Annotated in this window: 107 protein-coding genes (2 of these 107 running past the window's edge); 60 read left to right on the plus strand and 47 right to left on the minus strand. The window is 56.5% G+C overall.

Features of this window, described 5'->3' with window-relative positions:
* A protein-coding gene (locus MARHY_RS13065; RefSeq protein ID WP_041654888.1) for an alkane 1-monooxygenase crosses the window boundary here: on the plus strand, positions 1-643 show its 3' end. 647 nt of this gene lie to the left of the window's left edge; 643 of the gene's 1,290 nt are visible here — the last part of the coding sequence; the start codon falls outside the window, past its left edge; the stop codon is at positions 641-643.
* Between the two features lie 239 nt (positions 644-882).
* Here the strand turns inward: MARHY_RS13065 and MARHY_RS13070 are convergent, their stop codons facing one another.
* Positions 883-1,662, minus strand: a complete 780-nt coding sequence (locus tag MARHY_RS13070) for a crotonase/enoyl-CoA hydratase family protein (protein WP_014422210.1) — start codon at positions 1,660-1,662, stop codon at positions 883-885.
* 174 nt (positions 1,663-1,836) lie between these two features.
* Positions 1,837-3,639, minus strand: a complete 1,803-nt coding sequence (locus MARHY_RS13075; RefSeq protein ID WP_014422211.1) for an acyl-CoA dehydrogenase — start codon at positions 3,637-3,639, stop codon at positions 1,837-1,839.
* A 277-nt stretch (positions 3,640-3,916) separates the two neighbouring features.
* On the opposite strand from MARHY_RS13075, the gene MARHY_RS13080 reads away from it, so the two are divergent.
* Both MARHY_RS13080 and MARHY_RS18855 read left to right on the plus strand, forming a co-directional pair.
* Positions 3,917-4,909 carry a GlxA family transcriptional regulator gene (locus MARHY_RS13080; RefSeq protein ID WP_014422212.1) on the plus strand — a complete coding sequence of 331 codons (993 nt, stop codon included), beginning with the start codon at positions 3,917-3,919 and terminating at the stop codon, positions 4,907-4,909.
* 140 nt (positions 4,910-5,049) lie between these two features.
* Complete coding sequence (locus MARHY_RS18855) at positions 5,050-5,214, plus strand: hypothetical protein (RefSeq protein WP_011786291.1); 165 nt, start codon at positions 5,050-5,052, stop codon at positions 5,212-5,214.
* A gap of 66 nt (positions 5,215-5,280) precedes the next feature.
* Here the strand turns inward: MARHY_RS18855 and MARHY_RS13085 are convergent, their stop codons facing one another.
* A complete protein-coding gene (locus tag MARHY_RS13085) occupies positions 5,281-7,335 on the minus strand; it encodes an NADPH-dependent 2,4-dienoyl-CoA reductase (protein ID WP_014422213.1) in 2,055 nt (684 codons plus the stop codon).
* Between the two features lie 352 nt (positions 7,336-7,687).
* On the opposite strand from MARHY_RS13085, the gene MARHY_RS13090 reads away from it, so the two are divergent.
* The 15 genes from MARHY_RS13090 (at position 7,688) to MARHY_RS13160 (ending at position 21,440) form a co-directional block, all read left to right on the plus strand.
* Positions 7,688-10,489, plus strand: coding sequence for a monovalent cation/H+ antiporter subunit A (locus MARHY_RS13090; protein WP_014422214.1), 2,802 nt, complete (start codon positions 7,688-7,690; stop codon positions 10,487-10,489).
* Positions 10,489-10,860, plus strand: coding sequence for a Na+/H+ antiporter subunit C (locus MARHY_RS13095; protein ID WP_011786294.1), 372 nt, complete (start codon positions 10,489-10,491; stop codon positions 10,858-10,860). The genes MARHY_RS13090 and MARHY_RS13095 overlap by 1 nt, the downstream gene beginning before the upstream one ends.
* The gene (locus MARHY_RS13100) at positions 10,857-12,374 is read left to right on the plus strand and encodes a monovalent cation/H+ antiporter subunit D (RefSeq protein ID WP_011786295.1); all 1,518 of its coding nucleotides are present in this window, start codon (positions 10,857-10,859) and stop codon (positions 12,372-12,374) included. Before MARHY_RS13095 ends, MARHY_RS13100 begins: the two co-directional genes overlap by 4 nt.
* Complete coding sequence (locus MARHY_RS13105) at positions 12,374-12,862, plus strand: Na+/H+ antiporter subunit E (protein WP_011786296.1); 489 nt, start codon at positions 12,374-12,376, stop codon at positions 12,860-12,862. Before MARHY_RS13100 ends, MARHY_RS13105 begins: the two co-directional genes overlap by 1 nt.
* Positions 12,859-13,128, plus strand: coding sequence for a K+/H+ antiporter subunit F (locus MARHY_RS13110; protein ID WP_011786297.1), 270 nt, complete (start codon positions 12,859-12,861; stop codon positions 13,126-13,128). Before MARHY_RS13105 ends, MARHY_RS13110 begins: the two co-directional genes overlap by 4 nt.
* Before the next feature lie 15 nt (positions 13,129-13,143).
* Entirely contained in the window at positions 13,144-13,476 is a 333-nt protein-coding gene (locus tag MARHY_RS13115) for a Na+/H+ antiporter subunit G (protein WP_011786298.1), read from the plus strand.
* Between the two features lie 121 nt (positions 13,477-13,597).
* Positions 13,598-15,907, plus strand: coding sequence for a putative monovalent cation/H+ antiporter subunit A (locus tag MARHY_RS13120; RefSeq protein ID WP_014422216.1), 2,310 nt, complete (start codon positions 13,598-13,600; stop codon positions 15,905-15,907).
* Positions 15,904-16,329: a Na+/H+ antiporter subunit B gene (locus tag MARHY_RS13125; RefSeq protein WP_011786300.1), complete on the plus strand. Its 426-nt coding sequence runs from the start codon at positions 15,904-15,906 to the stop codon at positions 16,327-16,329. The genes MARHY_RS13120 and MARHY_RS13125 overlap by 4 nt, the downstream gene beginning before the upstream one ends.
* Positions 16,330-16,363: 34 nt before the next feature.
* A complete protein-coding gene (locus MARHY_RS13130; protein WP_014422217.1) occupies positions 16,364-16,711 on the plus strand; it encodes a Na+/H+ antiporter subunit C in 348 nt (115 codons plus the stop codon).
* The gene (locus tag MARHY_RS13135; RefSeq protein ID WP_014422218.1) at positions 16,708-18,222 is read left to right on the plus strand and encodes a Na+/H+ antiporter subunit D; all 1,515 of its coding nucleotides are present in this window, start codon (positions 16,708-16,710) and stop codon (positions 18,220-18,222) included. Before MARHY_RS13130 ends, MARHY_RS13135 begins: the two co-directional genes overlap by 4 nt.
* Positions 18,219-18,692, plus strand: coding sequence for a Na+/H+ antiporter subunit E (locus MARHY_RS13140; protein WP_014422219.1), 474 nt, complete (start codon positions 18,219-18,221; stop codon positions 18,690-18,692). Before MARHY_RS13135 ends, MARHY_RS13140 begins: the two co-directional genes overlap by 4 nt.
* A 10-nt stretch (positions 18,693-18,702) precedes the next feature.
* Positions 18,703-18,975, plus strand: coding sequence for an MrpF/PhaF family protein (locus tag MARHY_RS13145; protein ID WP_011786304.1), 273 nt, complete (start codon positions 18,703-18,705; stop codon positions 18,973-18,975).
* A complete protein-coding gene (gene mnhG, locus MARHY_RS13150; RefSeq protein WP_014422220.1) occupies positions 18,968-19,378 on the plus strand; it encodes a monovalent cation/H(+) antiporter subunit G in 411 nt (136 codons plus the stop codon). Before MARHY_RS13145 ends, mnhG begins: the two co-directional genes overlap by 8 nt.
* A 66-nt stretch (positions 19,379-19,444) precedes the next feature.
* Positions 19,445-19,726 carry a pyrimidine/purine nucleoside phosphorylase gene (ppnP, locus tag MARHY_RS13155; protein ID WP_014422221.1) on the plus strand — a complete coding sequence of 94 codons (282 nt, stop codon included), beginning with the start codon at positions 19,445-19,447 and terminating at the stop codon, positions 19,724-19,726.
* Between the two features lie 67 nt (positions 19,727-19,793).
* Positions 19,794-21,440 carry a fatty acid--CoA ligase gene (locus MARHY_RS13160; RefSeq protein WP_014422222.1) on the plus strand — a complete coding sequence of 549 codons (1,647 nt, stop codon included), beginning with the start codon at positions 19,794-19,796 and terminating at the stop codon, positions 21,438-21,440.
* A gap of 83 nt (positions 21,441-21,523) precedes the next feature.
* Here MARHY_RS13160 and MARHY_RS13165 read toward each other — a convergent pair whose 3' ends face one another.
* The 4 genes from MARHY_RS13165 to MARHY_RS13180 form a co-directional block, all read right to left on the minus strand.
* Positions 21,524-22,777, minus strand: coding sequence for a D-amino acid dehydrogenase (locus MARHY_RS13165; RefSeq protein WP_014422223.1), 1,254 nt, complete (start codon positions 22,775-22,777; stop codon positions 21,524-21,526).
* A 43-nt stretch (positions 22,778-22,820) separates the two neighbouring features.
* On the minus strand, positions 22,821-23,180 hold the full coding sequence (locus tag MARHY_RS13170) for a translation initiation factor Sui1 (protein ID WP_014422224.1): 360 nt from the start codon (positions 23,178-23,180) through the stop codon (positions 22,821-22,823).
* A gap of 20 nt (positions 23,181-23,200) precedes the next feature.
* Complete coding sequence (locus tag MARHY_RS13175) at positions 23,201-23,728, minus strand: DUF4136 domain-containing protein (RefSeq protein ID WP_014422225.1); 528 nt, start codon at positions 23,726-23,728, stop codon at positions 23,201-23,203.
* A gap of 71 nt (positions 23,729-23,799) precedes the next feature.
* Positions 23,800-24,405, minus strand: coding sequence for an IMPACT family protein (locus MARHY_RS13180; protein ID WP_014422226.1), 606 nt, complete (start codon positions 24,403-24,405; stop codon positions 23,800-23,802).
* A gap of 10 nt (positions 24,406-24,415) precedes the next feature.
* Between MARHY_RS13180 and MARHY_RS13185 the strand changes: the two genes are divergently transcribed.
* The gene (locus MARHY_RS13185) at positions 24,416-24,622 is read left to right on the plus strand and encodes a hypothetical protein (protein WP_158011891.1); all 207 of its coding nucleotides are present in this window, start codon (positions 24,416-24,418) and stop codon (positions 24,620-24,622) included.
* Here MARHY_RS13185 and MARHY_RS13190 read toward each other — a convergent pair.
* Together MARHY_RS13190 and MARHY_RS13195 are read right to left on the minus strand one after the other, a co-directional pair.
* The gene (locus MARHY_RS13190) at positions 24,599-25,918 is read right to left on the minus strand and encodes a sensor histidine kinase (protein WP_014422228.1); all 1,320 of its coding nucleotides are present in this window, start codon (positions 25,916-25,918) and stop codon (positions 24,599-24,601) included. The genes MARHY_RS13185 and MARHY_RS13190 overlap by 24 nt on opposite strands.
* A complete protein-coding gene (locus MARHY_RS13195) occupies positions 25,915-26,601 on the minus strand; it encodes a response regulator transcription factor (protein WP_014422229.1) in 687 nt (228 codons plus the stop codon). Before MARHY_RS13195 ends, MARHY_RS13190 begins: the two co-directional genes overlap by 4 nt.
* A gap of 166 nt (positions 26,602-26,767) precedes the next feature.
* Between MARHY_RS13195 and MARHY_RS13200 the strand changes: the two genes are divergently transcribed.
* From MARHY_RS13200 to MARHY_RS13210, 3 genes are read left to right on the plus strand one after another with little or no spacing between them, the layout of a single operon-like run.
* Positions 26,768-27,127 (plus strand): hypothetical protein, encoded by a 360-nt coding sequence (locus tag MARHY_RS13200; protein WP_014422230.1) that lies wholly within the window; start codon positions 26,768-26,770, stop codon positions 27,125-27,127.
* A 58-nt stretch (positions 27,128-27,185) separates the two neighbouring features.
* Positions 27,186-28,352, plus strand: coding sequence for a GNAT family N-acetyltransferase (locus MARHY_RS13205; RefSeq protein ID WP_014422231.1), 1,167 nt, complete (start codon positions 27,186-27,188; stop codon positions 28,350-28,352).
* Positions 28,353-28,398: 46 nt separating this feature from the next.
* Positions 28,399-29,061 carry a hypothetical protein gene (locus MARHY_RS13210; protein ID WP_014422232.1) on the plus strand — a complete coding sequence of 221 codons (663 nt, stop codon included), beginning with the start codon at positions 28,399-28,401 and terminating at the stop codon, positions 29,059-29,061.
* Between the two features lie 6 nt (positions 29,062-29,067).
* On the opposite strand, the gene MARHY_RS13215 is transcribed toward MARHY_RS13210, so the two are convergent.
* Complete coding sequence (locus tag MARHY_RS13215; protein ID WP_014422233.1) at positions 29,068-29,283, minus strand: dodecin; 216 nt, start codon at positions 29,281-29,283, stop codon at positions 29,068-29,070.
* A gap of 156 nt (positions 29,284-29,439) precedes the next feature.
* Between MARHY_RS13215 and MARHY_RS13220 the strand changes: the two genes are divergently transcribed.
* Positions 29,440-30,213 (plus strand): DUF3750 domain-containing protein, encoded by a 774-nt coding sequence (locus MARHY_RS13220; RefSeq protein WP_014422234.1) that lies wholly within the window; start codon positions 29,440-29,442, stop codon positions 30,211-30,213.
* Between the two features lie 209 nt (positions 30,214-30,422).
* Here MARHY_RS13220 and MARHY_RS13225 read toward each other — a convergent pair whose 3' ends face one another.
* From MARHY_RS13225 to MARHY_RS13235, 3 genes are all read right to left on the minus strand, one after another.
* Positions 30,423-31,730, minus strand: a complete 1,308-nt coding sequence (locus tag MARHY_RS13225; RefSeq protein WP_014422236.1) for an SPM autocatalytic domain-containing protein — start codon at positions 31,728-31,730, stop codon at positions 30,423-30,425.
* A gap of 85 nt (positions 31,731-31,815) precedes the next feature.
* The gene (locus tag MARHY_RS13230; RefSeq protein WP_014422237.1) at positions 31,816-32,127 is read right to left on the minus strand and encodes an AzlD family protein; all 312 of its coding nucleotides are present in this window, start codon (positions 32,125-32,127) and stop codon (positions 31,816-31,818) included.
* Positions 32,117-32,863 (minus strand): AzlC family ABC transporter permease, encoded by a 747-nt coding sequence (locus tag MARHY_RS13235; RefSeq protein WP_014422238.1) that lies wholly within the window; start codon positions 32,861-32,863, stop codon positions 32,117-32,119. Before MARHY_RS13235 ends, MARHY_RS13230 begins: the two co-directional genes overlap by 11 nt.
* Positions 32,864-33,166: 303 nt before the next feature.
* Between MARHY_RS13235 and MARHY_RS13240 the strand changes: the two genes are divergently transcribed.
* Both MARHY_RS13240 and MARHY_RS13245 read left to right on the plus strand, forming a co-directional pair.
* Positions 33,167-34,264, plus strand: a complete 1,098-nt coding sequence (locus tag MARHY_RS13240; RefSeq protein ID WP_014422239.1) for a Leu/Phe/Val dehydrogenase — start codon at positions 33,167-33,169, stop codon at positions 34,262-34,264.
* 90 nt (positions 34,265-34,354) lie between these two features.
* Positions 34,355-35,767, plus strand: a complete 1,413-nt coding sequence (locus tag MARHY_RS13245; protein WP_014422240.1) for a sodium-dependent transporter — start codon at positions 34,355-34,357, stop codon at positions 35,765-35,767.
* A 7-nt stretch (positions 35,768-35,774) separates the two neighbouring features.
* Here the strand turns inward: MARHY_RS13245 and MARHY_RS13250 are convergent, their stop codons facing one another.
* Genes MARHY_RS13250 through MARHY_RS13260 form a run of 3 tightly spaced genes read right to left on the minus strand, consistent with a single transcriptional unit; the run spans position 35,775 to position 38,834 of the window.
* The gene (locus tag MARHY_RS13250) at positions 35,775-36,671 is read right to left on the minus strand and encodes an NAD-dependent protein deacetylase (RefSeq protein ID WP_014422241.1); all 897 of its coding nucleotides are present in this window, start codon (positions 36,669-36,671) and stop codon (positions 35,775-35,777) included.
* A 28-nt stretch (positions 36,672-36,699) separates the two neighbouring features.
* Positions 36,700-37,251, minus strand: coding sequence for a DUF1415 domain-containing protein (locus tag MARHY_RS13255; protein WP_011786325.1), 552 nt, complete (start codon positions 37,249-37,251; stop codon positions 36,700-36,702).
* The gene (locus MARHY_RS13260) at positions 37,248-38,834 is read right to left on the minus strand and encodes an ABC-F family ATPase (protein WP_014422242.1); all 1,587 of its coding nucleotides are present in this window, start codon (positions 38,832-38,834) and stop codon (positions 37,248-37,250) included. The genes MARHY_RS13255 and MARHY_RS13260 overlap by 4 nt, the downstream gene beginning before the upstream one ends.
* 180 nt (positions 38,835-39,014) lie before the next feature.
* Between MARHY_RS13260 and MARHY_RS13270 the strand changes: the two genes are divergently transcribed.
* Positions 39,015-39,293 carry a peptidylprolyl isomerase gene (locus tag MARHY_RS13270; protein WP_008939100.1) on the plus strand — a complete coding sequence of 93 codons (279 nt, stop codon included), beginning with the start codon at positions 39,015-39,017 and terminating at the stop codon, positions 39,291-39,293.
* A gap of 57 nt (positions 39,294-39,350) precedes the next feature.
* On the opposite strand, the gene MARHY_RS13275 is transcribed toward MARHY_RS13270, so the two are convergent.
* Positions 39,351-40,178, minus strand: coding sequence for a DUF2059 domain-containing protein (locus MARHY_RS13275; protein ID WP_041654895.1), 828 nt, complete (start codon positions 40,176-40,178; stop codon positions 39,351-39,353).
* Positions 40,179-40,268: 90 nt separating this feature from the next.
* Between MARHY_RS13275 and MARHY_RS13280 the strand changes: the two genes are divergently transcribed.
* Positions 40,269-40,997, plus strand: a complete 729-nt coding sequence (locus tag MARHY_RS13280) for a transglycosylase SLT domain-containing protein (RefSeq protein ID WP_226374334.1) — start codon at positions 40,269-40,271, stop codon at positions 40,995-40,997.
* Position 40,998: 1 nt separating this feature from the next.
* Here MARHY_RS13280 and MARHY_RS13285 read toward each other — a convergent pair whose 3' ends face one another.
* Positions 40,999-41,898 carry a LysR family transcriptional regulator gene (locus tag MARHY_RS13285; RefSeq protein WP_011786329.1) on the minus strand — a complete coding sequence of 300 codons (900 nt, stop codon included), beginning with the start codon at positions 41,896-41,898 and terminating at the stop codon, positions 40,999-41,001.
* Between the two features lie 127 nt (positions 41,899-42,025).
* Here MARHY_RS13285 and MARHY_RS13290 point away from each other — a divergent pair, with 127 nt between their 5' ends.
* A complete protein-coding gene (locus MARHY_RS13290) occupies positions 42,026-42,220 on the plus strand; it encodes a hypothetical protein (protein ID WP_014422246.1) in 195 nt (64 codons plus the stop codon).
* 85 nt (positions 42,221-42,305) lie between these two features.
* On the opposite strand, the gene MARHY_RS13295 is transcribed toward MARHY_RS13290, so the two are convergent.
* Both MARHY_RS13295 and MARHY_RS13300 read right to left on the minus strand, forming a co-directional pair.
* Positions 42,306-43,988 (minus strand): AMP-binding protein, encoded by a 1,683-nt coding sequence (locus MARHY_RS13295; RefSeq protein WP_014422247.1) that lies wholly within the window; start codon positions 43,986-43,988, stop codon positions 42,306-42,308.
* 315 nt (positions 43,989-44,303) lie between these two features.
* On the minus strand, positions 44,304-44,732 hold the full coding sequence (locus MARHY_RS13300) for an Lrp/AsnC family transcriptional regulator (protein WP_014422248.1): 429 nt from the start codon (positions 44,730-44,732) through the stop codon (positions 44,304-44,306).
* Between the two features lie 115 nt (positions 44,733-44,847).
* Here MARHY_RS13300 and MARHY_RS13305 point away from each other — a divergent pair, with 115 nt between their 5' ends.
* Both MARHY_RS13305 and MARHY_RS13310 read left to right on the plus strand, forming a co-directional pair.
* Positions 44,848-45,948, plus strand: coding sequence for an arginine N-succinyltransferase (locus MARHY_RS13305; protein WP_014422249.1), 1,101 nt, complete (start codon positions 44,848-44,850; stop codon positions 45,946-45,948).
* The gene (locus MARHY_RS13310; RefSeq protein ID WP_014422250.1) at positions 45,938-46,738 is read left to right on the plus strand and encodes a DUF1338 domain-containing protein; all 801 of its coding nucleotides are present in this window, start codon (positions 45,938-45,940) and stop codon (positions 46,736-46,738) included. Before MARHY_RS13305 ends, MARHY_RS13310 begins: the two co-directional genes overlap by 11 nt.
* Before the next feature lie 12 nt (positions 46,739-46,750).
* Here MARHY_RS13310 and MARHY_RS13315 read toward each other — a convergent pair whose 3' ends face one another.
* Positions 46,751-47,410, minus strand: coding sequence for a protein-L-isoaspartate(D-aspartate) O-methyltransferase (locus MARHY_RS13315; protein ID WP_011786334.1), 660 nt, complete (start codon positions 47,408-47,410; stop codon positions 46,751-46,753).
* Positions 47,411-47,586: 176 nt separating this feature from the next.
* On the opposite strand from MARHY_RS13315, the gene MARHY_RS13320 reads away from it, so the two are divergent.
* The gene (locus MARHY_RS13320) at positions 47,587-48,252 is read left to right on the plus strand and encodes an AbiTii domain-containing protein (protein WP_011786335.1); all 666 of its coding nucleotides are present in this window, start codon (positions 47,587-47,589) and stop codon (positions 48,250-48,252) included.
* 162 nt (positions 48,253-48,414) lie between these two features.
* Positions 48,415-50,097: a L,D-transpeptidase family protein gene (locus tag MARHY_RS13325; protein ID WP_014422252.1), complete on the plus strand. Its 1,683-nt coding sequence runs from the start codon at positions 48,415-48,417 to the stop codon at positions 50,095-50,097.
* An 86-nt stretch (positions 50,098-50,183) separates the two neighbouring features.
* Here MARHY_RS13325 and MARHY_RS13330 read toward each other — a convergent pair whose 3' ends face one another.
* Genes MARHY_RS13330 through MARHY_RS13340 form a run of 3 tightly spaced genes read right to left on the minus strand, consistent with a single transcriptional unit; the run spans position 50,184 to position 53,130 of the window.
* Positions 50,184-51,710 (minus strand): tripartite tricarboxylate transporter permease, encoded by a 1,527-nt coding sequence (locus MARHY_RS13330; protein WP_011786337.1) that lies wholly within the window; start codon positions 51,708-51,710, stop codon positions 50,184-50,186.
* On the minus strand, positions 51,710-52,156 hold the full coding sequence (locus tag MARHY_RS13335; protein ID WP_014422253.1) for a tripartite tricarboxylate transporter TctB family protein: 447 nt from the start codon (positions 52,154-52,156) through the stop codon (positions 51,710-51,712). Before MARHY_RS13335 ends, MARHY_RS13330 begins: the two co-directional genes overlap by 1 nt.
* Positions 52,153-53,130 carry a Bug family tripartite tricarboxylate transporter substrate binding protein gene (locus tag MARHY_RS13340; RefSeq protein WP_014422254.1) on the minus strand — a complete coding sequence of 326 codons (978 nt, stop codon included), beginning with the start codon at positions 53,128-53,130 and terminating at the stop codon, positions 52,153-52,155. Before MARHY_RS13340 ends, MARHY_RS13335 begins: the two co-directional genes overlap by 4 nt.
* 237 nt (positions 53,131-53,367) lie before the next feature.
* On the opposite strand from MARHY_RS13340, the gene MARHY_RS13345 reads away from it, so the two are divergent.
* From MARHY_RS13345 to MARHY_RS18625, 4 genes are all read left to right on the plus strand, one after another.
* A complete protein-coding gene (locus MARHY_RS13345) occupies positions 53,368-54,984 on the plus strand; it encodes an ATP-binding protein (protein ID WP_041655586.1) in 1,617 nt (538 codons plus the stop codon).
* Positions 54,981-55,667 carry a response regulator gene (locus MARHY_RS13350; protein WP_014422257.1) on the plus strand — a complete coding sequence of 229 codons (687 nt, stop codon included), beginning with the start codon at positions 54,981-54,983 and terminating at the stop codon, positions 55,665-55,667. Before MARHY_RS13345 ends, MARHY_RS13350 begins: the two co-directional genes overlap by 4 nt.
* A gap of 56 nt (positions 55,668-55,723) precedes the next feature.
* Entirely contained in the window at positions 55,724-56,182 is a 459-nt protein-coding gene (locus MARHY_RS13355; protein WP_041654897.1) for a hypothetical protein, read from the plus strand.
* A 129-nt stretch (positions 56,183-56,311) separates the two neighbouring features.
* Complete coding sequence (locus tag MARHY_RS18625) at positions 56,312-56,488, plus strand: DUF1328 domain-containing protein (RefSeq protein ID WP_022991499.1); 177 nt, start codon at positions 56,312-56,314, stop codon at positions 56,486-56,488.
* A gap of 2 nt (positions 56,489-56,490) precedes the next feature.
* Here the strand turns inward: MARHY_RS18625 and MARHY_RS13365 are convergent, their stop codons facing one another.
* Entirely contained in the window at positions 56,491-57,387 is an 897-nt protein-coding gene (locus tag MARHY_RS13365; protein WP_011786344.1) for a DMT family transporter, read from the minus strand.
* A 95-nt stretch (positions 57,388-57,482) separates the two neighbouring features.
* Positions 57,483-57,722, minus strand: coding sequence for a TIGR02647 family protein (locus tag MARHY_RS13370; RefSeq protein ID WP_011786345.1), 240 nt, complete (start codon positions 57,720-57,722; stop codon positions 57,483-57,485).
* A 181-nt stretch (positions 57,723-57,903) separates the two neighbouring features.
* On the opposite strand from MARHY_RS13370, the gene MARHY_RS13375 reads away from it, so the two are divergent.
* The 5 genes from MARHY_RS13375 (at position 57,904) to MARHY_RS13395 (ending at position 63,663) form a co-directional block, all read left to right on the plus strand.
* Positions 57,904-59,259 (plus strand): dicarboxylate/amino acid:cation symporter, encoded by a 1,356-nt coding sequence (locus MARHY_RS13375; RefSeq protein WP_014422260.1) that lies wholly within the window; start codon positions 57,904-57,906, stop codon positions 59,257-59,259.
* A gap of 129 nt (positions 59,260-59,388) precedes the next feature.
* Positions 59,389-60,102, plus strand: coding sequence for a lytic transglycosylase domain-containing protein (locus MARHY_RS13380; RefSeq protein WP_014422261.1), 714 nt, complete (start codon positions 59,389-59,391; stop codon positions 60,100-60,102).
* A complete protein-coding gene (locus tag MARHY_RS13385) occupies positions 60,102-60,863 on the plus strand; it encodes a spermidine synthase (RefSeq protein WP_014422262.1) in 762 nt (253 codons plus the stop codon). The genes MARHY_RS13380 and MARHY_RS13385 overlap by 1 nt, the downstream gene beginning before the upstream one ends.
* Before the next feature lie 135 nt (positions 60,864-60,998).
* Positions 60,999-62,912 (plus strand): hypothetical protein, encoded by a 1,914-nt coding sequence (locus tag MARHY_RS13390; RefSeq protein ID WP_014422263.1) that lies wholly within the window; start codon positions 60,999-61,001, stop codon positions 62,910-62,912.
* A 58-nt stretch (positions 62,913-62,970) separates the two neighbouring features.
* Complete coding sequence (locus MARHY_RS13395) at positions 62,971-63,663, plus strand: pseudouridine synthase (protein WP_014422264.1); 693 nt, start codon at positions 62,971-62,973, stop codon at positions 63,661-63,663.
* Positions 63,664-63,678: 15 nt separating this feature from the next.
* Here MARHY_RS13395 and efpL read toward each other — a convergent pair whose 3' ends face one another.
* Together efpL and MARHY_RS13405 are read right to left on the minus strand one after the other, a co-directional pair.
* Positions 63,679-64,245, minus strand: a complete 567-nt coding sequence (gene efpL / locus MARHY_RS13400) for an elongation factor P-like protein EfpL (RefSeq protein WP_011786351.1) — start codon at positions 64,243-64,245, stop codon at positions 63,679-63,681.
* Positions 64,246-64,318: 73 nt separating this feature from the next.
* Positions 64,319-64,816: an acyl-CoA thioesterase gene (locus MARHY_RS13405; RefSeq protein WP_011786352.1), complete on the minus strand. Its 498-nt coding sequence runs from the start codon at positions 64,814-64,816 to the stop codon at positions 64,319-64,321.
* 203 nt (positions 64,817-65,019) lie between these two features.
* Between MARHY_RS13405 and MARHY_RS13410 the strand changes: the two genes are divergently transcribed.
* Positions 65,020-66,885, plus strand: coding sequence for an alkaline phosphatase D family protein (locus MARHY_RS13410; RefSeq protein WP_014422265.1), 1,866 nt, complete (start codon positions 65,020-65,022; stop codon positions 66,883-66,885).
* A gap of 38 nt (positions 66,886-66,923) precedes the next feature.
* On the opposite strand, the gene MARHY_RS13415 is transcribed toward MARHY_RS13410, so the two are convergent.
* On the minus strand, positions 66,924-67,622 hold the full coding sequence (locus MARHY_RS13415; RefSeq protein ID WP_041654900.1) for a crotonase/enoyl-CoA hydratase family protein: 699 nt from the start codon (positions 67,620-67,622) through the stop codon (positions 66,924-66,926).
* A 96-nt stretch (positions 67,623-67,718) separates the two neighbouring features.
* A complete protein-coding gene (locus MARHY_RS13420; RefSeq protein ID WP_014422267.1) occupies positions 67,719-70,298 on the minus strand; it encodes a DUF2339 domain-containing protein in 2,580 nt (859 codons plus the stop codon).
* Between the two features lie 131 nt (positions 70,299-70,429).
* Between MARHY_RS13420 and MARHY_RS13425 the strand changes: the two genes are divergently transcribed.
* The 3 genes from MARHY_RS13425 (at position 70,430) to MARHY_RS13435 (ending at position 75,337) form a co-directional block, all read left to right on the plus strand.
* Entirely contained in the window at positions 70,430-71,368 is a 939-nt protein-coding gene (locus tag MARHY_RS13425; protein ID WP_014422268.1) for a sensor domain-containing diguanylate cyclase, read from the plus strand.
* 140 nt (positions 71,369-71,508) lie between these two features.
* Positions 71,509-72,252 carry a substrate-binding periplasmic protein gene (locus MARHY_RS13430; protein ID WP_011786357.1) on the plus strand — a complete coding sequence of 248 codons (744 nt, stop codon included), beginning with the start codon at positions 71,509-71,511 and terminating at the stop codon, positions 72,250-72,252.
* A 253-nt stretch (positions 72,253-72,505) separates the two neighbouring features.
* The gene (locus tag MARHY_RS13435) at positions 72,506-75,337 is read left to right on the plus strand and encodes a M66 family metalloprotease (RefSeq protein WP_014422270.1); all 2,832 of its coding nucleotides are present in this window, start codon (positions 72,506-72,508) and stop codon (positions 75,335-75,337) included.
* Positions 75,338-75,387: 50 nt separating this feature from the next.
* On the opposite strand, the gene MARHY_RS13440 is transcribed toward MARHY_RS13435, so the two are convergent.
* The 3 genes from MARHY_RS13440 to MARHY_RS13450 form a co-directional block, all read right to left on the minus strand.
* Positions 75,388-77,529, minus strand: coding sequence for a methyl-accepting chemotaxis protein (locus MARHY_RS13440; RefSeq protein WP_041654901.1), 2,142 nt, complete (start codon positions 77,527-77,529; stop codon positions 75,388-75,390).
* 221 nt (positions 77,530-77,750) lie between these two features.
* A complete protein-coding gene (locus MARHY_RS13445) occupies positions 77,751-78,605 on the minus strand; it encodes a hypothetical protein (protein ID WP_014422273.1) in 855 nt (284 codons plus the stop codon).
* A gap of 63 nt (positions 78,606-78,668) precedes the next feature.
* Positions 78,669-79,346, minus strand: coding sequence for an NAD(P)H-binding protein (locus MARHY_RS13450; RefSeq protein WP_014422274.1), 678 nt, complete (start codon positions 79,344-79,346; stop codon positions 78,669-78,671).
* A gap of 96 nt (positions 79,347-79,442) precedes the next feature.
* On the opposite strand from MARHY_RS13450, the gene arfB reads away from it, so the two are divergent.
* Complete coding sequence (gene arfB, locus MARHY_RS13455) at positions 79,443-79,856, plus strand: alternative ribosome rescue aminoacyl-tRNA hydrolase ArfB (RefSeq protein WP_014422275.1); 414 nt, start codon at positions 79,443-79,445, stop codon at positions 79,854-79,856.
* On the opposite strand, the gene MARHY_RS13460 is transcribed toward arfB, so the two are convergent.
* Complete coding sequence (locus MARHY_RS13460) at positions 79,853-81,409, minus strand: BCCT family transporter (RefSeq protein ID WP_014422276.1); 1,557 nt, start codon at positions 81,407-81,409, stop codon at positions 79,853-79,855. The genes arfB and MARHY_RS13460 overlap by 4 nt on opposite strands.
* 321 nt (positions 81,410-81,730) lie before the next feature.
* Here MARHY_RS13460 and MARHY_RS13465 point away from each other — a divergent pair, with 321 nt between their 5' ends.
* The gene (locus tag MARHY_RS13465) at positions 81,731-82,318 is read left to right on the plus strand and encodes a sterol desaturase family protein (RefSeq protein WP_014422277.1); all 588 of its coding nucleotides are present in this window, start codon (positions 81,731-81,733) and stop codon (positions 82,316-82,318) included.
* A gap of 181 nt (positions 82,319-82,499) precedes the next feature.
* Here the strand turns inward: MARHY_RS13465 and MARHY_RS13470 are convergent, their stop codons facing one another.
* Entirely contained in the window at positions 82,500-83,396 is an 897-nt protein-coding gene (locus MARHY_RS13470) for a hypothetical protein (protein ID WP_014422278.1), read from the minus strand.
* A 629-nt stretch (positions 83,397-84,025) separates the two neighbouring features.
* Between MARHY_RS13470 and MARHY_RS13480 the strand changes: the two genes are divergently transcribed.
* The 5 genes from MARHY_RS13480 (at position 84,026) to MARHY_RS13500 (ending at position 88,043) form a co-directional block, all read left to right on the plus strand.
* Positions 84,026-84,646: a glutathione S-transferase family protein gene (locus MARHY_RS13480; RefSeq protein WP_041654905.1), complete on the plus strand. Its 621-nt coding sequence runs from the start codon at positions 84,026-84,028 to the stop codon at positions 84,644-84,646.
* 63 nt (positions 84,647-84,709) lie between these two features.
* A complete protein-coding gene (locus MARHY_RS13485) occupies positions 84,710-85,378 on the plus strand; it encodes a cupin domain-containing protein (protein WP_008170339.1) in 669 nt (222 codons plus the stop codon).
* Positions 85,379-85,421: 43 nt separating this feature from the next.
* Positions 85,422-85,988 carry a TetR/AcrR family transcriptional regulator gene (locus MARHY_RS13490; RefSeq protein ID WP_014422282.1) on the plus strand — a complete coding sequence of 189 codons (567 nt, stop codon included), beginning with the start codon at positions 85,422-85,424 and terminating at the stop codon, positions 85,986-85,988.
* A gap of 78 nt (positions 85,989-86,066) precedes the next feature.
* Positions 86,067-86,873 (plus strand): dienelactone hydrolase family protein, encoded by an 807-nt coding sequence (locus MARHY_RS13495; RefSeq protein ID WP_008170335.1) that lies wholly within the window; start codon positions 86,067-86,069, stop codon positions 86,871-86,873.
* An 84-nt stretch (positions 86,874-86,957) separates the two neighbouring features.
* The gene (locus tag MARHY_RS13500; RefSeq protein ID WP_041654908.1) at positions 86,958-88,043 is read left to right on the plus strand and encodes an aldo/keto reductase; all 1,086 of its coding nucleotides are present in this window, start codon (positions 86,958-86,960) and stop codon (positions 88,041-88,043) included.
* Positions 88,044-88,324: 281 nt separating this feature from the next.
* Here the strand turns inward: MARHY_RS13500 and MARHY_RS13505 are convergent, their stop codons facing one another.
* Genes MARHY_RS13505 through MARHY_RS13525 form a run of 5 tightly spaced genes read right to left on the minus strand, consistent with a single transcriptional unit; the run spans position 88,325 to position 94,315 of the window.
* The gene (locus tag MARHY_RS13505) at positions 88,325-91,363 is read right to left on the minus strand and encodes an efflux RND transporter permease subunit (RefSeq protein ID WP_014422284.1); all 3,039 of its coding nucleotides are present in this window, start codon (positions 91,361-91,363) and stop codon (positions 88,325-88,327) included.
* Complete coding sequence (locus MARHY_RS13510) at positions 91,360-92,412, minus strand: efflux RND transporter periplasmic adaptor subunit (RefSeq protein WP_041654911.1); 1,053 nt, start codon at positions 92,410-92,412, stop codon at positions 91,360-91,362. The genes MARHY_RS13505 and MARHY_RS13510 overlap by 4 nt, the downstream gene beginning before the upstream one ends.
* A gap of 37 nt (positions 92,413-92,449) precedes the next feature.
* Positions 92,450-93,352, minus strand: a complete 903-nt coding sequence (locus tag MARHY_RS13515) for an alpha/beta fold hydrolase (protein ID WP_014422286.1) — start codon at positions 93,350-93,352, stop codon at positions 92,450-92,452.
* Positions 93,342-93,833, minus strand: a complete 492-nt coding sequence (locus MARHY_RS13520) for a PaaI family thioesterase (RefSeq protein WP_014422287.1) — start codon at positions 93,831-93,833, stop codon at positions 93,342-93,344. Before MARHY_RS13520 ends, MARHY_RS13515 begins: the two co-directional genes overlap by 11 nt.
* The gene (locus MARHY_RS13525; RefSeq protein ID WP_014422288.1) at positions 93,830-94,315 is read right to left on the minus strand and encodes a PaaI family thioesterase; all 486 of its coding nucleotides are present in this window, start codon (positions 94,313-94,315) and stop codon (positions 93,830-93,832) included. The genes MARHY_RS13520 and MARHY_RS13525 overlap by 4 nt, the downstream gene beginning before the upstream one ends.
* Before the next feature lie 258 nt (positions 94,316-94,573).
* On the opposite strand from MARHY_RS13525, the gene MARHY_RS13530 reads away from it, so the two are divergent.
* Complete coding sequence (locus MARHY_RS13530; protein WP_014422289.1) at positions 94,574-95,188, plus strand: TetR/AcrR family transcriptional regulator; 615 nt, start codon at positions 94,574-94,576, stop codon at positions 95,186-95,188.
* Between the two features lie 45 nt (positions 95,189-95,233).
* Here the strand turns inward: MARHY_RS13530 and cypR are convergent, their stop codons facing one another.
* Positions 95,234-96,301, minus strand: coding sequence for a transcriptional regulator CypR (gene cypR, locus MARHY_RS13535; protein WP_014422290.1), 1,068 nt, complete (start codon positions 96,299-96,301; stop codon positions 95,234-95,236).
* A gap of 129 nt (positions 96,302-96,430) precedes the next feature.
* On the opposite strand from cypR, the gene MARHY_RS13540 reads away from it, so the two are divergent.
* From MARHY_RS13540 to MARHY_RS13560, 5 genes are all read left to right on the plus strand, one after another.
* A complete protein-coding gene (locus MARHY_RS13540; RefSeq protein ID WP_008170311.1) occupies positions 96,431-96,751 on the plus strand; it encodes a 2Fe-2S iron-sulfur cluster-binding protein in 321 nt (106 codons plus the stop codon).
* 14 nt (positions 96,752-96,765) lie between these two features.
* Positions 96,766-98,178, plus strand: a complete 1,413-nt coding sequence (locus MARHY_RS13545) for a cytochrome P450 (RefSeq protein WP_041654913.1) — start codon at positions 96,766-96,768, stop codon at positions 98,176-98,178.
* Between the two features lie 17 nt (positions 98,179-98,195).
* Complete coding sequence (locus MARHY_RS13550) at positions 98,196-99,833, plus strand: GMC family oxidoreductase (protein WP_225316732.1); 1,638 nt, start codon at positions 98,196-98,198, stop codon at positions 99,831-99,833.
* 88 nt (positions 99,834-99,921) lie between these two features.
* The gene (locus tag MARHY_RS13555; RefSeq protein ID WP_041654915.1) at positions 99,922-101,172 is read left to right on the plus strand and encodes an NAD(P)/FAD-dependent oxidoreductase; all 1,251 of its coding nucleotides are present in this window, start codon (positions 99,922-99,924) and stop codon (positions 101,170-101,172) included.
* Positions 101,173-101,458: 286 nt separating this feature from the next.
* Complete coding sequence (locus MARHY_RS13560) at positions 101,459-102,484, plus strand: IS110 family RNA-guided transposase (protein WP_008170306.1); 1,026 nt, start codon at positions 101,459-101,461, stop codon at positions 102,482-102,484.
* Between the two features lie 897 nt (positions 102,485-103,381).
* On the opposite strand, the gene MARHY_RS13565 is transcribed toward MARHY_RS13560, so the two are convergent.
* The 6 genes from MARHY_RS13565 to MARHY_RS13590 all read right to left on the minus strand — a co-directional run bounded on the left by MARHY_RS13565 (position 103,382) and on the right by MARHY_RS13590 (position 110,872).
* Positions 103,382-104,053, minus strand: a complete 672-nt coding sequence (locus MARHY_RS13565) for an OmpW/AlkL family protein (protein ID WP_008170303.1) — start codon at positions 104,051-104,053, stop codon at positions 103,382-103,384.
* A gap of 84 nt (positions 104,054-104,137) precedes the next feature.
* Positions 104,138-105,823, minus strand: coding sequence for a long-chain fatty acid--CoA ligase (locus MARHY_RS13570; RefSeq protein ID WP_227716479.1), 1,686 nt, complete (start codon positions 105,821-105,823; stop codon positions 104,138-104,140).
* 37 nt (positions 105,824-105,860) lie between these two features.
* Positions 105,861-107,459, minus strand: a complete 1,599-nt coding sequence (locus MARHY_RS13575; RefSeq protein WP_014422295.1) for a GMC family oxidoreductase — start codon at positions 107,457-107,459, stop codon at positions 105,861-105,863.
* A 27-nt stretch (positions 107,460-107,486) separates the two neighbouring features.
* Positions 107,487-108,941 carry an aldehyde dehydrogenase family protein gene (locus MARHY_RS13580; protein WP_014422296.1) on the minus strand — a complete coding sequence of 485 codons (1,455 nt, stop codon included), beginning with the start codon at positions 108,939-108,941 and terminating at the stop codon, positions 107,487-107,489.
* Positions 108,942-108,992: 51 nt separating this feature from the next.
* Positions 108,993-109,511: a rubredoxin gene (locus MARHY_RS19115; RefSeq protein ID WP_014422297.1), complete on the minus strand. Its 519-nt coding sequence runs from the start codon at positions 109,509-109,511 to the stop codon at positions 108,993-108,995.
* Between the two features lie 137 nt (positions 109,512-109,648).
* Complete coding sequence (locus MARHY_RS13590; RefSeq protein ID WP_197463861.1) at positions 109,649-110,872, minus strand: alkane 1-monooxygenase; 1,224 nt, start codon at positions 110,870-110,872, stop codon at positions 109,649-109,651.
* Between the two features lie 258 nt (positions 110,873-111,130).
* Between MARHY_RS13590 and MARHY_RS13595 the strand changes: the two genes are divergently transcribed.
* Complete coding sequence (locus MARHY_RS13595; protein WP_226374336.1) at positions 111,131-113,713, plus strand: LuxR C-terminal-related transcriptional regulator; 2,583 nt, start codon at positions 111,131-111,133, stop codon at positions 113,711-113,713.
* A gap of 32 nt (positions 113,714-113,745) precedes the next feature.
* Positions 113,746-114,457, plus strand: partial view of an NAD(P)/FAD-dependent oxidoreductase gene (locus MARHY_RS13600; protein WP_041654924.1) — the 5' portion only. Its footprint extends 449 nt past the window's final position; 712 of the gene's 1,161 nt are visible here — the first part of the coding sequence; it begins with the start codon at positions 113,746-113,748; the stop codon falls past the right edge of the window.

A 114,457-nucleotide genomic window follows, 5' to 3' on the forward strand; every position in this document is an offset into this window, starting at 1 on the left:
GTTCCTGCCCCGAACCGTGTTCGGTGGCATCAAGTCGTCGGTCAAGATCGAAAAGGCACGCCTGGAACGCAAGGGTAAGAGCTTCTGGAGTCTTGATAACGAACTGCTACAGGGTTGGGCCATGACGGCCGGGTTCTTTGGCGCCACGACGCTGGTCTGCGGCCCGAGGGCGGTGCCGTTCCTGGCGGCACAGGCGGTTTATGGCGCCAGTCTGTTGGAGAGTGTGAATTACATCGAGCACTATGGTCTGTTGCGGCAGAAGGACAAGAATGGCAAATATGAGCGCACGAAGCCGGAACACAGCTGGAACAGTAATCACATTGTGACCAACCTGTTCCTGTATCAGTTGCAACGGCATTCTGACCACCACGCCCATCCGACCCGGAGTTTCCAGGCCTTGCGCCATTTTGAAAAGGCGCCCCAGTTGCCGGGAGGGTACGCATCGATGCTGTTGCCGGCCTACCTGCCCCAGTGGTGGTACGAGACGATGGATAAGCGGGTGATTGACCACTATGAAGGGGATCTGTCGAAGATCAACTGGGACCCTGATCGCAAGGAGGAGTTGATGGCCAAGTATGCGGATTACGCTGCGAAAGTGGCGGCGGAGGCTGCGGCTCGGGGGGCTGAGTCTGAAGCTGCCTGAGATCTGACTGATTTATTGGCTTGATTGCTGGCCCTAGCCTGTCGGTTATGGTGCCGGCTGCGGGTTGGGGCCACCCTTCCGGGAGACGCCATGAACCCATCCATGGGGGCTTGAGCGCAGCATCCCTGCTGCGCACACTCCCGGAAGGGTGGCCCCAACCCGCCGCTTTCGCTTCCGTGGGATAGTCGCTGATTCGACGATTCGCTAAGGACTAAATCTCGATTAACAAGGCAATCCTGCTACTTGCCTTTGAACACCGCCTCTCTTCTCTCCAGGAATGACTGGATTCCTTCTTTGACATCTTCGCTGGCCATGACCGGGCGTAGTTCCGGGAACAGACGTTCCTTGGCCGCTTCCTGGCCTTCGGACACGGCAATCTTGGACGATTTCAGGCTGCCCTGAACGCCCAGAGGTGCGGCTTTGGCAATCTTTTCGGCGATTTCCATGGCTTTGTTGAGCTGTTCGCCGGGTTCCACCAGTTCCTGAATCAGGCCCCACTGGTAAGCCTGTTCCGCGGTCCATTCATCACCAGTGAGCAGGTAGCGCTGGGCGTTGCCCCAACCGATTTCCCGCTGCAGGCGAATGGTGGCGCCACCGCAGGCGAAGATGCCGCGTTTCACTTCCAGCTGAGCGAAGCGGGTGCCTTTCGCGGCCACGCGGATGTCGGTGTTGAGCATCATCTCGACGCCACAGGTGAAGCAGATGCCCTGGGCGGCGAAGACCACCGGTTTGGTGAGGCTATCGCCGGTAATATCGAAGGGGTCGAGTTCGCCTTCGCCGGGTTCAATGCCTTTACCGTTGGCGAACACGCCGGCCCAGTCATCCAGTTGCAGGCCGCTGGTGAAGTGGTCACCTTCAGCGTACATCACTGCCACGCGCAGCTCCGGATCGTTCTGGAGCTGGTAATAGGCGGCAGCGATTTCGTGGTACATGGCCCGGTTCATGGCGTTCATTTTTTCCGGGCGGTTAAGGCCGATCAGCAAGATATGATTTTTCTTATCAACATTTACCAAAGCCATTACGCTTTCCTTTCACGTTTTCTTGTCAGCAGGCTATTCCCATATACGGGCTCAATCTGCCGGGATCGCTTTCAGGGACCGTCTGTGGCCATGGATGGCCACAGTCGAGCGCACATGGATGTGCTTGTAGCGTGTCCCTGAAAGCGATCCCGGCAGATTGGGCCTACTCCAAACTCAGAACCAATCAGCCTTCATATTCAGACACGTATCATCCTGATTCCGCAGCAGCACCAGATCCTGAGCCACGGTGGGCAATTCCCAGTGGAAGAAGTACTGGGCGGCCTGCAGTTTGCCCTGGTAGAAGTTGCGTTCGCTGTCGCTGTTGGCAGACCCCAGTGCGTGGGCTGCGGCATTGGCCTGCCGCAGCCACATCCAGGCCACGATAATGTGGCCGAACAGGTGCAGATAGCAGCTGGCGTTAGCCAGGGTTTTGTCGACTTCGCCGCCCATCAGGGATTTACCCAGGCTCTGGGTGACTTTTACCGCCTGCTGCAAAGTCTCACTTAGAGACAAAGCCCACTGCTGGCAGCGCTCGGTGGTGGCCGCCTGCAGATCCACCTGCATTTCCTGCATCAGCAACTGCAGGCCGTGGCTCTGGTCCTGCCAGATTTTACGGCCCAGCAGGTCCAGAGCCTGGATGCCGTTGGTGCCTTCGTGGATGGGGTTCAGGCGGTTGTCGCGCCAGCACTGCTCGACCGGGTATTCGCGAGTGTAGCCGGCGCCTCCGTAGACCTGGATTGCCAGATCGTTGGCTTTCGGACCGTATTCCGAGGGCCAGGCTTTAATCACCGGGGTAAGCAAATCCAGCAGCTTGCCGGCTTCCATTCGTTTCTGGTCATCCGGGTGGGTGTGCTGATCATCCATCAGGCGAGCGCCGTAGAGGCAGAGCGCCAGGCCGCCTTCGCTGTAGGCTTTCTGGGCCAGCAGCATGCGGCGTACGTCCGCGTGGTCGATGATGGGTACTTGCGGGCTTTCCGGATTCTTTTCGCTGGCTTTACGACCCTGCAGGCGGTCCTTGGCGTATTCCAGGCTGTGCATGTAGCCCCGATAGCCGATCACCGCGGCGCCAAAGCCAACGCCGATGCGGGCTTCGTTCATCATCTGGAACATGTACTTCAGGCCCTGATGGGGTTCACCTACCAGGTAGCCGTGGCAGGGAGCGTCGTCGCCGAAGCTCAGGGCGGTACTGGTAGTGCCACGATAGCCGAGTTTGTGGATCAGGCCGGCGAGGCTGACGCCGTTGCGGTCGCCCGGGTTGCCGTTCTCGTCCACATGGAATTTCGGGACGATGAACAGGGAGATGCCTTTTACGCCCGCCGGTGCGCCTTTGATTTTCGCCAGCACCATGTGAACGATATTTTCGGTGATGCTCTGCTCGCCACCAGAGATGTAGATTTTGGCGCCTTTGATCAGGTAGTGGCCGTCGTCGGTGGGCGTGGCGGAGGTGCGGATGTCTGCTAGGCTGGAGCCGGCGTGGGGCTCGGTCAGGGCCATGGTTCCACTGTAGCGGCCGCTGAGCATATTGGACAGGAATTTGGTCTTCTGTTCGTCGTTGCCGAATACACGAATCAGGTTGGCGGCGGCGGTGGTCAGAAACGGGTAGCCGGCGGTGCCGGGATTGGCGGCGGTGAAGAAGCCGTTGCAGGCCGCCATGACGGATTCCGGCAATTGCATGCCGCCGAGGTCGTAGTCGTATCGGCCAGCGAGGAAGCCGGCTTCGGCGTAGGCATCGAAGGCCTGTTTGACGTCCGGGAGCATTTCTACCTGGCCGTTGACGAATTTGGGTTCGTCTTTGTCGGCGGCGCTGTTGTGGTTGGCGAATTTTTCTTTCGCCATTTTGTCAGCGGTTTCGATGACGGCGTCGAAGGTTTCTTTGCTGTGTTCGCTGAAGCGCTCGCGCTGGATGAGGGATTCGGTGTCCATCACCTCATAAAGTTGGAAGGCAAGGTCGCGGCGGTCGATCAGGGTGTCGGTCATTCTTGGTCTCCTGTTGATTGGTCATAGCGTCTCATAACGGCTATGGTTGTTGGAATTGTCATTTCTGACTTATTTTTGGTTGAATCCGCCATCAGCTAGTGGTGACTGACGCCCGGCAGGAGGTGTGGGGGAACTTTTCGGGAGACGCCGTGAACCCATCCATCGGGGCTTGAGCGCAGCTTCCCTGCTGCGTACACTCCCGGAAAGCTCCCCCACACCTCCCGCCTACTTCAGCATCGGCTGATCAAGCTTCACACAACCACGGAGCAGTCCTTCATTGAAAACCGTCACCATCATCGGCTTTAACGGAGCTCTGGCCAGCGCCATCACCGGTATGATCGACCTGTTTCGCCTGGCCGGGGTGACCTGGGCCCGAATTCATGGCGAGCAGCCGACGGCATGGTTCAGAACCCGGCTGCTGACCGAGGATGGCGAGCCCTGCCGATGCATCAATGGCGTGACCCTGTTGGCGGATGGTTCCTGGCAGGATATTGACGAACTGGGTGCCGATGACCTGCTGATTATTCCGACCATTGGTGCACCCATTGATGAAGTTCTGCAAACCAACCCCCTCCTGATTCAGTGGCTTTCAAAGTTTCAGACTGCGACGCCCGGCGATGTTCGGGTGGCCAGTAACTGTACCGGCGCGTTTTTGTTGGCGGCGGCGGGGTTACTGGACGGTCGGGAGGCCACCACACACTGGGGGTTTGGTGAACAGTTCAGACGGCAGTTTCCGGCTGTAAATCTCCATGCCGACAAGCTGGTCACGGTTGATGGCCCCGTAGCCTGCGCCGGGGGTGGTATGGCCTGGTGGGACCTGGGGGTGTACCTGGTGGAGCGGCTGGCAGGTGCGCAGGTGGCCCGGGAGTTGGCGAAGGCGTTTGTGATTGACGCCGGGCGCACGAGCCAGGCTCCCTATAGCGTGCTGCAGGCCAAGCGATACCATTCAGACAAGGTGATTCACCAGGTTCAGGATTGGCTAGAGGCGCATTTCAAAGAGCCGGTTTCATTGCCAGAGCTTTCCAGCTTCGCCGGGTTGTCCGAAAGGTCGCTGTTACGTCGGTTCCGGCAGGCGACAGGGGATTCACCGTCCAGCTATCTGCAGCTACTCCGTGTGGAGGAGGCTCGCCGGCTACTCGAATCCTCAACGGGAGGGCTTGAGTCGGTCACCCGGGCGGTCGGATACGAGGATGTGAGCTCGTTCAGCCGGCTGTTTCGTCGGCATACGAAGCTTTCACCGGGCGCCTATCGGGCGAAATTCGGCCGATAGTATGGTGTTACAGGTCACAATTCAGTCTTTGGTAGTGTTTCTGTGGCGCGGGTTATGCATCAAACTGTCTTGTAGGCGATTTTTTGCCGCTGTACGTAAATAATCTTGACAGTATTAACCCTTCGGGGGAGGTCGTTTCCATGAACGCACCGTTGAAGCAGAGCCGGGCCGATGTACTTAACCGGCTATACGATATGAAGCGCAAGCAGCTCGCGCAGGCCAGTCAGCAGGGTAACAGCCTGCGTTGCCAAGTATTGGAAGCCGAAGCAGAGGCGATTTCCAATGCCCTGAAAACCGTTCGATAGCCATTTATCCAGACAACAGCTATCGAACGCCACTTCCGGTCAACTGATGACGTAGCAGGTCACTTTTTAAATGGCTGCCGCGATTTCGGTTCCCTGACGGATGGCCCTTTTGGCATCCAGCTCTTCCGCCACATCAGCACCGCCAATGAGGTGCGCTTTCACGCCTTTATCCGCAAGCTGGTCGAACAGTTCCCGATAGCTTTCCTGTCCCGCGCAGATGATCACGTTGTCCACGGCCAGAACTCTGGTCTCGCCGGTCTTTCCGTCCTTGTCGGTCAGGGTAATATGCAGGCCTTGATCGTCGATTCGATCGTAACGGCAACCCCGGAGCATTTCGACGTCCCGATGCTTGAGGCTGCTTCGGTGCACCCAGCCTGAGGTTTTGCCCAGGCCGCCGCCGACTTTGCCGGTTTTACGCTGCATCAGATAAATCTTGCGGGGCGATGGGGTCTGCGCCCGTTCAGCCAGGCCGCCGGGGCCCTCAAACGTGGGATTCACCCCCCATTCCGCCTGCCATTCAGCCACACTCACCTGTTCGCCTTCCGGGTGCTTGCCAAAGTCGTGAGTCAGGAATTCACTGACATCAAAACCGATACCACCCGCCCCGATCACAGCCACCGACTTGCCCACCGGTTTGTTGTGGCGTAGTACATCCAGGTACCCAAGGACTTTCGGGTGGTCGATGCCTTCAATCTTCGGTGTTCGTGGTTTGACGCCGGTGGCGATGATCACGTCGTCAAAGCCCTGTTCGATCAGCTCGTCGGCCCCCACACGGGTTTCGAGCCGCAGGTCGATTTCCAGCAGATCAATCTGACGCTGAAAATAGCGCAGGGTTTCGTAGAACTCTTCCTTGCCCGGAATACGTTTGGCGTAATTGAACTGGCCGCCAATTTTGTCCTCAGCTTCAAACAGGGTCACCTTGTGCCCCCGTTTTGCCGCCGTGGTGGCTGCTGCCAGGCCAGCGGGACCGGCGCCGACCACCGCTACGCGCCTGACGACAGGCGCTACCGTGAGCACCAGTTCGGTCTCGTGGCAGGCCCGGGGGTTTACCAGACAGGAGGCGCGCTTGGCCTGGAACACATGGTCCAGACACGCCTGATTGCAGGCGATACAGGTATTGATCTCGTCGCCGCGCCCCTGTTCCGCCTTGCGGACAAACTCGCTGTCGGCCAGCAGCGGGCGTGCCATGGACACCATGTCAGCCTTACCGGCAGCAAGGATTTCCTCGCCTTTTTCAGGCGTATTGATACGGTTGGTGGTACACACCGGGATGTCCACCTCGCCATAGAACTTGGCTGTCACATCCGCAAAGCCGCCGCGGGGTACCGAGGTCACGATGGTGGGAACGCGGGCCTCGTGCCAGCCAATACCCGTGTTGATAATGGTTGCACCGGCTTTCTCGATGGCCTTGCCCAGAGTGACGATCTGCTCCCAGGTCTGGCCGCCTTCCACCAGATCCAGCATGGACAGGCGGTAAATAATGATGAATTCCGGCCCGACCGCCTCACGCATGCGGCGAACGATCTCCACCGGCAAGCGCATTCGGTTTTCGTAGGGCCCACCCCACTTGTCGGTTCGCTTGTTGGTGCGTTCACACAGGAACTGGTTGATAAAATAACCTTCGGAGCCCATCACCTCAACGCCGTCGTAGCCGGCGAATTTAGCCAGCTTGGCGGCATTCACGAAGTCATTGATCTGCCGTTCCACACCTTTTGTTGAGAGGGCTCTGGCCTTGAACGGACTGATCGGTGCCTTGGTGGCCGAGGCCGACACAATCAGCGGCTGATAACCATAACGACCGGCGTGCAGCAATTGCAGGCAGATTTTTCCGCCCGCTTCATGCACGGCCCCGGTCACATGACGATGCAGCAAAGCAGTCGCACGGTTATTCATCGTAGACGCCAGCGGGGCCAGCTGCCCCACCAGGTTGGGAGAAAAGCCACCGGTTACCATGAGCCCGACGCCACCTTCCGCCCGTTCGGCAAAATACCGGGCGAACTTGTGGATATTCCAGAAACGGTCTTCGAGGCCGGTATGCATCGACCCCATCAGCACCCGGTTCTTGAGCTCAGTGAACCCCAGATCAAGCGGTTTCAGCAGGTTGGGATAGGCGTTGGTCATGGCGCACTCTCATCGAATATTTATCGGGAGTATACACTTGATCAATGGCAAGTTGACTTGACCTGACCGACGGGCCACGTATCATCGCATTTCAAGTTTGACTGACGGAGCAACCATGACCGCAAGGTCCTTCGGCTGCATTAGAATCACCCGCCCACCCGTTACCGCTGACATCGCGCGGCACCGGGGACGCCTTCCGTATTTCCCGGACCCGCCTGTTTCCTGCTGAATCCACCCTGACCCATGCCGACCCGATCCCGATGCTCATCGTGCACGGTGGCTGGTCGGAGACTAGACTCAGGCAAACACGCCTTTGGTACTCATGTAAAAGAACACCGATAACGAGGTTGCGATGTCGCTACCGCTGGTTGTATTTCTGCCATTTCTGGGGGCTATAGCTGCCCCGCTGTTTGCCCTTGGGGGGCGGACAGCGATTGCGATTGCCTCTTCTGTTCCGGCGCTTATTGCCCTGGCTGCCCTGTTCCCGCACTGGGAAACACTGGCCAACGGTGGCACCGTCCTGCAATCCTGGGAGTGGTTACCGGCGATCGGCATTTCCTTCAGCTTCCGCCTCGATGGACTGTCTCTGCTGTTCGCACTGCTGATTCTGATTATTGGCGTGTTGATCATTCTCTATGCCCGCTATTACCTGAAGCCGGCCGAGAATATCGGGAAGTTTTACGCGCTGCTGCTCTGTTTCAAAGGCTCCATGCTGGGCATCGTACTCTCCAGCAATCTCTTGCTGATGATGATTTTCTGGGAACTGACCAGTCTCACCTCGTTCCTGCTCATCAGTTTCTGGAACCACAAACAGGACGCTCGTCGTGGCGCCCGCATGGCGCTGGCGGTGACCGGTGGCGGTGGGCTGGCGTTGCTCGCGGGCATTCTGATCATCGGCAACATTGTCGGCAGTTTTGAACTGGACGATGTGCTGGCCGCCGGCGATGTTATCAAAGCCCACTCCATGTACCCCGTCGCCCTGACGCTGGTACTGCTGGGCGCGTTTACCAAGTCTGCCCAGTTCCCGTTCCATTTCTGGCTGCCCCATGCCATGCAGGCGCCAACGCCGGTTTCGGCCTACCTGCACTCCGCCACCATGGTCAAGGCCGGCATTTTCCTGATGGCGCGTTTGTACCCGGCATTGGCTGGTACCGAACAATGGTTCTACATGGTCAGTTTTACCGGCATGGCAACTTTGCTGATTGGCGCCTACGTGGCCATGTTCAAGCACGACCTGAAAGGGCTTCTGGCGCATTCCACCGTCAGCCACCTGGGCCTGATCACGCTGCTGTTCGGTATGGGTACCGAACTGGCAGCGGTGGCAGCGGTATTCCACGTCATCAACCATGCCACCTTCAAGGCCTCACTGTTCATGGCCGCCGGTATTATCGACCACGAAACCGGTACCCGGGACATGCGCCGGATTAACGGCCTGTGGCGATACATGCCCCATACGGCCACTCTGGCCATGGTGGCCGCGTCATCCATGGCCGGGGTTCCGCTGCTGAACGGCTTCCTGAGCAAGGAAATGTTCTTTGCCGAGTCCCTACAACTGAATCTGCCCGGCATCTGGGCCTGGCTGCCGCCGATCGTCGCCACGCTGGCCGGTATTTTTGCGGTCGCCTATTCCGCACGTTTTATTCACGACGTGTTCTTTAACGGCAAGCCCGTCAATCTGCCCATCTACCCGCCCCACGAACCGCCCCGGTACATGAAAATCCCGGTGGAGATCCTGGTCTTCGCCTGCATCATGGTAGGCATGTTCCCGGCAGTATCGGTCGGGCCTCTGCTATACGCTGCCGCCCACGCCACCCTTGGCGGCGAGGTGCCGGATTATCAACTGGCGGTTATCCATGGCTTTAACCTGCCACTGATCATGAGTTTTGCGGCTTTCTTTGGCGGTTTGATCATGTATAGCCAGCGCCAGAAATTCTTTGATTTCCACGCGCGCTTCAAGGAAATCGACGAGAAGGCCGTATTCGAAGCGATCGTACTGCGGATTGTCGACCTGGCGAACGGCTTTACGGCAAGAATCGAGAACGGCTCTCTGCAAAGATACGGCATGCTGCTTGTGGTCAGCGTACTGGCAGTCGCTGCCATGCCACTGCTGGATCTGGGCATCTTCATTGGTGAGACCGGGCTGAGCCCTGTGGACTGGCCCACGGCCATTGCCGCAGGCGTACTGATCATTTGTGCCCTGTTGACGGCTGCCGTGCACCGGCAGCGATTTTACGCGCTGGTTGTGCTGAGCGTGGTGGGCCTGATCGTTGCACTGGCGTTTGCCCGCTTCTCGGCGCCCGACCTGGCCATGACCCAGTTGTCGGTGGAAGTGGTGACCATTGTTCTGCTCATGCTGGCGCTCTACTACATGCCTGGCTGGACACCCGTGGAAACCCCACTGAAACGTCGCTTCCGGGATATCGCCATCGCGGGTATTGCCGGTATTGGTATGACTCTGGTTACCCTGGCCATGTTGACGCAACCGTTCAGTTCGATTTCCGATTTCTTCCTTGAGAACAGCAAACCGGGCGGTGGCGGCACCAACGTGGTCAACGTCATCCTGGTGGACTTCCGGGGCTTTGATACCCTGGGCGAAATCACCGTTCTGGCGATTGCTGCCCTGGGCATTTACGCGCTGCTGAAAAATACGCCGCTAACGCCACCACCCAGTGATGGCGAAGGCCATGCCTGGTCACGGGATGCCTACCCGTTAATGCTGCGCTTGATTGCCCGGCCACTGTTGCCGCTGTCCCTGATGGTGTCGGCATTCATCTTCCTGCGTGGCCACAACCTGCCCGGCGGCGGATTTATCGCGGGTCTGATCACCTCGATAGCCCTGATCCTCCAGTACATTGCCAGTGGCCTGAACTGGACCCAGGACCGGATCCCGTTCAAATATCACAACGTCATTGGCCTGGGCCTGTTGTTCGCAACCATTGCCGGCGCGGCCAGCCTGGCCTTCGGCTATCCGTTCCTGACCTCAACATTCGGCTATATCACCTGGCCGGTAGTCGGCAAGTTCGAGGTAGCGTCAGCACTGGTCTTCGACCTGGGTGTTTATCTCACGGTAATCGGGGCCACCCTGTTGGCGCTGGTGACCATTGGCCGCATATCGCCGCATTCGGCCATCAAGAGTAAGAGGGAGGGCGCGTAATGGAACTTGTCTATGCATTGGTGATTGGTGCCCTGACCGCCTCCGGCGTTTATCTGCTGCTGCGGGCGCGCACGTTCCCCGTGGTGGTTGGCCTGACACTCCTGTCTTACGGGGTAAACCTTTTCCTGTTCTCCACTGGCCGGCTGGCTACCGGCAAGCAACCGATTATCGGCACTGCGGAAAGCTATGCCGACCCACTGCCGCAGGCGCTGGTTTTAACGGCCATCGTGATTGGCTTCGCCATGACAGCCTTTGTGGTGGTGATGTCGCTACGAAACCTTGCGGATAACGAAGATGACCATGTTGATGGCAAACAACCCTATAAATCGCCAGCACCGGAGCAGGAAGACGAGGAGGTAACCGGTAAATGAACCATTGGCTTACCGCTCCGATTCTGATTCCTCTGCTTGGCGGCATTCTGCAGGCACTGATGGGCTATGCCCCCATCACGCTGCGCCGAACCCTAGCACTGGCAACCACCGTGCTGATCCTGGTCTCGGCCATAGTCCTTCTGGTGCTGGCAAACGACGGCAGTTACCGCATTTATGCTTTTGGCAACTGGCAGCCGCCGTTCGGGATTGTCCTGGTTCTGGACCGGCTGGCCGCGCTGATGCTGGTCATGACCTCTGTTCTGGCCCTGTTCTGTCACCTGTATGCCATCGGCGGCGCCGATGAGGGTAACCGACAGTTCCACGCCCTGTTCCTGTTCCAGTTGATGGGCCTCAACATCGCCTTCCTGACCGGTGACCTGTTCAACCTTTTCGTTGCCTTCGAGGTGCTTCTGATCGCCTCCTACGGCTTGCTGATGCATGGTGGAGGCACCATAAGGACTGTACCTGGCCTCCACTACGTGGTTCTCAACCTGATCGGCTCGGCGATATTCCTGATCAGTGTGGGCATGATCTACAGCGTCACCGGCACCCTGAATATGGCAGACCTTGCGGTCAAGGTTCCCCAGGTAACCGGTGAAAGCCTGAATATCGTCAAGGCCGGCGGCATGATGCTGCTGGTAGTCTTTGGCCTGAAGGCCGCCATTCTGCCGCTGTGTTTCTGGCTGCCCCGTGCCTACTCCAAAGCCACGGCGCCCGTTGCGGCTCTGTTTGCGGTCATGACCAAGGTGGGCATCTACGCCATCCTGCGGGTATACCCGCTGGTGTTTGGCGACGAAGCCGGTGAGCTTGCCAATCTCGGCATGGATTGGCTGTTCCCGATCGCTCTGGCCACCCTGGCCATGGGCGTCATAGGCGCTCTGGGCTCTGGTAGCCTGAAGACGCTTGTGGCCTGGCAGGTGATCATATCCGTGGGCACCCTGCTGGCTCCCATCTCTCTGGGCTCCGAAGCCGGCCTGTCTGCCGCCCTGTTCTATATGCTCAGCACGACCTGGACCGTCGGCGGCCTGTTCCTTGTATCGGAACTGATAGCCAACCAGCGCGGCAGCGCGAACGATCGCATCATCACCGCGCCCAGGATGCATAACCGCACCTTCCTGAGCGTGCTGTTTCTGATCGGTGCCGTTGCCGCCGCCGGGTTGCCTCCGCTCAGCGGCTTCATTGGCAAGCTGCTGATTCTACAGTCCGTTGAGCCCGGTTTCGAAATGGCCTGGCTCTGGTCAGTGCTGCTGGTTGGCAGCTTCCTCACAATCATTGCCTACAGTCGGGCCGGCAGTATTGTTTTCTGGCGAACCGTCGACGGTCACCTGGAAAAGCCGGACCCATTGAATGGTCGGATTTCTGTAGCAGCAGGCGCGCTCACCGCATTGGCGATCGTCCTGGTCGTGTTTGCCGGTCCAATAACACGCTATACCGATGCAACGGCCGAACAGCTACACAATAACAATGCCTATATCGAAATCCTGCAGATGCCTATGGTCGGGGAGGATGACTGATGCTTGATCGACTGAGGTTTCCCCACCCCTGGCTGAGCCTGACCCTGTTCGTCATGTGGCAATTTCTGAGTGACGGCATCAGTGGCGGCAGTATTGTTCTTGGACTGATCCTGGCCTGGATAATCCCCCTGATGACCCAGGGTTTCTGGCCAGATCCACCCACCTTGCTCAAGGCCTGGAAGACACCTGCCTACCTGTTGCGGGTTCTGTGGGACATTGTGGTCGCCAGCGTTGATGTGGCAAGGCTGATACTGAGCCCTCGCGCACCACGGCCGATGTTCATCTGCTACACCCTGGAACTAACGGATCCGCTGGCTATCAGCATTCTAGCCAGCACCATTTCCCTGACGCCGGGCACCGTTAGCGCGGATGTGAGCGATGACAACACACTGCTGCTGATTCATGCCCTGGACGCCGAGGACGAGCAGGAAGTCATCGACACTATCCGGAACCGGTACGAAAAGCCTTTGCTGGAGATGTTCCAATGATGCTAACCGCGCTCTACATCACCATTGCCATGGTCACGCTGGCCGCCTTGCTGAACGTGTACCGCCTGATCAAGGGCCCGGATGCGCCGGACCGGATACTGGCGCTGGACACCCTCTACATTAACGCCATCGCATTGATCATTCTGTTGGGCATCACGCTGAAAACACGCATGTACCTTGAGTCTGCGCTGCTGATTGCGGTTATGGGATTTGTTGGAACCGTCGCCATGGCCAAATACCTCAAGCGCGGCAGCGTCATTGAATAACCCGGAGGACACCCTATGAGCACCTTCGCAGAATACGCCATTTCCGCCATGCTGATTATCGGTGGCGTTTTTACCCTGATCGGTGCCATTGGTCTGGCTCGACTGCCGGATTTCTACACCCGACTACACGGCCCAACCAAAGCCACCACGGTTGGCGTTGGCGCCATCGTGATCAGCTCCGTGATTTACTTCAGCACGCTTGGACGAGGCATCGGGATAGAGGAAATCCTGATCACGGCGTTCCTGTTCATGACGGCGCCCATCAGCGCCAACTTCCTGGCAAAAGCCGCGATGCACCTGGAAGTCAGAACCTCCAAGAACACTCGCGGTCAAAGCTGGGATCAGTGAGTCCCTTGCAACCATGGGCTCGGTGAGCCTTTTGTAAAAAAGGATCGTATTTATCAAAGGGCTACCGGCAACCAGAATCTGTAAAAACACTTAAAGTCAGGCCTTAAAGGAGCCATCTCCCATGATGTTACTGGCTGTGCTATCCGGTTTTATGCTGGCGGTCGCGGTACCGGCGCTTTATCGTTTGGCAGGCAGTTACATTGGCTGGGTATTGGCTCTGCTCCCCGCTTCCCTCACAGCTTACTTCGCCAGCCTGATTCCCACGATCCGTGGTGGTGAAAGGCTCCTGATTGAAACGCCCTGGATGCCGGGGCTCGGGATAACCCTGGACTTCATGGTCGATGGCCTGTCCCTGGTGTTTGCCCTTTTGATCAGCGGCATCGGCACCTTCATTCTGATCTACGCCGGTTCTTACCTGAAAGGCCACAAAGACCTCGCCCGGTTCTACGTCATCATGCTGTCTTTCATGGCATCCATGCTTGGACTGGTGCTTTCGGACAATCTCATTACCTTTTTTGTGTTCTGGGAACTGACCAGCATCACTTCCTACATGCTGATCGGCTTCAACCATGAAGATGCCGAGGCACGAAAGTGTGCGCTCCAGGGCCTGTTCGTAACCGCCGGTGGCGGGCTCGTGTTGATGGCGGGCCTGATCCTGCTGATTTTTATCACCGGGGATTCCTCCTTCTCGGGCCTTCTGGCGTCAGAACTGTCCATTCATGAGCATCCGCATTACACCGCGGCCGCGGTCTGCATACTGATTGGCGCCTTTACCAAATCCGCGCAGACGCCTTTCCATTTCTGGCTGCCAAACGCCATGGCGGCACCCACCCCGGTTTCGGCCTACCTGCATTCTGCGACCATGGTGAAGGCGGGCGTGTATCTGCTGGCCCGCCTGAATCCGTCAATGAGCGGAGACATGTTGTGGAGCGGCTCCCTGTTGGTGTTTGGTGCATTAACCATGCTCACCGGCGCCTATCTTGCCTACAGCAGCACCGGCATCAAGAAGGTTCTGGCTTATTCCACGGTGATGGCGCTGGGCACCCTGACCATGCTGGTGGGTGTGGGTACTGAACTGGCCATCACAGCTTTTATCTGCTTCCTGGTGGCCCACTCCCTGTACAAGGGCGCCTTGTTTATGCTCGCCGGCGCCCTGGACCACGAAACCGGCACCAAAGATATTACCCGGATGGGTGGCCTGAGGCACAGCATGCCCAAAACGGCCGTCATTACCGGGCTTGCCGCCCTATCACTGGCAGGGCTTCCACCACTGTTCGGGTTCGTGGCCAAGGAACTGTTACTGGAGTCGCTGTTGAATGCGCCAATATGGCAAACCGGGCTTCTGGTGGCCGCCGTTCTCTCGGCCATGCTGGTGGTGGCCGTCGCCGGTCTGGTGTTTATCAAGCCCTTTTTCGGGCCGGTTGTTAAAACGCCCAAACTGCCCCACGAGGCTCCGTTTGCAATGCTGATCGGCCCCGGTGTGCTGGCACTGCTCGCCCTGGTTTTCGGAATCATGCCATCTCTGCCCGCAAATCTGGTTCTGGACGCCGCTATTTCAGCAGTCTCCGGCTACCCGGTAGAAACCGCCCTCGCCCTCTGGCATGGCATCAACCTTCCCCTGATGCTTTCCGGTCTCAGTCTCCTGGCAGGCTCGTTCCTGGTGGTAGGCTGGCGCCGACTGCAGCCAACCCTGTATGCGCTTAATACCGCCGCCAGCCGAATCGGCCCCGAGGCGGGTTATTTCCGCTTCATGGAAGGTATCAGTCAGGTTGCGGGCTGGCAGACCCGGCTCCTGCAGAACGGCGTTCTCGGAATCTATCTTCTGGTACTGGTTCTTGTCACCTTCTCTCTGGCAGGCTATACCCTGCTGACCCGGCATGGTCTCCAGCTGGATTTTGACTTCAGTGACAGTTATTTCTACGAGTGGGGAATCGCGCTCCTGATTGTCGCTGCGACCGTCTTTGCCTGTGTCACCCGGTCCCGGCTTGGCTCGGTTGCTTCGCTGGGGGTACTGGGCTTTGGTGTGGCCCTGACCTTCATTCACTTCAGTGCACCGGATCTGGGCATTACCCAACTACTGGTGGAGACCCTCACCGTCATTCTGCTTGTGCTGGTGCTGTTCCGGCTGCCACCGTTTGCCAAGCTGTCCTCGTCCTGGGAACGTTACCGGGACCTGTCTGTCGCAGTGTTTGCGGGCGTGGTGATGACGCTCATCATTCTTGCTGTTCTGGATATCCAGTACTTTGACAGCATTTCCAGCTACTACGTTGAAAACAGCTATGGTCTGGCGTTTGGCAAAAATATCGTCAACGTAATTCTGGTGGACTTCCGGCAACTGGATACTCTGGGGGAAATATTTGTACTGGGTCTTGCCGCAATTGGCGTTTACTCCATGATCAAGCTCAGGGCGGAGGACCAGTACAAGCCATGAAATCCAACACCGTGATTCTCCACACCGCGGCATTGGCGATCATGCCGCTGCAGCTGATGTTTTCGGTGTTCCTGCTTTTGCGCGGGCACGACGAACCCGGCGGCGGTTTCATCGGGGGCCTGGTCGCTGCAAGCGCGTTTGTTCTCTACGCCTTCGCCTTCGGCGCGGAAGCCACCCGCAAACTCCTTCGGGTGCACCCGAAGGATCTCCTGGCAGCCGGCCTGCTGTTCGGGCTGGCATCCACAATTCCGGCCCTGTTGTCTGGTCAGGCCATGCTCACCGCCCACTGGTGGGAGCTTCCGCTGCCTGGTGACAGCTACCTGAAGTTATCGACCGTACTCGTCTTCGACATTGGCGTGTATCTGGCGGTCCTTGGCACACTGATGACATTCGTGATCGGTCTGATGGAGGTTGAGGGATGAGGCGAACACAGTTTTTTGAACGGGGAGCATCGCTATGGAAAGCCTGATGGCCCTTGTGGTTGGTATCTTGTTCGCGGCCAGTATCTACATGATGCTCAGACGCTCCATCGTGAAAATCGTTATTGGCCTGATCATTCTGAGCAATGCGGCAAACCTGCTGATTTTTGTGGTGTCGGGTCTAACCCGGGGCGCACCTCCGCTGATAGCCGACGGCGCGAAGCAGGTGGCTGGAACGGTGGCAGATCCGTTACCCCAGGCCCTCATCCTTACGGCTATCGTGATCGCGTTCAGCGTTCTGGCCTTTGCGGTGGTTCTGATCCGCCGGGCATACGAAGTTGTGGGCACCGATGATCTGGACAAGATGAAGGATACCGACACTTGAACCTGGAAGTTGTTCTCCCGATTCTGATCCCCCTGACCGCCGGCGCCCTGTCCCTGGCGCTGTGGCGCTCGGTTCAGCTGCAACGCCTGGTTGCCGTGGTAGCCACCGCTCTTTTGCTGGCCGCCAGCATCTGGCTGATGCGCTCAACCATCGACAAAGGCTTCCTGGTGATGGAAATGGGCAGCTGGCCGGCGCCGTTCAGCATTGTGCTGGTGGCGGACATCCTCAGCGCCATCATGATTGTGCTGACTGGCATTATCGGGCTCGCCATTGCCATCTATTCGCTGGCTTCAACGCCCCCGGGCCACGAAAGGTTCGGCTACTACCCGCTGATGCACCTGTTGCTTGCCGGGGTCACTGGCGCCTTCCTGACCGGCGATATTTTCAATCTCTTCGTCTGGTTTGAGGTCATGCTGCTGGCATCCTTTGCCCTGCTCACCCTCGGTGGCGAGCGTGCCCAGATGGAAGGCGCCATCAAATACGTTACCCTGAACCTGTTTTCATCGGCCCTCTTCCTGTCAGCCGTCGGCCTGCTGTACGGCATGGTGGGTACCCTCAACATGGCGGATATTGCCCAGAAGGTGAGCCGTGTTGAGGATCCCGGCATGATCACCGTGGTGTCGCTTATGTTCATGGTATCGTTTGGCATCAAAGCGGCGGCATTCCCCCTGTTTTTCTGGCTCCCGGCCTCATACCACACCCCTCAGGTCGCTGTATCCGCACTGTTCGCGGGACTGCTGACCAAAGTCGGGGTGTACGCACTCTATCGGGTATTCACCCTGATTTTCACCCAGGATGTGGAATATACCCACACCATCCTGCTCTGGGCGGCCGCCCTGACGATGCTGACCGGTGTGCTCGGCGCCGCCGCACAGTTCGAGTTCCGCAGGATTCTGTCCTTCCACATCGTCAGCCAGATCGGCTACATGCTTCTGGGGCTGGCCTTGTTTACGCCCCTGGCGCTGATTGGCGGTGTGTTTTACATCATGCATCACATCATCGTTAAAACGAATCTGTTCCTGGTAAGCGGCATCACCTATCGCCTGCTGGGCAGCTATGAACTGAAAGACCTGGGTGGCGTGTATCGGCAGCGCCCTTACCTGGCGTTACTATTCCTGATTCCGGCCTTGTCGCTGGCCGGTATTCCGCCCTTGTCCGGCTTTTTCGCCAAGTTCGTTGTTGTCCGTGCCACACTGGAATCCAGCGAATATCTTGTCGCAGCGGTCGCCTTGCTCGTGGGCTTGCTGACCCTCTACTCCATGATCAAGATCTGGGCGGAAGTGTTCTGGAAGAAAGTCCCCGAGCACGTTACCGACACCAGACGGCTCAATGGTGACATCAAAGACAAACGCAGTTGGGCCTACTACACCCCGGTGGTGGGGCTTGCGGTGTGCACACTGATTATTGGCCTCTATGGTCAGCCCATTTACGTGCTTGCAGAATCCGCCGCCGAGCAGCTGATGAACCCGCAGCTTTACATAGAAGCGGTTCTGGGAGGGCAACCTGAATGATCGGCCTGTTCTGGAATTTACTGCTGGCTCTGGCCTGGGTAACCCTCACGGGTAGCATCACGGCCATGAACCTGCTGGCAGGTTTTATCTTTGGCTACGTCGCCCTCATGGTGCTGCAGAAACAGGTGCCGGTGCTGAAAGGGTATTCCCGCCGGATTCCCCGTCTCGCCGCTTTCCTGGTGTATTTCCTGAAAGAACTGGTGAAGTCGAATCTGAGGGTCGCCTATGACATCGCAACGCCGGTCTGGCACATGAAGCCGGGAGTGATCGCGTTTCCGCTCCGGGCCGAGACCGATATGGAAATTCTCTTTGTCAGCAGCGTCATTTCTCTCACCCCCGGAACCCTGAGCCTGGATGTTTCTGACGATCGAAAGGTGCTGTTTATCCACGCCATGTTTCTTCACGACGAAGAGCAGCTCAGAAACGACCTGAGAGAACTCGAACGCCGAATCCTGAAGGTGACGCGCTAGGAGGCCAGTCATGCTGAATGTGGTGATCAATATTGTCTATCTGATGCTGTCTCTGGCGCTGCTCTTTGCCTTCATTCGGCTTACCCGTGGTCCGTCCTTGCCGGACCGGGTGGTCGCATTGGAACTGATTGCATCCATCGTGGTTGGCTACGTGGGTGTGCACGCGATTGATACCGGCGTAGCCAGTTTCCTGGATGTTGCCATTGTTATCGCCCTGACAGCCTTTCTGGCAGCCATCGGCTTCGCCAGATTCGTGGAGCGCGGAGGCGTTAAGAATGATTGAAATACTGGTATCCGTTCTGCTTCTGGCAGGCGCTGCTTTCATGGTACTGGCCGCCATCGGCGTTCTCAGGTTGCCCGATCTCCCCACCCGTATGCACGCCACGACCAAAGCCGGTGCCCTCGGGGCCATGATGACCATGGGTGGCGTGGCGTTCTATTTCGGGGATAGCACCGTGGCCGCTCGCGCCGTTGCCATTGTTATCTTCATTCTTTTGACCGCTCCCATTGCCGCCCATGTCATAGGCCGGGCCGGTTATTTCACCGGCACCAAACTATGGGCAGGCACCATTAAGGATGAGCTGCAGGAACGATACGACCCGGAGACCCATAAGCTCAGTAGCGGTCTAGAGGAGCTAGAGCCAGAGATGCCAACCCACACTGAAAAAGGCACCTCAAACCAATAGTTTGTGATTGGCAGCACAGGAATTTCCAGTATAGTAGGCTGCAAACCATTTCAAGGAATACCAGACATGCTGACAGTCAATGAATACTTCGATGGCAAGGTAAAATCGGTGGCTTTCCAGTCCAGCACACTGCCTGCCACAGTCGGTGTCATCAGTGCCGGCGAATATGAATTTGGCACCTCAGAAAAAGAAACCATGACGGTCGTCAGCGGTGAACTGACGGTGCTGCTGCCGGGCCAGCAAGACTGGCAAACCTTTGGTGCCGGCGAAAGTTTTGAAGTAGCGGGGCAAGCGAGCTTCAAAGCGAGAACGGATGTCGACACCGCTTATCTATGTACCTACGGATAAGCCTCAGTCAGTCAGCCAGTCTTTCTTACCGAGACAACAAACATAAGCAGAGAAAGAGGACAACAACATGGCACAAACCCGAATTCTCAAACCAGCTGAAAACGCCCACCAGTACCAGCTCCTGATCAAGCGCTTGCTGATGTCCGGGCCCCGCTATAACCCGGATCAGGAGATTGTTTACGCCAATCGCAGCAAATACACCTACAAAGACCTGGTCGAGCGCATCCATCGCCTTGCCAATGCCCTGACCGACGCCGGCATCAAACCTGGCGATACCGTGGCTGTGATGGATTGGGATACGCCCCGGTACCTGGAGTGCTTTTTTGCGATTCCGATGATTGGCGCCATACTGCACACGGTCAACGTGCGGCTGTCGCCGGAGCAGATTGTCTACACCATGAACCACGCCGAGGACGACGCGGTGCTGGTGCATGATGACTTCCTGCCCATCATCGATGGCGTGAAAGACGAGATCAAAACCGTTAAAACCTGGATTCAGGTAACCGACAGCGACAAGGCGGGCAACGCCTCTTTCGTCACACACGGCGAGTACGAAGCCCTGCTGGCCGCGGCCAGCGACCACTTCGACTTCCCGGATTTCGACGAAAACAGCGTCGCCACCACCTTCTACACCACCGGCACCACCGGCAACCCGAAAGGCGTGTATTTCAGTCACCGCCAGCTGGTTCTGCACACTCTTTCCATGGCCGGCAGCATCTCCCATTTCGACGAGATGCCGCTGTTGCGTTCATCCTCGGTGTATATGCCGGTCACGCCCATGTTCCACGTTCACGCCTGGGGCGTACCCTACGCGGCCACCATGATGGGCATCAAACAGGTATACCCCGGCCGTTATGAGCCGGAACTGCTGGTGGATTTGCTCAAGAAGCACAAGGTCAGCTTCTCCCACTGCGTGCCCACCATCATGCAGATGATGATGGCCACCGAGTCCATCAAGACCGCCGACCTGAGCAACTGGCATGTGCTCATCGGTGGCAGCGCACTGACCAAAGGCCTGTGCGATGCGGGGGCGAAACTCGGCATCAAGATGTTCACCGGCTACGGCATGTCCGAAACCTGCCCGCTGCTGAGCACCACGCACCTCACCCCGGCGGATTTTGAACTGCCTCTGGATCAGCAAACCGCAATCCGGGTGAAGACCGGTAAAGCCGTGCCCATGGTGGAACTGGAAATTGTCGATCCTGATGGCAAACCGGTACCCCATGATGGCGAAGCCAAGGGTGAAGTGGTCGCCCGGGCCCCCTGGCTGACCCAGAGCTACTTCAAACAGCCGGACAAAGGCGAGGAACTGTGGGAAGGCGGCTGGTTGCACACCGGCGATGTGGCCTCCATGGAGCCGGATAACACGCTCACGATCAAAGACCGCATCAAGGATGTGATCAAGACCGGGGGCGAATGGCTGTCGTCGCTCGACCTTGAGAACATGATCAGCCAGCACCCGGCCGTTGCCGGGGCTGCGGTCGTGGGTGTGCCCGATGAGAAATGGGGGGAACGGCCCTACGCCCTGATCACCCTGAAGCCCGGAGAATCCATCTCTGAGCAGGATATCAAGCAGCACCTGCAACAGTTTGTCGACAGTGGCGACATCAACAAATGGGCGATTCCCGAGCAGATGCGGTTTGTGGAGGACATCCCGAAGACCAGCGTCGGCAAGATCAACAAGAAACTGATTCGGGATCAGTTGAAGGACTAGGGTCCCGAGAAACCAGAAACGCCGGCGTCCTGGCAACAGACGCCGGCGTTTCTGGTTGTGCGGTTACCTGAATCTTCGGCTGCTCAGAGACCGGAGAAGGTGAAGTCCACCTCGGGACTCTTGCCAGCCACAATATCCGCCAGAGCGGCCGCCGAGCCGCAGGAGTGGGTCCAGCCCAGGGTACCGTGGCCGGTATTCAGGTACAGATTGCTGAAATGGCTCTTACCGATGTAGGGCACATTGGAGGGTGTGGCAGGCCGCAGGCCGGTCCAGAACTCGGCCTGGTCCCAATAACCGGCCTCGGGCATCACTTCCGCAGCCCGGCGGACAATGGCTCGGCAACGGGTAAAGTTCAAGTCGCGACTGTAACCATTCAACTCTGCCGTGCCGGCCACCCGCATTCGGTCGCCCAGGCGCGAGTAAACCAGCTTGTATTCGTCGTCGGTCAGGCTGACGTTAAAGGCCGCTTCTTCGTTTTTCACCGGCACGGTAATGGAATAGCCCTTGGCCGGATAGATATTCAGGAACATCCCGAGCTGGCGGGCAAGTACCCCACTGAAACTGCCCAGGCTCAACACATAGCTGTCCGCCCTCAGGGTGTGGTGTTTGCCGTCTTTCAGTGCCAGCACGCCCAGAATCCGGTCACCCGCCCGATCAAAACCCAGGACTTCGGTGCCATATTCAAAGGCCACCCCTGCTTCTTTACATTTCTCAGCCAGTGCCTGGGTAAATTTGCGGGCATCGCCGCTTTCGTCATCGGCGGTGTAAGTGGCGCCGGCAATTCGATGACGGATCGGCTCAAGCGCCGGCTCCAGCTCAACCGCACGGCCGGCATCGATAACCTGACGGTCACAGCCCAGGTCACGCATAATGCGGGAAGGTTCCAGGGCCGCATCAAACTCGGCAGGATTGGTGTAGAAATGCAGAATGCCCTTCGCCAACTGGTCATAATCCAGAGTCAGTTCTTCCCGCAGCGACTGCAGGCAAGAACGGCTGTAGGTGCCGAGATTGACCATCTGGCGGATATTGTGGGCGGCTTTGGCGGAGGTACACTGGGCCAGGAACGACAGCGCCCAGCGCCACTGATAGAGGTCGAGCCGCGGCCGGAACAACAGCGGGGCATCCGGCTGGAACAGCCATTTAGCGACTTTCAGGGGCGCCGAGGGATTGGCCCACGGCTCGGCATGGGACACCGACACCTGCCCGCCATTGGCGTAGCTGGTTTCCAGCCCTGACTGGTTCTGGCGGTCGACCACGGTTACCTGGTGCCCCTGTTTCTGCAGGTACCACGCCGTGGTAATACCAACGACCCCTGCCCCAAGTACCGCTATGTGCATGCCTGCCTCCCCTGAATTGGTCAACTGTGGTGGCTTCGGAACGTTAGCCACCCGCGCGCTTGACGGTCCAGCCTTTCTGCTCCAGTAACGGCACCAGAATATCTCGCTGGTCGCCCTGTATTTCCACCACACCGTCTTTTACTGTACCACCTGTACCGCATTTGGCTTTTAGCTGTTTGGCGTAGGCTTTCAGTTCTTTGTCGTCGAGCGGAATACCCGTCACCAGGGTCACGCCCTTGCCTTTGCGGCCCTTTGTCTCCCGGCTAACGCGCACAATACCGTCTCCGGCCGGCCTCTGCGCCGCCTGGCAGGTGCAGTCATCCAGCGGGTTCCGGCACTCAGGGCACATCCTCCCCTGATCCGTGGAGAACACCAGACCACCCTTGCGCTTGTTCATACCCATGATTACGCCTTTATCTGCAATCAGTTCAGGCCCGGAGGGTATTTGGAAAACATTTCCGAGACAACCTCGTCAATCAGCTCGCGGCGGGTTTCCGGAGACTGGTTTTCATTGAGATAGCGCCGGCTCGCGGCTTGCCAGACCACTTCCTCGGTGGTCCGATCAACCATTCTCACCACCAGTTTGCCCTCGGTTACCTCTCGCACCGGTGGCGGCGATGAGAGGCCCCAGCCGAAGTTGCCATGGCCGAACCCGAACCCCAGGCCAACGCCTACCTGCTCAAGCCGTTCCTCGGCCACAATCTGCCAGCTGATCAGAAGATCAGCTTCAGTTTCCGTCACTTTTTTCATGGCCTTCCGGTTCAGCTCGCGCTCTACCGCGTCCCGAACCCGGGCGTCATCCAGCGAGGTGAAACCAGAGTCCTGGGCGTTGCTGGCAAAGGCCCAACTGCTGTAATTGCCAAAAACGGTGGCTGGATTGTAGTCGGTCACCACATTGCTGGCACAGCCGGTTATGGCCAACGCCAAAGCAGCGATCATGATAATACGCATAGGCTTAACTCCGTTGTTCCCATATGTCTCCAGTATACGCGTGCCCAGGGCTACCGGCCTGCCTCAGTCAGTCAGGTTTCAAAACGGTAATCCATCTTCTGGGACTCACAAAAAGCGCTGAAGTCCTGTTGCTGAGCCACAGGCAAGGAAACGCTGGCTGTCACCCGCGTAGTATAGGAAATCGCGTCGATACGCCCTTCATGCCCGTCGCACCAGTGCCGCAGCGGTTGCTCATCGGCAAACCCGAACTGCACCGTTGCCTGCACACGTGCCTGCTGCACCACGCGGTCAACGGCGGACAAGACACTTTCAGCGGCGCCGGCATAGGCCCGAACCAGGCCACCGGCTCCAAGCTTGATGCCACCAAAATAGCGGATAACGATCACCAGCACGTCGCCCATATCCTTATGCAGGATCACGCCCAGAATGGGTTTGCCGGCGGTTCCGGAAGGCTCACCATCATCATTCATGGCAGCCTCTGCCGCAGAGCCGGGCCGGCCGATCTGATAGCCCCAGCAGACATGACGGGCATCGGGGTAGTCGCGGTGGGCCTGGTCAACGTATGCACGTACGTCATCCCGGTCAGTGACGGGATACACTCGGGCAATAAAGCGGCTTTTCTTCACTTCCGTTTCCCGCTCAAGGTATCCTGCAGGAATCGGGTAATCCTTACTCATGGGCGATCCTATGACGACCGAAGACAACGAACATCCACAACCCGGGACAGCAGCCCCTGCACGGATACGCAAGGCCGCTTGCGGCGTCCGGTTTGATGAGGACGAGCTGCAGGAAGGCATTGATTTTTCTGCAGCCAGCAAGCTGAGACCGGGCAGTGACAACACACCGGATCAAAGCCCGAAAGTCGATTCGTCAGCCTCCGACAAAGACCGGTAGCTCAAGGGTCACTTCCAGGCCGCCCGCGTCCCGGTTGCGGGCACTGATCTGCCCGTCGTGGGCCTGAATGATATCACGGGCAATAGCGAGCCCCAGCCCCCAACCTTTGCCACCACGGGATTTGTCAGCCCGGAAAAACGGCTCAAACAAGTGTTGTAGCAGGTCTTCCGGAGCACCCGGTCCCTCATCAGCGACGATCAAACGGATTCTCTCATTGTCCGTGGACAGAGAGAGCTTCACCGATTTACCCGGTGGCGTGTGGTCCAGGGCGTTTTGCAGCACGTTATCAAACGCACGCTGCAATAAACTGCTGTCACCGAGCACAGACACCGCTTTGCTCTCCTCCGAGGCCACCAGTTTGCAGTCCACGCGCTGGTGCTCAGCATAATCGGCGGCATCCTGAAGCACGTGATTGACCAGGACCATCGGCTTGACCGGCTCACGCGCCATATCACCGCCGTTCTCGGACACCCGGTACAGGGTCAGAATCTGGCCGGTCATGGTTTCCAGCCGCTCGTTCTGGCGCAGAATACTGGTCATCAATGCCTCATCGGCGCCGCTATCCGAAGCCAGCTCAATCGCCACCCGCTGCCGTGCCAGCGGAGTACGAAGATCGTGGGAGATATCCCGCAACAGCTGGTTCTGACGGTCCAGCAGCTGGCACAGCCGGTCTGTCATACCGTTAAATGCCGTCGCCAACTGGCCCACTTCATCACGGCGCCGGGCAATGCGACCAGCAACCCGCAGCCCAGTATCCCCCCCGGCAATCGCCCGGGCGGTTCCCTCCATGTGTCTCAACGGCCGCGAGACCATTCGCGCAATCCACCAACAGGCCAGGGAGATCAACAGGAACGCCAGCCCCATCTCCACAAACCGGAACATTCTCGGGTCCAGCCAACCATCGCCGCCCATCCGGGGCCAGGCAACTAGCTGATAGCCCTCCTGCAGATCCAGAACAGCTGGCTTGTGGGGGTACCAACCGGACTGGATGCGTTCCCGAATCGCCCGGGGCAGTCGATGCTGGCCCTGCTCCTTTTCGATCAGCATCAGGTGCAAATCCAGGCGTTCACCTTCCGAACGCAAAAAGCGCCAGGCATCCCCCCGACCCCGCTGTTCACGAATGACTAGAGCCTCGCGAGCCAGTTCCTGTAAACCCACCTGGCGTTCAATCGCCTGGCGTTCCCGGTCCAACAGATAACGCGAGGCAAGGTGGCTGGCCACCACGGTTACCGCCATGGCCAGCCAGATGGATAGAAAAATCCGCCAGAACAGAGGAAACATGAAACGCTTCATCATGTGGGTATCCGGTAGCTGTATCCCAGTCCTCGCACCGTCTCGATACGGGGCGGGTCATCATTGCCCAGTTTCTTGCGAAGATTGCTGATGTGCATATCCAGAGTGCGGTCGTAGGCCTCAAGGCGGCGCCCCAGCGCCCACTGCATGAGATCGGTCTTGCGGACCACGCTGCCGGCATGGGCCAGCAACACCTGAAGCACTTCATACTCGGTGCCCGTCAGTTCCAGGGGCGCGTCATTCTGGTAGATGCGGCGCTGACCGGGCTCCACCCGCAAGTCACCATAAGTCCGGCTGGCGTCCACCTCGGTTTTCTGATCCCAGGCGATACGACGAAGCAGGGCCTGAAGCCGCGCCACCAGCTCTCTGGGATTGCAGGGCTTGGGAATGTAATCATCGGCGCCCACTTCAAAGCCGACGATTCGGTCGGTTTCATCGCCACGGGCCGTCAACAGGATCACGGGTAGGTGCGTCTTGCCCCGAAGTTCCCTCAGAACATCCAGACCATTGATATCAGGCAGCATGATATCGAGCACCACAATGTCACAATCCTGGCCCAGAGCGAGAGCCAGTCCATCACGACCATTGGCGGCCTCACGCACACTGAAGCCCTGGCTGGCAAGGTAGCGGGCCAGCAGCTCACGTAACTCATCGTCATCTTCAATCAACAGTACCCGGTTCTGCATCGTCTTCTCTCTGGGATGTGCCGGTCACAGTCTAGCATGGCCATCCTGCAGCGCTGCGGGCGGTCTCCCGGCCTTTACCGAACCTTTACGTAGCCCTGACACCATCTGACGTTGCGCCGGCGTAGCATGGCCATCATCCATTGTGAACAACGACGAGGAAAGACCCATGAAAGCAAAAACCACCCTGTTAACCGCCGGTGTACTGATGGCAAGTCTGATGGCCGCCAGCACGGCTGTTCTCGCGGAACGGCACGGCAAACACCACCAGAACGGCAAGTGGGACAAACAGGAACTGTGCGAGAACTTCCGTGAAGGCAAAGGCCCCTTTAACCGTGAAGAGCGCCAGGCCGAGAGGGAAACGTACCGGGCAGAAATGGCCGATCGCCTGAAACTGAATGAGGAGCAGCGCCAGATCTGGGCGGAGATCCACCAGGAAAGACAGATCAAACAGGAAAAACGCATGAATCAGTGGCAGGAAAAAATGCAGCAACGCTGTAGCAACAGTGGGAAGCAAGACAAGGAGTGATCAAATGGCGGGTTCTGGCGTATGGTAGAAGGTATTCGTCAACGACCTGAAACCAACCATGTCAGAAAACGCGCCACGCGAACTCACTCTGGAGACCCGAGCCAGTATTGCCGACATCCCGAAATCGGACTGGCAACGACTGACGGGGGTCTCCAACCCGTTTCTTCGATACGAATTCTTTCAGGCACTGGAAGAAAGCGGCTGTACCTGCCCCGAAACGGGCTGGACACCCAGCCACCTGGTATTCAAACACGAAGGCCGGATTACAGGCCTGGCACCCGCCTACCTGAAAACCCACTCCATGGGTGAATATGTGTTCGACTGGTCCTGGGCCGAGGCCTACCAGCGATACGGCCTGCCCTATTATCCAAAGCTGTTGATCGCCATTCCGTTCACGCCGTCTGCCGGACCACGGCTGCTGCTGGACGCCGAGGTCCGGCGACAGCTGACCCCCGAACGCCTGCACGACTTGCTGGATACCCTGACACACCACCTGGGGGCACACTCCTGGCACCTGCTGTTTCCCAACGCCGAAGACCAGCAACTGCTGGCGCATGACGATGAACTGCATCGCATCGGCTGCCAATTCCACTGGCACAACCACAACTACCACAGCTTCGACGATTTTCTGGCGGCATTGAATTCCCGCAAGCGTAAATCCATTCGCAAGGAACGCCGGCAAGTGGCGGAACAGGGCATCACCTTTGCCCGCTTCCATGGCAAGGATATTTCAGACCAGGTTCTTGCCGCCTTCTATGTGTTCTACCAGGCCACCTATCTGAAGCGGGGCCAGAGACCATACCTGAACAAACAGTTTTTCACGTTACTGAGAGAGCAGCTATCCGAGCATATGCACGTAATCATGGCGATCAAACAGGGCGAAATGATCGCCGGGGCCCTGTTTCTGTCGGGGCAAATCACACTTTACGGCCGATACTGGGGCTGTCTGGACGAGTACAATCACCTGCATTTCGAGACCTGTTACTATCAGGGAATCGAGCTGGCGCTGGCGCTTGGGCTGACACATTTTGATGCCGGCGCCCAAGGCGAACATAAACTGGTTCGGGGGTTTGAACCGGTGATCACCCATTCCTGGCACGGTATACAGCACCCCGGATTCCGGGACGCCATTGCCGACTTCACCCGGGAAGAAGCAGAGCAGGTACAAGGGTATTTTGCAGAGGCGGAAACCTTACTGCCGTTTAAACAACAAACACCGCAATAGTCTGTATACTGATTGACCAGGACGGACTTCAATCAGGTGAACGGCAATGGATACCGGTCTGCCAGGAAGCATACTCACCTCATTTGATCCACCCCTGATGGTGGCATTGGGTGCCTTTGTGCTGGCGCTTCTCAGCCTGATACTGGCATCCCGGTTACGGAACAAAAACCAGAGCCAGCTCAGCGCATTGAGGGAAAGGTCGGACACCCTCTGGCGTGAAATGGATGACATCCGGGTCAGCCAGTTCAACCGCTCAGATCATAGCCCGTCGACCAGCCATTCCTCACTGGACCAAGCCCGTTACCAAACGGAAATGGAAGCCTACCAGAAGACCTGGCCGGCCATCTGGCTTCTGCACGAACGCCTGGGGCAGTTTCTGCGAACTGTCGAAACCGGTGAATCCGCCAACGACTTACGTCTGGAGGCCAGAAACGCTGCGCTGGACGCCCGAAATCACCTGAACCAGCACCGCCCCTTCTGTCACGAAACGGTGGATGAACTGCTCACCCGGCTCATTGACGTGGAAATCAAGGCCCACCTCGCCGCCTGCCAGTACCTGGACCTGGTGAAGGAAGTCCGGCACGGCGCTTCCGATCACGACCGGAGAGTCCTGCACGACAAGTTTCACAGCCTGCATGAGGGCGAGGCTCGGGAGCTTTTGAATCACCTGGTGACCACCATCCGGCACCGCGCCATAAGAAGCGGCTAAGTTTGCTTAGCTATCGGCAATCCGGAAACCGATTTTCAGGCCCACCTGATAATGACCGACCTTTCCGTCGACAATGTGGCCACGGGTTTCCGTTACCTCGAACCACTCCATATTGCGAATACTTTTCCCGCACTCATCCAGCGCGTTCTGAATGGCATCTTCAATGCTCGTCTTTGATGAGCCTACGATTTCCACTTTTTTGTAGACATGGTGATCAGACATGACAGCCTCCTGACTCAAGAATATTTACACCTTGAGCCTAGAAGCCAGCGCGAGCTTGGGCAAACGACCATTCTTTAACCTGCTTCATCCATTGACCGTCAAAAGGCGTATCATCTTGCCTGTAGCATGCTGGAAATACTCGAACCGGACCTGTAAATGAAACGACTTCTCAAATACGCCGCGGGCCTGCTCGGCGCCCTGCTGTTGCTTCTGGGCGGCCCCCTTCTGTTGGCCGCCAGCAGCAGCCTTGAGGTTGCGGAGAGCTGGCGTACCGCCAGCCGGGAAAGCGCCGGTATAGCGCCTCGACCCGAACAGGTGGAGGAAGCCATTATTCAGGTCTATGGCGCACGCGCCTGGAGCTGGCGAGGCTACTTTGCGGTACATACCTGGATTGCGACCAAAGAACAGGGCGCTGATTATTATCAGGTGCACGAGGTCACCGGCTGGCGCACCTACGTGGTCAATTCCCGCCCCGGCGACCCGGACAGACACTGGTACGGCGCCAGGCCGGAACTGTATGCAGATATTCGGGGAGAGAAAGCCGCGGCCTTGATTCCTCAGATCTACCAGGCAGTGGAAAATTATCCCTACCCCACCCAATACGAAGCCTGGCCGGGGCCAAACAGCAACACCTTCGTAGCCTGGGTGATACGGGAAACGCCGGATTTCGACGTAGCCCTGCCCAGCCACGCCATTGGCAAGGACTACCTGGGGGACCGGCTGATCGCCCCAAGCCCGGGTGGCGCGGGCTATCAACTATCCCTGGGTGGATATTTCGGTGTGTTGGCCGGGGTTCGAGAGGGTCTGGAAGTGAATATTCTGGGGTTGTCGCTGGGTATCAATCCTATGGCGCTGGGTATCAAATTACCGGGACTCGGCGAGCTGGCCTTGCTTGACACAAACCCCATGCACGAGCAACCAGCTCGCTAGACGCTCAGGGGTGGGGGTGGTCTCCCAAAAACCGCTACAAGCACCCGGAGGCGGGTCCAGCCAGCAATCAAAGATTGCTGTCGTTCGGCTGCATATGAAGCTTCTCTTCATAAACACTTGCCTCACCCATGTGCGCTTCTCTCCGGCCATCCATGGCCTCCGACATTTTTGGGAGACCACCCCCACCCCTGAGCTGCACTGTCCCAAAGTCAAAGCTTGGCGAATTCCAGATACCGACTGGCTGCCTGCTTCTTCTCATCCTGGCTGTTCAGCAACTCCAGCCGCAATTTATCAATGATCTTCAGATAACCATCCAGCGGGGACTTTTCTTCGCCCTGCTCTTTTGAAGCCTCAATAAACGCCTGCTGCTTCTCACGAATTTCGTTCAGTTTTTCTATGGCATTGCGGATCGCTTCCTCTCGTGCAGAAGCTGCGCCGCTCATCTCGGGTTCAGCGTTACGAACCCCAAGAACGGTTTCCACCGCCGGGGCCGACTCGGTGGTCTGTTCCGCCAGGTCCAGCTCTTCCAGAGTCCGAACTTCACCGTCAGTGGTCAGGTAAATACCAGAGGCCTTGATCTGCCCCAGGGGCACGCCCTGAGGATTGGTCAGAGTGAAGCGGTCGTCCACGCTGTCGACATACAGTGCCTGGACACCAACCTCCGCCAGCGAGCGCAGATCCTGGCCGCCATCAGCCGTCTGTACCCACACCGACAGGGACTGAAAAATCTCATCGTTAGCATCTATCCAGCGATTACCATCGTCATCAAACGCAGCCAGCTCGCTGAAGCCAGATCCACTTTCCGGGCCGAACAATTCGCTGCCATCGTCCACTTTACCGTTACCATTGCGGTCAAAAACCAGATATCCGCTGCCCGCGCCCAGAGAGGCGAACTGCGCCGTCTCGCCGTTGCCCGTCATGTCGAATTCAAACAGGGTGTCGGTCAGTCTCGCGGTAGAAGCACCAAAGTTGATCACCAGCGGATCAGTCAGGGGACGCTCCTGAATCTGGATCAGCTCGGAATATTCATAGCTACGCGACTGGGACTGCCTGAGCGACAGGGTAAAGTCGATGGTTTCACCATTGTCGAGGGTAATACTGCCAGTTGACGCGAAGCTGCGGGTTTCACTTTCGGAGTAGAACATATAGCGACCGGCAGATACCGACAGACTCTTCGGCGATTCCGCGGCTGCTTCACCCCCCAGGGCGGCTCGGCTGACCGTCAGCGCCTGCTGCCCCATCAGGAACAGCTCTGAAGACTTTTCGACCAGTTCCGAACTGGTGAAGGTGGCCGCTCGGTTGGCCCCGGTCACCTCACTGGTGCTGGAAAAGGCCATCTGCTCCTGGCTGCTGTAGCGATACGCCGCCTGTCGGATCAGCGACACTTCGGTGCCCCGATTGGTCTGCCCCTGCGGCTCCGGGGCGGCAGACTGGCGGATTCTCAGTTGGGAACTGTCAAACGCCGAGACCTGGCGGCTGCTGTCCTGAAACAGCGAAATCTGGCTGGATGCAATCATGGAGTGGTACCTCAGTGACACTTGGTCACTTAACGGCACCATCACCGAAAACTTGAGCAGATTTCAACCACACCCACCGACGACATCAGAGCAAATAACGAACCGTCGCAGCGGCCAGCAAGCCAATAGCGATAGCGGGAAGCGGCTTGTGGAGCACAAGCATGGAAACCGTCGTGGCTACCAGTGCTGCCAGCGCACCCAGATCGCCACCCACCGCCATGGGTACAATGATGGCGATCAGCACCGAGCTGGCCATGGTATTGATAAAACTCTCTACCCTCGGATTGATGCGCACAAACGACATCACGAACACGCCGCCAAAACGGGTAATCAGTGTCACCACGGTCATGATAGTGATCAGCGCCAGCACACCGAGGGTGGTAGTTTCAATGGTCACCAGACACCTCCCGCTGGCTATCCGCCACCTCGGTTTTGTGTTCCAGCCAGAACAAACCGACCAGACCACCAGCGATCGCGCCAACCACCACGTGCATATTGGGCGGTAGCCATTTCCAGGCGGCAAGGGAGGCTGCGCCGGAAACGCACCAGGCGACCAGCACCCGCGGGGATTTATTGCCACCCAGTGCCATGGCCAGCAGGAAGCAACCCAGCACCATATCCAGCCCGAAGGCTTTGGGGTTCTGTAACAAACCGCCGAAGTAGACACCCAGGGCTGTACCAACAATCCAGGCCAGCCACAGAACCAAGCCACCCCCGATAATCACTTCCAGATTGCGCCTGCCATTCTGGTAATCCTGGGCCGAGACGGCCCAGTTGGCATCGGTCAGCAATAGCAAGAGCGCATAACGCCGCCCGGGAGAGACTTCCCTGAGCATCGGGTATAGCGAGGCGCCCATCAGCAGGTGCCTGGAATTGATGGCAAAAACCACGGCGATCAAAGGCAGAACCGAGACATCGGCGCCCCAGATATCCACCGCCGCAAACTGCGAAGCGCCAGCAAACACGGTCGTGCTCATCAGGATAGACTGCAGCGGCGTCAACCCTTCCTGAATGGCGGCCAGACCAAAGGCAGCACCAAACGCCACCACAAAGAATGAGATGGGGAGCAGGCGGAAGAACTCGGAACGGACTTTCCGCGAATCAAACTGATAAGGATAGGAGGCGACAGACATCTGAAGAAGCTAAGCCGGATAGTGCAAAACGCGTATAGGTAGAAACCACCATTAAGCGTTTTTTTTCTTACCAGTGCTCAGGCAGTTAGATGATTAAATCAAACAAGTTCACAATTCCGCCGGCCGCCAAGGTTGACGTTCACGTAAACTTGCATTAGCTTGAATTTCGTCCGGCCCCAAAAGGGCAACCCGACCAATCCTTCGGGAGGACACCTGAAATCAACACCCTGGCCACAAGCCAGACCGACAAAAACAAGACAGAACCTGCCGCCGGGATCCGGCTGTGCGGGAGAGGATTTCAACATGCTGTTCAGCCATCCGGAGTTCGATCACCACGAACACCTGTCGTTTTTCTGCGATGCCGAAACCGGCCTCAAAGCCATTGTCGCTATTCACAACACCTCCCGCGGCCCCGCTTTAGGCGGTTGCCGAATGTTTCCTTACGCCAGTGATGAAGAAGCGCTGCGAGATGTGCTTCGCCTGTCCAGGGGCATGACCTACAAATCGGCCCTGGCCAATCTGGACCTCGGTGGTGGCAAATCCGTGATTATTGGCGATCCGCGCAAGCACAAAACACAAGCCCTGCTGGAGGCTATGGGCAAGCACCTTGAAAGCCTGGGAGGCCATTACATTGCGGCCGAAGACTCCGGCACCAGCGTGCCGGATCTGAAAGTGATGGGACGCCATACCCGCCACGTGGCCGGCGTTGCCTACCGTACCGGATTCGACGGCGCCCCCAGTAACGGGGATCCCTCTCCTGTCACCGCTTACGGCACCTTTGTTGGCCTCAGAGCAGCAGTAAAACACCGGCTCGGCAGCGACGACCTTACCGGCCTGAAAGTAGCCATCCAGGGCATCGGTAATGTCGGGTTCCGCCTGGCCCAACACCTGAAAGACGCTGGCGCTGAACTCTGGGTGAACGATATTCACACCGACAACATGCAGCGAGCTGTCGACCAGCTCGGTGCACACGCCGCCTCGGCGGAAGACATACTGACTCTGCCCGTGGATGTTATCGCACCCTGCGCCATGGGCGCCGTCCTGAACGACCGCAGTATTCCTGCCATTCGCGCCGGTATCGTCGCAGGGGCGGCCAATAATCTGCTGGATCGCCCGGAACACGACGCGGCACTGAAACAGCGGGGCATTCTGTACGCTCCGGACTTCGCGATTAACGCCGGCGGCATCATTGATGTGTTCTACGAACGCACAGGGGCATCCCCGGAAAAAGTGCGCGCCCATGTGGAAACCATCGGCGACACCCTGACCGAAATTTTTAACCGTTCTGACCGCACCGGGCTCCCTACCGGTGAAATCGCCAATGAACTGGCTGAAGAGCGGTTCACCAAGCATGCCGCGGGTGCTGGGCTGGCGCCCCAGCGGCTGTCTCGCACCGGATAACCTGACACCGGTGCTTCCCCTTGGGAGCCGCAGTCTCTGCGGCTCCATTTTTAACCCCAGTAACAACAACAAGACCTTCGGGAGAAAACCATGTCTGTCTCATCATCCGGTTCTGCTGCCTATTCCGGCAGCCTTGAGGGCTCCAATGCCCAGCGCGGGCTCTGGTCATCACGGCTCGCGTTCATCCTCGCGGCCACCGGTTCCGCTGTGGGCCTCGGAAACATCTGGAAATTCCCCTACGTAACCGGCGAAAACGGCGGTGGCGCTTTTGTGTTGGTGTACCTGCTGTGTATCGCCATCATCGGTATTCCCATCATGATGGCCGAGGTGATGATCGGCCGTCGTGGTGGCCACAGCCCGGTTAACAGCATCAAGGCCATTGCCCAGCGGGACGGACTGAACCCGGCCTGGAAACTGGTCGGCGCCGTGGGCATTCTTGCAGGCTTCCTGATTCTGTCGTTTTACTCGGTGATTGGTGGCTGGGCCATTTCCTACGTTGGCACCACCGCCAGCGGCCAGCTCTCCGGCCAGACCGCAGATGCCGTGGGTGCGATTTTCTCCGGCCTGCTGAGCAATCCCGGCACCCTGTTGCTGTGGCACACGGTGTTCATGGCCCTGGTGATGCTGGTGGTGGCGAAAGGTGTGCGCTCCGGCCTGGAGCGGGCCGTCAGCATTCTGATGCCGGCACTGTTTGTACTGCTACTGATTGTGGTCGGCTACGCCATGACCACCGGCCACTTTGGCCAAGCGGCAGCCTTCCTGTTCCAGCCGGACTTCTCCAAGCTCACCACCTCTGGCGTACTGGTGGCACTGGGACACGCATTCTTTACTCTGAGCCTGGGTATGGCGGTGATGATGGCTTATGGCTCCTACCTGCCCAAGAAGATTTCCATCGCCAAAACCTCCATTACCGTCTCGGTGATTGATACCGGTGTCGCCCTGCTGGCCGGCCTCGCCATTTTCCCGATTGTCTTTGCCAACGGCCTCGAGCCCGGTGCTGGCCCTGGCCTGATTTTCCAGACCCTGCCCCTGGCCTTCGGTCAGATGCCCATGGGCTCACTGTTCGGCACCCTGTTCTTTGTACTTCTGATTTTCGCCGCCTGGACCTCTGGCATTTCCCTGCTGGAACCGATCGTTGAATGGCTGGAAGAACAAAAGGGCATGAACCGCACCGTCAGTACGCTGGGTGCCGGTGTGGTGTGCTGGGCTCTGGGTATTGCCTCTATTCTGTCGCTGAACCTGTGGGCGGATTTCGCACCACTGGGCTTCATCCCGATGCTGGAAGGCAAAACCATCTTCGACCTGCTGGACTTCTTCACCGCCAACATCCTGCTGCCGCTGGGCGGGCTACTGGTCGCGCTGATGGCCGGCTGGGTAATGTCGAAACCTGCCATGGAGAAGGAGCTGGCCCTGTCACCGGGTACATTCAACCTGTGGTTTGTCACCGTGCGCTTCATCACCCCGATTGCGGTGGGCGTGGTGTTCATCTACAACCTGATGTAAACAACACTCACAACTGATCGAGGGAGGCCTTCAGGGTCTCCCCGATCCTCGCGTTCAATTTCAGATCCACCAGATCCTCAGCCCGGGTCCGCCCCAGATTCAGGGTGGCAATGGGCTTTTTCCAATCGCTGGCGTACCGGCAGAAACGGAAGCCGGAATACACCATCAACGACGAACCGACCACCAACAGGCCATCGCTCGCCTTGAGTACATCAAGCGCAGAGTACACCCTGTCCTTTGGCACATAATCCCCGAAGAACACGACATCCGGTTTCAGGATACCGGCGCATCTGGGGCAGTCCACCGGCCGGAACTCCGAAAAATCCACATCCAGGTCAGCATCCCCATCCGGTGCCGTCTCCGCTGTGTACTTCCGAAATCCGGGATTGAGCTCGGCGCAACGGTCATGCACCTCATCCCGGGGGCAACGATAGCCGCAGCCCATGCACACAACTTCGTCCGCCCGCCCGTGTAGATCGGTCACTGCCCGGGTACCCGCCTTCTGGTGAAGACGATCCACGTTCTGGGTAACCACCAGGCTGCTGTGGTTGAGCAGTTCCAGATCCGAAATGTAGTGATGGGACGGGTTAGGCGCAGCATTACGCATGACCGGCCAGCCAATCAGACTGCGCGCCCAGTATCGCTGGCGGGTGTGGAAGTCCTCCATGAACGCCTTATGCTGCACCGGTTGCTTACGCTTCCAGGCACCATCGCCATCACGGTAATCCGGAATACCGGAATCCGTGCTCACGCCGGCTCCGGTGAGAATCATCAATCTTGGATGTTGCTGGATAAACTCCGCCAGCAACGCCCCGGCTTCGTTCGGGTTATGCATCACAGGCGGCGTTTCCAGCTCGGGCAAGCGCTGGCTGGAACTGAATGGGCGGGTTCGATGCTCAGTCATTTCCGTTACAACTCAGAGGCTCGGAATGTCAGGTTTCGGCGTCAGTGCACCGTTTCAGAATAGTACGCATCTTCTCCACACCGAGCTCATTCATCAACGCAATATTCCGGTCGGGAATACCATCTACGTCCGGATAGTGATCAATAGCTGCTTCCAGGCTTGCTTCCCGCAACAGGTGCAGCATGGGGTACGGCGAGCGATTGGTGTAGTTTTCCGCGGCCCCGGCATCGGTGCCGGCGAACTGATAGTCCGGATGGAAACTGGCAACCTGAAAGACACCTTCCAGCTCCAGATAGCTCAGCAAGGCATCCGCGGCATCGAGAAATTCGTTGTAGGCGAGAAAATCCTGCAACACACCAGGATGGATCAACAACGTGGTTTCGACGTCCGGCTCGTCTTCCAGGCGCTGCAACTCTGACTGCAACGCCTGTAGCAGCTCATCCTCGTTCTCTGCCTCGCTAACGACAAAACGCACGCGGTTCTTGACCAACTCGCGCTTGGCGAAGGGGCAGAGGTTATAACCAACCACCACTTCTTCAACCCATTGCCGGGTGGCGCTTACAACCTGTGATTCATTCATAGGTAGCCCTGGCTCCGAAGATAATCATCATAGCAGCCACTGAAGTCAGTCACCCCATCAGCCGAGAGTTCAATAATCCGCGTCGCCAGCGAAGAGACAAACTCGCGATCATGGCTTACGAAAATCAGCGTTCCCGGATAGTTCTCCAACGCCAGGTTCAAAGCCTCGATAGACTCCATATCCAGGTGGTTGGTGGGCTCGTCCATCAGCATTACATTCGGTTTCTGCAGAATCAGTTTGCCGAACAGCATGCGGCCCTGCTCACCCCCCGAGATTACCTTTACCGACTTGCCAATATCATCACCGGAAAACAGCATTCGCCCCAGAGTGCCGCGCACTAATTGTTCGCCGCCGGTGGTCCATTGCGCCATCCAGTCGGTGAGGGTCTCGTCGCGGGCAAAATCCGCGGTGTGGTCCTGGGCGAAATATCCAACCTCGGCACTGTCAGTCCACTTCACCTCGCCGGAATCCGGCTCATAAGCGCCAGCCAGGCATTGCAGGAGTGTGGTTTTACCAATCCCGTTCGGGCCAATAACAGCCACGCGTTCTCCCGCCTCAATCTGCAGATCCAGGTTTTTGAACAAGGGGCCTTCATCGAAGCCCTTGGTCAGACCTTTCAGAGTCACGGCCTGACGATGCAGCTTCTTGCCCTGCTCGAAGCGGATAAAGGGACTCACGCGGCTTGAGGGCTTCACCTCTTCCAACTGGATCTTGTCGATCTGACGGGCGCGAGAGGTGGCCTGTTTGGCCTTGGAGGCGTTGGCGGAGAAGCGGCTGACGAACTGCTGCAATTCCGCAATCTGGGCTTTTTTCTTGGCGTTGTCCGCCAGCATGCGCTCTCGGGCCTGGGTGGCGGCGGTCATGTATTCGTCGTAGTTACCGGGGAACAGGCGCAGCTCACCATAATCCAGGTCCGCCATGTGGGTACATACACTGTTCAGAAAGTGACGGTCGTGAGAGATGATGATCATGGTGCTGTTGCGGGCCACCAGGATGTTTTCCAGCCAGCGGATGGTGTTGATGTCCAGGTGGTTGGTGGGCTCATCCAGCAACAGTACGTCGGGGTCAGAAAACAGAGCCTGTGCCAGCAGCACACGCAGTTTCCAGCCCGGCGCCAGAGCACTCATGGGGCCGTTATGCTGCTCCAGTGGAATATCCAGGCCCAGCAGCAACTCACCGGCTCGGGATTCCGCGGTGTAGCCATCCATTTCGGCAAACTGCACTTCCAGGTCTGCCACGGCCATACCGTCTTCCTCACTCATCTCCGGCAGCGAATAAATGCGGTCCCGCTCTTTTTTCACATTCCAGAGTTCTTCGTGGCCCATAATCACAGTGTCCATCACTGAGCACTGTTCATAGGCAAACTGATCCTGACGGAGCTTACCCAGCCGGGTATTCGGTTCCAGCATGACCTGGCCCGCCGATGGCTCCAGATCACCACCCAGAATTTTCATCAGGGTGGATTTACCACAACCATTCGCCCCGATCAGGCCGTAACGGTTGCCGTTGCCAAATTTGGCCGACACATTTTCAAACAGGGGCCTGGCCCCGAACTGCATGGTGAGATTGGCGGTGGAGATCAAGAAACAAACCTGTCGAAGTAGAGGCCGACGAGAGCCGGCGAAAAGAAAGCCGGCATTGTACAGGTTTGCACCAGAGACTGTGAGGCCGCAGAAACACGGACAAAAACCACTTGCCTCAGGGCGCCGCTGCGGGCAGCATTCCGGTCTGTGTTCCATTCACCCAACGACAGGAAATTGATCATGGCACAAGCAACCGCACGCCACATTCTGGTAGACAGTGAAGCCAAGTGTGAGGAACTGAAGAAAGCTATCGAAGGTGGCCAGGATTTCGCCGAAGTCGCCAAGCAGCACTCATCCTGCCCTTCCGGCCGTAACGGCGGCGACCTGGGTTCTTTCGGGCCGGGCCAGATGGTTCCGGAGTTCGACAAAGCCGTTTTCAACAGCGAGCTCAATACTGTGATCGGCCCCATCAAGACCCAGTTTGGCTACCACCTGCTGGAAGTCACCAGCCGCAGCTGATCCGATGATCGGCCCGGCCGGTGTTCGGAAGATCTCCGACGCCGGCCGGAGTGCGTCCTATTCTGACCCTGCCGGCGGTGCCATAAACCTCGATATCTGCCGCCCTATGCTTTCCACCGGCTCCATGATCGCCTGCTGAATACTGCTGGTCACAACCTGAGAAAACTGCTTACCAGCGGGGCTTTCGAGGAACTCCAGGTACAGTGCCAGCTCCTGGGCGCTCACCTTGTCGTAGGTATAAAGATAGCTGTCGTAGACCTGCTGGCCAACCACACCCCGAAGCATCCCTCGCTGGTTTTCGATACGGCGCTCCAACTGCTCGTAGTGCATTGATTCGCTGCTGAGTGCCGACATGGCAGTAGCCAACCCCAACTGAACAGCAATGGTGGTATCCACCGCGCTTTCGGTTGCCCGGGCGGCCCGGTCGAATCGATCGAACATCTCGGCTTTGGGAGTGCCTTTGTACTTTCGATTCAATTCCGGCGCGCTGGCCTGTATCTGCGGCCAGGCTTCCGGCGCCGAGGCGGCAATCTCTGCGCTCGAAATTTTTCGGGCGACGGGTGTCCGGTACCACTCACTTACCGCCTGAAGCTGTTCGTCCGTGAGCTGTGCTTGCAGATCGGTAATGATCTGCTGCTCAATTTTGTCGGCGCTGAAACTGCTGCTCACGACATAGCCAACGGTATCCGCCACCATGGGCGGCACCTGACCGCGTTGTTTCAGCCCTTCCCGAATACCCTGGCTTAGCATCGCCGGGTATTGCTCAACAATGTCGTCAATCGGGGAGGCTTCGAGCACGCTGGCGGCATCCGGGGCCGCCTGAGCTGAGCCCACGCCAAGCATGGCAACGACTAAAACAGGTTTAACTAGGGCCAATCGCTTCATTTACCTATCATCCTGACTAATGCAATGACTCTCTTATGCCATGGGCCCAAGGCTGGCAGCAAGCAATCCAGGGGTTCAGGAGATGACAGTTTGGTAGGAATACGCAACAGGTCAGGCCGAAAGAAAAAGAGCCGCCATAAGGCTGAAAAAGCACGCTGGCTTCGCCTGGCCAAATGGTACGGGCCACCGGTGGCCGGCCTACTGATCGGGATCTGGGCCACGCTCCGCTTCAGCCTGCTGGCTCCGGATCCCCCGGCGAGACCAGAAAACCTTTGCGACATTTTCCGGGAGCATCCGGTCTGGTACGACTATGCCAGCGCGTCACAACAACGCTGGGGAACCCCCATTGCCACCCAGATGGCCTTTGTCTATTACGAATCATCGTTCCGAAGCCATGCCAGACCACCGCGTACCCGGCTATGGGGTCTGATTCCGTGGGCAAGACCAACCACAGCCTTCGGTTACGCCCAGGCCCTTGATCCAGCCTGGCAGGAATACCTGGCAGCAAACGATGGTGACTGGCTGACGGTGCGCAGCGATATGAAGTATGCCCTGGATTTCGTCGGCTGGTATAACCGCCTGAGCCACCAGCAACTGGGTATCCCCTATACCGCCCCGAGGGAATTGTACCTGGCCTACCATGAAGGCAGAACCGGCTATGCCCGGCGCTCTTTCGACCGTAAGCCGCAGCTTCAGGCCCTGGCCAGCCGGGTCCGGGCCAGGGCTTACCGCTACCACAACCAGTTGCAGCAGTGCGAAGCGGAGTTCCAGTGCTGGCGCTGGTACCAGTTCTGGCCGTTCTGCTCGGCTGGAGACTGAGCTACAGGGCCCCCGAAATCTCGATCACCGATTCCAGACTCTGCAAACGCTCTACCAGAAACTCCATGACCATTCTGACCCGGGCCATCTGCTGGGTATCCTGGTTTACATGGAGCCAGAGGTCGATGCTTTCGCCCTCCAGAGGATCGGACAGCCGCCGCAATTCCCTGGTGGCGTCGCCCAGGTAACAGGGCAGTACTGCCAGGCCTGCCCCGGCCCGGGCAAGGGCATGCATGGACTGCAGGCTATTGCAGCGAATCACCGACGTCACATTTTTCAGCTGTTTGCGGTACCAACGCCCCGTTGCCAGGTGGCTGAAGGATTCGTCTGGCAGTATCCAGGTACAGCCTTCCGGCTGATTCTCGATATCCATGTTCCGGTGCCGGCGGCAGTATTTTGCTGCGCCATAGACCGCGGATTCGATTGCGGCAATCCTCTCACCTTCCAACGTTGCCTGGGGCTTGTTCTCCGGCCGAAGGGTAAGGTCGGCTTCCCGGTGGCTGAGATTGGCCACATCGTTATCAGTGAGAACCTCCAGCTCAATCTCGGGATAGGTGCGCACCATCTCGGCCAGAATCGGGCTGAGCAGTTCATTCATCATCACGTCTTCGGCGGCCACACGAACCTTGCCAACCGGTGCGGAATCATCCCCCACCAGTTTGCGCTCAAGGTTTTCCATATCGGTAGCCAGCCGTTCAGCCTCCCGAAAGGCCATTTCTCCCACGGGGGTGAGCTGCAATCCGCTCTGGTTACGCTCAAAAAACTGCACCCCCAACGACTCTTCCATCTGATCAAGTCGCCGTAAAACAGTCGTTTGGTGAACACCCAGAATTTCACCGGCTTTTGCAAGCGTTCCGCCTATTGCAAGGGCCCTTATATATCGAAGATAATCCCAGTCCATAATCACTGCATATTTGCAACAAGGGTACGGATTTTAACGTATTCAAGCTGCAAAAAAGAATCCTTAGAATTGAACGTAAATTAAAGATAGATCGCTAACAATCCACCAGATGAAGGAGGAAGGCGCTATGACTCAGAACCATATCGCAACCGTTAAACCGCTGCCGTCCAGTATCCTCCACAACAGTACTGAGGTCAGGCGCCAGTATACCCGCGCTGCCGCAAGGCAGGCGATGCAGTTTATCAGCCGCAAGGTGCGAATTTTCAATCGCAAGGCGGTAGCCGTGGCGCAGGATATGCCCCAGGTTCAGGGCGGCCACTAAAACAGACTGCACGCCTTTCGGGGTTGCTGAATAAAAAACGCCGGCATGTTTCCATGCCGGCGTTTTTTTGTTCGCTTGTACCTGGTCAGAATTCCCAGATCACTTTGCGTTTCTGCTCAAACCACTCGTCCATCTTGCGGTTGTAGAAATCCTCGATGACATTGCGTTTGATCTTCATGGTGGGTGTGAGCATACCGTTTTCCATGGTCCAGGGTTCACGCACCACGACTACAAAAGCCACCTTTTCGTGGGACTCACATTCCGCATTCACGGAGTCCAGTTCCTCCGCCAGCTCTTGTTCCAGCTCGCTGCGACTGCCTCCCCGCTCCAGTTCATCGCGGGCCTCCTCGGAAAGCAGTACCATCAGGCACGGCTGGGGCTGGTTGGCACCGGCCACACACACCACTTCCGCCTTGGGGTGATTGAACCGGTTCTCGATAGGCACCGGCACCACGTATTTCCCCTTTGAGGTTTTGAACAGGTCCTTAACCCGCCCGGTAATGCGCAGGCATCCATCACGGTCAATTTCACCCATGTCACCGGTTTTGAGAAAACCGTCATCCGTCAGGTCTTCCCGGGTTTTTTCCTCGTTCTTGTAATAACCGAGCATCTGGCCCGGGCTCCTCACCTGAACTTCGCCGCCCTCCCCAATCCGATGTTCAACACCCGGGTTGGCCATTCCAACGGTGCCCACCTTGGCCTGGCCCGGACGGTTGGCATGGGAATAGCCGAAGTTCTCCGACATGCCGTAGACCTCCAGCAACTCCAGACCAAGGCTTCGGTACCAGCCGATGATCTCTGCCGAGAGCGGAGCCGCACCGGTGAGTGCCGCCCGGCAATGATCCAGCCCCAGCTGTTTGAGCACCTTTTTCTTAACCAGCGTGTTCAGAATCGGGATATTGAACAGCAGTTTCTGCTTCTTGGGCGGCAACTTCGCATTCACCCCCAGGTAGAATTTCATCCACAGGCGAGGCACCGAGAAAAACAGGGTTGGCCGGGCCCGCTGCAGATCCTCCTGGAAGGTATCCAGCGAATTGGCAAAGTACAGATGGAAACCGTAATACAGTGACTGGGTCTCCACCGCCGCCCGTTCGGCCACATGGGCCAGGGGCAGATAGGACAACATACGTTCGCTGGCCGACACTGGGAATAGCTGCTGCAGCCCGTCGGCAACCGAGATCATGGTCCGGAAGCTGTGCATCACGCCTTTCGGCCGCCCGGTACTGCCGGAGGTGTAAACAATGGTGGCCAGATCATCGGGATCGGGCAGTTTCGGTTTCGCCGGGGACTGCTCGGCGATAATGTCCTGCCATTTGGGCGTGTCGTCCCGAGGCGATAGCGGCAGCGAGATAATCGGTAATTGCTCGGGAATATGGCCCTTGATGTCATGCCAGCCATCGGCCGTGCCGTCGAGTTTGCCGAGAAACAGCATCTGAGCTTCACTGTGGTCCAGAATATAGGCTGCGGTCTCGCCATTCAGAGTTGGATAGAGCGGCACGCTGACGTGCCCTGCTGCCCAGATGGCCAGATCGGACAGAATCCAGTGGGCGCTGTTTTTGCCCAGAATCCCGATATTGCTTCGCTGAGGCAACCCCAGCGTGTTCAGGTGAGCGGCCATGCGCGACACCTGGTCGGCGGCTTCACGCCAGGTAATATCTTCAACGCGCCCGTCGGGGTAGGGCTGGGTCAAAAAAACGTTGTCGGGAGTATGCTCTGCCCAGTAATAAAGGCAATGCAGTGAAGTCTGCTTGTTCGGGTCTACGGCCATTGTGCGTCCTTGTTATTGTTTTCTTCCTCTCCATACTAGCCAACTTTCCGACTCCCTCAATAGCAATAACAATCCCGGTGATTGGCCGTTTAGCTCGAATCTGAGACCTGTCACTCAAAATACTTCGTGACATCCGTCAAGTCTGGTCTAGATTGAAAGTTGCAGCGTAAAGATTGTCATCACCTCAGGAGGTCGTTATGAAATCGTCAACGCGCTCTGTTCTGATCTTTCCGGCCTGGGCCCTGATTCTGGTCGGTTCCGGTGCCTTCCTCTACAGTGCCTGGGCAGGCATGCTCGGCTCCTGACCGTCAAACGCTAACGTTTGAAGCGGGTTTCCAGCACGACGGCTGAGTTGGTTCGTTCGACGCCTTCGAGATTGCCGATGTCGTCCAGCACCTTACTTAACTCCTCCAGAGTGCGGGCCTGGACAATCGCTATAAGGTCGTATTCCCCGCTCACGGCAAATAACTGTGCCACCTGGCTGATACGCTCCAGTTCCGTATTGGTTCGTGCGGTCAGCTTCTGCCGGACCTTGATAGACACGTGGGCTTCCACCTGCCCTTCCAGATAATCCCCTCCCAGGATCACCGAATAGCCGCGAATGACACCGCTGGCCTCCAGCCTGGCAATACGATTCTGAATCGTTGATCGGGACACGTGCAGTGCCTTGGCCAGTTCGGTCACACTCGTACGGGCATTGCGCCGGAGCAGGGCAAGCAGTTTCTGATCTCGACTTTCTGTCATTTTGACCCCCAAACCTATCATTTCAACAAAACAATAGATCATTTCGAACATTCTGACACTGCAAATCGGCGGCTTACGCACTCATACTGATAAAAAACAATTTTGAGGTGCCGCCATGATTATTCGCCCGGTTCGTCATGACGACCTGAACGATCTGTACGAGATAGCCTGCGAGTCCGGCCCGGGATTTACTTCCCTGATGCCGGACAAAGACCGGCTATCCCGAAAAATTGAGGGCTCGATTCGCAGCTTCCGCTCACAGGCCGTCGACCACAGCGAACAACGCTACCTGTTTGTGCTTGAAGAGGGGACTTCCGGGCAGATCATGGGTACAACCGGCATTACCTCTGGAACCGGCCGGTCGCAACCGCTTTACCATTTTCGCCACAGCACCCTCACTCATCACTCCAGAGAGTTGGGGCTCCGGCGCTCCGTGGGCGCGCTCACCCGCTGCGTGCACTACCGGAACTGTACGGAGTTCTGTTCACTGTATCTGCGCCCGGCTTTTCGCCGCGCCAATGCCGGCAAATTACTCTCCAAAGTCCGCTTCGCCTTTATCGCCCAACATCTGGACCGCTTTCCGAACCTGGCCATTGCCCAGATGCGGGGTGTGGCTGATGAACACGGCCAGTCGCCCTTCTGGGACTGGCTGCGGGATCACTTTATTGATCTGGATTTCAGCCAGGTCACGCAACTGGCGGGTGCTGGTTCACTGGACTTCGTCGAGGACCTGATGCCTTCATTACCGCTCTATACTCATTTAATGAGCAATCCGGCCCGGGCTGTCATCGGTCAGGTGCATCCGGACACCAGGCCCGCACTGGCCATGCTCAAGGCAGAGGGATTCCGCCATCGGGGAATGGTGGATCTGTTTGATGCCGGCCCCACCGTTGAATGCCGGACAGATAACATCCGCAGTGTCCGGGAAGCTGCACTGATGTCGGCAGAGATCAGCACAACCGAAAACCAACACCTTATAGACACAGGCCGCCCGGTCCTTGTGACGAATACCGGGCTCGAGGACTTTCGCGCGATGGTTGTGAATACAGACACTCACGCCCTGGCCAGCGGCCGGATCGAGCTTTCAACCAAGCAAGCCGATGCGCTGGGCCTCAGTGTGGGCGCATCGATACGAACCCTGCCCCTGGGCCAGCAAGCCATTCCGGCGGCCTCAATCCATGTCACAGATTCTGCGGAGGTTCACTATGCACTCTGACGTCGACACCCTGTTCCGAGCGCTCTGGGGAGACTACCGGGCCGTAACACCATCGGCAGACCGCATTCATGCCCTGCTGGCCGAGCGAGAGAACACCGCCATCGTCAATGACCATATCGCCCTGAGAACCTTCAACCTGGCGCCGGTGGGTCTGGACGCCCTGGCTGCGCATTTCCTGGCTTTAGGTTACCAACCCGGTGGCGAATACCATTTTGAAGCCAAGAAGCTCTATGCCCGGCATTACGAGCACCCGGACCCGGAGGTGCCAAAAGTGTTTATCTCCGAACTGCTGGTCGAACAATGCTCAGACCAGCTGCAAGCGGTGGTGCAGGGTCTGGTAGACCAGATCAACCCGAAAAGAGTGCAGGCTGATGACTTTCTCTACTCAGGTCGACACTGGAATCTGGATTACTCAACCTATCGACAGTTGCTTGAGGAAAGTGAATACGCCGGCTGGCTGGCAGCCTGGGGCTATCGCGCCAACCACTTTACCGTGAGCATAAACCACCTGGACACGATTCACTCGGTACCAGACATCAACACGCTGCTGAAAGAACAGGGTTTTTCCGTGAATGCCAGTGGTGGAGAAGTGAAAGGTTCACCGCAGGACTGCCTGGAACAGTCGTCCACTATGGCCGACCGTGTTACCGCGCACTTTAGCGACCAGGACGCAGTCATTCCGAGCTGCTTTTACGAATTTGCCAAGCGCTACCCAATGGCCAACGGCAAACTCTATAGCGGTTTTGTTGCCGCCTCCGCCGATCGGATTTTCGAGAGCACCCATAGTTAAACCAGGGAAGGCTTAAGGCCAGCCTTCCTCACCCAGCAGCGGGACAAAGCGTACATCGCCGTAGCTCGCCTGCTCATACTCGGAATCCGACAGCCGGGTGATGCAGAGCAGTTGCTGAAGGCCGCCCTCTGTGCCCACCGGAATCACCAGCCGCCCGCCGACCGCCAGTTGTTGCTTGAGGGCCGCTGGCACCGCAGGGGCTCCGGCAGCCACGCAGATGCCATCAAATGGTGCTGCCTCTGGCCAGCCTAACGTACCGTCTGCGCATTTCACATGCACCTGGGTGAAGCCTGTTCGGTCCAGATTTTTACGCGCCTGGGCCGCCAGTTCCGGAATACGCTCAATGGAAAAAACTTCCAGAGCGAGACTGGCCAGGACGGCGGCGGCGTAGCCCGAACCGGTGCCAATATCGAGCACTCGCTCGCGGCCCTTGAGACACAGAGCTTCTGCCATCAGGGCAACGATGTAGGGCTGAGAAATGGTCTGACCCTGGCCAATGGGTACCGGGTGGTCCTCATAAGCCTCGAAGCGCAGATGTTCGGGGACAAACTGCTCTCTGGGCACACGCTCCATGGCCTCCAGCACCCGTCCATCGGAAATACCCCGAGGCACCAGCTGGCACCGGACCATGGCCCGTCGGATATCACTCAGATCCTGTCCGTCTTTGTTCATAAGGCGTCCCTCCTCATGCTTACCTGTCGTTACAAAGGCATAACTTTTTTACAACAGTGCGAACACCCGGGACTGACTACTTTTTAACCATAGGTTACTCCCGATACCGACACAGGAGAACCAGACAACAACAAAAAGACCAGGGCCCATAAACCGGCCCGAATGGAGCGCAGACCATGTCAACATCCGTGGATCATCTTCAGGAACGTACCCAGGACGCCAGCGACCTGCTAACGGACATCGTACCCTCGGCCATTACTCTCGCCACCATGCTACGCCACCGGAAAATGGCGGCCTGGTTGCGGGAAGAATTTGATGGCTACACCGACAAGGACAAGGCCCCGCCCTACCGACGCGACCTGCCCGGTCACATTGTTGCAAAATCGCCCCAGTACGGCTGGATTCCAGCGCCGGTGGATGAGCGCCAGACCTCGGAATACGGTCACCTGGACCTTCCGGAGGGCATCAAGTCCCTGGAGCAGGTGTGCCTGAACTGCAAGAAAGGCAATGGTCATCGGGCATTGCTGGACAAAGACGACATGGCCCATGTGCAAAAGCAAATCAACCTCAAGGCGGAACTGGCGATCAATCTCAGCCGTGAAGTGTACTGCCGCCTGTTGCGCACCATCCGCTCGGCGATCTACCTGTGGACAGAGTCCCTGGCCGACGCCGGCATGACCGGGGAGCACAATCATTACAGCCCGGAAGAACGTAAGACCGTCGAGCACCTGGACACGCCTGAGGCCTTCTGGCGCCAGGCCATGGAGCAGGTGGATGAACTGCCCGTGCCCGATGTCAGGGAACTGGGTTTCCTTGAACGTATGTTTGGGCGCGCCGGCTAAGCCCCAGCCATTGCCGCCCGCAGCGTCGGGCGGCAGAAGCCAACCGCGATTTGCCCCTACCGGGATTGAACGATCAGGCTATACTGCCGTCAGATAGACTGCCCAGGCATTACGGACACCACAGGGACAGCCTTTGATCGTACACCGCAATGGAGGCGCAGAATGCAGGAAGCTCGTTACCCACTCACCCTGTACTGCCTTCTCCTGGCTCTGGTGTTTGCGGTTCCGGCCAGGGCCCAGGGCAATGATGGACTGATCAACCGCATTGAAGCCCTGCAGGCTGGTTACCCGGTATCGGTGCTGGAATCCCGGCTATATGCCAAGGAAGCACTGACGCGATTCTACGAAGCCAGAGGGTACACGCTGGCCTGGGAGGACCCGAGCAATCGCAGGGAATTGCTCGAAGCCATCCGGGCAGTGGCCGGTGACGGTCTCAACCCCCGCGACTACCACTACGACACCCTTGCAGCACTCGCCCTGAAAGACCTGAATGACAGCGCCGAGGAATTACAGACCGACCTTGACCTTGTACTCTCGGATGCCTTCCTGCTACTGGCGTCCCACCTGCACCACGGCAAGGTCAACCCCACAACCATCCATGCGGAATGGACCGCCAACCGCCAGCAAAGGGAGATGCAGTCGGTCTTGTCCGAAGCCCTGGCCAGCGGCACCGTCTACACCACTCTGCAGGATCTCAAACCCCGCTCTGCGGCCTACCATCAACTGGTACAACGACGCAAAGCGCTGGGTGAGCTGATCAGCGCAGACTGGCCGGCTATCGTTTCGGGACCAAGTATCCGACCAGGCGATACCGACAACCGCATACCCGACATTCGTCGCCGCCTGGCACTGTTGGGCGACCTCTCCGGCGACTCACCAGAAGCCTCGAATCACCAACACTACGACGACGCCCTGGCCACTGCGATCCCGTTATTCCAGGCCCGACACGGCCTGGAACCAGATGGAATCGTCGGCCGGGACACTCTGACAGCGCTGAACCTGTTGCCCCTGGAACGGATATACCGCCTGGACGCAAACCTGGAACGGTGGCGGTGGTTACCGGAATCCCTGGGAGAAACCTATGTCGTCGTTAACATCGCCGGTTTTGAGCTGGTGCTCGTAGAGAGCGGCGAGCAGGTCCATCGCCAACGGGTAATTGTTGGCAGGCCATACCGGCAGACGCCAGTATTCAGCGATCGCATTCGCTACCTGGTGTTCAATCCGACCTGGACGGTACCCCGGAAGCTGATGATCGAAGACCAGCTACCGATCATACGGTCAGATCCGGAGTATCTGGAGCGCCTGGGCTTCAAGGTTTTCAGGGGCTGGGGCGCAAACCAGAGCGAAGTCGATCCAGCAGAAATCGACTGGACGGAACTCTCGAAGAACAACTTTCCCTACCAGCTAATTCAGCAGCCCGGCCCCCAGAATGCGCTGGGCCAGGTCAAATTCATGTTCCCGAACCAGTACGATATCTACCTCCACGATACCCCGGCGCAATCGTTGTTCAGTCGGCTGGAGCGAACCCTGAGCTCCGGCTGCATCCGTCTGGAACGCCCCTTTGAGCTGGCCGAACGATTGCTGGCAAACACCAACGGATGGAACAAAAAGCGAATTGAGCAGACCCTGGCAACCGCCGAACCGGCAACCGTAGTGCTATCGGAACCGGTGCCTGTGTACCTGCAATACTGGACCACCTGGATTGATCCGGCCGGCGTTCTCCAGTTCCGGAACGATGTGTATGATCGTGACCGCCGTTTGCTGCAGGCACTGCGTGCAGACTCTGAGGGCGGACAGTCACTTACACCCAGAGATGACAATCGTCCCACGGCACGCACGGACTAGTTTCGTGCGATCATAAAAAAACACCGGGCAAAGCCCGGTGCAAAGACTGACAAAGGCAGCTCGTCAGAAAAGCCTTAAAGATATGGTTAGTCGCTGACAGGGGACTCTTTGATCGCCGCATTCATCCTCCGGCGAAGTAGTGGCCCCACGAGATAAGGCAGCACCAGGCCAAGGCCGGCGACAGTCCATAGCCCGATGGCGAGAGGACTCCCCCAAAGAATGCTCCAGTCGCCGTCCGACAGGACCAGGGCATGTCCCAGGTTTTTCTCCATTTCCGGCCCCAGCAACAGGCCCAGAATGATGGGAACCAGAGGAATCTCAAGTTTGCGCAGAAAATAGCCGGCAATACCGAAGGCAATCATGAAATACAGATCGAAGGTGCTGTGGCTGATCGAGTAGATCCCGACAAACGCGACCATCGTGACAATTGGCAGCAGATACATCGGCGGAACAGACAGCAACCTTACGAAGAATCCCACCAGCGGAATGTTCAACACCAGCAGGAGGACGTTGCCAATCAGCAGCGCGGCAATAACGCCCCACACAATGTCGGCATTCTGGGTAAACATCAGCGGGCCCGGTGTGATGTTCAGCGAAATCAGCATCGCCAGCAGGACAGCGGTCGTGCCGCTGCCCGGCACACCCAATGTCAGCATGGGGACCAGGGCACCAGAGGATGCCCCGTTGTTACCGGCCTCGGGCGCAACAACGCCCCGGATGTCACCTTCACCAAAACGGCCTTTTTTGCCGACCACCTGTTTTTCCAGGGTGTAGCTGATAAAACTCCCCAGAGAAGCACCCGCCCCCGGCAGCACACCGGAAATAAAGCCGAGAATCCCGCCGCGAAGCTGTGTTGGTATGGTCGTTACCAACTCCTTCAGGCTCAGGCTGAGCTTGCCAACCTGCATTTTCTCTCGCCCTTCCCCCATGCGATGCTCCACGAAAAACAACAACTCGGAGATGGCAAACAGACCCACAATGGCCAGAATGAAATCGATACCTTCATAGAGTTCAAGCACACCGAAGGTATAGCGCTGGGTTCCCGTGGAAATATCGATACCCACCGTGGAAATCATGATCCCCAATGCCGCCGCAATAACCGTCTTCATGGGGTTCTTGCCGGTGATCCCGCCCAATGTGGCAAACGCCAGCAGAAACAGCGCAAAGTACTCGGCAGGGCCGAAGGTAAGGGCAAACCTGGCCAGCACGGGCGCCAGCATGATCAACCCGATGGTCCCGATCAGACCACCCGAGAAAGACGCGATGGCAGAAACCGCCAAGGCATCAGCAGCCCTCCCTTTACGGGCCATCGGGTAGCCATCCAGGCAGGTCATCATCGCCGGTTCATCGCCCGGTATGTTGAGCAGGATGGAGGAGATTCGCCCCCCGTACATGGCGCCTGCATAGACTGCGGTCAACAGAATCATGGCGGTTTCGGGCGGAAGTCCCAGCGTAAACGCCAGTGGTATAAGAATCGCTACACCATTGGCCGGCCCCAGTCCCGGAAGACAACCAATCAGGGTTCCCACAAATGCGCCAAACAGAGCGAACATCAGGTTGTACGGAGTCAGCGCAACGGCAAACCCCTCCATCAGAAAGCCAAGGGTTTCCATCAGTGCACCTCCAGCGGGCCAGCCGGCAAACTCAACGACAACCCATAATTGAACAGGACGAACACCACGACGGCGCTGCCTAAACCGGTAAGAAAGGCCCGTTTAGGCGCTGCTCCCATGCGCCAGCTAAGCGTTCCGACCGCCAACGTTGTCGCGATGACGAATCCCAGCGGCTCCAGCAACAAGGCATACACCACCAGAACCAACACCGAGACCAGAAGTTCCAGTGCCGATTTACCAAGCGGCCACCGGGCATCCGGGTCAGGTTTGATCATCAGATACAGACTTCCGGCCACCAGAACCACCGACAAGATGGTAGGAAAGGTCTCTGGGCCGACCCCCTCAGCGCCACCAAAGGGTTCCGGCCACTGCTGCGCAGCCCAGCCATAAGCCACTGCCAGGACCAGAAGACCCAGGCCGAGAATACGATCACCGAAGCCCGTCATTTGAGTAACCCGATTTCACGAGAGAGTGCTTCAATGTCCTGCACCTGGTTGCGCACGAATTCGTCAAACTTGCTGGCAGGAGGGTGAAACGGAATCAATCCGTTGCGGGCCATCACCTGTTTCCATTCTTCGCTGGCGTACAGGGTGTCGACCGCATCTACCCAATACTGCTTGGCGGCTTCATCCGCGTCTTTAGGCATGTAGAAACCCCGCCAGTTTGGCCCTACCGCATCAATGCCCTGCTCTCTCGCTGTGGGCAGATCACTGAACTTGCCTGGCAAACGTTCATCGGCCAGAACAGCGATCACTCGCAAATCTCCGGACTCCATGAACCCTGTCGCCTCAGACAGATCACCGGTAAACGCATCCACCTGGCCACCCACAACCTGAGTCATGGCTTCACCGCCATTGTTGTAGGACAGATAGGGAATCGATGGGAGTTTTTCCGCACCCGCCGCTTTTGCGGCAATCAGCACCTTCAGGTGGTCCCAGCCACCCCGTGCGCTGCCACCGGCAAACTTGACGGACTTGGGATTGGCCTTCACGGCATCCATCAGTTCTTTGAGGTTCTGATACCTGGAATTCTTGCTTACCGCGATAATTCCGTAGTCGGCGCCCAATGCGCCCACCCAGGTGACCATATCGGCATTCATGCCAGGAAACTGGCCCTGGGCCAGGCGTGTTGTCGTTGCCGTGGAAGCCGCCACCAGCAGCTTGTTATCACCTGCGCGTTTGCTCACGGTATGAGCGTAGGCAACGCCTCCGCCAGCGCCGGCCATATTGACGGTCTGCACTGTTCCATCAACCAAGCTGAGGTCCTGCAGCACATTGCCTACGCTCCGGCAGGTAAAGTCCCAGCCGCCTCCGGGATCCGCCGGTGCCAGACACTCAACCTTGCCAGAAGGTTGCCAAGCCATTGCAGAGGTACTGACGGCGGCCGCCGCCACCAAAGAGAGGAATCGTTTGAACATCATTGTGGTCACCTTACTCAGTTGTTTTTGTCATGATCGCCAGGTCACCGGAACGAATGAGGAGGAGCTCTCCGGTGAGGCGATTAAGGGCAGACTAATAGGGGAAACCCGAGACAAAGAAGCTTGTGGGCGTAACGCCTTTAAAGACTTTTTTCTGCATTCTGTGCATAAAGATCACGGGCGGTGGCCGCAAGGATGGATTACCCTGAAAAGCAAACGACAAAAAGCCGTGCTCTATCCGTGTTAAGAAAAACCAAACTGAAAACCCGCATGATCCTGACCCTGGGATTGCTCGGCACCTTGCAAACGGTGCTGATTGGCAGTTTTGCCGGCTATTACCTCAGTGAGTCACTGTATGAGGAAATTGGCGAGCGCGCTCTGATGGTCGCCAAAACCGTTGCCGCCACACCGGCTGTTATCGAGGGCGTCCGCACCAGAAACATCCCTGCGCTCAATCAACTGGCCCGTCGGCTTACCGAAACCAATGAAGCTCTGTTTATTGTCATTGGCGATCACCGGGCAATCCGTCTGGCGCATCCGGACCCGACCCGGATTGGCTATTCGATGGGTGACGACGATGGTGATTACGGCCAACAGGCTCTGCAACACGGCCAGGCGTATGTCGCTCGCGCCAAAGGCAGCCTTGGGGAGTCCATGCGCGGAAAGGCTCCGGTATCCACTCCGGAAACGGGCAAGATCATCGGGATCGTATCGGTGGGTTACAGTCTCGAGCAGGTTGAGAACACCATACGTCGATATAATTTTGTTCTCTATGGTGTTGTCGGCCTAATGCTTTTGTTCACAGTGTTCTCGGCCATCATCATCGCCGGCCGATTCAAGCGTGCCATCTTCGGCCTTGAACCAGAGGAAATCGCCCGGTTGTTCCAGGAGCGTGACGCTACCCTGCAATCCGTTCGTGAAGGCATTATTGCGGTCAATCGGGACGGGATAATAACCACCGCCAACCGGGCAGCCTATGAGACACTGGAACTGCCTGAGAACGAACCTCTCGCAGGCAAGCCCATTCTGGACATTCTGCCGGAAAGCAGCCTGATGTCGGTATTGCAAACCGGACAACCAGACTTCGACCGTGAAGTCTGGTTAAGAGGACGACAAATGGTCGTCAATCGGCTGCCAGTTCGCCAGGGTGAGCAGATCATCGGCGTGGTAGCCAGTTTTCGCCGGCGAGATGAGCTTGATCAGGTGAGTAGACAACTCACGCGAATACAGCAGTATGCCGATACCCTTCGCAGCCAGACCCATGAATACTCGAACAAGCTTCACACCATCGCCGGACTGATACAGATTGGCGCGACTGAAGAGGCGCTTAATCTGATTGGCAGCGAGGTGAGCGACCATCAGGCGCTGCTGCATCTTCTGCTGGAAGCCGTGCCAGACCCGATTATCGCTGGTTGTCTGCTCGGAAAGTACAATAGGGCGAAGGAAATGGGCCTGCGTCTGGAAATAGACCCTGGCAGCCAGATGGCCGACCTCCCGGCGGAGCTGCCCAGGGATCAGTTGGTCAGTGTTCTCGGCAACCTGATTGACAATGCGCTTGAAGCCACGCTCCACAAGGCGGGCAACGGCGGCCGGGTATCACTGTCGATGACCGATCTGGGGCACGAGCTGATTTTCGAGGTTGAAGACGAGGGCCCCGGAGTTCCCGGGCCGGATCGGGCCCGGATTTTCGAGCGTGGCTTCAGCACCAAAGGTGAGAAACACGGGATCGGCCTGCATCTGGTTCAGCAGTTTCTCGATCGCTGGGGAGGCTCGGTGACGGTTGAAAACCTGTCCGGAGGTGGCAGTCGTTTTACGCTCTACTTACCGAAAACGCCGATTGCGGGAGGACATCCGTGACCACGATCCGACTGCTTATTGTTGAAGACGATCCGAAGATCGCCGAGATTCAGCGCCGGTTTGTTGAGCGTGTTGAACAGGTGGAACTTTGTGGCATAGCCCATACCCTGGCCGATGCCAGGGATCTGATCGACGTACTGGAGCCTGAACTGATCCTCCTGGATGTCTACTTTCCCGACGGCAATGGTTTGGACCTGCTCCGGGAACTGAGAGCCCGTGACCGTCGGTCAGACGTCATTCTGATTACCGCAGCCAAAGAGGTAGAAACACTGCGTAGCGCCCTTCGTGGGGGCGTATTCGACTATATTCTGAAACCCCTGGTGTTCGAGCGCCTGCAGGAAGCCATTAACCGCTACCGGGAGCATCTGGACAAGCTGCTGGCACTGAACAAGCTCGCCCAGAAAGAAGTAGATGCGCTGTTACCCAGAGCCACCAACGACACCGAAGCCTCCGTGCCTGAACGGCTGCCAAAAGGTGTCGACAGCCTGACGCTGGACAAGATCAGAGGGGTGGTTGCCACTGGGGGTCACTGGAGCGCGGAAGAAATGGGGGCCGAGATCGGAGCCTCCCGGACAACGGCCCGCCGCTATCTGGAATTCCTGGTCGGCACCGGTGAGCTTTGCGCCGAAGTAAACTATGGTAGCGTTGGGCGCCCGGAACGACGCTATTGCCTGAAAGCCTGAAGGCACTCAAGTGGCCCTTATTCTTTACACATTACTGGCACAAGCAGGAGATCCCGATGAAACATCTGATTGCCGCCGGCATCACAGCATTGACGGTGACGTTGACCGGTTGCCAGAACCTTCCAGAAACAAAGGAAGGGGCCAACCGTAATGTTGTTTTTCTCAAGGCCACACACTGTCTGGAGGAACCCGTCGGCGACCAGGATCGTATTCATTTTGGCCCCTGCCTGAAGATTACCGACATCAATGGAGAAGCGCCGACCGTGCGCAGCGACGGCTTCATTGAGCTGCCTGTTGCCCGGCCTGTAACCATCGGTACCAGCTGTGTCTACCGCCATGCCGATGGCACCCCGATTCCTGCAACCGTGGGCACCGCAGAGTTTCAGGTGAACAGCACCACGTTTCCGGAAGGCGGCCAGCGTTGGTACCTGCATGCCCACGAGCAGGCACGAGGTGTCGTTGGCTGTCAGCCCACACTCTCCACGTCGGTGTTTCCAACCCGAAAAACGGACTGACAAGAACTCTGTTGCGGCGATGGCCAAATGACGGGGCCGTTACCATCCCTCCACAAAGCCCGCTGAAAATTGCGTACCGGGAAGCCCTGTGCCACGGTTAAAGGGCAACCCTTGAATGGAGGACAGGAAATGCTCTATTGGGCTATTGTTTGTCTCGTTATTGCAGTGATCGCAGGAATTCTGGGTTTTGGCGGTATTGCAGGCACAGCGGCCAGCTTCGCGAAGATACTGTTTTTCGTCTTTCTGGTGCTTCTGGTGGTGTCGCTGGTCGTTAACGCCCTGCGCGGTAAGGGGCCAAAGGTATAGCATCAGCGATTTAACGGTCGTGGCCCTCCGGTAACCACGAGGGCCACCCCGGCTACCGCCACCACTCCCCCGGCAATGGCCAACGGCCCCAACCGCTCATTGAACAGAATAAAAGCTTCCAGTGCCGTTACCGGTGGCACCAGATAAAACAGACTGGCCACCTGCGAAGCCGCACCGCGACGAATAAGCCACATCAGAATCAGAATGGCACTTACCGACAGCCCGAACACCAGCCATCCCAGCGCCAGACTGAATTGCACTGTCCATTCGATGTGCCGGGTTTCCAGCGTGAAGGCACCAATCGCGAAGAACGCTGCAGCCGCTGTGTACTGAATCATGGTGCCAGATATCAGATCCACTCCGGTTCCGAAGCGCTTCTGATAGACCGTACCCAGTGAAATTCCGATCAACGACAAGCCGGCCCAGAGAATGGTGACCGGTGAAAAACTACCACCATTGGCACCGCTGCCCAGCTTTTCCGCCAACACCAACGCCACCCCGGCCAGCCCCATGACCAGCCCCAGCCACTGCCTGCCAGCAACCGACTCCCGCAGAATCAGAACGGCTGCCAACGCTGTTACCAGCGGTTGAAGACCAACAATCAGTGAGACCAGGCCTGAAGGCATGCCCTGATCGATGGCATAGAACACCCCGCCCAGATAGGTTCCCTGCACCAACAACCCGGTAATCGCCAGATGTCCGGCCCCACGCCAGCCCGGCCAACGGGATTTCATGGCCACGGCGAGAATAGCCAACGGCACCAGCGTCAGCAGCATACGGATCAGCAGCAGGGTAAAGGGTTCCGCATAAGGCAGACCATACTTGGCGCCAATGAACCCGGTGCTCCACAACCAGACAAACAGGGCGGGCACAAAAAAGGAGTAATAGATCGGTGGCATAAGTCCCGGCAGAGGCTGGAAAAAGAGCCTCGACTATACCCGGCCAATCAGGCCGGGAACAGGTACAGCCTTGCCATTACAGAGACACAGTCACCCTATGGGGCGGTGAGCATTGTCTGAAGCTTCTGGGTAAACTCCACCGCTTCGCAACCAAGCGGGGTCAGGTAACCACCATCCTTCTGGCTTATCAGCCCTTTGGCAAACAAGGATTCCGCCGCGCGCAGCGTTTCCGGCGCCGCACTGTGAGCGTGCACCTTGATGCCCTCCTGGGTAGAGGCGGACGGAAACTGCAGTAACAGGTTCAGCTCAGCAAGGTGGTTCGGAGAGAACGGCATAAAAGCTCCTTATCGTCAGCGTTCTCTGCAGTTTAGCCCAAACAGTCGTGGACCGAAGCAGAATCACAAAGAAATTGATCCAGATGCATAGTTTGCCTGACTATCCTAAGGTTATTGTCTTCAAAGGCCCGATCCCTGCCTGTCACCGGCACAGAAAAACGGCAACACGGACACGTTGATCATGGATAACACACCAGCTCAGACCACCGACAATGCACCTCGTTCGCTGCGCCATCTGAGCGTCTACCTGGCCACACTGGTCAAAGGCAGGCTTTGGCTTAAAGTGCTCATTGGCATGGGGCTTGGTCTGGTGGTGGGCACCCTGCTTGGTCCTTCGGTCGGCCTGGTCGAACCGGACACGGGCACCTTGATCGGTAACTGGCTGGCGTTTCCGGGACAGCTCTTCCTCGCCACTATACAGATGATCGTCATACCACTGGTGATTGCCTCGGTGGTGCGAGGACTGGCCGCCAGCGACAACCTGGAACAACTCCGGAAAATGGGTACCCGGGTTACCCTGTTTTTTGTCATTACAACCGCCATTGCGGCCACCATCGGCCTCTGGGTGGGCGGCCTGGTTAACCCGGGAGATCTGATGACCGGCCTGACCACACCGCCAGCCGATGCCGCGCCGGTGGCCGCCGACATCCCCGGCCTGGACGCCATCCCCCAGACACTGATTGGACTTCTGCCCGGCAACCCCCTGGACGCCATGGTGGAAGGGCAGATGCTGCAGGTGGTGATTTTCTCCATCATCATCGGCGTTGCGCTGGTCAGTATGTCGGGCGACAAAGCCAAGCCGATGCTCGACCTGCTCGATTCACTGCAGCAAATCTGCATGACCGTGGTTCGCTGGGCCATGCGCCTCGCCCCCTATGCCGTGTTTGGCCTGATGGCACAACTGACGACTACCCTGGGTTTTCGTGCCATGATTGGCATGGCCTCGTATGTGGCAACGGTGCTGTTCGGCCTCGCCGTCCTGATGGGGTTTTATCTGGTCATTCTCAAACTGCTGGCAGGTGTACGGCCACTGCAGTTCCTGAGGGATACCCGTGATGTCTTGCTGCTGGCATTCTCGACCTCCAGCTCCGCCGCTGTCATGCCCCTGTCTATCCGTACCGCAGAGGACAAACTCGGGGTGCGCCCGTCGGTTTCCCAGTTTGTAATCCCCCTGGGCGCAACCATCAACATGAATGGCACTGCGCTTTATCAGGCCGTCGCGACCGTTTTCCTGGCCCAGGTCTACGGCATCGACCTCAGTGTTGGCAGTATGGCCCTGGTGGTCGCCATGGCAGTGGGTGCCTCTATAGGGTCGCCGGCTACCCCGGGGGTCGGCATTGTCATTCTGGCAATGGTACTGCAATCGGTGGGTGTACCAGCCGCAGGTATTGCCTTGATCATGGGCGTGGACCGAATTCTGGATATGTGCCGAACCGCCATCAATGTAACCGGCGACCTGGTTGCCTGCCGGCTGCTGGAGAACTGGTCGGGCAAGCGACTTCCGCCGCCCGCCGGACCGATTGCCGGCGATACCTGAAGACAACAGCCAATTTGTGACCCCATGAACAATCGGTATCATGAAGGCACGAAACTCCTACACTTGAACGGCCATCTACCGCGATAATAGACGTAGTGTGTCATTCAGAAACAAAGCTTCGGGTTCTTGATGAATTTCAGCGGTACATCCCTGACGACCAGAGTCACCATTGCCCTAGTCACCGGACTCCTTCTCGCGGCAGCTACGGCCCATGCCGACAGCATCAAACGCATCGTGCATCCGGACGGACGAGTGGAATTCACCAATGTGAAAAGCAAAAGCCAGCCACGAGCCTCCACCAAGAGTGAAACCGTGTATCGTTACACCGACGAGCACGGTGTCGTGGCCTACAGCAGCCAGCGCCCGGGCAACGCCGACTTCGATGTTATCCGCTTCCACTGCTACGCCTGTGACCCGGAATCCAGCGTCGACTGGCACAAAACGCCATTGTTCCTGAGCCCCTACCGCAGTGAAATCCAGACCGCGGCAGCTGAATTCAATGTTGACCCGGCCCTGGTGCGAGCCGTTATCCATGCCGAATCTGCGTTCAACCCCAAGGCCATTTCACCGGTCGGTGCCCAGGGGCTGATGCAGCTGATGCCGGGGACGGCGGAGGAACTGGGTGTGAAAGACCCGCTGGAGGCCGGCGAAAACATCCGCGGCGGTGTCGACTACCTGGCCAAAATGCTCAAACGCTTTAATGGTGACACTCGCCTGGCGACAGCCGCCTATAACGCCGGCCCCGGCGCCGTTGGCCGCTACAGGGGCATTCCGCCTTACGCGGAAACCAAAGCCTACGTGGAACGTGTGGGTATCCTGCACCAGCGCTACGCCGCCAACTGATGGGCACCATCATCAAACGGCCCGATATCAAGGGCGATATCGTGCATGTCGCCAATGACCGCTACGGCAATATTCTGGTGATTGATGATCGCAAGCACCGGATTCTCAGTTTTGATTCCGTGTTTGAGCAAAGCAAAATTCTGCGCCGGGCACCCCATGTTCCCGTCCACGAATACAGCCGCGCCATGCTGCTGCCCATTGCTTTCGCCAGGCCCGACCACATCACTGTGCTTGGTTTGGGCGCAGGCGTCGTCGCCCACGGCATACACCGCCTGTTACCCGACAGTCAGGTTCATGTGGTGGAGTTGCGTCAAAAGGTGTTCGAGACCGCACGGGACTGGTTCTCGTTCCCGCAACATGAGCGCCTTCATGTCACCGTCGCCGATGCCTGGCACACACTGGAAACGCTTCCGGGGGCCAGCACCGCCATGATTGTCACGGATCTGTACAGCGCAGACCGAATGTCGCCCCTTCAAGCGCAACGCCGGTTCATCAAGGCCTGTGCCCGGGCACTCCAACCTGACGGCTGGCTCGTTCTTAACTATCACCGCATGCCGGAGCCGGACGGTAACCTGCTGCGCGAGCTGAAACGCCAGTTCCCGTGTCTGCTCACCTTCAAAAGCAAAACCAACAACTGGGTTATCTATGGCTGTAATCGGGCGTTTGATCCCTGGCAGATACCCGACTCAGTCCTCAAGGCATTGGAAGAACAACTGCCGGTTGGATGGCCCGCGCTGATGAAAAAAATCCGGGTCTTATAAAATCCGCCCTGCCGACCACGAAAAATCTTACTCCGTTTTACATTTTTTTATGTAATTGCCGGTAATTGTTCATAGTTTTCAGGCTAAACTCTGCGCCTCTCTACACTCTCTCTTACTCATGTAAAGGAACAAAGCATGGCATTTGAGTACGGAGCTCAAAAACTCAACATCCGGAATCCATTCCGGTTCGAAGGGCTGGTCCGGTCCATTCGTGGTGCAATTCTGCTGGCGATTGGCGTCTATCTCCTGTTTCAGATTCAACCCCTGCTTGGTACCGACAAACCCAGGGCCTGGGTTAACCTGTTGATCGGCGGCCTGTTTGTAACGGGCGGGTTGAAGGCGCTGGGCGGAGGCCTGTTCCAGGTCATGCGTTTCTTCGTGGGCCGCGCCGCGCCGGCCTCACTGGCCAAAAACGTTGCCCGTGAAGCCGTGAACGAACGCGAGCCGACCCTGTATAACTCCAAAATGCTCCACAACATGCTCATGAGCAAGAGCAACCCGACCTTTATCGAGCCCACCGGCTGGTTCGCCCGGGCGGTTCACTCGGTCTTTCCCAACCTGATTGTCACCCCCTGGCCCATTCGCAACGTCGCTCAGAGTCTGGCCATGAAACTGACCAAGAGCTTCGTGGCCATCGCCGCCTTTCTGGTGGCCAGCCTGGTGGTCACCATGGTGTTCTCAGGCACCGAAGGCGCGGATGTTGGCAGCACGGTTATCTCACTGATCCTGCAAGCGTCATTGCTGGTGTACCTGGGCCTGTTGTGGGTCAAACTCGGCAACCCGCTGTCCCGCAGTAACATGACCACTCTGGGCCAGACCACCAGCAAGGGACTGGCGCTGGTGATCATCGGTGCCATCGCAGTGCCGATCCTGACTGCCCAGGGCTGGCTTGGCTTCTGGGACAGTCTGCACGTCAGTGCCCGCCAGGATTTGGCAGGCCTGATGCCCCTGCTTGAACCGGTTTTCCGTACCGGGTCCCTGCTGACCCTGACTATCGTCTGTGCTCTGGCGACAGCGGCCATTGCGGTGGTTTTGATCAAAGCACGCATTGGCATGGTGCCCATCGCAACCAGCAGCTCTGAACTTAACAACAGCTGGCGATTCGATCTGCACCCACGCCAGATTTTCACGACGCTGCGCGACCTGGTGTTGATGCAAAAACGTCAGCAGGAGCTGCCGAACCGGGTATATCTGGACAGCAACGACACCGGTGATGCCAACCGGGAGAATGAGCAGTTCAACGGCGACCTTCTGGTCGAGATACAACCTGTTGTCGAAGACCGCGAAGAGCCAAAATCCCTGCGTTGGACCCGGGCAAGCGGAACCATCGCTGGCCAGATACTCCTGTTGGCGGGTGCCCTGCTGCTCTGGCTGGGTGCCGATCGCGTGATGGACCATGTTTACGCTCTGGATCAGCTTCGCGCTACCCGGCTCGATGTCGACCAGGCATTGAACCTGCTGTTCGTCCCCGCGGGTGCCACGGCCGCCATCCTGCTTGCCAGCTTGCTATTGCTCGGCTTCGGCCGGACACTGTCCAGAATCTGCCATCTGTTCTGGGCCGAGATCTTCTTTAAGTCCAACCTGTTCGATATGCACTGTGAAGGCACGGTGATGCGGGCAACTCATTACCGCGGCGCCGACCGTCACAGTGCGTCCAGTGAACAGGATGTATTCAGTTTCGACGCCACCTACTTCGCTCTGGCAACCGAAGCGGTCAGCTCAACGTTTGCAGTCTCTGGCCAGCAAAACCTGGAGCAGCCGAGGTATCTGCTGTCCCTGTCGCCATGCGATGGATTCATCAACAGCGTGGTTGGCGACCTGGAAGACCAGTTCCGTCGCCGCAACGACGAAATAAAGAACGAAAAGCAGGCCGACCGCGAACAGCGGCTCGACTATATCCGCCAGGAGCAGGAAGCGCGCAGAACCGGGGATATGGCTGCCCAGGGCCTGGTTGCACCAGAGCAGCGGGCATCACTGGAGTCAGACGTGGTGTCAGATCAGGACCGTGAGAAGATTGCCCGCTGGGAGGGCGATACAGCCGATAACTGATGGCAAATCAGACAGCACACCAGGAGCTCTTCGGAGCTCCTTTTTTGTCGGGCACAACATGAAACTCTTACGGATACTCACCAATCAGAACGGTATTAGCCGCCGACAGGCCAAGACCCTGCTCGCCGCCGGCCGTGTTCAGGTTGATGGCGAGCGCTGCCATGACCCGGACCTGGACATCCAGCGGTTTCGTGAAGTGTGCGTTGACCAGCGAATCATCCAGAGCGCGGCCCCTGCGTATTACCTGATGCTGAACAAACCATCGGGCTATCTGAGCGCCACCCGCGATGACCAGCACCCCACCGTTATGGAACTGATTGACCCATCGCTTCGGCCACATGTGCACATCGCAGGGCGACTGGACAGGGCAAGCACCGGGCTATTGATTCTCAGCAGTGACGGAGTCTGGAGCCGACGGCTGACCGAACCGGCGGTTAAAATCCCCAAGGTATACCGGGTAACCACGGCTTACGCCATCTCACCGGAGACAGAGGATCGGTTCAGGGAAGGCATCTGGTTCGAGTACGAACAACTCAGAACCTCGCCCGCGTCGCTGGAGCCATTAGGAGAGCGGGAAGTACGGCTGACGATCTACGAGGGCCGCTATCATCAGGTAAAACGCATGTTTCACGCCGTGGGCAACCGGGTGACCTCATTGCACAGGGAAAGCATGGGCGGGCTGACTGTGGATGGGCTAGAGCCAGGCAGCTACCGCCATCTCAGCGCACAAGAGGTCAGCTCAATCGGCTGACCTCTTGCCATATCATCAGGCGCGGCTGAGGAATTTGCGCTCTTCCACGTTCACGCGAATTCGGTCACCCGTGGAAATGTGCTCAGGAACCTGTACCACCAGGCCTGTGGTCAGGCGGGCGGGTTTGGTTCTGGCGGTTGCCGAGCCACCCTTGATGGACGGGTCGGTTTCCTCAATGGTCAGTTCCACCGTCGGCGGCAGGTCAATGGCCACCGGGTTTTCGCTGACCAGAATCACCATTACCCCTTGGGTGTCCTCGGTAATGAACAGCAACTCATCCTCAATGGCACTGCGGTTGAGCATGTACTGAGTAAAGTCTTCGGTATCCATGAACACATACTCATCACCATCAGCGTAGGAGAAGGTCGCTTCCCGGCGCACCAGGTCGGCCAGATTGAGCATGTCCGAGTCCTTGAAGGTCTCATCCAGTTTCTGGTTGGTGACCACATCGTACATGCGCATCCGGTAAAGGCTGCCTCCGGCACGGCCCTGGGGCACGGAGCGCTCGATATCCTTCACGAAATAGACGCGGCCTTCGTATTCAACCGCCTGATTCTTTTTGATTTCACTTGCTTTAGGCATGACATCCGGTTCCAGAATAGTTAGTCATCACGGGCGCTGGTATACCACGACTGGCGGTAATATGCGATAGCCCTCAGCCACTCGCCTTCGACAATTCATCCCGGGTGCGCAAACGCCCCTCACGGCGTATCTGTGCCTTGGCATAACGGCGCTTCTGGTCCTCGGTTTCCGGGATTACCTGGGGCACATCCACCGGCTTGCCGTGTTCATCCAGTGCCACAAAGGTAAAGAAGGCAGACAGAATATGGCGAGTCTCGCCGGTATAGCTGTTCTCGGCCTCCACTTTCGCACCGATCTCCATGGAGGAGCCCCAACTACGGTTCAGCGACAGATTGAACAACAAGGTGTCATTGCCTTTGGCGGGAGCGCGAAAATGAATGGAATCCACCGCCGCCGTCACACAGACATGGGCCGAGTGCCGCTCCGCGACCACCAGTGCCAAGCGGTCACACTTCGCCATGATCATGCCCCCGAACACCGTATTGTGGGAGTTCATATCGTTCGGGAACACTTTATACACATGCTTTTCAATAGCTGAAGCAGAAACAGCTTTTGCAGGTTTATCGGTCATGAAACGGTCATTCCTTTGTGTGTTTACCCACACTTTCTGTGGATAACTTTGTTAGCAAGGCAAGGACATGCGATCACAGGCGGCATAAACACTGCGTTTGCGATCCCTGCGGTTAATTTGATCAGATATACTGCACGTTTTAATGACAACAACAAAGCAGGCATTACCCCCGAAAGGATTCACATACCGGAAAGGAGTTTCCCATGATCGTCTGCGGCCCTATCGTACGCCACTCCAATCGCACCATGCTCAACCTATGGCTGGTATTAGACCAGCGTCCCGAGAGCATTCAACTGAATACCTATCTGGATGATGTCAGAGCATCACCAGTTACCAGAGACTGCGACGCCGAGTTCATACCAGCAGGCGATAACTGCTATATCTGCATGCTGTCGACGGACCTTCCCCTCGACAACGCCGAGCCTTATCACCAAACCAATGAGCTCTTCTACGAAATAGTACTGGATGGCGAGCCCTTTGGAGACAGCCAGCTGCTCGCGACACTTTGCCCTGGCACGGACAAGCTGCCCAGTGTTTACCTGCCCCGGGAGCATCGGCATTTCATTCAGGCATCCTGCCGGCGTCCTCACTCCCCGGGGCAAGACAAAAAGCCGGACCAACTCGCCCGGGGCGCCCGTTTGCTGGCGGAGAATCTGCGCAAGGAGAGCCGGCCAAGCCAGCTGTTTCTGACCGGCGACCAGATCTACGCCGACGATGTGTCACCCTTGCTGCTGGATTATCTGGGCAAGCTGCAGAAACACCTTGGACTGGCCGATGATCTGAAAAACCTGCCGGCGGGCAAAGACCTGCTCCGGCTGTCGAAACTGGATGACCGGCACTGGGTAACCCGAAGCCCCTACGGATTCAGCTCCAGCGCCAAAAGCTCTCACCTGCTGACCCGTGCCGAATATCTGAGCATGTACCTGTTTGCCTTCTCAGGCGCCGGACACCAGTTTGGCCTCGACTTCGCGGGCCACGACGAACTCAAGCCACGGCTTGCCAAACAGCCCGCCAATACCCGGGATGGCCGGAACCCGCCGGTGCAATATGTCTACACGGAGCGACAACACGCAGAAGACCACCGTAATCTGTCTGGCTTTGCACATCTGGCCCGTTCGGAGGTCCGCCAACTGCTCGCCAACACGGTGACCTACATGATCTTTGATGACCATGAAGTAACCGACGACTGGAACATCTCGAAACAGAACGCCCGGCAACTGAGCACCACGCCCATTGGCCGGTATGTGCTGATCAACGCTCTGCAGACTTACTTCCTCTGCCAGCACTGGGGCAATCAGCCCTCTCTGGTGAAGTCCGAAGTGGCAAAACTCAAAACACTTCTCGAACAGAATACGCCAGCCGACCACAAAGAATGGGACTGGTTGCTTGAGCGGTACTGGGGCTACGAACTGGAACAGACACCGCCGGTGGCGGTGCTGGATACCCGCACGCACCGGGAATTCAGCAAGCGAGGCAAACACTCGCTTGGCCTGATGTCTGATCAGCAGATCCAGCAACTGGGCCAGCGACTCTCCGGGTTTCATCAATGTCGCACTCTGATTGTGGTCTCACCGACCCCCACCTACGGATTCAGTCATATCGAATACCTGCAGCTGAATTTTCCCATGTTCAAACGCACTCTGGATCGGGAACCCTGGAGTGCTGACACGGCATCGCTCGAGGCTCTGAAATCATCCTGCTGTCAGTTACCCGGTGTTGAGCATGTGGTGGTTTTCTCTGGCGACGTACACTACGCCTTTGCCCGAAGACGTCAAACCAGCCAGGGGCCCGTGCTCTGGCAGATCTGCAGCAGCGCCTGCAACAACGTACCCATGGGTGAGAATATCGGCTTGAGGGCCATCAACAGGATCGGCGAGTTACTGGGCAAAAACCAGGAACGTTACCTGCTGCCGGAAGACAGCGACTTCTTCCTGACCAGTGACCGCAACATCGGCACCTTGATGCTTGACGATCAGGGCTGCCCGGTCCAGGCGGGATTGCTGTGTGCGGGAGAAAACGGCAGTTACCAGAAGCGTTACGATCTGGTGAACTACCGGGAAACCAACTGAAGCGACGGGAGCCACCAGACAGGTGGCCCCGGCAGGGATCAGCCCAGTACGTCGAAGTGGGCTGCATCCTGCTCAATGCACCAGTCCAGCTTCTCCAGATAAGCTGCCTTGGTTTTGAGCTTCGTTTGCTTGTGGGCGCGCATGTTCAGTTGCTTCATTTGCGTTGCCACCGCGTTGGCACGTTCCGCCAACTGTTCCGGCGCCACGATTTCATCCAGGAAGCCGGCCGCGATAGCCGTTTCCGGGTTAAAGATCTCAGCGTTTACCACCGAGCGGTAGAAGTAAGGGGCCGGCATACGATGGCGCGCAATCTCAATGCCCGCATGGTGCATGGTCATACCAATGGCCACTTCATTCAGGCCGAGCTTGAATCCACCCTCTACCCCGATTCGATAATCCACTGAAAGCAGAACGAACGCGCCCTTGGCGATGGCGTGGCCACTGCAGGCGGCAATAACCGGCAGCGGGAATGCAGCCAGACGACGGGTAAACGTAGAGCCCACCTTAACCAGCGCCATGGCCTCTTTCGGGCCTTTCTGCATTTCCTTGAGATCATAGCCGCCGGAAAACATTCCCGGCTGGCCAGTGAGAATGACAATGGCCTTATCCTGCTCTGCCTGGTCCAGCGCGGCATTCAGCGCGTCAAATACCTCATGGCTCAGAGCATTAGCCTTGCCATTGTTCACGGTAATGGTGGCAATGCCGTCGTTCAGTTCGTAAGTTACGAGTTCTGTCACCTGGTTTTCCTCATCTACTGCCAGAATTAAGTGAGTGTTTGTTAACTGTATAGCGAACACCGCTCATGGGCAACGCCAAAATCCTGATCAACGGCCTCAGGCTTCTGACGCCTTCCCGGAGCCGGAGGTTCGCCGGTACATCCACGCCAGGCCAAGCAGCGCCAGCCCCAGCCCCATAAAGGCAGCAACCCGCCACAGTCCCTGCAGCCCGGCCATATCCACCAGAAAGATCTTGCCGATGACCAGACCAAGCAGAATCATTCCTGCCTTGTGCAGCAGTTCGCTCTGGTTACGTGTGGACCAAAGGATCGCGGCAATCGAGTAGAGCATACCAATCACCGAGTAGGTATAGAGCTCGCCCTCCCCCATTCCACTGGACAGAGTCATCGCACTGCCCTGCCACAGATGCCGGATTTCGAGCAAAGTGAACACCCCGAAAGCCACTGCAGCCGTACAAAGAGACCAGCGAACGGGCACAAGATCGGAGTATCGAGCGCTGGCCAGAGCCAGAAGGACCGGCGCGCCATACGCCAGCAACAGCAGATTGAATACCGGAGTACTGCCAATAGTGCCGTCGGTCCACCAGGGGTTGTGCACCACGGCAACAACGAGATAACTCAGAACAGCGATCACCGTCAGTGCCCTCGCCAGCAACCGGTAAAGCCACCCCAGCGTTCCCGCGACCCTGGACCGGAAAACGTAGACGATGCTCAAAGCGCCCCAGAGCACGGTATTGATTGACGCCTCGGTGACGCCATATTCCCGCGCAAAAATATCACCATTGTATAGCCAGTAACGAAGCTCCACGCCCAGGAACAGAACCAGCAGATGCAAGGTGACAGCTTCCAGCCAGGGCCGAATCACCTCCTTTCTGGCCAGCCAGGTAGCAGCGCCAGCAAACAGCGTGGCCCCTCCGTAGGTCCAAAGGGACCAATGCCCACCCGCATCGTAGCTCTGCAACCATGGATTGAAGGTCAGTCTCGCCACCACAATGGCCAGTAAAACCTTGAGAATCAGGAACAGCTCGGGCGCCTGGTATCGGCGTCCAAGCCAGACCAGGCTGACGAACTGAGTGGCCAGTGCCAATGTCATTGACGCTTCCTGCAACCACATGGCAACCGCCATGGAATAGCACGCGTGGGCAGCCAGTATCGCCCAGACCAGGCCAACGCGATAACCTGGCGAGTGCTCCAAGCGCCAGGCAACGACACCATAGACCGCCGCCGCCAGGAGCGCGACCAACGCCCAGTTGCCTGCAGCCTGCCCGCCCTGAACAAGCAACCAACCCAGTAACAGCCAGATAACGGGCGCCAGCATCGCCAGCGACGCCCACCGCCTCAGCTCCAGCTGCGTCCGCCACTGCCAGAGGACGCTCAATACCACCAGCACAGAGGCAAGAATCAGATAGGTGATGAAGGGCTGATGGAAACTCTGTGCCAACGGCCTGAACAGAACGTCCTGACTCAGATCGGCAGAATACACAAGCCAGCCGGCAAACGTGGCCAACACCGCGGCCCAGGGCAAAAACCACAGTCGCTGCCGGCTTTGGGGCAACAATACGGCGACCGGTAGCATCCATAGCCACGCCAGAAAAGCGGGATCATCCGTCGATTGCCAGGCAATAGACGCTCCCCAGGCCAACAATGTTGCCATCAAGGCGTCTCTTCGACGCTGCAGGGGAAGCAGGCCATCTCCGGGTAAGACCGAAAACAACAGGAAAAGCACGGGAAGATAACAGGACACCGCCAGGCCGTGGCGTCCACTAACGGCAACCAGAAGCCACCAGAGTCCGGCGCCGGCCAGGGTGCCAAACCAAAGCCAGGGACGGTAGACATACTGCATCAACAGCAGGGAGCTGACGGTGATCACAACGCTGTAACTCAGCACAAAGACGGCACTTCCGCCCTCACCCCCGACCAGCAGCGGCACCAGATAAGCACCCGATAGCCCCATAATGGCCAGCAATGGGCCATGCACAAGCGCCAGAAACATGGTCACGACGGAAACCAGTGCCAGCGCGAAAAGCGCCGGTACGGGCCCGATCAATCCATAATGATGAACGCCCGCCAACAAGGCTGCATAGAGTGTGACACTGCCACCGCCGGCCAGTGCTGCAAAGACCTGATCCGACCCCATGTGACGCCGACGAAGATATTCCGCGCCTGCATGCAGCCCCAACCCGGTCAACAACGCCATCAGCAACTGATGCACTGGTCCGATAAGTCCGGCGGAAATCGAATGGCTCACCATAAAGATCCCGGCAAGACTGACACTCAGCGCGCCAATCCAGACCATCCAGTTGGCTTTGAATGCCGCCACGCCACGGGATACCAGAGCATCCGACCGATTCACGGGAACGGCAATTGCTGTGTCTTCCGCGGCCGGCTCCCGAGATGTCTCTGCGTCTGTCGTTTCTGCCACCGAACTTGCTGGCTCCCGCACGTACCCGACATCCGCCGGCACATCCGGGGTGGCCGGCGTCACCGGATCCGGCAGAGAAACCCCGGTATCGCGAAGCCTGGAAACCTCTGCCCGGAGGTCGGCGACTTCCCGAGCCAGATCCTCGACCCGGGAGGCGTGACGGTCTCTTTGCCGGAACGCCAGAAAGCCCAGAAGTGAGCCCAAAGGCACCAGCAGCACGCCAGCTCCGATAACGAGAAAGAGTAATGCTTCCAATGGACGTTTCCTTGTCTTGTAAGTTGCGAAAGATCACTGTTAGTGACATAAAAGCAGTATTCTAGCCGCAAAGTCATGACATACTCGACATATCAGACCTTAGCCCGCGCACATCTCCGGGGGAACCAGACATGCCAGAACAATCCATCGAAATGACGCCGGACAGCTCTGTCTACAAGGCTCTGCTGGAATCCACAAAGGCGATTCCATGGAAAATCAACTGGCAGACCATGGCGTTCGAATACATCGGCCCGCAGATAGATGCATTGCTGGGCTGGCCCCAGGATAGCTGGAAAAGTGTCGAAGACTGGGCCACCCGTATGCATCCGGAGGATCAGGAGTGGGTCGTCAATTTCTGCGTCAAACAATCGGAGTGCGGCGTCGATCATGAAGCAGACTACCGCGCTCTGCATCGGGACGGTCACTATGTCTGGATACGTGACGTCGTGCATGTTGTTCGCGATGACAGTGGCGAAGTAGAAGCCCTGATCGGCTTCATGTTCGACATCAGCGAACGCAAGAAAACCGAGGAGAAGCTGATAGCCCTTCAGAAGAAACTCGAAGAGTACTCATTCAAGGATGGCCTGACCGGTTTGTCCAATCGACGGATGTTCGACACCGTTATTGAAGACACCTGGCTCAGCGCACAGCGCAACCGTCAGCCGTTATCACTGATTCTTCTCGATATCGACCATTTCAAACAATACAACGATTTATATGGCCACATTCAGGGCGACGAATGCCTGCGACGGGTTAGCTCCGTGCTAGCAAAAGCCATTAAACGCCCCAAAGACTTTGTGGGACGATTCGGTGGCGAAGAGTTCGTCATTGTTCTGCCGGAAAGCGATGCCGATGCCGCCGTGAGAGTGGCGGAGCGATGCATCAGTGAGCTGCTTCGTGAACAGATTCCCCATGCAGATAATTCGGCGAGCCAGTTGGTAACACTCAGCATGGGTATCGGTACCATTATTCCGTCGCAGAATGATTCACTAACCGAATTTCTGGCCACTGTGGATGGACGGCTCTACGAAGCAAAAGACGCAGGGAGAAACCGTATTGTTGCGGCCTGAATCACTCAGGACACAACATTAACTAACCGCAACCACTGAAAGACACAAATGTAAAGCAGAGGAATCCGAGCTGCCTCATTGAACACCGGTTGAATATCATAGTGAGCTCCCAAATTCTCAACCGAAAACGGAGCATCCTCATGAAAGGGAAACTCGGACTTTTCGCCGCCATGCTGGTTCTGGCCGGCTGTGCCACTGCTTCCGAGCAATTGCGCGTTTACACCGAACAGTATCCTCCTTATAACATGACCACCAACGGTCAGCCCTTTGCCCATTCAGAATCCGAAATCACCGGCCTCTGCACCGATGTGCTCAAAGCTGTTCTTGAAAATGCCAAGGTCGACTACAGCATCAAACTGCGTGACCTCAGCTATGGCATGAACCGCGCCCAACGGCACGAAGACCACGGTATCTACTGCGTATCCAAGACAGACGAGCGGGAGCCTTTCTTTGAATGGGTGGGACCACTCTCCAGCATCAAGTGGACCCTGTTTGCCAAGCCCGGCTCCAGCATCAAACTGGACGATCTTGAGGATGCCCGTGATTACCGTATCGGTGGCTACAAGGGCGATGTGATGACGGGATACCTGGAAGACAAAGGATTCGACGTTTCCGCCATCACCAACAATGGACTGAATGCCAAGCGGCTGGAACAGGATCAGATCGATCTATGGGTGGCCGATGGCCTGGCAGGCCCCTACCTGGCCGCCGATGCCTCCGACGTGACCGGCCTTGAGGCAGTTCTTGTTTTCCGCGAAACCCCGATGTATCTGGCCATTAACAAGGACTCTGATCCAGACCTGATCAAAGCCCTGAATACGGCTTACCAGGCCATGCAGGAAAGCGGTGAGATAGACACCATTTCGCGTTCTTACGGGCTCTGATCAAGAGCCTGCGCGTCTTCCCCGGAACCCGAAACGGATTCCGGGGCTTCGCCCCTTACAACAGCCATCCAGCCCGTCAATCGCCTACCATAGACTCCCTCATAAAACCAACCATCACAGACCTAACTGTGATGTACTCAATATTGTTACAGTTTTATTACAAACAACCGCTGTCCGGAATCCAGGACGACCCTCAGAATCCCCGCCGGCATTGTAAAAAAATGAAAAACAGGAAAACTCACAGGGATTCAAGATGTTTTCGAGCAAAACCGTTGTACTTGGATTAACCGGACTATTGCTTGCTGGCTGCGGTGGCAGTTCTTCAGACGGAGACGATAGGTCCACTTCCACCAGTCGCATCCTTAACCTGCCCAATGCGGTTGCAGCGACAAGCTATGCGTTCCGGGCCGAAATCAACACACTCTCCGGCGATATCACGTATCAGGCCAAACAACTCCCGGAATGGGCCACCATCGATCCGGCCACTGGCGAAATAACCGGAAACCCTGAGGCTGATGACGTTTCTGCAAAGGTGCCAGTTTCCATCGAGGCAACCAATGGCAAGCAAACCGTCACGCTGTCTGGTTCACTTCAGGTTGAACATACCGCAGCCTACCTGCCAACTGCTGCGCGGGATTTTTACTCACAGGATTTCGAAGGTAATAAAAGGGGACTCAGGAACGACCTCTCCGGCGGCGAACTCAAGGGTGAAGTCCAGTTTGTGCAAACTCACTCGGTCGCTCCAGCCAACAATTTCGAGCGCAATCAGGTTGACGAAACCCAGAGCAAATACATGCCGAGAATCACAGCGCTAAGGGATGCCCTGTTGTTGTTTGTTCCCGAACCGGGCCTCAACCCGACAACCGTTGATGTGGAAGTGAGTCTTCACGGCGAACCGCTCATGGCCCTGGCCATGACACACCCCAATGCTTTGCCTGAATCCGATGTGACCGGTTCCCGGGAAGTTCAGTATTCCACACAGGCCTGGTCGATCCGGCTACCTTGGGACACGATCAGGAACGGAATGTCCCTTCGCTTTGTTGCCGATCGCGATTCGGACACCTCAGTCTTTGGGGACCTCCCCGCTGGCAATATCGACATTGGCGAAGCCTCTCAGATTGTTTTCCAGAGTATTCGGCTGGGTATGCTTACCGAACCAGGCCAGGAAAACGGACACTACACTCTTCGTGACCCAATCATGGCCGCCACCGACTACTTCCAGACCATGCCTGTATCGCGATTGGTCATGGGCAGCTATGCCGACGCGGTACTTGACCGCGTCATCATCAGATCAGGTGTCATTTACGACAAAGAGGCAGATGGCGCAAGCCAGGCTGAGGGCGGTGTCTATAGCGGCGATATGCGTGAGAATGTGGCCAAGTCACAGGTCAGTGTTGGTATCAACATGGCCAACTTTGGCTATACCAGCAATCACATGAACCAGAGCCACCCCCACGTATTCAAACAGATTACCAACCACCACGCCTGGGGAATGTATCAGAATGGCAGGGTGTCCCACGGGCTGAGCGGCGGTAACGGCATCGGAACGCTCTACGCCACCAGGGGTAACGAGGCCAGTCACGAGTGGGGGCACGCCTACGGGCTGGGGCACTACCCAGGCCAGGGTCTGACCGAGGACGGCCGCTGGGCAGTACACCATGCCGACAGTGGCTGGGGCTACATCGCACACCGGGATCGTATGCGCGCCAACCTGTTCGGTGTGGATGAATCAGGCGCCTACAATTTCAAGCGCGACGCCATGTCTGGGGGTTCAGACGGTGGGCCTTTCTCGGTCTACACGCATTACACCGGCTACTCCGCCCGCATAATCCAGAACGATGTGGCACGGCTACCAGTACCGGATACCAGTTTCCCTTCAGGTTACAAGAAGTGGAACACAACCACGGGGCAGTATGAGAACTTCAGCAGTTCACACCCTGCACCGGTAGAGGTTGGCGTTCCGGTGGCCACTATCCTCGGTGGCTACGATCCCGATGGCACAGCCGCTGTCATTTACCCGGTTTTCCACGGCAACTACGGCAACGTATTTGAACTGCCGAAGCCAGACCTGAGCGCTGCCGGCGACCTTTGCTGGGTGGAAGTCAGCAACGCCGAAGGCAAGCAGAAGCAGGTTTCCGTGGCCCCGGACCGGCACAATGCCGGCAGTATCAATCAGCTGCACTTCAATCTGCATGCCGATTTCAGGCCGACCAGCGCCAGCCTGTTCTGTCGACGTGATGGCGACATCCAGACTCTGACCCAAACAAGCTTTGACGGATCAATTCCTGAACTGCCTCCGGTTGGCATCGTTGGTCAGGACACAGGCTATCAACAGCTGCGCGCACGCGAAATAGCCGAGGTTGAAACGTTGTTGGCGGCGTTGGACAACGCCCAGTTCGCGGTGATGAGCGGTGAACTTGCAACCCTGGTTGCAAGCTATACCGATACTGAGTTGCAGAATGAATTGTCGACTGAAGCCTGGCAGCGCCTTGAACAACTGAAGGAACAGGACGAGGCAACCCGAGAGATTGCCGTCATTCTCGAACAGGCCCGGCGTGCCAACCTGACGGTGTCGGAAACCCGGAGCCGGCTGCTTCACGCGCTCATCGAAAACGGCTTGATTGACTCGGCCGATGATCTGGTCCCCAGCGGTGACGTCATTCGCGGCAACAATCTGTTCTTCGATAGCAACCTTGATGAAGATGGCTATGTGGCTCTCACGCCGCTGCCTCAGGATCTTGACAGCACTCCCCGCTGGACCATGGACCTGAAAGGCCGGATCCATCCGACGGCTACTCCCTGGGAATGCCTGACGCCTGTCAGCGGCAGGCTCGGACTGACCTTATGCCAGGCCGATAATGCCAACCAGCGCTGGCAATACAATGAGGAAAACCAGCAGTTGCGGAACGAGGGAAGCGGGCGTTGCCTGGACTACGCCCACCACAATACTACCCTGATCACCTATGGTTGTACCGGCAGCTGGAACCAGACGTGGTCTGGCGTCTCCGTATCACACAACCGACTGTTGTCCCTGCTGGACGGCGCCCTTTTGGCAGAGGTGTATGAAACGCTTTTGACGGATTGATTCCTGGGCCCACCGATTGGCCGGGGCTGAAGCGCCCCGGCCACTCTATTTCAGGCATTGCTCACCTGAAACTGACCGGTCAGGTTTTTCAGCTTGTTTGCCGACACGTGCGTCATCTCAGAACTGGCCGTCAACCCCGCGATCACCGTCGTCATGAAGCTTACGCTGTCAGCAACGCCACTGGTCTGGGCACTCTGGACCGCGTTGGTTTCCGCAATGCCCGAGATCGCCCGGAAGAGCTTGTCGACCATGTGATGCAGTTCGGCATTGTCATCCGACGCCGCCCGGGCCTGAGCCAGACGGGCCTCCATCTCTGCCATGCCTTCTTCCATTGTGGTTACGGCGCGCTGAGTTTCTTCCCGCACCCGATACAGACGCTCATCAATTTCCGTCGTGGCCTGGGCTGTCCGACTGGCCAGTTGCCGGACCTCATCGGCGACGACTGCAAATCCCCGCCCTGCCTCACCAGCCCGAGCCGCTTCTATGGCTGCATTGAGCGCTAGAAGATTGGTCTGGGCAGCAATGTCGTTAATCATTTCAGCCGCCTTGCCGATCTCGTCCGTGCGTTCACTCGCGGCGCGAATACCCTCGGCCGAACGCACGATAACGTCGCGAATGCTCTCGGTTTCACGGCTGACACGGGCAAACTGATCTTTGGCACGAGCCACCACATCTTCCATGCTAACTCGCATTTCCTGCGCTGTGGTCGAGGCATTTTCGATTTCGTTCTGCTGCAGATCAGCGCCCTTCAGCATCTGCTCTATGTCGTGTACCACCTGCTGAATCTTTTCATCCGCCTGGCGGTTCTGACCCACAAGGTGTTCACTGGCGGAGCGGGATTCACCCGCAAGACTGATGACCTGACCCACCATGCCGTCGAGGGTATCCAGAAAGCTGTTCATCCAGCGCGCGAGATCCCCGCTCTCATCCCGCTTGGTCTTGCCGACATCGAGACGCTGGCGCAGATTCCCGCCTCCTTCGGCAATGTTCCGTATGACATCCGCGAGTGATGACAGACTATCTGCCAATGGCTTGGCGGAACTTGCCCGGAAGATGACAAGCCCCAGGAGCGCAACCATCGCGTTCACGGAGGCTTCCAGCCACAGAGGAGCACCGCTTGCCGAAACCGCAACGTTGGCTGCCCAGATAAGCGCCATAAGGACCCCGAGCCGCGCCGTCAGTCGATAGCTGACCGAACGTTTCCGATACACCTCCTCCAGGTCGCCTTCACACATCATGCCCCAACGATCAGGAGACCCGGGTAACTGGAAGGTCACGCCCTTGCCAATCACCGGTATATGGCGATAGTCGGAATAGCCGGGGTACTTAACGTAGAGGTTTTCACCACGGGCCATGGTTTCCCGTACCCCCGGGTGCAACTGCCCCGTAGCCGGGTCGGTAAAACGTATTTCGAATTCGGTGTGTTCCCGAATCCGTACTGTACCGAAGCCCGTACGGATTCCGTCTTTGAGGTTGTCGCCGTGACTGAAGGTAGCGTCTTCAAACCGCGAGCGCGACAGGGCAACTCCCGGTCTGATCGATGGATCAAACTGACTCTCGATCATGAAAATGTAGTTGTCGCCAGACTCTTCAAAAATGTGCCCGGCCTCGCGCTGAATCAGGTCACTCATGACATCGTTCGGAACCCGGGCACAGACTGCTGCTGCCTGATTGCCAGCAAGAGCGACCGGCTGGTAGAACATCAGCGTGACATCGTCATGAAATCTGGAAGTTGTGGCACCAAGCTGCAAGGTGACCGGGTCACTGTAGGGCCCGTGGAGAAACCGCTCTCTCACCCCTCGTTGCACGGCCGTGGGCATGAGGCCTGCGGCTCCGTTTCTGCCGGTCACCGTCGAGGCGACAACAGAGCCATCTTCTTTCACAACGAAAAGCTCGGAAATTTCCCGGAGGCGCGTAACGGCCGAATCCAGTACCTCTGAAATGCTATCGTGTTCGCTACCCTCAAGTCGTGCCGCAAGCCCCTCAAGGAAGGCCCACTTGCCATTTGCCCAGTTAATCAGCGCTTCGCGACGGGTTTTCGCGATGCTCTCGAATATCTCTTCATTCGTTGCATATTGCTGGCGGTTCAAAAAACAGGACCATCCCATCCGCAATTTACCTGTGGCCCCAAACCAGGGCAACCAGCCCCGCTCATCGGATGAAAGGTTCATGGAATCACTGCGTAAAGTCATAGCGCGCCTTCCTCAATCGGTACTGCATGCCTGCACTACAACGATGTGGTGCAAACATACCTGCTTTCAGAAGGAAGCTAAGCAAAGAGCGGGCCTGAACCGGCGGACCGGTCAAAACCTGAAGGGAAGTAGCAACTGCCGGATTCAAACGATGAGAGAGGCGCACCATCGGGGTGCGCCATCAAAAATATGCACTAAAGAAGGGCAAGGCGCCCCTGGGCTCAGCGGGTCTTCAGATTCTCCAGAAACTCAGCCATTTCTGCTTGCATGTCGACAACACGTTGCCGCCATTCCGCCTTGTAGGCCGCAAACTCCTCGCTCAATTCGCTCAATTGCAGCTGGGCTTCGGCGGCGGTCGCGGTGCTCTCCGCAAGCGTTTTCAAGTTGACTTCAGACAACTGCTCCCGCTGGTCTTCAAGCCTGATTACCGTTTCGTTCAAGGTACGTCTGTCCTGCGGCGTTGCAGATGGGGTAGATTTAAGCGCTTCCCGCAGGGATTCAGACAGCTCTTCCAGATGCTGGCTCAGCTGGTCACCGTACTCTTCAGCCAACGCCGACATATCTTCATTCATACTCTGGGCCTGTTGCTGCAACTCCCGCCCCAGCCTCTCAAGCTCTACCGCCATCTCATCGGATTGATTTGCCCAGCGACTCTTGAGATCTTCACCCAGTTTTTCCAGCTGCCCAACAAGACTTCCCCAAACTGGGCCCTGTTTCAGGGCATCGCCGGTGCGATAATAATCCACCAGCCAGTCGTCACCTTTACGTACCAGATAGGTTAAGGACTCCGTGGCTTCGTTCTGGCCCTCCAGACCACTCAGGGTGGTGGTTACCCGGGCCAGATTATCATCAATGACCACACGCCCCCACTCAATGCTCACGTTCTGCCATTGCTGTTCAAAACCATCGAATGCCGCTTCATCGACCAGGGTTGAATAATCTGCGGCCGCTTCAGCATCCTCTTCAAGTACAGCTTGCCAAAACGCTTCCGATACTTCCTGGGGCGATTCCGGGCGACTGCACCCTGTCGCCATGAGCACGGAAAACACCAGAAAAGGAAAAAGTACATATTTCATTGATCAACCTCATCGATCGCTCGGGAACAGTGACCCGGATTTTACATCAGGTGAAGGACAGCATTAGCGACGATTGCCCATCGTTAAGATATCGTCGTACTCCCACACTCTCACCACTGCACCGCCCGAAGTGATTCCGCTAATGGTCTCGAGCTCGTTGACCATGGCCGACGCGACGGCTTCCGCTTCAATCGCCCGATATTTTCTCAGTGGCCCGATCAACGCCCGATTCGCAACCGGCATGACGGCCACACCAAGAGCCTCGGCCGTTCGAGCCTCCTTGCGCGGCCCCAGCAACAGGCTCGGGTGGTAAATCGCAAGATAAGGAAATTTCAGCGCCCGGACATTGTCCTCAAGCTCTCCTTTGACTCGATTGTAGAAAACCGGGGATTGCGACGATGCTCCGATGGCCGACATCAGAATCAATGCCCGTGCACCGGCGTTACGGGCCATCTGAGCTGCCTTCAATGCATAGTCATGATCGACCTTGCGAAAGGCTTCTCTGGAGCCTGCCTTTTTCAGGGTTGTTCCAAGGCAACAGATCAGGACATCCACCTGGAAAGCGTCAGGCTGAGCCTCCATCGCATCAAAATCCATGAAGCGCTGCTCCAGTTTCGGATTTTCCACGACCATCGGCCGGCGAACCGGAGCGATCACAGTTGATATCTCCGGCTGCTGGAGGAGTTTCTCCACCACCATGCCTCCGGTCAGGCCGGTAGCGCCTAAAACCATCACTTTCATTCAGTGTCCCCTGTGTTCATCGCTTCTGATTGGTTGCCGGATTGCGTAGGATGATACTCGTAAACACCCGAATCCGAGCTCTCAACACGTGCCACTATGCTGAAATTATCCAATGCCGTCGAACTGGCAGACTGGGAAATCCAGATTACGCAGATACGGTCCCAGGGGGCAGGCGGCCAGAATGTGAATAAGGTTGCCTCTGCCGTTCACCTCCGGTTCGACGTCCTGCATTCCACCCTGCCGCCGTTTTACAAAGAACGTTTGATGGCATTGTCCGACCAGCGCATCAGTAAAGACGGCGTGATTGTGATCAAGGGGCAGTCTTTCCGCACGTTTGAGCAGAACAAAGAGGACGCGCTGAACCGACTCAAGACTCTCATTCAGGAGGCAATAAAGCCGCAAAAAGCCCGCCGGCCAACACGGCCTACGAAATCCTCCCAACGGCGGCGTGTGGATAACAAAACCCGCCGTGGGGAGATCAAATCCCTGAGGGGAAAAGTAAAAACCTAAGTCAGCCCCTGCTCTTTCGCCAGGGCTGCGGCGGCCCGGGGACCGGTCCACAGAGAAGGGAGAATAATCAACGACACCGGAATGGCTGTGATGACAATGAACTGTTGCAACACGCCAATCTGACCGGCACCCATATAGAGAAGAATCGCGGCCATCAGTGCCATGGCGCCACCCCAGAAAACCCGAATCCAGGGTTGCGGCTCGTCATGGCCAGCCCCAACCATCGCAATGGAGTAGCTCATCGAATCTCCGGTTGTCGCCACAAAGATAGTGGTCAACAACAGGATGGCGGCCGCCATCCAGGTGCCTCCCGGCAGTGCCTGCGCAACCGTCAATGTGGCGACATCAAACTGAAAGCTGTTGAGGGCGTCGGTCAAATCAAACGTGCCAGACAGCTGATGATAGATGCCGGATCCACCCAGCAACGTGAACCAGATGGTCGTAGCGATGGGTGCCAGTATGGCGACCGCCATGGTGGTTTCACGGACGGTTCTACCCCGTGAGATTCTCGATACAAACACTGCCATCAAGGGGGTATAGCCAATAAACCAGGCAAAGAAAAACACCGTCCACCACTTCATCCACCAATCGGGCGCCGTTTGTGCTGTCATCGTGGCCATGGAGAAAAACGAGCCCAGATACTGCCCCATGGATTGCACGTAGACATCCGTAAGGAATAGCGTTGGGCCAAACACAAATATAACGCCGGCGATGACCAGCGCCAGGATGACGTTGAAACGACTGAGCAGCTGGATACCCCGATGCAGTCCGGTCATTGCGGATGTCATGTATACCCCGGCCAGCACGGTCAGAACCATGAGCTGGGTGCCATAATCATCGGAGACACCAAAAAGCTCATGCAAGCCAAAGCTCATCTGTGTCGCCAGAAAGCCGATCGGGCCCACGGTGCCGGCAACCACGGCGATCACGCAGGCAGCATCCACGACTCCGCCCAGGCGCCCGCGGACGACGCATTCACCTAAAACGGGATAAAGCAGCGTACGTGGCTGCAGCGGCTGCCCTTGGGAGTAATGCGCGCGCGAGAGCACGATGGCCGTTAATGAACCAAGTACAGCCCAGGCGAGAAACCCCCAGTGCATAAATGACTGGGCTAGCGCAGGTGCAACGGCGGCAGGGGATGCGGCCTCGGTGTCAAATGCCGGCGGGGTGACCACAAAATGATAGACCGGCTCACCAGCTGCGAAGAAGACTCCACCACCGGCCAGCAACGTACACATGATCATCGATAGCCAGCGGAACCGGCCAATCTCCGGCTCATCCAGCCCTCCAATCCTGGCCCGACCGGCCCCGCTTACGCCCGTGGCAACCGCCACAAAAAACGTGAGCAGCAGGAGCAGCTGGAAAAAAGAACCAAGATATTTTGCGGTCCACGAAAAACCGTGACCAATCAGGTCAGCCACGTAATCGGCATCGACAACAGAAGCACCAACAAACAGCAGAATAAAGCCAATGGTCAGAACCAGCACAACGGGATCACTGTCGCTCCAGACGCTCTCGCTTGCCTTGGGTTTAGGGATAGTCTCGGCGGTCATTGGGAATGGGTCCTTGCGGCAAAAAGGGCGCGACACTACCGGAACTCTCAAGCGATTGCACCCAACTACGGGGAATTACGAACCTGCACGGCTGCGGATCACTCAGCGGTTTGCCCACAGAATCTGTGGATAACTCTGTGCGAAGTCTCAGGATAGGTTCGCCCGACCCTCGTCATCCCTGGGGCGCCCAATGTTGGAGGCAATTTGATCAGGTTGTCCGATTCCGCCAACGGGGCCTGACAAGCTGACGCAAATGAGCACAGAAATTCGAGGCGGCTATGGCACGATGAAAACTCAGCCACTCTCTGAAAGAGGTGATTCATGATTGGCTTTCCGGTCGCCCTGATTTTTGCCAACGGCGTTGAATGGTATGCCCATAAATACATCCTCCACGGGACCCCACGGCCGGGAAAACCCAGATACAGCCCGGTACCGAAGTCCATGAAAAGCCACTGGCAGCACCACAAGATCGTACGCACCACGGATTACCGCGACGAAGGCTATGAAGAAGGGCTGTCCAACTGGCGTACCCGGAACGAAGTCACCTCACTGCTTGCGCTCACTGCGGTTACCTCTATGGCACTACCGGTAGCCCCGTTTTTTACACTGGGCACCTACTATGCGGCCGGCCGGTACTTCTATGTGCACCGGCGCTCTCACCTGGAACCCGAGTGGGGAAAGAAGGCCATTCCCTGGCATTACGATCACCATATGAACACCAATCAGGACGCCAACTGGTGCGTCACCCGTCCCTGGTTCGACTACATCATGGGGACCCGTATCAAAGCAAATCCGGAGCTTGCCGAGTCCAACCCTTTGGGTATCAACCTGCCCTCGATCATCGAGAACCCCATGAACCGGTTTTTGAACAAGTGTTTTCCACAGCTACGGATGAACCTACAGGGCTGATTGGTTTTGCCCACAGAATCTGTGGATAACGTTGTTGGCAACGACAGGATAGGCAGTGCAAAGCGTGCAGTGGCAGGCCCTGGCGGAAAGCGCAGGTAAAATGATCAATCTGAACAGATGGGCGCTTCGCCAGGTTGGGTGGGTGTTGGCACACCCACCAATAGCTTGTTTTTTGGTCGCTTCAGGCGGGAACAGTGGCTTCGATATCGTTGCCTGATTCGGTATCACCTTTGCCCAAAAGAATATCCCGGAACGAAAGATAATACGCGCCCGCGAGAACCGCACCCCAGACAAATGACACGATAATTGTAATCACCGTCATGCCAACAACCGATGCGGTTGAAGCACCAATTGCGAACGTGGGGAACAGTACCAGTTGAGTAACAACCATCGCGTTTACAGCAAAGAAAAGCAGTACAAACAAGTTCTTGAAGCACGCGCGCAGGCTATTACGAACAGCCTCTAAAGCCCCCTGTCTGGCAACCACAATCAACGGGATTGCATAGAAGAACAACGCACCGAACAGAACCAGCGCGCCAAGCACTGCAATGAACATGAGCAGAATCGCAGCAATACCTGCTGAGGGCCCGAAGCCATCATCCATGAAACCACCCATGCCATAGCGGCTAACAGATGAAAACGAAAAATCGGCAATACTTGCGATCACGTAGCCAATAACGGACAGTACAATGCCGACGACAATCATCATCACTACCATCAGGAAAGTATGAATGATCGTGTGCCCGCTGAAGCCGGAAAACACCTGGGTAAACCGGGGAGTCGCCTCGGCTGCGCTGTGGAACAGAGCCACCATACCGGCGTTGAGTAGCAGCGTTACGAAAATGCTGACAATCACCAGCACCACGGTGCCAAAGACACTGCCACCGGAAATCATCTCCATCGCACCATATTGAATCAGCGCCGGAACAAGAAACACCAGCAGATAGGCGGGCAGAATCACGCCCCAGTTACTGCGCAGCAGTCGCACCGCCGCCGAAATCCAGTTCAGTGGTGGGCCGGCCGGAACTTTTCTCGGGATAACAGGGGTGTCATAAGAAGTATCGGTTGGGGTGCTCACAGCAGGAAGTCCTTAATGTGTTTTCCAGGAATGTCGACCATGTAGATGGCCCGTCCAAGGGGGCGGACGTTAACAAAACCTGCCGTTTAGCAATGCCCAATATTGTCCTGCTTCCTTGTAGGACATTGACCATTGAACCAAAAAGCTGGATCACCGTCCCGCAGACCGAAACAGCACATCGTTTCCAATCAAAGCCAACAATGGCCCGTCCCTGGTTCGACTACATCATGGGGACCCGCATTAAAGCGAACCCGGACCTCGCGGAATGCAACCCTCTCGGAGTGAAGTTACGCACCTTTGTCTAACAACCGTTGAACCGTCTATTTCATCGTCTTTTTTGGTAGTGCAATCATAAATTGTCCGAACCTAAACATAAGCGAACATTCACGGCTGCTCTTTCGCACACGCTTCTTTCAACAAAAACACTTCGATATTTATCAAATCGTCTAACTGAGAAGCTGGCTTTTTGGTTTGGCTATGTACTGCAAGAAGGTCCGGGCTGTTCTTGGCGTTTGGAATGTCTTGTCAACAGCGCAAAGAAAAGCAGAACAATCAAATTGCCTCTTGCACATCTACCTACTAATAGGTAGATTAATTGGCGCATGTTTAATGACCAACAGAGGCAATCAATGAAAATCTACGATATCGAAGGCTTCCCGAACCCGCTCCGCGTTCGCATCGCTCTGGCAGAAAAAGGCGCAACAAACCAGGTGGAATTCGTCCCGGTCGATGTCATGGGCGGCGAGCACCGTTCCGAGGCGTTCAAGACGAAAAACCCGGATGCCACCGTGCCCATGCTGGAACTTGACGACGGCACCTGCATCGCCCAGTGCAATGCCATCACCGAATATATCGACGGCGTCTTTGATGGTCCGTCCCTTATGGGTACAACCCCAGCGGAGCGTGCCCGTATCGCAATGATGAATCTGCGGGCAGAAAACGGTCTGATGAACGCCGTGGGTGCCTATTTCCACCACGCGACCCCGGGGCTTGGTCCGGATCTGGAAACCTGGCAATGCGCTGAGTGGGGTAATAAACAGAAAGAAATTGCCAGCGCAACCATGGCCTACCTTGACAGCGTTCTGGCGGACAACGAGTTTCTCGCAGGCGACAGCTTCTCGGTCGCAGACATCACCGCCTTTGCCGGCCTGGGGTTTGCGGATTTCGCGAAGGTTGACATTCCCGAGTCTCTGACCAATCTCCAGGCCTGGCGCGCAAAAGTCGCAGCCCGTCCTTCAATTGCCGGGTAATCCGAAACCTTCGGATTTAATGCAAGCGCTGAAAACATGAAGGGCACAAAAGGGAGGAATATCATGGAGATTAATGCAGATTTCTCCAAACCGGTGGTTATGCATTCCGACCAGATTGAATGGCAGCCCTCGCCCATGAAAGGGGTGGAGCGGCGCATGCTGGACCGGATCGGGGACGAAGTTGCCCGCGCCACGACCATCGTGCGTTATGCGCCGGGCAGTCATTTCTCGGCGCATACCCATACCGGTGGAGAAGAATTCATCGTACTCGATGGCGTGTTCCAGGACGAGCACGGTGACTTCCCTGCTGGCACCTACGTGCGCAACCCCCCAACCACGTCACATATTCCGGGCTCTGAAACGGGCTGTACGATATTTGTGAAACTGTGGCAGTTCGACCTGGCCGACCGCACCCAGTTCAGCAAGAATATGGAGGCCGAGCTGGGCGCCCCAGTGGGCGGCGTTGCCACCGCAAAGCTGCATGAGGACGATCGTGAGATCGTGACCTACAGCCAGCTCGATGCGGGGGCGACACTGACCTCTGAGGCGCCCGGCGGAATCGAACTGCTGGTGGTCGAAGGTTCGGCTATCAGGGATGGCGAGGTGCTGGCCAGGCATGACTGGCTGCGCCTCCCTGAAGGACACAGGTTGTCCGTGACGGCCGGGGACGACGGCGCCAAGATCTGGATGAAAACGGGGCACCTGCGATTTGCCGGGGCACCGAGGGTATAAGCCCGGCAATAGCGGGATTGAAAAGGCAGACAGGTGAACAACCATGAACCGTGATACCAGAACAGCCCTGATGGATCTTGCCGAGCACACCGTCCGGTCACGGGGCTTTGACGGGTTCAGCTACGCGGATCTGGCCGAGGCCATCGGCATTCGAAAGGCCTCGATCCATTATCATTTCCCCACCAAGGCGAAGCTCTCCGAAGCCTTGATCGAGCGCTATCAGACCAGTCTGCAGCAGGGTCTGACCGAGATAGACGCAGCCCATGCCAGCGCTGGCGCGCGCCTCAAGGCACTCATTGCCCTGTACCGCGGGGCGTTGCATGATGGCCAGACCGTGTGTCTGTGCGTTGCCTTTTCGACCTGCCGCGAAAGCCTGTCCGACACCGTTATTGCCAGAGTCGGCGCCGTTCGCGCAATGGTTCTGCAGTGGATTACGGCAACGTTTGAACTGGGACAAAGGGATGGATCCGTCTCGGCCATCCTGGGTGCCGCCGATGAAGCGCAGGCGACCCTGGCGATGCTGGAAGGGGCCCACCTTGCCGCGCGCACCGAAGAAGACCTCGCCGTGTTTGATGCCGCAACGCGACTGCTGCGCGCCCGCTGCCAGTAACGACGGGACAGGAATCGCGCTTTGATGTACAGAATCGCTACGCAAATTGACTCATAACGAGCGAAAAGGAGCAAACAGATGATGAGCACCCTGAAAACAGCACTGGCAGCAGCCACGCTGTCACTCACTGTTGCAAGTACGCAGGTACTGGCAGAAACGCAAACCAGAACCATCGAGTATCAAGTCGGCGACGAGACCTTCACCGGCTACATGGCCTGGGATGATGAATTCGGGCAAAAGCGTCCGGGGGTTCTGGTGGTCCATGAATGGTGGGGGCACAATGAATTTGCCCGGAATCAGGCAGAACGACTTGCCTCGGCCGGCTATACGGCGTTTGCGCTGGATATGTATGGCTCTGGCAAACAAGCCGACCATCCCGATACCGCCCAGAAGTTCATGCAGGAAGCCACTCGGGACATGAGTCAGGTCAAGGCGCGCTTCATGAAGGCGATGGACATCCTGAAGAACCACGAAAGTGTTGATGCGTCCCGAATTGCGGCACAGGGTTATTGTTTTGGCGGCGCCGTGGTTCTCAACATGGCGCGCATGGGCGTCGATCTGGACGGCGTTGTCAGCTTCCACGGCGCGCTCGGCAGCCCCCTCACGGCTGAACCCGAGTCCGTGAAAGCCAGGATCCAGGTGTACACCGGCGGTGCCGACAAGCTGGTCCCCTCGGATCAGGTCGCGGGCCTGGTCAAGGAGATGCAGGATGCCGAAGTCGACCTGACACTGGTGAGCTTTCCCGGAGTACTGCACTCATTCACCAACCCAGGCGCCGACAAGATCGCCGAGGAGTTCGGCATGCCGGTTGGTTATGATGAAGAGGCTGCCAGCCGTTCCTGGGATGGCACCATGCGTTTCTACAAGGCCATCTTCACCCAGTAACACAAGCGAGTGCAAACAAACCGAAACCGGCAGTATTTACAGTGAATTCTGGAACACCAACCGAAAAGCATGATGAGGTGCAACATGGCAACTGAGAGTTTACCACTGTTCGATGGAGACAATCGTCCAGGCTACAAGTCGCTGGGCAACTCGGGGCTGTTCGTATCCGAACTGTGCCTGGGCACCATGACCTTCGGCGGCGATGAGGACATCTGGGGCCTGATCGGCCAGTTGCAGCAGGAACAGGCCGACGAACTCGTGAAGATCGCCCTGGAGGCGGGGGTCAACTTTATCGATACCGCCAACATCTATGGTTTCGGCGCCAGTGAGCGCATCGTCGGCCAGTCCCTGAAGAATCTCGGCGTTCGCCGCGAAGATGTGGTGCTGGCGACCAAGGTGCTCGGCCCCATGGGCGCAAGCCCCAATGCCCGTGGTGCTTCCCGCGGCCATATAATGAGCGAATGCAAGGCGAGCCTGGCGCGCCTGCAAACGGATTATATTGACCTGTACCAGATCCACGGTTTTGACCCGGCCACGCCGATCGAGGAAACTCTGGAGGCACTGAACACCCTGGTGCAGCAAGGCCATGTGCGTTACGTGGGCCTGTCCAACTGGGCCGCCTGGCAAGTGATGAAAGCCATCGGCATCACCCGGGCCCGCAACCTGTGCCCGATCATATCCATGCAAGCCTACTACACCCTCGTAGGTCGCGATCTGGAGCGGGATATTATTCCGATGCTGAAATCTGAGAACGTTGGTCTGATGGTGTGGAGCCCACTGGCCGGGGGTTACCTGTCCGGTAAATACGAGGGGCCGGACGTTTCCGAAGAAAACCGGCGCGCCAAGTTTGACTTTCCACCCGTCAACCGCGAGCGGGGCAGCGAAGTCATCAAGGTTATGCGGGAGATTGCCGATGGCAAACAGATCGACGGCGAACCGGTCAATGTGGCACAGATTGCCCTGTCATGGCTGCTACACCAGAAGCCTGTGACCAGCATCATCGTTGGCGCCAAGCGGCCCGAGCAGCTCAGGGACAATATCCGCGCGGCCCAAATCCGCTTGTCCGACGATGAACTGGTAGCCCTGGATGAAGTCAGCCGCCTGCCCGAGGAGTACCCGGGCTGGATGATGGCAATGATGGCCGGGTACCGAAACTCTACCGAGTCCTGATTCCAAAACCGACCCAACCCAACCCAACCTTCACATCGTGCTGCGCCCCGACGGCGCAGCCGCTATGCTGGAAAAACCGTTAATGCTGTCAAAACGTAGACGTCCGTGCCTACTGGCCACTTCGACGACTCTCCTGGCTGCTTCAACACCTGACTTTACCGGTTCTGGTGTTGTCGGCAAAACAGGTCGTGTGTAAGGGTTATTTCAGAACTCAATCACCTTCCTGGAAGACTTAAGTGAGTTGTAATTGCTAACAAAATTGGCGCTCATTCAAACCTACCTCAATCTTTTATCTGTAAGCGAAACCAAAGGGCATAAAGCGCCGGGACAAACAATAGCGTGATCAGAGTGCCCACTGCTACGCCACCTATAAGCACATAAGCCAGCGGCCCCCAGAACAGGTCAAAGGTCAGAGGAACAAACGCCAGAACGGCCGCCAGAGCGGTGAGCACCACGGGGCGGGAACGTTGCACTGCCGCCTCGACAACGGCTTCTCTCGCAGCCATCCCCGCTTTGAAGTTGTCCTGCACCTGCTGCGTCAGAATCATGGTGTTTCGCATCAGGATGCCGCCCAGGCCAATCAGCCCCAGCAGCGCGGTAAAGCCAAAGGGTTGATTAAACAGCAGCAGAGCCAGCACAGCCCCAATCAGCCCCAGTGGCGCGGTGGCAAGAACAGTCAATGTGCCGATAAAGGAACGCATCTGAAGCATGATAAAGATCAGCATCAACGCCAACATCACCGGTTGTAATGTCTGGATTGAAGCATTGGCTTTGGCTGATTGTTCCACCGTACCGCCGATTTCAATACGGTAACCCTCCGTCAACTGTTCGCGCAGGCCCGTCATCGCACTCCATATCTCCTTGGTAACATCCGGTGGCTGGGCACCTTCTACATCGGCCTGAACGGCCAGGAAGGGGTCACGGTTGTAACGCTTTATGACGGGGTCCTCGTAACGAACCTGCCACTTGCCCAGTTGCTGTACGGAAAGTTTGCGGTCGTCGCGGGTTTTGATTTCAAGATCTTCCGGCATGATCACTTCGCCACGGGCATTACGCGCCACCAGTTGAACACTCCTTATGCCCTGACGTAGTTCGGTGACGGCCACTCCGCGGAGTTGGAACTGCAGTTGCCGGGCAACTTCCGCCGGGGTCAGGCCCATCCAACCCAGGTTTTGCGGGTCCATATCAAGATAGAGAGTGGGCACGCGCTCATCCCATTCGAGATGCGGCATGACGATATTCGGATGCCCGGTCATGAGAGTGCGGATCTGGTGCGCGATCTCTCTGAGTTGATCGGATTCCGGACCCAGCACACGAAAACTGACCGGCCAGACCACCGGGGGACCGTACAGCAAACGCGTCACCCGCACTCGTGCCTCCGGAAATTCACCCGCCGCGATTCTGGTTTCCAGCGCCGAGATGATGCGATCGCGCCCTTCAACGTCCTGCCCAATGGCAATCAACTTGGCAAATGCCGGGTCCGGCTGCTCGGGGTTGGCCGATACGAAGAATCGGGGCGCACCGGCACCGATGTAAGCAGAAAGGCTTTTCACCTCCGGCATGTCCATCAGAATCGCTTCCAGGCGTCTGACACTTTGATCCGTGGTGGCAATAGCGCTCCCCTGCGGAGCATAGACACTGATCAGAACTTCGGGGCGATCAGAACTGGGAAAAAATTGCTTCTGCACCTGGGTTGCCATACCGAAAGCACTGATCGCCAGCAAACCCACTGTTATCAAAACAACGGTTTTCCGGTACTGTACACACGCTGTGATCACCCCGCGCAACCGCTGATAAAACGCGCTTTGGTATAGGTCCTGGCCCGTATGCCCGGTGTAATCGGGCAAGAGCTTGACGCCCAGATAAGGCGTAAAGGTTACCGCCACCACCCAGGAAATCAACAACGAAAAAGCCAGCACCCAGAAGATGTTGCCGGTGTATTCTCCCACCCCGGACTGGGCAAATCCGATGGGAACAAATCCGGCCACCGTCACCAGCGTTCCAAACAGCATGGGCGCGGCGGTTACGCTCCAGGCATGACTGGCTGCCCGTACCCGGTCCCAGCCGCTCTCCATCTTCACAATCATCATTTCAATGGCGATGATCGCATCGTCCACTAACAGGCCTAGTGCGATAATCAACGCACCCAGGGTGATGCGATCAAGGTTAATGCCTGCCATTTTCATCAATAAGAAAGTCAGGCCGAGAGTCACGGGAATCGCAATACCCACCACCAAACCCGCGCGCAGACCGATCGCCAGTATGCTGACCCCCATCACCACGACCAACGCAACCAGAAACTTGACCTGAAAAAGATCAACCGCCTGAGTGATGGCTTCCGCCTGATCGGTCAGGGTCTGTATTGACATTCCCAGCGGCAGCCTGCCCTGTTCGGCACTGACAAACTCGCGCAGCCGCTCACCAAACTCCAGGCCATTTTCACCCGCGCGCATGACGACACCTAACAGGATCGCATCCTCACCGTTGGAGCGGACGATGTAGCTCAAAGGATCTTCATAACCTAAACGCACCTCGGCCAGATCAGACACGGTGATAAGCTGGTCTCCGATACGCAGAGGTACTGAGGTGAGGCGCTCAAGGTCAGACAGGTCGATGTTGCTGCGGACATAAACCCGCGGGCCGGCAAGATCAACAAAGCCAAGAGGCTGAAGACGGTTGTTGGCCTCTATCGCCTGCAACACCTCTTCTGCCGACAAACCGAGGTTGTTGAGCCGGTCCTGATCAAATTCGAGATACACCCGCTCAGGACGCTCCGCCAGGAGCTGTGCTTTTTGCAAGCCGGGCAGCCGTTGCAAGCGATCCCGTATCGATTCTGCCTCTCGGGTCAGTTCACGCATTGGCATCCCGGGTGCCGTCAGCGCCAGCAGGGAGAAATACACATCCGCGAAATCATCGTTGACGATGGGGCCGATCACACCCCGGGGCAGATTGGGCTTCTCATCGAGCATGCGTTTGCGGACTTGATAAAAGAGGTCCGGCACTTTTTCGCTGGGCGTCGAATCCTGGAATCGGATAAGCATGGCGGCCTGCCCGGGCCGAATGGTTGTTTCAATGGTATCGGTATACGCCACCTCCTGAATTTGCTTTTCCAGACGATCCACGACCTGATTCTGCAGCACCTCGGGGGTTGCTCCTGGCCAGGCTACCGAGACCACCATCGCCCGGACGGTGAACGCAGGGTCTTCCGCCCGACCCAGGGACGAGAACGCGTAGAAACCGGTAACAACGGACAGCAAAAGAAAAAAGAGGGTGACCGAACGCTCGCGCACTGCCAGCGCGGAAAGATTCGGTAAGCTCATTGAGCCAGCTCCCGCACCGCCATGCCAGGCGTGAGTAGGTGTGTCCCCAGCGCGACGATGGGCGTTCCCGCCTTGATGTCGACCTTGATCTTCGCATACTCCTCACCCAGATCGATAACATCGACCGCCAGGGGCGTTACCGTGCCGTCGGAAACCAACCAGATCTGCGGCGTTTGCCCTCTCTCATCCAGGGCACCCAGCGGTACGCGATGGCTGGGGGCGGTTTGCTTCTGCGCTAACCGCACACTCACCACCGACCCCAGGGTTAAAGACGAGGGGTAGGGCCCCTCCAGGCTGTATCGGGCACGCCAGCTCCGGCTTGCGCGGTCGGCAGCCCCGGCAATTTCTCTCAGGCTTACAGCTAGCTGTTCGCCATTGGGCAAAGGAACATAACCACGCCTGGCCGGGTTACTGCCCTCTGGTAAAAAAACTTCCACTTCCAGCGATTGATCTTCGGCCAGAACGGCAAGGGTTTGTCCGACACCCACAACCTGACCGGGTTCAACGTTGACCTCAGTGACCACGCCTGCATGGGCGGCTTTCAGTTCCGCATACCCCAGGGCATTCTGAGCCTGCTGATTGCGTGCAGAAGCCGTTTGCACCTGGCTGCGCGCCTCACGCTCTGCCAATTCAAGGCGTTGCAGGGTTTGTTCGCTGACAAACTGACGCCCCACAAGTTGCTGTTGGCGCTGGAGCTCATTGGTGGTAATTGCCAGGGCCGCTTCTGCACGCTTCAGATCCGCGGCGGCTCCCTCCGCCGTTGCTACAAGGTCTCGTGTATCGAGTTTGAACAGTAAGTCGCCTTTTTCCACGCGTTGACCGGCATCAATGTAACGATGTTGAATCCGACCGGCGATCTGAAAGGCCTGAGGAACTTCGTGGCGGCCTCGCAGGGTTCCTGAAAATCTGTGCGCTGTTGGGCCGGCGTCCTTTAGTTCAACTGTTTTTACCCAGGGGATAGGGGCGCGGGCCTCTGGGGGCGGTTCCGAAGACTGCTGACAACCAGACAGAATGAGCAGCGAGATAAACAGTGTCAGCATACAGCGCATGGCAGGTGTCCCGATTGGCAAAATCAAGGTGTGGGTATCAGTTCTCGCGGTGTCTGGACAAAGCAAGTTGCAGGATGGCATCGCGAACGGCTTCCTTCTGTTCCATGGGCAGAAAATGAGTCGTACCCTCAAGAACCCTCACGTCAGCCGAGGGCAACAAGGTCTGCAGACGTTTTTGCGCCGCCGGCGAGAAGGTTGACCCGCGTTCCGCCGCCAGCGCGATAACCGGGCACCGCAACTGACGAATACCGGGCCAGGGGTTGTGTTCGGTATGGGCAAAGGTGGTGCTCTCCCACTCCGGCGCACACGCCAGGCGAACTTGATCGTCCTGCGGCAGAAAAGCGTGTTGGATGTAGGCCTCCAGCCATGCATCGGGCCAGGTCTTGAAGCCACCGCGGCCCCGATAGTTGTCCAGCGCAGCAGCGTGCGAGTCGAATACCCGGCGCCGACGGGCGGCTCCGGCGGCCAGTGACAACCGATGTGACTGGCGTAGCAGCTTGGCCAGCCACAACTTCAGGCCCTGCCCCGGATCCATGATCACCGGTTCCGCCAGAATCAGGCCCAGCACTTTGTCTGGCCGTCGGGCAGCGGCCATGATGCTGGTGGTGGCACCGATAGAATGGCCGGCGAGCCAGACCGGCTCGTCCAGGCTACCCAGCAGAGCGGTCATGTCGCGATAGTAGGTTTCCCAGCCCCGGAATGTCGAAAAGTTCGCCGCACCGGCGCTGGCCCCGTGCCCCCGCATGTCCCAGGCCAGGACATTGACGTCCGTGGCAAGCCCATCAAGGAGGGGGCGGTACAGGCGGCCATGGAAACCCGTTGCATGCGCCCAGTGCACCGTGGGGCGCGCTTTGGATTGCGGCCAGCGCCACAGTGCGATCTCCGCGCCATCCGGCGCCTGGAATTGGTCGCGTTCAGGGTTGTTGTGCTTATTGTTCATGAAGATCTGCTTCTTTGGCCGCCACTGTCGGGAGCAACAACTGAACCTGACCGCTGGCGATCGGTTTGCGCTTATCGCCCTGCCAGCAGGTCACCCGGACCAGGCTGCTCCGCCTGCCTTGTCGAACAATTTCGGCGCTGGCGAACGTCGATCGGGCCTGCGCGGAACGGAGGTAGTTAATGTGGCTGTCGAGAATGCGTGGGCAACGTTTGTCGGTATCCTGGCTTTGCGCAGCGACCCGCGCGGTGAGTTCGATCAGGGCGCCAAGCACGCCGCCATGGAGGGCGGGTAGCATAAAGTTGCCAATGAGCGCTTCACGACACGGCATATGAACCACTAGACCTACATCGTCGCGTTGAACCTCAAGCCCAAGGTGCCGTGCGTAGGGAATGCGCTCCAGCAGAGCCTGCCAGTCGGAACATTCTTTCCCGCTTTCGGTAGGGCCTGAGATGGGTTGTGCCGAATCGCCAGTCGTGCTCATGCGCCCTCCTTTTTTCGTCCACCGGCCTGGAATCGCTGGCCCTGGGTGTTGCGCATGAAGGTGGCGTTTGCCGTCGCTAACAGTGCACTATCGCTCTCGCTGAGGATGTCGCAATGGATGAACGCGACCTCGTCCGTTAAATGACGACAGGTGGCCACCGCCAAGAGGGCACGGTCGCCGATGGCGGGCCGCAGATAATCCATGCGCAGATCCAGCGTGGCAATGGGCATCAACTCCAGGGCCCCCGCGAATACCGCCAAGCCTCCGGCGGAGTCGGCCAGCGAGTAGAGCACGCTGGTGCAGATTTCTTTTGTATCCTCTTCGGCGAACATCCACGGCTGTGGGGTCAGGCGCATGCAGACCTGGTTTCCGTTCACAGAGACAACCTGCATACCCAGATCCCTGCCGTGGGGAACCTGTTCGGTGAACTGCCACGCCGTCGTCACAGCGTCACTGTGCTGAGCTCTGTTCGACTCCGTCATCAGATCTGCCCACCCCGGTTTGCATTTCGCACAGGGGCGGAAGTGGCGGGAAACAGCTGATTGTCATATGTCATTGCCATGTCAGTTTCTTCCGAATAACATTGTTGCTGGATTTTGGTTGGTTAACCAACCAAAAGTCAAGAATCTGTTGAGGCAAATGGCACGCCACCCGTGCAATGGCGTACGATCAGTGTAACAAGTCAGGTGGTGGCCGCTCTGATGAATAACGAACTGGCTTGCTGAGGAGATACTTAAGCGATGGTTAACAGACAGATGGCTCCTCCAAGCAAACTGGGCGACCAGGGCGACGTTTTGTCTAACGCAGCCAGGCTTTTTCGTGAGAAAGGCTTTGAAAGGACGTCGCTCAAGGAGATTGCCGAGGCCTGCAATATGCTGCCCGGAAGTCTGTATTATCGTTACAACAGCAAGGAAGCGCTGCTTGTCGAGCTGATGCGCCGGGGGGTGGACCTGGTTACCGCAGAGGTCGAGTCGGCTTACGCCAGTTCGGATGACCCGGTTGAGCGTTTACGTCTTTGTATCAACGCGCATCTGCGAGCCCTGTTGGTCGATTCGGACGCGGTTTACGTGCTGCTGTTTGAATGGCGGGCGCTGGGCCCGGAGGCTCGCGAGGAAATCATCGAACTGCGTGACCAGTACGAGTCCCTGTGGGCCGGTATCCTCGAAACAATGATTGCGCAGGGCGTGGTCCGCAAGAATATTGATGGCCGCCTGCTTCGCCTGATCGGCCTTGGGGCGCTCAACTGGGTTGCAACCTGGTTCGACCCGAACGGGGCTCATTCACTCGACACCATTGGCGACTTGATCTGGCAGATCGCTATGGACGGTGTGATCAATAAAGGGGGGCAGGCATAGGTTCTGGCTTCACAAACGCAAGCAAGTAGCCTCTGTTTATGATCGCTAATCATGCGGATGCACGGTTTGTGATCTGACATTTTGCCTGAACTGCTCAGGCGACTGGTCAAACCAGCGCTTGAAGGCGCGTCTGAAATTGGCACTGTCGTGATAGTTCATCAACGCGGCAATGGCCTCGATTGACAGCTGGCTGTCACGCAAGTAGGTCGCTGTCTGCTGGGACAGAATCTCGTCGCGAACTTTCCGAAAACCGCTGCGTTCCTGTTTGAGTTTGCGTGCCAGGGTGCGTTTGCTCATGAACAACGAGGCTGCTGCTTCGTCTTCACTGAGCGTTCCGGGCGGTCGGGACAACATCATCATCTTCAGCTGGGTCTGATAGCTCGGTTTATCCGACTGAAGTTGCGCAAGCATCGATTCACACTGTTGCAAGGCCAGACGATAGTTTTCGTGATTGGCGGAGGCATTCGGTTCCTGACACAACGACATCGGCAACGTAAGTTTTAACTGGTCGCAATCAAAGCGAATCTGCCCGGGCAAAAAATCGGCATACATTGCCTGATACGGGGGTTCAGGATGAGCGAAGCATATTTCAGCCTCATGCAAAGGGCGACCAATTATAAACTCGCCAAATTCAAAAAGGGCCTTAACCATCGCATCCGACAGGCACCGCTGTATGTCATCGTCCAGCGACTCCTGGTAGTCCAGAATACATTCCAGGCGCTCGTTGACTTGCCGCAAATGCAGTTGGATGAAGCTCGCGCGCGTGGGCAGAAAAGTATGAATCGCTTGCAGCGCAGTGAGAAAGTCGGGGCTGCTGTAGGCCACGAATCCCATCGCACCATGGGTTGCCGGGGTCAGTCGCTTGCCTAGCCATAACCCTAATTCCGGCTGGCCGGACAAATCCAGTGCGTTGCGCAGAATCCGCACCTGCTGCGCTGCGGTAAGCAGGCTTTCCTCGCTCAGGAATTGCGTCACACCAAGCCCGGTGCCGAGCAGCAGACGTGGCAGTTGTTTGGCTGTTAAATCGAGCTCACGTGCAATGAGCCGTGAGTAATTCGATGGAATACCGGGACCGGATTTTTGCAAATCACCCGTCTTCTGCGTCGTCATCATCGATCTTCCCCGTCCTAAATGATCGTCATTTTGTCTTTAAATGACCTCAGCTTGTCAAGAAATGACCTGACAGGAGTGTCGTCAGACAGACAATATCTATTACTGAACACTACTGGCAGGAGAACAATAATGGGCAAGATTACTTTTATAGAACATGATCAAACTGAACATGTTGCTGAATTCAAAGCTGGTTCCTCGGTAATGCAAATCGCCGTTGACAATCTGATTCCCGGTATTGACGGGGATTGTGGGGGAGAGTGTGCCTGTGGTACCTGCCACGTGATCGTCTCGGACGATTGGTTCAGAAAGACAGGTACGCCTGGTGGTGAGGAAGAGCAAATGCTGTCAATGACCCCGGAGCGGGCAAGCACTTCGCGCCTGGGCTGCCAGGTGGTCATTACTGATGAAATGGACGGCATGACCGTGCATTTACCCGAGTTCCAGATGTGAACATAGGAGGACGCATGCCAACACTGTCCAAAACATTTGACGACATTCAGTCCCGAGTGATTAATGCTACCTCCAGGGTGGTGCCGATGCACAGGCAGATCCAGGGGCTGAAACTGTTAATGGGCGCCAAGAAGAAGGCCTTCGGCCCACGCCGGCCCGTGCCCGAATTTGTTGAATCAGCCATCCCGGACGTTAACACGCTGGCCCTTGAGGACATCGATGTCAGCAATCCGTTTTTATATCGGCAGGATCAGTGGCGCGCCTATTTCAAACGGTTGCGTGATGAGGCTCCGGTCCATTACCAGAAGAACAGCCCCTTCGGCCCCTTCTGGTCGGTGACTCGCTTTGAAGACATCATGTTCGTGGATAAGAGTCACGACCTGTTTTCCGCCGAGCCGCAAATCATTCTGGGTGACCCTCCAGAGGGGCTGTCGGTGGAAATGTTCATAGCCATGGATCCGCCAAAACACGATGTGCAGCGCAGCTCGGTTCAAGGCGTGGTGGCACCAAAGAACCTGAAGGAAATGGAGGAGCTGATCCGATCGCGTACCGGCGATGTGCTTGACAGCTTGCCTCTGGGCCAGCCCTTCAACTGGGTGCCCACTGTATCGAAGGAACTCACCGGTCGCATGCTCGCAACCCTTCTGGATTTTCCTTACGAGGAACGTCACAAGCTGGTTGAGTGGTCGGATCGGATGGCCGGGGCAGCATCGGCAACCGGCGGCGAGTATGCCGATGAAGAGATCATGTTTGACGACGCGGCTGACATGGCCTGGTCCTTCTCCAGGCTCTGGAGGGATAAGGAAGCGCGCCGCGCGGCGGGCGAAGAGCCCGGTTTCGATTTGATCAGCCTGCTACAGAGCAACGACGACACCAAAGATCTGATCAATCGCCCGATGGAGTTTATCGGCAATCTGACGCTGCTTATCGTTGGCGGCAATGATACCACTCGCAACTCAATGAGTGGTGGCCTGGTGGCCATGAACGAATTCCCAAAGGAGCTCGAAAAACTGAAGGCAAAACCGGAACTGATTCCGAACATGGTGTCGGAAATCATCCGCTGGCAAACGCCGCTGGCCTATATGCGCCGAGTCGCCAAGCAAGATGTTGAGCTGGGCGGCCAGACCATCAAAAAGGGCGATCGCGTTGTGATGTGGTACGCCTCGGGCAACCGTGACGAGCGCAAGTTCGAAGACCCCGATCACTTCATTATCGATCGCAAGGACGCACGAAACCATATGTCATTTGGCTACGGTGTTCACCGTTGCATGGGCAACCGCCTGGCCGAATTGCAACTGCGTATCCTATGGGAAGAGATTCTCAAACGCTTTGACAAGATCGAAGTCGTCGGCGAGCCGGAGCGCGTGCAGTCCAACTTCGTGCGGGGCTATTCGGAGCTGATGGTCCAGCTGACACCAAAAAGTTAATGAACAGGCTAACCAGGATGACGACCGAACAATTTGACTATGTCGTGGTTGGCGCGGGCTCGGCCGGATGTGCTGTCGCCAGCCGCCTGTCGGAGAGCGGTCGCCATTCTGTGCTGCTGCTTGAAGCCGGTCCGGAGAGCCGCCGCAACCCTTTCGTGAACATGCCGCTGGGTTTCCTGCAGCTAATGTTCAGCCGCCGCTACAACTGGCAGTTCAATACCGAACCGCAGCGTCACATGCACGACCGGGCGCTTTTTCAGCCGCGGGGCAAGATGCTTGGCGGTTCCAGCGGCATGAACGCGCAGGTCTATATTCGCGGGCATGCCCGGGACTACGACGAGTGGGCACGGCTGGGGTGCAAAGGGTGGTCATACGCCGAGGTGTTGCCCTACTTCCGCCGATCGGAACATTTCGAGCCCAAACTTACGCCGAATGAGGCAGAATTTCATGGTCAGGGTGGTCCGCTGAACGTTGCCGAGCGCCGCTATACCAATCCGCTGAGCACGGCGTTTGTCGAGGCGGCGACCCAGGCAAAGTACCGGCTCAATACAGATTTCAACGGCAGTGAGCAGGAGGGCGTGGGCTTCTACTACGCCTACCAGAAAGACGGCACACGCTGTAGCAACGCGCGGGCCTATCTCGAACCCGCCACGGCGCGTTCCAACCTGACGGTTTGCAGCGGCGCGTATGTCACCCGGGTGCTACTCGAAGACACCCGCGCCACCGGTGTCGAATACCGCGATACAAAGGGGCTGACGCAGGTTCGTGCCGGGCGCGAAGTTGTGCTCTGCGGCGGCGCGTTCAACTCGCCGCAACTGCTGATGCTGTCCGGGATCGGTCCGCGGGAGGAGCTGTCCCGGCATGGCATAGAACTGCGCCATGCGTTGGAGGGCGTCGGGCAGAATCTCCAGGATCATATCGACGTGTTCGTGCGCGTCAGCGCCCGCAGCCGCCAAAGCATCTCGATGCATCCGAGCTACTGGCTCAAGGGGCTGTGGGGCGCTTTGACGTATCTGAGCGGTCGGCGGGGCGTGCTGTCGAGCAACGGCGCCGAGGCCGGCGGGTTCATCCGCTCCCGGCCCGAGGAGCCGGTACCCGACCTGCAGCTGCACTTCGCGCCAATGCTGTACGACGATCACGGGCGAGACCTGAAGACCGCGATGAGCGGTTATGGCTACGCGGTGATGATCTACGGGCTTAGGCCGTCGTCGCGCGGGCGCGTCGGTCTGCACAGTGCCGACCCGTTTGCCGCGCCGCTGATCGACCCCAACTACATGGCCGAGTCCGCCGATGTCGAGCGACTGGTGCGCGGTGTCCACCTGGTGCGCAAGATCCTGGCGCAGGCGGCGTTTGCCCCGCACCACGAGGTTGAGGTCTTGCCCGGGCCGGCGCTGCAGAATGACGACGATCTCGCCGCATGGGTACGGCGCAGCGGTGAATCAGCGTACCACCCGGTTGGCACCTGCAAGATGGGTGTTGATCCGATGGCGGTGGTCGATCCGCGCCTGCGCGTGCATGGCCTGCAATGCCTGCGGGTGGTCGATGCCTCCATCATGCCGACGCTGGTCGGCGGAAACACCAATCAGCCGGCAACCATGATCGGCGAGAAAGGTGCCGCGATGATACTTGAGGATGCCGGGGAGATGGTCGGCTGAGCTCCGCGCGCGCGGGCGTCACAGGGCTCAGTTGGCATCTGGACTTCTGATCAATCTGATTCCAAAGAACAGTAGAAAGAGACAGGCTATGGCAAACCAACAGAAAGAGACGACAGTCATCGTTGGCGGCGGGCACGCAGCAGGTGCGCTCCTGACAACCTTGCTGCAAAAGAAATATCAACATGAGGTGGTCCTGGTGGGCGAAGAGCCACATCCACCCTATCAGCGGCCGCCCCTGTCCAAGAACTACCTGGCAGGCGAGGTGGATCAGGAGTCGCTGTACCTCAAGCCGCGCTCGGTGTACGAGAACGCCGGCCATCAGTTGCGGCTCGGTGTACGTGCCGAACAAATTGATCGGGACAACAAGACCATCAGTTTGTCGGACCAGAGCACATTGAAATACGATCGACTGGTCCTGGCCACGGGGTCACACGTTCGACGCCTGAACGCACCCGGGGCTGACTTGAAGGGCATTCATTACCTACATGACATAGCTGACTCGGATGCCCTGCGTGAACAACTGGTTCCGGGGAAACGCTTGGTCATCGTGGGTGGTGGTTACATTGGCCTTGAAGTGGCAGCCAGCGCTACCAAAAAAAGCGTTGATGTCACGGTACTGGAAGCGGCCGAGCGTCTTATGCAGCGTGTAACAGGCCCGGAAATGTCGGAGTTTTTTTACACCAAACACAGTAACGCTGGCGTGGATCTACGCCTGAACACGGCGGTAACCGGTTTCGAAGCTAGCGATCAGGGGCATGTGGCTGGCGTGACATTGGCGAGCGGCGGCACTGTACCGGCCGACATCGTGCTCGTTTCAGTGGGTGTTGTGCCGGAAACCGCGCTGGCTGAGGCCGCCGGCCTGCCCTGTGATGACGGCATTATTGTTGACGAGTTTACCCGCACAGAAGATCCAGCCATCCTGGCGATCGGCGACTGTACCCGCCACCGGAATCTTTTCTTCGAGAAGATGCAGCGCCTTGAATCTGTCGCCAACGCGGTTGATCAGGCCCGGACAGTGGCGGCAACCCTGATGGGCGAGAAGAAACCCTATAATAGCGCTCCATGGTTCTGGTCGAACCAGTATGACGTGCGTCTGCAGATGGTGGGGTTGTCGCAATATCATGATCAGCGTGTGCTGCGCGGAAGCCCGGAAGACAAGGGATTTGCGGTGTTCTATCTCCGCGATGGCTGTGTCATTGCTGTTGATGCGGTCAACCTGCCCATCGCTTTTATGGTCGGCAAGACCCTCGTTCAACAACGCAGGCAGGTCAATCCTGAAATGTTGAAGGATCCGGATATTGAACTGAAGTCCTTGGTGAGCGGTCAGTCCATAAATTGAAATTGACGACCGAGTAGAGCTGTGCCCTTAGTTTGCCCAAAATTGCGAAAGCAATGCACAACTCATACGGCCTATGGATATCATATCCTACGACCGACAGCTTTCAGTGAGCGCAAAGGATGCGTGAGCCACAACCGGCGGAATTTCCCGTAGCCAGACACATTACTGTTGCTCTGGTAAACCGAGAGCACCATAGCGAATGATATGGACTCCCCCTGCTCCCACGGCATCGATGTGCCACATTGAAGGTGTCTGACATCTTCAATCAAAAGCAGGAGGAGTCATCATGAATGTTACAACCATTGGCATCGATCTGGCGAAAACTGTGTTCAGTATTCATGGCACCGATCAACACGGCAAGGTCGTGGTTCGCAAACGACTGAACCGGCCCAAGCTGTTGCCTTATATCGCTCAGCTCCCACCCTGCCTGATTGGCATGGAAGCCTGCTCGGGTGCCCACCATTGGGCTCGGGAAATGACCAAACTCGGCCACGATGTCCGAATCATTGCACCCCGGTTTGTCGCGCCCTATCGCAAGAGCAGCAAGAACGACGACAACGATGCCGAGGCCATCTGTGAGGCAGTAGGTCGGCCGAATATGCGGTTTGTTCCAATCAAGACCGAAGACCAGCAAGCCGTACTGTGCCTGCATCGTATTCGCCGTGGACTGACCAAAGAACGCACCGCGCAGATCAATCAGATTCGTGGGCTGCTGGCCGAGTTCGGACTGATCATTCCCCAGGGCCGTTACGCCGCACGGCGCCGGGTTCCCGAAATCCTGGAGGATGCCGAAAACGACTTACCCATGCTCGCTCGCCGCTTAATCAACAACATCAACCAACGCATTCGACAGCTCGATGAAGAAATCCTGGCTTACGATCGGGAGGTCGAAGCGATGGCCCGGAGCGATGAGCAGGCCAAGCGCCTTATGGCCATACCGGGTATCGGACCACAGACCGCAACAGCCCTGCTGGCCAGTGCGCCTGACCCCAGACAGTTCAAAAGTGGGCGACACTTTGCCGCATGGTTGGGTCTGGTGCCCCGACAATACTCGACCGGTGGCAAGGTGCGACTTGGCCGAATCACCAAGCGCGGGGACAAATACCTGCGAACGCTGCTGATCCATGGCACCCGGGCAGTGATTGCAAAATTACCGGATAAGAATGATCGACTCAGTGACTGGGCCAAAGACCTGGTGGAACGACGTGGATACAAGCGGGCCGCCGTTGCGATGGCGGCCAAGAACGCCCGGATTATATGGGCACTACTCATGAATCAAACCGAGTTTAAGACACAGCCTGTGGAGGGCTAAAACCGAGCACCAACGACAGGCAGAACAAGCCTGCCAGAAGAGTCTTGCAACGGCAAGCGATGACGGAACGGTCAGACCGAGAGTGGGAGAACCTGTTTATTTCTGCGGCTCAGCGAAGCCGACTAACGAATAAGGTCCCCGCTCACACGCATCATCATCCTGGCCCGGGCAAAAACGCCCACAAAGAGGCCGAATGTAGAGCCGCAGTCTCAAACCGCTTCGGATTCAAATGGCGTTGCTTGACCGCAGGGGGAGTCCATGTAGGTGAAATAATTCTCTATATGTCCCACTAATAACCTCACCTTGCAATTACCGACGAAAATATGAACTTGATTTTACCCACAAAGAAAAAGCGAAGTCTCTATCGGCCATTATGGGTAGAGGTTCCGATCACTCAATCCTTCATAAGCAACATCGCCCATTCGGTGTCGACCTCTTGTTTTGGTTCATCTGAGCATATGCTTTTTCATGCGGATGGGTGGTGGCAGCCAAGACAGGGCTTTTCAGACTGCAAGCTTCAAGCGGTGTGTAAATCAAACACAGTAAGATTCCGGCTTATTGATGGTGGACATCAAGAACCGATAGTTACGAGCGGTATTAATGTTAAGACACTTGCTCGATTAAATGAAACTTGCGGGACTACTGAAAAGGTTTTCTATAGTAAGGACGTGCCGGTCCTGATGGCTATATACTACTCGACTAAACGATACGAGACCTTTAAATGATGCATAAGGCTGGGGCTATATACCTAAGGAAGATCTGAATAACCGCTGGTTTTTGCCCCTTTTCCGCAATCTTGGCGGAAAAGGGGCGCATTGGTCTTACGCTGCAGGTTTTTATCAATCAGCAGGTTGCTGAAAGCGACCAGCAAATGCAGACGGTTGGTATACTTGGCATTTAAAAGCGATATGCAACACCGATGCTCACGATAGTGGGGTCCACTTCCACTTTTGCCTGAACAGGGGCCGGGCCCAGGTTACCGGTGATATCCGCCTCGAAGGGTGCATATCTAACGTCAAAATTTGCCGACCAGTTATTGTGTATCCTCCAGCGAAAACCAGCCTGAACCGCAGGGGCCCATGTATCTTCGACGTCGAAGTCGGTTAGTGCGCGATCCTTCTCATCTAAAAAGAGAATCCGTCCTACACCCGCTCCAAAGTACGGAGAGAAGTTGCTACCCGTCAAAACATGATACTGAAGCGAAAGAATTACCGGACCATAATCTGTTTGACCAAGAAAAAGACCGGAGAGAGACTCTTCGCCCTGGAGGTCCGCACTAGCGGGAATGCCGCCAAAAATGTTAAATGCCAGCTGATTACTCAGAAAATACGACACGTCGAATGATACGGTCGTATCGTTGTTAATAGACAGGTTGGAATTTGGAACGGGGGCACTCCCCGCAGAGGCTGATCGCAAATCTTCATCGGTTAGAACTCTAGTGGCATTCAGCCCAACCACCCAGTCGCCTCTACTGTAAACCGGCTCAGATTGAGCGTTGGCCAGGCTCGCAGCAAGTGAAAGTAAAAGGAACGCCACTAACGAGACTTTACTAATTATTTTAGGTTTCATTTTTTATTATCCTTTTTGGTATTAAAACAAATTGGCTTTAGGTAAAACTGCAATTTTTCGTAACACAAATGCCACTCATTGAAGCTAGCTTGCCGGTTTATTGACTAATACTTCCCCATACTCAGAACGCAGCTTGTTTTTTAATACTTTCCCAGTGGCATTGCGTGGCAATCCTTCCACAAAGATCGCGCGATCCGGGATCTGCCACTTGGCGACTTTCCCTTGATAATGAGCAAGAAGTTCCTCCTCAGTAATATTTGCGTCGGGTATTTTTACTGCCAACAGGATCGGTCGTTCGTCCCATTTATCATGGGAGGCCGCCACTACGGCAGCTTCATTGATGGCAGAATGGCCCATTGCGATTCCCTCCAATTCGACTGTAGATATCCATTCACCACCAGATTTAATAATATCTTTTGAGCGGTCACGTATTGTCATAAATCCATCATCATTGATCGAAGCAACATCACCTGTCTCGAACCAACCGTCTTCCTCAAGAGTCTGATTTGGTTCAACACCGAAGTAATCGGCTACCACCCAATGACCACGGATGCGGAGATTTCCCTGAGCAATGCCATCTTCGGGCAGTTGATGGCCGTCTTCACCCACAATTTTGAGCTGCACCCCGTAGGGAGGCCGTCCCTGGCTTTCACGGATTTTGTTTCTTCCTTCCTCCGAAAGAGTATTGTGTTTCGACAGCAGTGCATTGACGGTTCCGATCGGTGATGTTTCTGTCATTCCCCATGCATGGACAACTTCTACGCCATACTTACCACGAAACTCCGACATCATTGAGGGCGGACAAGCGCTACCCCCTATCACCGTCCGTTTAAGCGACTGTGCCGAGGAGCCAAGCTCGTCCAAAGCCGAGAGAAGTCCCTGCCAAATCGTAGGCACACCCAGCGCAATCGTTACGCTTTCTGAATCGATCAGCTTGACCAAACTTTGCCCATCCAGGCCAGGACCAGGCAACACCAGTTTGGCTCCAACCATCGCCGTAATGTAGGGTACCCCCCACGCATTTACGTGAAACATAGGAACAACCGGCATCACCACATCCCGTGCCGATAAATTCAGTGCGTCGGGTTGAGCAGCTACCAGCGCGTGCAGAACGGTGGAGCGGTGTGAATAGAGCACCCCTTTGGGATTTCCAGTGGTGCCCGATGTATAGCAGAGGCTTGAAGCCTGGTTTTCGGCGATTTCAGGCCAATTCGCGTTAGGCGTTCCTCGCTGGAGAAACTCTTCATAAAACAACAATCCTGGAAATTGCGCTGCAATTTCTTCGTCCGGTTCGGACATCAATACAAATTCCTCAACCGTCTCCAGTCGGTCTCGGATATTTGAAACAATGGGAAGGAACGTTTTGTCAAAGAATATGACTTTGTCTTGAGCATTGTTGATAACGTAAACGAGTTGTTCTGGAAACAGTCGCGGGTTAATAGTGTGACACACCATCCCGCCACCAGAGATGCCAAGATAACATTCCAGGTGCCCCACGTTATTCCAACAAATGGTCGCGCACCGATCCCCCTGGACATAGCCTGCCGTTCGAAGCGCTGACGCAAGTTGTCGCGACCGCTCCGAAACAGTTGCCCAGTCAGATCGACTGGGATTTCCATCCGTTCCTATCGACACAATCTCAGCGTCTCCATGGTAGCGAGCAGCATGGTCGATCAAGGAATTCACGGTGAGCTCCATGTTCATCATTTGGCCAAGCACGTTTATCTCCTGTCGTTTTTGTAGTTGGTTGACGCGAGTATCTGGCGTCATTAAGGTCCAATGTAGAAGGCATAATCCGGGTTTGAACCTAAACATTTCCCAAGAGGATGTCGGCTGCATTTTCGGCAATCATCATGGTGGGTGCGTTGGTGTTACCGGCAACCAAACTGGGCATTATCGAGGCATCGACAACTCTTAGCCCTTCAATCCCTCTGACTTTCAATTCCGGATCAACGACTGAATCCGGATCCGCGCCCATACGACAAGTGCCAACGGGGTGGTAAATAGTCTCTGCATTTTCCCGGATAAAGTCCGCAATCTGACCGTCCGAAGACACCAAGTTTCCGGGCTTAATTTCTCGTTCACTATGTAAAGCCATTGTTGGTGCCCCGAGTATCCGTCGTCCAAATTTAACGGCCGAGATCATTGTTTTGATGTCTTCGGGGTTACTGAGATAATTGGGTTGAATCAACGGGTCGGCCAATGGGTCAGGGCTTTTGAGGCCAATAAAACCGCGGCTTCTGGGCATTAGATCGCAAATATGCAAGGTGTACCCATACCCGGCCATCACTTTTCGTCCATGATCCTTCAGGTAAGTTGGCAAAAAGTGGAATTGCACATTTGGCCGTTCGCACGAGCGCTCGGATTTAACAAAGCCTCCGGACTCGGCAACATTACTGGTAAGAAATCCACGTCGCGCAAAGATATATGAGAATAATGCGCTCACGCCCCGAAACAGGAAACTGGGAGCAACGCCAATGGGCAAACGTGAGTTCGCCGCGTGCATGATCGTAATATCCAAATGATCAACCAGATTCTGGCCGACCTCAGGAAGATGATGCACAAGGGGGATCCCGTGTTTTCCAAGCTCTTGGCTATCACCGATTCCCGAAAGCATCAGCAGTTGTGGTGAATGAACCGCACCACCAGACAATATGATTTCACCGCCGTTATTGAGTCTAAGCTGGCGATATTCGCCCCCCTGGTTCAGTGTCACACCGACTGCCCGCTTACCGTCCATTACCACCCGGGTTACCCGCGCGTCCGTTAGCACATCAAGATTAGGCCGGTTCTCCGCGACACGCAGAAATGCCTGCGCTGAACTCCAACGCCGACCATTTTTTTGTGTCACCTGGTAGAGTCCCAATCCCTCTTGCGTCTCTCCATTAAAGTCCGTGTTTACCGGGAGCTCTACATGAGGTGCCGCTCGAACAAAATCTCGACTCAACGGATTGACTGATTTGAGTTCACTTACGGTGAGCTCACCGCCCTCCCCATGGTAAGAATCTGCGCCAAAACGTTTATTATCTTCCAGTCGACGAAACAATTTTAAAGCGCGATCCCATCCCCAGAGGTCGGTCCCGGCAACTTGACCCCAGTGGTCATAATCGGCTTTGTGACCTCTGATATAGACCATGGCGTTGATAGAAGAGGACCCGCCAAGCGTTTTACCACGAGGCCAAAACAGGCGGCGCTCCTTCAGATGTTCTTGAGGTTCGGTTTCAAGAGCCCAATTCAGCTTTTTACTATTGGAAAGGAGTGCTATACCTATAGGCATATGTATGAGTGGATTTTTATCCTTTGGGCCCGCTTCTAGCAACACTACTCGCTTTGAAGAGTCCGCCGTAAGCCGATTGGCCAATACACAGCCCGCCGATCCCGCACCGACAATAATGTAATCGTACATAATAACTCTCTTATTATTTGATTATGCTCAGCCCAGAATTCGAACAGCTGCCTCTATAAGACGCCGGACCCAGGCTGTATAGGGTGGGAAAAGAAGATGCATAAGAGAATGTTTATCCTCCATCAACGCCTTTTCATGCGAAAAAGCGCGGAAGCCGTATTCACCGTGTGCCGCCCCTATCCCGGAATTATTAACTCCACCAAACGGCAGACCCGGATGTAGAAAATGCACAACTGTAAGGTTGACTCCTACAGCGCCGGAGCTCGTTCGCTCGATAATATCCGTGGCAAAAGACTCTTTTTTGTCGAATATGTAAAGCGCAAGCGGTTTAGGGTTATCGTTGATTTTCTTGATAACCAGATCAATATCGTCGAATTCAATAACGGGTAAGATCGGGCCGAATAACTCCTCACGTGAAATATCCATGTCACTGGATACATTTGAAATTAACGTCGGAGCAATAAAATTCTCTTCAGCATCTGTAACACCGCCTTCAAAGACTCTTGCACCTTTGCTTTTGGCATCATCTATCAGGTTTGAAACTCGCTGGAAATGACGTCGATTTACAATCCGGCAATAGTCGGCGGTCGATTTCTGGGCTTCTGGTGTTTTTCCATAGACTCGCCCAATTTCCGTTTTAAGTGCTTCATTGAATTGATCTGCGATATTAACGTGCACAAAAACATGATCTGGGGCGATACAGGTCTGTCCATTATTGGCAAACTTACCCCAGACAATGTTTCTTGCAGCCCTCTTTATGTTGGCATCTGGACCGACAATGGTCGGGGACTTACCCCCCAATTCCAGTGTCACTGAGGAAAGATTCTTGGCGGCAGCCTCCATGACCAGCTTGCCGACCGCAGGACTGCCCGTGAAGAATATATGGTCGAAGGGCAAGGCCAACAGTTTCTGCGCTACCGCGGCATCACCCTCAATCACGGAAACCAGATCGGGAGGGAAGGTTTCGGCGACAATGTTGGCAATCACCTTTGAGGTATGGGGTGTCATTTCCGAGGGTTTAATGATGGCTCCGTTCCCTGCAGCTAACGCTGAGACGAGAGGTCCGAGCGCAAGATTGAGCGGATAATTCCACGGTGCAATAATCAGGCACACTCCCTTTGGTTCTGGCCGAACATAAGATTTCGTGCCCAGAACACCAACGGATGCAGCCACTCGCTTCGGACGCATCCATTTACGCAAGTGTTTTTTAGTGTGTCGAATTTCCTGAAGCACCGGCAGGAGTTCAGTTAATTTGACTTCTGGAGCGGGTTTTCGAAAGTCCGCCGCGCACGCCGCAATGATGTTTGATTCGTGGCGTTTAATTGAATCCCGCAGCTGGTCGAGCTGCGCTATTCGAGCCTCCAAGGTAAAGCTTCCGCGACGCGCAAGTTGTGCCCGCTGTAGGGCCGCGAACGTTGAATCAATCGTATCGCTGGTTGACACATTGGTCACCCCAACCTCCGCCAGACTAGCAATCTGCATTATAAAATCACCTCTTGCTGAACGAGACTGTTGTTATTTTCAATCGGATTACTAGTCTTCATAGAGGACATAGTCCTCTTTTGTGGCACCACAGTCCGGACAGCACCAATCGTCTGGAATATCTTCAAAACGAGTGCCCGCAGGGAAGCCTTCGGCTTCATCTCCGAGAGCTTCATCGTAGATATGGCCGCAAGTGATGCAGACCCACTTCCGATAGGTATCTTTTTGAGTCGAGTCTTTGGGCGATTTTGAAGAGGTGGGCTTCGGTTTCGCTTTGGGCTTTGTTTTATTTTTAGCTGAAGGAGTAGATGCGTCCGTTGCTTTCTGCGATGCTCCCTCGGTCTTAGCTTGGCTGGCAGGGCGGACCGCTGTATTGGTTGCGGACACCGAAAGTTCCGGGTTCGCTTCTTGAAGCGCAACGAAGTCAACCTTATCCCTGACGGCACAGTCTGGACAGGACCAGTCTTCAGGAATTTTTTCCCATGTCGTTCCTGCAGGAAAGCCTTCGTGCGGATCACCAACCACTTCGTCGTATACATAACCACAATCAGGGCATTGATATTTAGCCATTTAGAGCACCTTTCAAACGATATTATTGTCTTTGTTTTGGTAGCGCCCGACGCGCACCCTCTTTCAGGTGCACGTCAGAGGCTCTTTTTCTGCAACGTAAATAAAGTAAACGAGGTATATAAGTTCCGATTAGCCGATCATTTAGCCGCGGCGGTATCGACTGATTCAGAATCAGTCCCACCAAATTTACGCTCATAGAATTCACGCTTGCCGGGTTGAATCTGAATCTTGTCGAGATCTCCTTTAGCCCAATCCAGCACCCGGTGGTCCATTATCGAACGAAACCATGAGGGAAACATTGCGGCCAGGAACATTCCGGGATATCCCGAAGGTAAGGAAGGCAGGTCTTTGAAATCGCGAAGCGATTGATAGGACCTTGTAGGATGGGCGTGATGGTCGGAATGTCGTTGCAAATGAAACAGAATCAGGTTCGACATAATATGGTTTGAGTTCCATGAGTGGTGCGGTTGTTGACGCTCATAACGTCCATCCGACATCTTCTCGCGCAGCAATCCGTAATGCTCAATGTAGTTGGCGCTGGTCAGCTGCCACCAGCCAAAGGCCATTTGAATGGGCAAAAAGATCAGCATTAAGGGACCAAAAAACGCCAGCAATCCCGCATAAAGCACAGCGGTCAAAATCATAGGCTGAAGAACTTCGTTCTCCAGGCTCCAGACACTTTTTCCACAACGACTGAGGCGCTGTTCCTCTAAATCCCATGCCCGCTTGAAAGCACCGGGAATTTCACGCAGTGAGAATGAGTAAATGGACTCACCCATGCGGGATGTCGCCGGGTCCATCGGCGTAGCCACATCACGGTGATGCCCCTTATTGTGCTCAATGAAGAAATGACCATATCCGACCACGGCGAGGACAAGCTTCGCCATCCAACGGTCAAACGTTTCTTTTTTATGGCCAAGTTCGTGGCCTGTGTTCAGAGCCAGGCCATTCACGATTCCCAGGGAAAGGGCCAATGCCAGAAACTCGAAAACACTCATTGGTTGCGTGGATACCCACCAGGCACTGACAATCAAGGCGGCATAGTGAATAGGAACCGTCAAGTAGGTCAGTACCCGATAGTAACGATCCTGTTCAAGCCGAGGCACAGCCGACTCGGGGGGGTTTGAAAAATCCTCTCCAAACATGGCATCAATCAAGGGAACTGCGCCATACCAAAGGATCAACACCAATCCGTACCAAATGCTCCATCCAGTCTGGGATACCAAATAAAGGCCAATAAGAGGCGTCGCTGGCCACAGCACAGAAAGGACCCAGAGGTGGCGTTTTCTGTCGACATAACCTTCGGCATCAGGGTCTCTCTGAAGAGACTCTGTTGTTAAGACATTTTCTGACATTGACATTAGGATCACCTTATTGTTTTTCAGCTTGATCATTTTTCTACATTGTGCGAACACCGAGTCCCTCAGGTGAACTGACAAGTTGTAGGCATGAACAGGTTTGGCCAGAACCGGATATCAAACAACTACCCTAAGGGGTAGTTTTCGCACTAGACATCTATCAATATGCTTTCACCCCATAGCGCCCTCGCGTTTCGGGGAGACGAAGCAGGAGATCGGATTGTCATGACCCGCCATAGCTTGGAAGACTGGTGTCGGAGGATGTCTGAAAGGATGTGGGCTCGTCAGTGTTTCATTACTCAAGGGTGTTTAGACCGCTATTGCCTGAGCGCTTCTGCTACGCCTGAATCAAAGGTAGTTCTGTATCGGGCCCCGCCAGGCTATGGAAAATCTGTACAAGTGGCCTTTGCAGCAAACACTCGCGAACTGGAACTTGAGAGCGTCGTTTACATCAATACCCGATCTTTCCCTGACTCATATGGCGTTAATGACAGTTTGTTTGCAGCGTTAGTTTTATATCAAATCGAAGGAGTTGAATCTTGGCGCACGATAAAAAGTGACATCGACACCATCGAAGCTCTTCGAAACGCACTGTGTAATGCAAAAAAGACGATAAGAATTTGCCTTGATGGGATTGGCGAGGCTAAACATACCGCGGATTTGATTGAGGATTTAATCTGTGAAACACCGAGCAATGTGAAATTTTTCATTGCACCGAGTCGCGTCGGGGCGTTGGCGCGTTTGTCTATGATGACGGGTGTTGTAACGTATGGTGCTGATGAACTTGTATTTACAGAAGAGGAGGTTAGTGAATTATCGGGTATGGGTGGCCCCGAAGCCAGCAACATCATAAAAGCCACCGGTGGATGGCCAGCACTTGTCAGGCTTATGTGCCAAACCCCAAACCCAAATCTCCCCGCAGCGACTTGGCCGGAAACTCGCTCGTATTTCAGGGACAACCTCTTAACTGCATTACCCGATAGTACGAGGACCTTTCTTTGCAATGCAGCGATGCTCGAAGTAATCAGCGCTGAATGCTATGGCTATGTCTATAAGACAGAAGAGGCCGACCGGGAAATTACGTTTCTTAACGAACATTATGCTCTTTTAGCTCCCACCGGAACTTCTGGTGATCGTATGGATATGCACCCTGTGCTGCGAGAGTATTTGCGTAGTTTATTTAACACCACCCAACGAGAACGTCGCTCGTATGTACTGAAACGGGTCGCGTTCTGGCATTGGCGTAGGGGAGAGTACCTCCATTCAATCAATGCAGCTCTGGAAGCCAGTGACCATCGTTGGGCTCGCGTCGTAAGTGACAGCATTATTCTGGACGTGGCTCTGAGGCAGGGTGAAATCGAAGTACTTCGCACCTGGTTTGGAAAAGTACCGGCTCGTACGATAAAAAAAATCGCTGCCTTGAGCATAGGTTACGCGTGGATTTTGTATTTCAGCCAACAAGCTCGTCAAGCAGAGGAAATACTGGTTAGTTCGCTTCATCCGAGCTCCAGGGGGGTGGGCAATCTTGATGAGGAAGGATGGCGGGAATTGGTTAATGCGATAGGCAAAGCTACACAGGATGAATTACTGGAGAGTCAGGTTCTCTGTCAAAAATGGATAGACTCCTTTGGCGACCGTAACATGGTTGGCAAAGGCGCAGCACTTACTTGCCAGGCATTCATTGCCTCCAGTGGACGCCATTTTGAAGAGTTGGAGCGATTGTCCCATCGAGCGGCTGTGGCCATCCAGTCATCCAATCAACATTACGCTTTTATCTGGCTTAAAACTGCAGAAATTCAGGCTGAACTGTTCAAGGGTGACATCGCCCGAGCAATGAGTGTGTTGATCCAGGCGAATAAAACAGCAGAAAAGATTCAGGTGCCAAAAACTTTTTTAAATAAAATGTTTGGCACCCTTGAGTTACAAATCCTGCACGAACAGAACCATCACCTGGTTACCCAGGAATCTGCACAGGCTTCGTTCGATTTCGCTTTGAACTATGGCGTTACAGATATTCTGTGGGGGTGTACACAGGCCTACAGCCGTTTTCTGTACCACCAAGGGTTCCGAGATAGAGCCATGGCCTTGTTGGAACAATCCCGCTTAGCCTCCTGCGAGCGAGAGCTCTCTCGTCTAAATATCCTGACTAAAGTTCAGTTAGCTGAGTTTACTCTCCTGAACAACGAGGAATTGGGTCCACCCATACTCCCCGATGAATGTGAGCTGACGTTCCTGCCAAATCAAAACCAGGCCATTCAAGCACGTATGGCCCTGGTAACCTCAATGTATAGACTACGGCTTGGGAAACAGTTTGGTGTCGCCGAAAAATATGCCAAACAAGCACTACAAAGCGCCAGCGCAATTTCAGACGCTAGAACCAGGATCGCCGCCCACTATTGTCAGGCCCTGGCAGCGTTTGCCCTCGGCTCATCAAAATCGGCGAAGCGCATGATTCTTGATGCAAACCTACTTTCGGAACATTTGAACTGTCACTTCACACGGCTCTGGATCAAAGAAGCGCTACTTTCTCTTAGCCCCCTTGCTCAGGATCTTTTTAACGATCTGCCAGACGACTCTGAAGCTAAAGCTACGAAGGATCCCGATGTCAGAATAGAAGACTCCAGCGTGCCACCTGTGCCCGGCAATGCCCACTCAACTATCACGATAAAGCAGATTTCTCTGTTGAAATGCGTAAGCAACGGAATGACCAACAGAGAGATCGCTGAACGGCTTCTCGTGACGGAGGATACCGTCAAATGGCATATGAAGAAGATTTTCAGCGAACTTAAAGTAACCAACCGGGTTCAGGCAGTCACTGAAGCTCGACTGCGCGGACTTTTATAGTGCTACAAAAACAAAAGAGGAATCGAGCGAATATGCAAAAAATAGTTATCATTGGCGCTGGAATAGCCAGCCTGACCGCCGCAGAGGCTCTCCGCCAGAATGGATTCGACGGAACGATTACCATTTTGGGCGAGGAAAACACGCTGCCTTACCAGCGTCCCCCGTTGTCCAAAGCCTATTTGACCTCAGATGAGTTGCCCTCGCCAACTCCGATCCGTTCTCCTAATTTCTTTCGGGACAACAAAGTTGAATTTGAACAAGGCGGTAAAGTAATAGCGCTTGAACGATCGGCAAAGCAAGTAGTGATTCAAGGCGGCAGGAAAATTAAATACGACACGCTGATTTTGGCAACAGGAGCGAGGCCACGTCCTATTGATTTACCTGGTGAGAGCGCAAAAAATGTTTTCTATCTCAGGAATCTTGACCACTCCGCCGCATTACGTAATGCCCTGTTAGCCCCGGAATGCGAGAAGGTGGCCATTCTCGGCGCGGGTGTTATCGGGCTTGAAGTCGCCTCCGCTGCCAATCTACAGGGAAAACAAGTCTCTGTGTTTGAGGCCAACAGCCGAGCGATGTGTCGAGTAGCGTCACCATTAACAAGTAATTTTGTCAGAAACCGCATGGCCTCCGCCGGCGTAATGTTCTACTTCAATGCTAGCGTCAACCAGATTCTCACTGAGGGAGACCGAGTTTCCGGTATCCGTTTGTCCGACGGCACTACGAAACCCGCAGACGTCGTTGTTA

The sequence above is a fragment of the Marinobacter nauticus ATCC 49840 genome (assembly GCF_000284615.1).
Lineage (GTDB): Bacteria > Pseudomonadota > Gammaproteobacteria > Pseudomonadales > Oleiphilaceae > Marinobacter > Marinobacter nauticus.

Excerpts from the sequence above, each read along its gene's own strand:
- MARHY_RS13395 (WP_014422264.1), top strand. The coding sequence starts at position 62,971 with ATGAAACTCTTACGGATACTCACCAATCAGAACGGTATTAGCCGCCGA.
- MARHY_RS13590 (WP_197463861.1), bottom strand. The coding sequence starts at position 110,872 with ATGTCAATGTCAGAAAATGTCTTAACAACAGAGTCTCTTCAGAGAGAC.
- MARHY_RS13465 (WP_014422277.1), top strand. The coding sequence starts at position 81,731 with ATGATTGGCTTTCCGGTCGCCCTGATTTTTGCCAACGGCGTTGAATGG.
- MARHY_RS13575 (WP_014422295.1), bottom strand. The coding sequence starts at position 107,459 with ATGTACGATTACATTATTGTCGGTGCGGGATCGGCGGGCTGTGTATTG.
- MARHY_RS13495 (WP_008170335.1), top strand. The coding sequence starts at position 86,067 with ATGATGAGCACCCTGAAAACAGCACTGGCAGCAGCCACGCTGTCACTC.
- MARHY_RS13205 (WP_014422231.1), top strand. The coding sequence starts at position 27,186 with ATGTCAGAAAACGCGCCACGCGAACTCACTCTGGAGACCCGAGCCAGT.
- MARHY_RS13530 (WP_014422289.1), top strand. The coding sequence starts at position 94,574 with ATGGTTAACAGACAGATGGCTCCTCCAAGCAAACTGGGCGACCAGGGC.
- MARHY_RS13500 (WP_041654908.1), top strand. The coding sequence starts at position 86,958 with ATGGCAACTGAGAGTTTACCACTGTTCGATGGAGACAATCGTCCAGGC.
- MARHY_RS13090 (WP_014422214.1), top strand. The coding sequence starts at position 7,688 with ATGTCGCTACCGCTGGTTGTATTTCTGCCATTTCTGGGGGCTATAGCT.
- MARHY_RS13555 (WP_041654915.1), top strand. The coding sequence starts at position 99,922 with ATGGCAAACCAACAGAAAGAGACGACAGTCATCGTTGGCGGCGGGCAC.
- MARHY_RS13570 (WP_227716479.1), bottom strand. The coding sequence starts at position 105,823 with ATGACGCCAGATACTCGCGTCAACCAACTACAAAAACGACAGGAGATA.
- MARHY_RS13110 (WP_011786297.1), top strand. The coding sequence starts at position 12,859 with ATGATGCTAACCGCGCTCTACATCACCATTGCCATGGTCACGCTGGCC.
- MARHY_RS13240 (WP_014422239.1), top strand. The coding sequence starts at position 33,167 with ATGCTGTTCAGCCATCCGGAGTTCGATCACCACGAACACCTGTCGTTT.
- MARHY_RS13510 (WP_041654911.1), bottom strand. The coding sequence starts at position 92,412 with ATGCGCTGTATGCTGACACTGTTTATCTCGCTGCTCATTCTGTCTGGT.
- MARHY_RS13105 (WP_011786296.1), top strand. The coding sequence starts at position 12,374 with ATGCTTGATCGACTGAGGTTTCCCCACCCCTGGCTGAGCCTGACCCTG.
- MARHY_RS13220 (WP_014422234.1), top strand. The coding sequence starts at position 29,440 with ATGAAACGACTTCTCAAATACGCCGCGGGCCTGCTCGGCGCCCTGCTG.
- MARHY_RS13145 (WP_011786304.1), top strand. The coding sequence starts at position 18,703 with ATGCTGAATGTGGTGATCAATATTGTCTATCTGATGCTGTCTCTGGCG.
- MARHY_RS13520 (WP_014422287.1), bottom strand. The coding sequence starts at position 93,833 with ATGAGCACGACTGGCGATTCGGCACAACCCATCTCAGGCCCTACCGAA.
- MARHY_RS13480 (WP_041654905.1), top strand. The coding sequence starts at position 84,026 with ATGAAAATCTACGATATCGAAGGCTTCCCGAACCCGCTCCGCGTTCGC.
- MARHY_RS13100 (WP_011786295.1), top strand. The coding sequence starts at position 10,857 with ATGAACCATTGGCTTACCGCTCCGATTCTGATTCCTCTGCTTGGCGGC.
- MARHY_RS13525 (WP_014422288.1), bottom strand. The coding sequence starts at position 94,315 with ATGACGGAGTCGAACAGAGCTCAGCACAGTGACGCTGTGACGACGGCG.
- MARHY_RS13075 (WP_014422211.1), bottom strand. The coding sequence starts at position 3,639 with ATGACCGACACCCTGATCGACCGCCGCGACCTTGCCTTCCAACTTTAT.
- ppnP (WP_014422221.1), top strand. The coding sequence starts at position 19,445 with ATGCTGACAGTCAATGAATACTTCGATGGCAAGGTAAAATCGGTGGCT.
- MARHY_RS13515 (WP_014422286.1), bottom strand. The coding sequence starts at position 93,352 with ATGAACAATAAGCACAACAACCCTGAACGCGACCAATTCCAGGCGCCG.
- MARHY_RS13410 (WP_014422265.1), top strand. The coding sequence starts at position 65,020 with ATGATCGTCTGCGGCCCTATCGTACGCCACTCCAATCGCACCATGCTC.
- MARHY_RS13275 (WP_041654895.1), bottom strand. The coding sequence starts at position 40,178 with ATGAAGCGATTGGCCCTAGTTAAACCTGTTTTAGTCGTTGCCATGCTT.
- MARHY_RS13385 (WP_014422262.1), top strand. The coding sequence starts at position 60,102 with ATGGGCACCATCATCAAACGGCCCGATATCAAGGGCGATATCGTGCAT.
- MARHY_RS13125 (WP_011786300.1), top strand. The coding sequence starts at position 15,904 with ATGAAATCCAACACCGTGATTCTCCACACCGCGGCATTGGCGATCATG.
- MARHY_RS13390 (WP_014422263.1), top strand. The coding sequence starts at position 60,999 with ATGGCATTTGAGTACGGAGCTCAAAAACTCAACATCCGGAATCCATTC.
- MARHY_RS13405 (WP_011786352.1), bottom strand. The coding sequence starts at position 64,816 with ATGACCGATAAACCTGCAAAAGCTGTTTCTGCTTCAGCTATTGAAAAG.
- MARHY_RS13195 (WP_014422229.1), bottom strand. The coding sequence starts at position 26,601 with ATGCAGAACCGGGTACTGTTGATTGAAGATGACGATGAGTTACGTGAG.
- MARHY_RS18625 (WP_022991499.1), top strand. The coding sequence starts at position 56,312 with ATGCTCTATTGGGCTATTGTTTGTCTCGTTATTGCAGTGATCGCAGGA.
- MARHY_RS13170 (WP_014422224.1), bottom strand. The coding sequence starts at position 23,180 with ATGGGTATGAACAAGCGCAAGGGTGGTCTGGTGTTCTCCACGGATCAG.
- MARHY_RS13180 (WP_014422226.1), bottom strand. The coding sequence starts at position 24,405 with ATGAGTAAGGATTACCCGATTCCTGCAGGATACCTTGAGCGGGAAACG.
- MARHY_RS13120 (WP_014422216.1), top strand. The coding sequence starts at position 13,598 with ATGATGTTACTGGCTGTGCTATCCGGTTTTATGCTGGCGGTCGCGGTA.
- MARHY_RS13440 (WP_041654901.1), bottom strand. The coding sequence starts at position 77,529 with ATGACTTTACGCAGTGATTCCATGAACCTTTCATCCGATGAGCGGGGC.
- arfB (WP_014422275.1), top strand. The coding sequence starts at position 79,443 with ATGCTGAAATTATCCAATGCCGTCGAACTGGCAGACTGGGAAATCCAG.
- MARHY_RS13200 (WP_014422230.1), top strand. The coding sequence starts at position 26,768 with ATGAAAGCAAAAACCACCCTGTTAACCGCCGGTGTACTGATGGCAAGT.
- MARHY_RS13565 (WP_008170303.1), bottom strand. The coding sequence starts at position 104,053 with ATGAAACCTAAAATAATTAGTAAAGTCTCGTTAGTGGCGTTCCTTTTA.
- efpL (WP_011786351.1), bottom strand. The coding sequence starts at position 64,245 with ATGCCTAAAGCAAGTGAAATCAAAAAGAATCAGGCGGTTGAATACGAA.
- MARHY_RS13550 (WP_225316732.1), top strand. The coding sequence starts at position 98,196 with ATGACGACCGAACAATTTGACTATGTCGTGGTTGGCGCGGGCTCGGCC.
- MARHY_RS13245 (WP_014422240.1), top strand. The coding sequence starts at position 34,355 with ATGTCTGTCTCATCATCCGGTTCTGCTGCCTATTCCGGCAGCCTTGAG.
- MARHY_RS13095 (WP_011786294.1), top strand. The coding sequence starts at position 10,489 with ATGGAACTTGTCTATGCATTGGTGATTGGTGCCCTGACCGCCTCCGGC.
- MARHY_RS13325 (WP_014422252.1), top strand. The coding sequence starts at position 48,415 with ATGCAGGAAGCTCGTTACCCACTCACCCTGTACTGCCTTCTCCTGGCT.
- MARHY_RS13235 (WP_014422238.1), bottom strand. The coding sequence starts at position 32,863 with ATGTCTGTCGCCTCCTATCCTTATCAGTTTGATTCGCGGAAAGTCCGT.
- MARHY_RS13460 (WP_014422276.1), bottom strand. The coding sequence starts at position 81,409 with ATGACCGCCGAGACTATCCCTAAACCCAAGGCAAGCGAGAGCGTCTGG.
- MARHY_RS13540 (WP_008170311.1), top strand. The coding sequence starts at position 96,431 with ATGGGCAAGATTACTTTTATAGAACATGATCAAACTGAACATGTTGCT.
- MARHY_RS13175 (WP_014422225.1), bottom strand. The coding sequence starts at position 23,728 with ATGCGTATTATCATGATCGCTGCTTTGGCGTTGGCCATAACCGGCTGT.
- MARHY_RS13490 (WP_014422282.1), top strand. The coding sequence starts at position 85,422 with ATGAACCGTGATACCAGAACAGCCCTGATGGATCTTGCCGAGCACACC.
- MARHY_RS13430 (WP_011786357.1), top strand. The coding sequence starts at position 71,509 with ATGAAAGGGAAACTCGGACTTTTCGCCGCCATGCTGGTTCTGGCCGGC.
- MARHY_RS13250 (WP_014422241.1), bottom strand. The coding sequence starts at position 36,671 with ATGACTGAGCATCGAACCCGCCCATTCAGTTCCAGCCAGCGCTTGCCC.
- MARHY_RS13315 (WP_011786334.1), bottom strand. The coding sequence starts at position 47,410 with ATGAACAAAGACGGACAGGATCTGAGTGATATCCGACGGGCCATGGTC.
- MARHY_RS13270 (WP_008939100.1), top strand. The coding sequence starts at position 39,015 with ATGGCACAAGCAACCGCACGCCACATTCTGGTAGACAGTGAAGCCAAG.
- MARHY_RS13290 (WP_014422246.1), top strand. The coding sequence starts at position 42,026 with ATGACTCAGAACCATATCGCAACCGTTAAACCGCTGCCGTCCAGTATC.
- MARHY_RS13335 (WP_014422253.1), bottom strand. The coding sequence starts at position 52,156 with ATGACGGGCTTCGGTGATCGTATTCTCGGCCTGGGTCTTCTGGTCCTG.
- MARHY_RS13285 (WP_011786329.1), bottom strand. The coding sequence starts at position 41,898 with ATGGACTGGGATTATCTTCGATATATAAGGGCCCTTGCAATAGGCGGA.
- MARHY_RS13340 (WP_014422254.1), bottom strand. The coding sequence starts at position 53,130 with ATGATGTTCAAACGATTCCTCTCTTTGGTGGCGGCGGCCGCCGTCAGT.
- MARHY_RS13185 (WP_158011891.1), top strand. The coding sequence starts at position 24,416 with ATGACGACCGAAGACAACGAACATCCACAACCCGGGACAGCAGCCCCT.
- MARHY_RS13330 (WP_011786337.1), bottom strand. The coding sequence starts at position 51,710 with ATGGAAACCCTTGGCTTTCTGATGGAGGGGTTTGCCGTTGCGCTGACT.
- MARHY_RS13310 (WP_014422250.1), top strand. The coding sequence starts at position 45,938 with ATGCACTCTGACGTCGACACCCTGTTCCGAGCGCTCTGGGGAGACTAC.
- MARHY_RS13595 (WP_226374336.1), top strand. The coding sequence starts at position 111,131 with ATGTCTGAAAGGATGTGGGCTCGTCAGTGTTTCATTACTCAAGGGTGT.
- cypR (WP_014422290.1), bottom strand. The coding sequence starts at position 96,301 with ATGATGACGACGCAGAAGACGGGTGATTTGCAAAAATCCGGTCCCGGT.
- MARHY_RS13215 (WP_014422233.1), bottom strand. The coding sequence starts at position 29,283 with ATGTCTGATCACCATGTCTACAAAAAAGTGGAAATCGTAGGCTCATCA.
- MARHY_RS13165 (WP_014422223.1), bottom strand. The coding sequence starts at position 22,777 with ATGCACATAGCGGTACTTGGGGCAGGGGTCGTTGGTATTACCACGGCG.
- MARHY_RS13115 (WP_011786298.1), top strand. The coding sequence starts at position 13,144 with ATGAGCACCTTCGCAGAATACGCCATTTCCGCCATGCTGATTATCGGT.
- MARHY_RS13255 (WP_011786325.1), bottom strand. The coding sequence starts at position 37,251 with ATGAATGAATCACAGGTTGTAAGCGCCACCCGGCAATGGGTTGAAGAA.
- MARHY_RS13445 (WP_014422273.1), bottom strand. The coding sequence starts at position 78,605 with ATGAAATATGTACTTTTTCCTTTTCTGGTGTTTTCCGTGCTCATGGCG.
- MARHY_RS13130 (WP_014422217.1), top strand. The coding sequence starts at position 16,364 with ATGGAAAGCCTGATGGCCCTTGTGGTTGGTATCTTGTTCGCGGCCAGT.
- MARHY_RS13070 (WP_014422210.1), bottom strand. The coding sequence starts at position 1,662 with ATGGCTTTGGTAAATGTTGATAAGAAAAATCATATCTTGCTGATCGGC.
- MARHY_RS13580 (WP_014422296.1), bottom strand. The coding sequence starts at position 108,941 with ATGCAGATTGCTAGTCTGGCGGAGGTTGGGGTGACCAATGTGTCAACC.
- MARHY_RS13295 (WP_014422247.1), bottom strand. The coding sequence starts at position 43,988 with ATGGCCGTAGACCCGAACAAGCAGACTTCACTGCATTGCCTTTATTAC.
- mnhG (WP_014422220.1), top strand. The coding sequence starts at position 18,968 with ATGATTGAAATACTGGTATCCGTTCTGCTTCTGGCAGGCGCTGCTTTC.
- MARHY_RS13355 (WP_041654897.1), top strand. The coding sequence starts at position 55,724 with ATGAAACATCTGATTGCCGCCGGCATCACAGCATTGACGGTGACGTTG.
- MARHY_RS13140 (WP_014422219.1), top strand. The coding sequence starts at position 18,219 with ATGATCGGCCTGTTCTGGAATTTACTGCTGGCTCTGGCCTGGGTAACC.
- MARHY_RS13210 (WP_014422232.1), top strand. The coding sequence starts at position 28,399 with ATGGATACCGGTCTGCCAGGAAGCATACTCACCTCATTTGATCCACCC.
- MARHY_RS13160 (WP_014422222.1), top strand. The coding sequence starts at position 19,794 with ATGGCACAAACCCGAATTCTCAAACCAGCTGAAAACGCCCACCAGTAC.
- MARHY_RS19115 (WP_014422297.1), bottom strand. The coding sequence starts at position 109,511 with ATGGCTAAATATCAATGCCCTGATTGTGGTTATGTATACGACGAAGTG.
- MARHY_RS13450 (WP_014422274.1), bottom strand. The coding sequence starts at position 79,346 with ATGAAAGTGATGGTTTTAGGCGCTACCGGCCTGACCGGAGGCATGGTG.
- MARHY_RS13085 (WP_014422213.1), bottom strand. The coding sequence starts at position 7,335 with ATGACCAACGCCTATCCCAACCTGCTGAAACCGCTTGATCTGGGGTTC.
- MARHY_RS18855 (WP_011786291.1), top strand. The coding sequence starts at position 5,050 with ATGAACGCACCGTTGAAGCAGAGCCGGGCCGATGTACTTAACCGGCTA.
- MARHY_RS13435 (WP_014422270.1), top strand. The coding sequence starts at position 72,506 with ATGTTTTCGAGCAAAACCGTTGTACTTGGATTAACCGGACTATTGCTT.
- MARHY_RS13225 (WP_014422236.1), bottom strand. The coding sequence starts at position 31,730 with ATGATTGCATCCAGCCAGATTTCGCTGTTTCAGGACAGCAGCCGCCAG.
- MARHY_RS13505 (WP_014422284.1), bottom strand. The coding sequence starts at position 91,363 with ATGAGCTTACCGAATCTTTCCGCGCTGGCAGTGCGCGAGCGTTCGGTC.
- MARHY_RS13365 (WP_011786344.1), bottom strand. The coding sequence starts at position 57,387 with ATGCCACCGATCTATTACTCCTTTTTTGTGCCCGCCCTGTTTGTCTGG.
- MARHY_RS13375 (WP_014422260.1), top strand. The coding sequence starts at position 57,904 with ATGGATAACACACCAGCTCAGACCACCGACAATGCACCTCGTTCGCTG.
- MARHY_RS13190 (WP_014422228.1), bottom strand. The coding sequence starts at position 25,918 with ATGATGAAGCGTTTCATGTTTCCTCTGTTCTGGCGGATTTTTCTATCC.
- MARHY_RS13560 (WP_008170306.1), top strand. The coding sequence starts at position 101,459 with ATGAATGTTACAACCATTGGCATCGATCTGGCGAAAACTGTGTTCAGT.
- MARHY_RS13545 (WP_041654913.1), top strand. The coding sequence starts at position 96,766 with ATGCCAACACTGTCCAAAACATTTGACGACATTCAGTCCCGAGTGATT.
- MARHY_RS13485 (WP_008170339.1), top strand. The coding sequence starts at position 84,710 with ATGGAGATTAATGCAGATTTCTCCAAACCGGTGGTTATGCATTCCGAC.
- MARHY_RS13300 (WP_014422248.1), bottom strand. The coding sequence starts at position 44,732 with ATGACAGAAAGTCGAGATCAGAAACTGCTTGCCCTGCTCCGGCGCAAT.
- MARHY_RS13305 (WP_014422249.1), top strand. The coding sequence starts at position 44,848 with ATGATTATTCGCCCGGTTCGTCATGACGACCTGAACGATCTGTACGAG.
- MARHY_RS13380 (WP_014422261.1), top strand. The coding sequence starts at position 59,389 with ATGAATTTCAGCGGTACATCCCTGACGACCAGAGTCACCATTGCCCTA.
- MARHY_RS13370 (WP_011786345.1), bottom strand. The coding sequence starts at position 57,722 with ATGCCGTTCTCTCCGAACCACCTTGCTGAGCTGAACCTGTTACTGCAG.
- MARHY_RS13320 (WP_011786335.1), top strand. The coding sequence starts at position 47,587 with ATGTCAACATCCGTGGATCATCTTCAGGAACGTACCCAGGACGCCAGC.
- MARHY_RS13425 (WP_014422268.1), top strand. The coding sequence starts at position 70,430 with ATGCCAGAACAATCCATCGAAATGACGCCGGACAGCTCTGTCTACAAG.